General features: G+C 46.5%; 83 protein-coding genes (1 of these 83 cut by a window edge). 39 read left to right on the top strand and 44 right to left on the bottom strand.

Annotated features, from left to right (window positions below):
• Positions 1 to 152: 152 nt before the first annotated feature.
• Together ABDW33_RS19715 and ABDW33_RS19710 are read right to left on the bottom strand one after the other, a co-directional pair.
• Positions 153 to 1,058 carry a helix-turn-helix transcriptional regulator gene (locus ABDW33_RS19715; protein ID WP_343691810.1) on the bottom strand — a complete coding sequence of 302 codons (906 nt, stop codon included), beginning with the start codon at positions 1,056 to 1,058 and terminating at the stop codon, positions 153 to 155.
• An 8-nt stretch (positions 1,059 to 1,066) separates the two neighbouring features.
• The gene (locus tag ABDW33_RS19710; RefSeq protein ID WP_343691809.1) at positions 1,067 to 1,921 is read right to left on the bottom strand and encodes an NAD(P)H-binding protein; all 855 of its coding nucleotides are present in this window, start codon (positions 1,919 to 1,921) and stop codon (positions 1,067 to 1,069) included.
• A gap of 93 nt (positions 1,922 to 2,014) precedes the next feature.
• Between ABDW33_RS19710 and ABDW33_RS19705 the strand changes: the two genes are divergently transcribed.
• Positions 2,015 to 2,458: a YqgE/AlgH family protein gene (locus tag ABDW33_RS19705; RefSeq protein WP_343691808.1), complete on the top strand. Its 444-nt coding sequence runs from the start codon at positions 2,015 to 2,017 to the stop codon at positions 2,456 to 2,458.
• Between the two features lie 529 nt (positions 2,459 to 2,987).
• On the opposite strand, the gene ABDW33_RS19700 is transcribed toward ABDW33_RS19705, so the two are convergent.
• Positions 2,988 to 3,734, bottom strand: a complete 747-nt coding sequence (locus tag ABDW33_RS19700) for an SGNH/GDSL hydrolase family protein (protein ID WP_343691807.1) — start codon at positions 3,732 to 3,734, stop codon at positions 2,988 to 2,990.
• Positions 3,735 to 3,879: 145 nt separating this feature from the next.
• Positions 3,880 to 4,632, bottom strand: coding sequence for a hypothetical protein (locus tag ABDW33_RS19695; RefSeq protein ID WP_343691806.1), 753 nt, complete (start codon positions 4,630 to 4,632; stop codon positions 3,880 to 3,882).
• A gap of 150 nt (positions 4,633 to 4,782) precedes the next feature.
• Here ABDW33_RS19695 and ABDW33_RS19690 point away from each other — a divergent pair, with 150 nt between their 5' ends.
• The gene (locus tag ABDW33_RS19690) at positions 4,783 to 5,253 is read left to right on the top strand and encodes a hypothetical protein (protein ID WP_343691805.1); all 471 of its coding nucleotides are present in this window, start codon (positions 4,783 to 4,785) and stop codon (positions 5,251 to 5,253) included.
• Here the strand turns inward: ABDW33_RS19690 and ABDW33_RS19685 are convergent.
• Positions 5,242 to 5,691 carry a hypothetical protein gene (locus tag ABDW33_RS19685; RefSeq protein ID WP_343691804.1) on the bottom strand — a complete coding sequence of 150 codons (450 nt, stop codon included), beginning with the start codon at positions 5,689 to 5,691 and terminating at the stop codon, positions 5,242 to 5,244. The genes ABDW33_RS19690 and ABDW33_RS19685 overlap by 12 nt on opposite strands.
• Positions 5,692 to 5,912: 221 nt before the next feature.
• On the opposite strand from ABDW33_RS19685, the gene ABDW33_RS19680 reads away from it, so the two are divergent.
• From ABDW33_RS19680 to ABDW33_RS19670, 3 genes are all read left to right on the top strand, one after another.
• Positions 5,913 to 6,362, top strand: a complete 450-nt coding sequence (locus ABDW33_RS19680; RefSeq protein ID WP_343691803.1) for a hypothetical protein — start codon at positions 5,913 to 5,915, stop codon at positions 6,360 to 6,362.
• Between the two features lie 17 nt (positions 6,363 to 6,379).
• The gene (locus ABDW33_RS19675; protein ID WP_343691802.1) at positions 6,380 to 6,625 is read left to right on the top strand and encodes a hypothetical protein; all 246 of its coding nucleotides are present in this window, start codon (positions 6,380 to 6,382) and stop codon (positions 6,623 to 6,625) included.
• A gap of 176 nt (positions 6,626 to 6,801) precedes the next feature.
• Positions 6,802 to 8,019, top strand: coding sequence for an NAD(P)/FAD-dependent oxidoreductase (locus ABDW33_RS19670; RefSeq protein ID WP_343691801.1), 1,218 nt, complete (start codon positions 6,802 to 6,804; stop codon positions 8,017 to 8,019).
• A gap of 19 nt (positions 8,020 to 8,038) precedes the next feature.
• On the opposite strand, the gene ABDW33_RS19665 is transcribed toward ABDW33_RS19670, so the two are convergent.
• The gene (locus ABDW33_RS19665; RefSeq protein WP_343691800.1) at positions 8,039 to 8,596 is read right to left on the bottom strand and encodes a hypothetical protein; all 558 of its coding nucleotides are present in this window, start codon (positions 8,594 to 8,596) and stop codon (positions 8,039 to 8,041) included.
• Between the two features lie 80 nt (positions 8,597 to 8,676).
• Here ABDW33_RS19665 and ABDW33_RS19660 point away from each other — a divergent pair, with 80 nt between their 5' ends.
• Positions 8,677 to 9,633, top strand: a complete 957-nt coding sequence (locus ABDW33_RS19660) for a DUF4421 family protein (RefSeq protein ID WP_343691799.1) — start codon at positions 8,677 to 8,679, stop codon at positions 9,631 to 9,633.
• A gap of 34 nt (positions 9,634 to 9,667) precedes the next feature.
• Here ABDW33_RS19660 and ABDW33_RS19655 read toward each other — a convergent pair whose 3' ends face one another.
• The 7 genes from ABDW33_RS19655 to ABDW33_RS19625 all read right to left on the bottom strand — a co-directional run bounded on the left by ABDW33_RS19655 (position 9,668) and on the right by ABDW33_RS19625 (position 15,116).
• The gene (locus ABDW33_RS19655; RefSeq protein WP_343691798.1) at positions 9,668 to 10,147 is read right to left on the bottom strand and encodes a hypothetical protein; all 480 of its coding nucleotides are present in this window, start codon (positions 10,145 to 10,147) and stop codon (positions 9,668 to 9,670) included.
• A gap of 100 nt (positions 10,148 to 10,247) precedes the next feature.
• On the bottom strand, positions 10,248 to 10,613 hold the full coding sequence (locus tag ABDW33_RS19650; RefSeq protein WP_343691797.1) for a hypothetical protein: 366 nt from the start codon (positions 10,611 to 10,613) through the stop codon (positions 10,248 to 10,250).
• Position 10,614: 1 nt separating this feature from the next.
• Complete coding sequence (locus tag ABDW33_RS19645; RefSeq protein ID WP_343691796.1) at positions 10,615 to 10,962, bottom strand: hypothetical protein; 348 nt, start codon at positions 10,960 to 10,962, stop codon at positions 10,615 to 10,617.
• 100 nt (positions 10,963 to 11,062) lie between these two features.
• Entirely contained in the window at positions 11,063 to 11,533 is a 471-nt protein-coding gene (locus ABDW33_RS19640; RefSeq protein WP_343691795.1) for a hypothetical protein, read from the bottom strand.
• On the bottom strand, positions 11,530 to 11,907 hold the full coding sequence (locus tag ABDW33_RS19635; protein ID WP_343691794.1) for an SRPBCC domain-containing protein: 378 nt from the start codon (positions 11,905 to 11,907) through the stop codon (positions 11,530 to 11,532). The genes ABDW33_RS19640 and ABDW33_RS19635 overlap by 4 nt, the downstream gene beginning before the upstream one ends.
• 152 nt (positions 11,908 to 12,059) lie before the next feature.
• Positions 12,060 to 14,375, bottom strand: a complete 2,316-nt coding sequence (locus ABDW33_RS19630; protein ID WP_343691793.1) for a family 20 glycosylhydrolase — start codon at positions 14,373 to 14,375, stop codon at positions 12,060 to 12,062.
• Between the two features lie 141 nt (positions 14,376 to 14,516).
• A complete protein-coding gene (locus ABDW33_RS19625; protein WP_343691792.1) occupies positions 14,517 to 15,116 on the bottom strand; it encodes a pseudouridine synthase in 600 nt (199 codons plus the stop codon).
• A gap of 77 nt (positions 15,117 to 15,193) precedes the next feature.
• Between ABDW33_RS19625 and ABDW33_RS19620 the strand changes: the two genes are divergently transcribed.
• Positions 15,194 to 17,671 (top strand): beta-L-arabinofuranosidase domain-containing protein, encoded by a 2,478-nt coding sequence (locus ABDW33_RS19620; RefSeq protein ID WP_343691791.1) that lies wholly within the window; start codon positions 15,194 to 15,196, stop codon positions 17,669 to 17,671.
• 176 nt (positions 17,672 to 17,847) lie between these two features.
• Here ABDW33_RS19620 and ABDW33_RS19615 read toward each other — a convergent pair whose 3' ends face one another.
• A complete protein-coding gene (locus ABDW33_RS19615) occupies positions 17,848 to 18,246 on the bottom strand; it encodes a zinc ribbon domain-containing protein (protein ID WP_343691790.1) in 399 nt (132 codons plus the stop codon).
• A gap of 54 nt (positions 18,247 to 18,300) precedes the next feature.
• A complete protein-coding gene (locus ABDW33_RS19610) occupies positions 18,301 to 18,867 on the bottom strand; it encodes a sigma-70 family RNA polymerase sigma factor (RefSeq protein ID WP_343691789.1) in 567 nt (188 codons plus the stop codon).
• A 161-nt stretch (positions 18,868 to 19,028) separates the two neighbouring features.
• Here ABDW33_RS19610 and ABDW33_RS19605 point away from each other — a divergent pair, with 161 nt between their 5' ends.
• The 7 genes from ABDW33_RS19605 to ABDW33_RS19575 all read left to right on the top strand — a co-directional run bounded on the left by ABDW33_RS19605 (position 19,029) and on the right by ABDW33_RS19575 (position 31,213).
• Positions 19,029 to 20,165, top strand: a complete 1,137-nt coding sequence (locus tag ABDW33_RS19605; RefSeq protein ID WP_343691788.1) for a FecR domain-containing protein — start codon at positions 19,029 to 19,031, stop codon at positions 20,163 to 20,165.
• A 105-nt stretch (positions 20,166 to 20,270) separates the two neighbouring features.
• Positions 20,271 to 23,681 carry a TonB-dependent receptor gene (locus ABDW33_RS19600; RefSeq protein ID WP_343691787.1) on the top strand — a complete coding sequence of 1,137 codons (3,411 nt, stop codon included), beginning with the start codon at positions 20,271 to 20,273 and terminating at the stop codon, positions 23,679 to 23,681.
• Positions 23,682 to 23,692: 11 nt separating this feature from the next.
• A complete protein-coding gene (locus ABDW33_RS19595; RefSeq protein WP_343691786.1) occupies positions 23,693 to 25,633 on the top strand; it encodes a RagB/SusD family nutrient uptake outer membrane protein in 1,941 nt (646 codons plus the stop codon).
• A gap of 21 nt (positions 25,634 to 25,654) precedes the next feature.
• Positions 25,655 to 26,398: a DUF3823 domain-containing protein gene (locus ABDW33_RS19590; RefSeq protein ID WP_343691785.1), complete on the top strand. Its 744-nt coding sequence runs from the start codon at positions 25,655 to 25,657 to the stop codon at positions 26,396 to 26,398.
• Between the two features lie 184 nt (positions 26,399 to 26,582).
• A complete protein-coding gene (locus ABDW33_RS19585) occupies positions 26,583 to 28,706 on the top strand; it encodes a hypothetical protein (RefSeq protein WP_343691784.1) in 2,124 nt (707 codons plus the stop codon).
• 211 nt (positions 28,707 to 28,917) lie between these two features.
• Positions 28,918 to 29,730, top strand: coding sequence for an MBL fold metallo-hydrolase (locus ABDW33_RS19580; RefSeq protein WP_343691783.1), 813 nt, complete (start codon positions 28,918 to 28,920; stop codon positions 29,728 to 29,730).
• Positions 29,731 to 29,923: 193 nt separating this feature from the next.
• A complete protein-coding gene (locus tag ABDW33_RS19575; RefSeq protein ID WP_343691782.1) occupies positions 29,924 to 31,213 on the top strand; it encodes an acetyl-CoA hydrolase/transferase C-terminal domain-containing protein in 1,290 nt (429 codons plus the stop codon).
• A 268-nt stretch (positions 31,214 to 31,481) separates the two neighbouring features.
• Here ABDW33_RS19575 and ABDW33_RS19570 read toward each other — a convergent pair whose 3' ends face one another.
• The 3 genes from ABDW33_RS19570 to ABDW33_RS19560 all read right to left on the bottom strand — a co-directional run bounded on the left by ABDW33_RS19570 (position 31,482) and on the right by ABDW33_RS19560 (position 33,115).
• Positions 31,482 to 31,853 (bottom strand): helix-turn-helix domain-containing protein, encoded by a 372-nt coding sequence (locus ABDW33_RS19570; RefSeq protein ID WP_343691781.1) that lies wholly within the window; start codon positions 31,851 to 31,853, stop codon positions 31,482 to 31,484.
• A 126-nt stretch (positions 31,854 to 31,979) separates the two neighbouring features.
• Positions 31,980 to 32,756: a hypothetical protein gene (locus tag ABDW33_RS19565; RefSeq protein WP_343691780.1), complete on the bottom strand. Its 777-nt coding sequence runs from the start codon at positions 32,754 to 32,756 to the stop codon at positions 31,980 to 31,982.
• Positions 32,757 to 32,914: 158 nt separating this feature from the next.
• Entirely contained in the window at positions 32,915 to 33,115 is a 201-nt protein-coding gene (locus ABDW33_RS19560; RefSeq protein WP_343691779.1) for a hypothetical protein, read from the bottom strand.
• Positions 33,116 to 33,244: 129 nt separating this feature from the next.
• Between ABDW33_RS19560 and ABDW33_RS19555 the strand changes: the two genes are divergently transcribed.
• Positions 33,245 to 34,282: a winged helix DNA-binding domain-containing protein gene (locus ABDW33_RS19555; protein ID WP_343691778.1), complete on the top strand. Its 1,038-nt coding sequence runs from the start codon at positions 33,245 to 33,247 to the stop codon at positions 34,280 to 34,282.
• A gap of 180 nt (positions 34,283 to 34,462) precedes the next feature.
• On the opposite strand, the gene ABDW33_RS19550 is transcribed toward ABDW33_RS19555, so the two are convergent.
• The 8 genes from ABDW33_RS19550 to ABDW33_RS19515 form a co-directional block, all read right to left on the bottom strand.
• Entirely contained in the window at positions 34,463 to 35,491 is a 1,029-nt protein-coding gene (locus ABDW33_RS19550; RefSeq protein WP_343691777.1) for a DNA/RNA non-specific endonuclease, read from the bottom strand.
• A 295-nt stretch (positions 35,492 to 35,786) separates the two neighbouring features.
• Entirely contained in the window at positions 35,787 to 36,398 is a 612-nt protein-coding gene (locus ABDW33_RS19545; protein ID WP_343691776.1) for a hypothetical protein, read from the bottom strand.
• A gap of 202 nt (positions 36,399 to 36,600) precedes the next feature.
• Positions 36,601 to 37,206, bottom strand: a complete 606-nt coding sequence (locus ABDW33_RS19540) for a hypothetical protein (RefSeq protein WP_343691775.1) — start codon at positions 37,204 to 37,206, stop codon at positions 36,601 to 36,603.
• Positions 37,207 to 37,780: 574 nt separating this feature from the next.
• Positions 37,781 to 38,374, bottom strand: a complete 594-nt coding sequence (locus ABDW33_RS19535) for a hypothetical protein (RefSeq protein WP_343691774.1) — start codon at positions 38,372 to 38,374, stop codon at positions 37,781 to 37,783.
• A 68-nt stretch (positions 38,375 to 38,442) separates the two neighbouring features.
• On the bottom strand, positions 38,443 to 40,305 hold the full coding sequence (locus tag ABDW33_RS19530) for a hypothetical protein (protein WP_343691773.1): 1,863 nt from the start codon (positions 40,303 to 40,305) through the stop codon (positions 38,443 to 38,445).
• A 63-nt stretch (positions 40,306 to 40,368) separates the two neighbouring features.
• Positions 40,369 to 41,013, bottom strand: coding sequence for a hypothetical protein (locus ABDW33_RS19525; protein ID WP_343691772.1), 645 nt, complete (start codon positions 41,011 to 41,013; stop codon positions 40,369 to 40,371).
• 202 nt (positions 41,014 to 41,215) lie between these two features.
• Entirely contained in the window at positions 41,216 to 50,641 is a 9,426-nt protein-coding gene (locus ABDW33_RS19520; protein ID WP_343691771.1) for a neuraminidase-like domain-containing protein, read from the bottom strand.
• Between the two features lie 10 nt (positions 50,642 to 50,651).
• Entirely contained in the window at positions 50,652 to 58,103 is a 7,452-nt protein-coding gene (locus tag ABDW33_RS19515) for a SpvB/TcaC N-terminal domain-containing protein (protein ID WP_343691770.1), read from the bottom strand.
• Between the two features lie 1,235 nt (positions 58,104 to 59,338).
• Here ABDW33_RS19515 and ABDW33_RS19510 point away from each other — a divergent pair.
• Entirely contained in the window at positions 59,339 to 59,989 is a 651-nt protein-coding gene (locus tag ABDW33_RS19510; RefSeq protein WP_343691769.1) for a 4'-phosphopantetheinyl transferase superfamily protein, read from the top strand.
• Here the strand turns inward: ABDW33_RS19510 and ABDW33_RS19505 are convergent.
• Complete coding sequence (locus ABDW33_RS19505; protein ID WP_343691768.1) at positions 59,966 to 61,870, bottom strand: heavy metal translocating P-type ATPase; 1,905 nt, start codon at positions 61,868 to 61,870, stop codon at positions 59,966 to 59,968. The genes ABDW33_RS19510 and ABDW33_RS19505 overlap by 24 nt on opposite strands.
• 36 nt (positions 61,871 to 61,906) lie before the next feature.
• Positions 61,907 to 62,692 (bottom strand): hypothetical protein, encoded by a 786-nt coding sequence (locus tag ABDW33_RS19500; RefSeq protein ID WP_343691767.1) that lies wholly within the window; start codon positions 62,690 to 62,692, stop codon positions 61,907 to 61,909.
• A gap of 255 nt (positions 62,693 to 62,947) precedes the next feature.
• On the opposite strand from ABDW33_RS19500, the gene ABDW33_RS19495 reads away from it, so the two are divergent.
• From ABDW33_RS19495 to ABDW33_RS19480, 4 genes are all read left to right on the top strand, one after another.
• A complete protein-coding gene (locus ABDW33_RS19495; RefSeq protein ID WP_343691766.1) occupies positions 62,948 to 63,532 on the top strand; it encodes a TetR/AcrR family transcriptional regulator in 585 nt (194 codons plus the stop codon).
• Positions 63,533 to 63,583: 51 nt separating this feature from the next.
• The gene (locus ABDW33_RS19490; protein WP_343691765.1) at positions 63,584 to 64,327 is read left to right on the top strand and encodes an SDR family NAD(P)-dependent oxidoreductase; all 744 of its coding nucleotides are present in this window, start codon (positions 63,584 to 63,586) and stop codon (positions 64,325 to 64,327) included.
• Between the two features lie 28 nt (positions 64,328 to 64,355).
• Positions 64,356 to 65,900, top strand: coding sequence for a DHA2 family efflux MFS transporter permease subunit (locus tag ABDW33_RS19485; RefSeq protein WP_343691764.1), 1,545 nt, complete (start codon positions 64,356 to 64,358; stop codon positions 65,898 to 65,900).
• A 313-nt stretch (positions 65,901 to 66,213) separates the two neighbouring features.
• Positions 66,214 to 68,049, top strand: a complete 1,836-nt coding sequence (locus ABDW33_RS19480) for a tetratricopeptide repeat-containing sensor histidine kinase (protein WP_343691763.1) — start codon at positions 66,214 to 66,216, stop codon at positions 68,047 to 68,049.
• Positions 68,050 to 68,214: 165 nt separating this feature from the next.
• On the opposite strand, the gene ABDW33_RS19475 is transcribed toward ABDW33_RS19480, so the two are convergent.
• Together ABDW33_RS19475 and ABDW33_RS19470 are read right to left on the bottom strand one after the other, a co-directional pair.
• Entirely contained in the window at positions 68,215 to 69,138 is a 924-nt protein-coding gene (locus tag ABDW33_RS19475; protein WP_343691762.1) for a hypothetical protein, read from the bottom strand.
• A 2-nt stretch (positions 69,139 to 69,140) separates the two neighbouring features.
• Positions 69,141 to 70,205 (bottom strand): hypothetical protein, encoded by a 1,065-nt coding sequence (locus ABDW33_RS19470; protein WP_343691761.1) that lies wholly within the window; start codon positions 70,203 to 70,205, stop codon positions 69,141 to 69,143.
• 325 nt (positions 70,206 to 70,530) lie between these two features.
• On the opposite strand from ABDW33_RS19470, the gene ABDW33_RS19465 reads away from it, so the two are divergent.
• Positions 70,531 to 71,172, top strand: a complete 642-nt coding sequence (locus tag ABDW33_RS19465; protein WP_343691760.1) for a class I SAM-dependent methyltransferase — start codon at positions 70,531 to 70,533, stop codon at positions 71,170 to 71,172.
• A gap of 273 nt (positions 71,173 to 71,445) precedes the next feature.
• Positions 71,446 to 72,057, top strand: a complete 612-nt coding sequence (locus ABDW33_RS19460; RefSeq protein WP_343691759.1) for a hypothetical protein — start codon at positions 71,446 to 71,448, stop codon at positions 72,055 to 72,057.
• 480 nt (positions 72,058 to 72,537) lie between these two features.
• Here the strand turns inward: ABDW33_RS19460 and ABDW33_RS19455 are convergent, their stop codons facing one another.
• Positions 72,538 to 72,897, bottom strand: coding sequence for a hypothetical protein (locus ABDW33_RS19455; protein ID WP_343691758.1), 360 nt, complete (start codon positions 72,895 to 72,897; stop codon positions 72,538 to 72,540).
• Positions 72,898 to 73,119: 222 nt separating this feature from the next.
• Entirely contained in the window at positions 73,120 to 74,265 is a 1,146-nt protein-coding gene (locus tag ABDW33_RS19450) for a PAS domain-containing sensor histidine kinase (RefSeq protein ID WP_343691757.1), read from the bottom strand.
• A 477-nt stretch (positions 74,266 to 74,742) separates the two neighbouring features.
• Between ABDW33_RS19450 and ABDW33_RS19445 the strand changes: the two genes are divergently transcribed.
• On the top strand, positions 74,743 to 74,907 hold the full coding sequence (locus ABDW33_RS19445) for a DUF1328 family protein (RefSeq protein ID WP_116856480.1): 165 nt from the start codon (positions 74,743 to 74,745) through the stop codon (positions 74,905 to 74,907).
• 152 nt (positions 74,908 to 75,059) lie between these two features.
• Here ABDW33_RS19445 and ABDW33_RS19440 read toward each other — a convergent pair whose 3' ends face one another.
• Positions 75,060 to 75,662, bottom strand: coding sequence for a hypothetical protein (locus ABDW33_RS19440; protein ID WP_343691756.1), 603 nt, complete (start codon positions 75,660 to 75,662; stop codon positions 75,060 to 75,062).
• Between the two features lie 383 nt (positions 75,663 to 76,045).
• Here ABDW33_RS19440 and ABDW33_RS19435 point away from each other — a divergent pair, with 383 nt between their 5' ends.
• The 7 genes from ABDW33_RS19435 (at position 76,046) to ABDW33_RS19405 (ending at position 80,691) form a co-directional block, all read left to right on the top strand.
• Positions 76,046 to 76,762, top strand: coding sequence for a pirin family protein (locus ABDW33_RS19435; protein ID WP_343691755.1), 717 nt, complete (start codon positions 76,046 to 76,048; stop codon positions 76,760 to 76,762).
• Positions 76,763 to 76,824: 62 nt separating this feature from the next.
• The gene (locus ABDW33_RS19430; protein ID WP_343691754.1) at positions 76,825 to 77,400 is read left to right on the top strand and encodes a nitroreductase family protein; all 576 of its coding nucleotides are present in this window, start codon (positions 76,825 to 76,827) and stop codon (positions 77,398 to 77,400) included.
• An 11-nt stretch (positions 77,401 to 77,411) separates the two neighbouring features.
• Positions 77,412 to 77,723, top strand: coding sequence for a hypothetical protein (locus tag ABDW33_RS19425; RefSeq protein WP_343691753.1), 312 nt, complete (start codon positions 77,412 to 77,414; stop codon positions 77,721 to 77,723).
• 3 nt (positions 77,724 to 77,726) lie between these two features.
• On the top strand, positions 77,727 to 78,575 hold the full coding sequence (locus ABDW33_RS19420; protein ID WP_343691752.1) for a pirin family protein: 849 nt from the start codon (positions 77,727 to 77,729) through the stop codon (positions 78,573 to 78,575).
• Positions 78,576 to 78,714: 139 nt separating this feature from the next.
• Positions 78,715 to 79,650, top strand: a complete 936-nt coding sequence (locus ABDW33_RS19415; protein WP_343691751.1) for a ring-cleaving dioxygenase — start codon at positions 78,715 to 78,717, stop codon at positions 79,648 to 79,650.
• Positions 79,651 to 79,659: 9 nt separating this feature from the next.
• Positions 79,660 to 79,959, top strand: coding sequence for a GNAT family N-acetyltransferase (locus ABDW33_RS19410; protein WP_343691750.1), 300 nt, complete (start codon positions 79,660 to 79,662; stop codon positions 79,957 to 79,959).
• A 111-nt stretch (positions 79,960 to 80,070) separates the two neighbouring features.
• Complete coding sequence (locus ABDW33_RS19405; RefSeq protein WP_343691749.1) at positions 80,071 to 80,691, top strand: alpha/beta hydrolase; 621 nt, start codon at positions 80,071 to 80,073, stop codon at positions 80,689 to 80,691.
• A 14-nt stretch (positions 80,692 to 80,705) separates the two neighbouring features.
• On the opposite strand, the gene ABDW33_RS19400 is transcribed toward ABDW33_RS19405, so the two are convergent.
• Positions 80,706 to 81,287, bottom strand: a complete 582-nt coding sequence (locus tag ABDW33_RS19400) for a Crp/Fnr family transcriptional regulator (protein ID WP_343691748.1) — start codon at positions 81,285 to 81,287, stop codon at positions 80,706 to 80,708.
• 342 nt (positions 81,288 to 81,629) lie between these two features.
• On the opposite strand from ABDW33_RS19400, the gene ABDW33_RS19395 reads away from it, so the two are divergent.
• The 3 genes from ABDW33_RS19395 (at position 81,630) to ABDW33_RS19385 (ending at position 85,904) form a co-directional block, all read left to right on the top strand.
• Positions 81,630 to 84,092, top strand: coding sequence for a hypothetical protein (locus tag ABDW33_RS19395; protein ID WP_343691747.1), 2,463 nt, complete (start codon positions 81,630 to 81,632; stop codon positions 84,090 to 84,092).
• A gap of 88 nt (positions 84,093 to 84,180) precedes the next feature.
• A complete protein-coding gene (locus ABDW33_RS19390) occupies positions 84,181 to 85,200 on the top strand; it encodes an aldo/keto reductase (protein WP_343691746.1) in 1,020 nt (339 codons plus the stop codon).
• Positions 85,201 to 85,550: 350 nt separating this feature from the next.
• The gene (locus ABDW33_RS19385; protein ID WP_343691745.1) at positions 85,551 to 85,904 is read left to right on the top strand and encodes a four-helix bundle copper-binding protein; all 354 of its coding nucleotides are present in this window, start codon (positions 85,551 to 85,553) and stop codon (positions 85,902 to 85,904) included.
• Between the two features lie 598 nt (positions 85,905 to 86,502).
• Here the strand turns inward: ABDW33_RS19385 and ABDW33_RS19380 are convergent.
• The 8 genes from ABDW33_RS19380 to ABDW33_RS19345 form a co-directional block, all read right to left on the bottom strand.
• The gene (locus ABDW33_RS19380) at positions 86,503 to 86,979 is read right to left on the bottom strand and encodes a 4'-phosphopantetheinyl transferase superfamily protein (protein WP_343691744.1); all 477 of its coding nucleotides are present in this window, start codon (positions 86,977 to 86,979) and stop codon (positions 86,503 to 86,505) included.
• A 22-nt stretch (positions 86,980 to 87,001) separates the two neighbouring features.
• On the bottom strand, positions 87,002 to 87,250 hold the full coding sequence (locus tag ABDW33_RS19375; RefSeq protein ID WP_343691743.1) for an acyl carrier protein: 249 nt from the start codon (positions 87,248 to 87,250) through the stop codon (positions 87,002 to 87,004).
• Positions 87,243 to 88,520, bottom strand: a complete 1,278-nt coding sequence (locus tag ABDW33_RS19370; RefSeq protein WP_343691742.1) for a beta-ketoacyl-[acyl-carrier-protein] synthase family protein — start codon at positions 88,518 to 88,520, stop codon at positions 87,243 to 87,245. The genes ABDW33_RS19375 and ABDW33_RS19370 overlap by 8 nt, the downstream gene beginning before the upstream one ends.
• Positions 88,521 to 88,619: 99 nt before the next feature.
• Positions 88,620 to 89,078, bottom strand: coding sequence for a FabA/FabZ family ACP-dehydratase (locus ABDW33_RS19365; protein ID WP_343691741.1), 459 nt, complete (start codon positions 89,076 to 89,078; stop codon positions 88,620 to 88,622).
• A 3-nt stretch (positions 89,079 to 89,081) separates the two neighbouring features.
• A complete protein-coding gene (locus ABDW33_RS19360; RefSeq protein WP_343691740.1) occupies positions 89,082 to 90,404 on the bottom strand; it encodes an SDR family oxidoreductase in 1,323 nt (440 codons plus the stop codon).
• Positions 90,405 to 90,569: 165 nt separating this feature from the next.
• A complete protein-coding gene (locus tag ABDW33_RS19355) occupies positions 90,570 to 91,622 on the bottom strand; it encodes a type III polyketide synthase (protein WP_343691739.1) in 1,053 nt (350 codons plus the stop codon).
• The gene (locus tag ABDW33_RS19350) at positions 91,619 to 92,329 is read right to left on the bottom strand and encodes a methyltransferase domain-containing protein (RefSeq protein ID WP_343691738.1); all 711 of its coding nucleotides are present in this window, start codon (positions 92,327 to 92,329) and stop codon (positions 91,619 to 91,621) included. Before ABDW33_RS19350 ends, ABDW33_RS19355 begins: the two co-directional genes overlap by 4 nt.
• 237 nt (positions 92,330 to 92,566) lie before the next feature.
• Positions 92,567 to 93,679 (bottom strand): NAD(P)/FAD-dependent oxidoreductase, encoded by a 1,113-nt coding sequence (locus ABDW33_RS19345; protein ID WP_343691737.1) that lies wholly within the window; start codon positions 93,677 to 93,679, stop codon positions 92,567 to 92,569.
• A gap of 233 nt (positions 93,680 to 93,912) precedes the next feature.
• Between ABDW33_RS19345 and ABDW33_RS19340 the strand changes: the two genes are divergently transcribed.
• On the top strand, positions 93,913 to 94,773 hold the full coding sequence (locus ABDW33_RS19340; RefSeq protein ID WP_343691736.1) for a hypothetical protein: 861 nt from the start codon (positions 93,913 to 93,915) through the stop codon (positions 94,771 to 94,773).
• Between the two features lie 157 nt (positions 94,774 to 94,930).
• On the top strand, positions 94,931 to 95,188 hold the full coding sequence (locus ABDW33_RS19335; RefSeq protein ID WP_343691735.1) for a bestrophin family ion channel: 258 nt from the start codon (positions 94,931 to 94,933) through the stop codon (positions 95,186 to 95,188).
• Between the two features lie 24 nt (positions 95,189 to 95,212).
• On the opposite strand, the gene ABDW33_RS19330 is transcribed toward ABDW33_RS19335, so the two are convergent.
• Both ABDW33_RS19330 and ABDW33_RS19325 read right to left on the bottom strand, forming a co-directional pair.
• Positions 95,213 to 95,725, bottom strand: coding sequence for an alpha-ketoglutarate-dependent dioxygenase AlkB (locus ABDW33_RS19330; protein ID WP_343691734.1), 513 nt, complete (start codon positions 95,723 to 95,725; stop codon positions 95,213 to 95,215).
• Between the two features lie 3 nt (positions 95,726 to 95,728).
• The gene (locus ABDW33_RS19325) at positions 95,729 to 96,880 is read right to left on the bottom strand and encodes a putative sensor domain DACNV-containing protein (RefSeq protein WP_343691733.1); all 1,152 of its coding nucleotides are present in this window, start codon (positions 96,878 to 96,880) and stop codon (positions 95,729 to 95,731) included.
• A gap of 469 nt (positions 96,881 to 97,349) precedes the next feature.
• Between ABDW33_RS19325 and poxB the strand changes: the two genes are divergently transcribed.
• From poxB to urtB, 4 genes are all read left to right on the top strand, one after another.
• Positions 97,350 to 99,074 (top strand): ubiquinone-dependent pyruvate dehydrogenase, encoded by a 1,725-nt coding sequence (poxB, locus tag ABDW33_RS19320; RefSeq protein WP_343691732.1) that lies wholly within the window; start codon positions 97,350 to 97,352, stop codon positions 99,072 to 99,074.
• 227 nt (positions 99,075 to 99,301) lie between these two features.
• Positions 99,302 to 100,576 carry a hypothetical protein gene (locus ABDW33_RS19315; protein ID WP_343691731.1) on the top strand — a complete coding sequence of 425 codons (1,275 nt, stop codon included), beginning with the start codon at positions 99,302 to 99,304 and terminating at the stop codon, positions 100,574 to 100,576.
• Between the two features lie 33 nt (positions 100,577 to 100,609).
• A complete protein-coding gene (gene urtA / locus ABDW33_RS19310; RefSeq protein ID WP_343691730.1) occupies positions 100,610 to 101,899 on the top strand; it encodes an urea ABC transporter substrate-binding protein in 1,290 nt (429 codons plus the stop codon).
• 28 nt (positions 101,900 to 101,927) lie between these two features.
• Positions 101,928 to 102,636, top strand: partial view of an urea ABC transporter permease subunit UrtB gene (urtB, locus tag ABDW33_RS19305; protein WP_343691729.1) — the start only. The gene runs 920 nt beyond the window's last position; the window shows 709 of its 1,629 coding nt (coding positions 1-709); it begins with the start codon at positions 101,928 to 101,930; its stop codon lies beyond the right edge, outside the window.

The following is a 102,636-nucleotide window of genomic DNA, read 5'->3' as shown; positions in this document are numbered from 1 at the left end:
GTCTTAAACAATTTACTAGTTCACGAAAACGATTGCCTGAATTCAACCGAAGATAAACGTGTCTTTGTCTTAAACAATTTACTAGTTCACGAAAACGATTGCCTGAACTCCACCAAAGATAAACACGACTTTGTCTTAAACAATCTACTAATTCACGAAAACGATTGCCTGAATTCCAGCGGGGATAAACTCGTCTTTGTCTTAAACAATTTACTAAACGACTGCGGATGCCCAAAGCCCAGCTGGTAAGCAATCTCACTCACGGACAATGTTGTCGTAGACAACTGCACCTTCGCCCTCTCTATCAGCTTTTGATGTATATGCTGCTGCGTACTTAACCCTGTCAATGCCTTTAGCATCCCACTCAGGTAATCTGCGGAAACATGCAGCTGCGCGGCTAACTTATTGACCGTCGGTAATCGCTGTTGTGTGTTCAGATGTTCTTCTAATAACGTATCCAGTTGCTCAAGCAACTGATGACTACTCTTTCTCCTTGTCAAAAACTGCCGCTGGTAAAACCTTTCTGAATAATTTAATAATGATTCCAGCAGAGAGATAATAATATTATGGCTGAAGGCATCAATGTTTGCCACACTTTCCTGCTGAATACTATTCACCAGGTGAATCAACGTACTTTCTTCTTTGTCTGACAAAAACAACGCTTCATTGACTGCGTAATCAAAAAACCTATACTGCCGCATTTTCTTTGCCAACGGTGTATTCCAGAGCAGATCAGGATGTACCATCAGCATCCATCCTCTTGCTTCCAGCAGTAACTGTGCATCTATTTCCATTCCAAAGATCTGCCCCGGTGCCATAAAGGACAATACGCCCGCATCAAAATCATATTCCTGCTGCCCATATTTTACCTTCACCTTTTTTCCAAAGCCTTGTTTCAGTGCGATGAGATAAAAATCGACCATCAGCACCTTGGGTTCAAATACCGGCACTTCTTTGATCGTATCCAGGTGCACCACACTGATTAATGGATGGCCTGCCATAGGCAGGCCCCTTAACTGGTGTAATTCGCTGATGGATTTTACGTGGTATGGTTGCATATCCAAATTTAATACGCTGCCGCAAATAAAGGTGCGAAATCCTTCAGTTTTCTCTTGCCTAATACGGGTCGATGCGCAAAGTACCTTTCCTGAACTTCCCCGGTATGCTGCGCTGCCTGCATTGCTACCAGCATAGTGGCCAGGTCTTTCGGCATTCCCATGCTTTCCAGTCCCTGCTGTACCTGCGCTGAAGGCAATGCCGGCCATTGCAGGTCAGGTTTGCCAATGGCTGTGCCTAATATCCGGGCGGCGTCATTACAGGTAAGTTCATCACTGGCAACATAACGTATTTTTATCCCCTGTGCAGGCATTTCCAGTTCCTCCACCACTACATCTGCAATATCTTCAGGAGCAACAAAAGCAATGAGGTCGTCACCGCCATAGTTGGACACGATCATACCGTATGTCTTTATCATACCAGCGAACCCATAAAAATTAGAGTAGAAAGCACCCGGTCTTAAATGTGTCACATTCACATCGGAGAGGTTGTTGAAATATCTCTCCGCGTTATGTTCTTTCATTACCTCTGCTGCCCATCCGCTCAGGTTGATCACCCTTTTGATGCCATTGACTTTGATAGCCGCTACATAATTGGTAGCGATATTGGAAAAATAGGCGAATTGATCCGGCGCTGTCATATTGAATGGGATCATGCAGTACACTGCATCTGCGCCTTTGAATGTGGCTGAGAGAAAAGCGCCATCTTCCAGGCTGCCAATGGCAGGCTTAGCGCCCAGTGCAGCAATGGCTGCTGCTTTTCCCGCATCGCTGCTGATTACCGTGACATCATATCCTTTTTCGATTAACGAAATGGTGAGTGGTTTACTGATATTACCTAATGATCCTGTAACTACGACTTTCATACAATTGTGATTTTACACAAAGGTATCGGCCCCCCTAAAAGTGGACGTAGCCAGATACGGACTACTTGTAGCCAAATCCTGTAACTTTACGAAATGAAAGCAGGTCAGTTCATACACGCCAGTTCGCTATTGGATGATAGCATATTTGAAGACGCGGTTATCTTTCTCACGGAGCATAACGCCAAAGGAGCCATGGGGTTTATTATCAACCGTCCATTTCCCAGGGGACTGACAGAACTGGAAGAATTTAAACGGGGTATTCCCTTCCCTTTATATGAGGGAGGACCTGTGGACCAGGAACATCTTTTCTTTGTACATCAACGGCCGGATCTGATTCCCGGTGGTACGCCTGTTATAGAAAAAGTATACTATGGGGGAGATTTTAAATCTGCCGTTGCACATATCAATCAACGCAACCTGACCAGCCGGGATATCAAGATATTTATAGGCTATTGTGGCTGGGATCAGGGCGAACTGGAAGCAGAAGTTGCAGAAGGTAGCTGGACTGTTACTGATACTGGCGAAATCTTTAATTAATTACACCCTGCACGGATATTAAATACCTACCAGCTATCATGTCTGAGATCAGGGCAAATCAGAAGCAGCACACAGCCAGACTGTTACCAACAACTCCGAAATCTTTAATTAACTACCCGTGTATTATAATAACTAACATGCTATCATGTCCGAGATCAGGGCAAATCACAAGCAGCACACAGCCAGACTGTTACCAACAACTCCGAAATCTTTAATTAACTACTCGTGTATTATAATACCTACCAGCTTTCATTTCCGAGATCAGGGCAAATCGCAAGCAGCACACAGCCAGACTGTTACCAACAACTCCGAAATCTTTAATTAACTAATCGTGTATTATAATACCTACCAGCCATCATGTCCGAGATCAGGGCAAATCAGAAGCTGAACACAGCCAGACTGTTACCAACAACTCCGAAATCTTTAATTAACTAATCGTGTATTATAATACCTACCAGCTTTCATTTCCGAGATCAGGGCAAATCGCAAGTAGCACACAGCTAAACTATTACCAACACTACCGAAATCTCTACTTAATTACCCCCTGAAAATCCGCGTGCCCCGCTATCAACTGGTACAGGATATTATGCCCTGTATTATTCAGGTGAATACCGTCGCTATACGACACACTTGCTTTGATCGTTCCATCCGCCGCTGCCAGGGTATCATACACATTGGCCATGTGTGCACCATAAGCCAGCTTCATCTTTTCATTCAGGGTCTTTAACCTTGTTCTATGCGCCTCGTCCTTAAAGTTCCGCGGTTGAGTGCCAAAAATAATATACTTCACCTTTGCTGAATCCAGCAGGTGGGTGATCAATGCATAATTATCCATGATCTCATCGTCTGAATAATCATTGGCCACATCATTTGTAGGATAAGACATGATTACCAGCGAAGGCCGGAAAGACAATGCTGCTGTAACGTTATGATTGGTATCCGTGGCAGGACGGCCCTCTTTGGTATATCCTTTCGGAATACCCTGATAAGTAGTAAGTCCTACAATACCGAGGTTATAATAAGTCAATATCCGCTTATTCTCCTTTGTCGCCTGTTTCAACCTGTTTACCCACGAAGAATCAACAGGTGTTGCGCCCATACCGGCAGCAGTAGAAGATCCCATGATAACAATTCTGGCAGAATCTGGTTTCGTACCTACCGGGTTAGTAGGTGTAGGCGGGTTAGTCCCTGGGTTTTGGGGGTCAGCATTTTCAGTTTTGCTACATGCAATCAAAAAGGTCCCCAACACAATGATGGTGTATAGATAATGTTTCACAGCTGCAAAGTTATCGCAGCCCCTAAAATGCCCCATCACATGTTCATGTTACACCGCATACAGAATAAAATTAATTTATCCGGAAAAACTATGTATTAATAATTTTTATTCATGAGCTCTTCATCATGCGTCTCAAAACCGATCTCTACAACTCTTCTACCCTCCTCCTGTACCTTGTCAGTTTTACCAAAACTGGATCCAGCTCATTAAAGACAACACCGAAGAAGCGTTTTAACAGTTTTCCCGGTACGCGAACATCTCTTTCGAACCGCACGATTTCCCGGATTTCCCGTTCTGACAAACCGTCTTCCCGCATCTCCTCCAGTTCTTCCTCTTCAAATAAAGGATCATCTGGGGATTCCTGCTCTTCCGGCAGCGGGGAGCCGAGTTCAAAATAAACCGATTCCTCTGAGCCGTGTTTGGCGCGTATGCGTTTTCCCCCTTTGATCAGGGTATAGCCATATTCCCCTACGGTTGAGTGCTGCAGCAGGGCCCCTATCTCTGCCTCCGGGAATCTTTCTACCAATGCTTTTGCCCGGGGGTGTAGTACCACATCAAAAAACTCAAAAGGGAGTGCCTTTTCTACCAGGATCAGGCACCCGTTATATTCCCCTGCGAATAATGTTTGAGGCGTATTCGTATCAAACAAATTGACTTCCTTATCAGGTGCAAGTTCCTGCAATAAAAAGTCTTCCACATCCTTCACTCCTGCCCCCTTTATAAGAACGTAATACTTATTCCATGCCATTGGCGACTGCTTTTTAAAATTTATTTCCCTGATGTCATTCTTCATCTCTACAGGGAACTCCGTATTTATAAACCGGATGTAATGTACTTTCTTTATCAGATACATTCCCAATGCTTCCGGATAACAGCTATCCTTTTCACCACCTGACATAAAAGATCTGACAGCAGGATTATGACATTCCGGCCCCACAAATGATTACCGGCATTCACAAACCAGCAGCAGCCAGCTCACTGTATAAGCTCGTGGTATCTCTTGTCCTGATTTCCGGATTTTGTATCTTCGCGCCGCAAAATTTAACGAATGAATACCCCAATCACTTACATCGAAGGCGATTTGATCGTCGAGGCGAAAGCCGGAAAATTTGATGCCATTGTACACGGCTGTAACTGCTTTTGTACCCAGAAAAAAGGCATTGCCCCCCTGGTAGCCAAAGCTTTTGGCGCTGACAAATTTCCCCTTGAAGCAAAGCAATACAAGGGTGACCGGACAAAACTTGGTAAAATAGACTACCAGACAGTAACCCTGTCCAATCAACAACCGCTGACTATCATCAACGCCTATACACAATATGACTACAGGGGCGAAAAACCTTTCGACCCGGTAGCTTTCAGGCATTGCATGCAGGCAATCAATAGCCGGTTCAAAGGCGGACATATTGGTATGCCTTTGATCGGAGCCGGTCTTGCCGGGGGTAACTGGAATGAAATCAGTGAAATAATTACGGAAGAATTAACAAACTGTCAGGTCACAGTCGTCCGCTTAAAGCAGTGAGATCCGCTGCTCTAACAATTTAATTTTCCCCATCCAATAGCCTTTGGCTTCTTCTCTTTCTTTGTTGCTTTCCTGTCGCAACTGTTGCAACTCACCATTGTAAATGGTAATCAAGCCATTGAGATGCGAGATCATCCCTTCTTTGGTATTAGGAACATACCCTGGTCCCGAGCAGCCACACGAGTGATAGGCCATGCCCACTGAGTATAACAACCGTAAGTGTTCCCATGCTTTGATCTTGCCTTTTCCAGGCGCTTCGAAGTCCATGCCCATGTCTGCCATCAACTCCCCGCAATCCGGGCACCTGGCCAGTTTAGCATGTGCATGCCCCCCCGTTCCGGAGCAGGAACAGTCGTCAGAAATACGTCTTTTAAAAGTCTTCCGGCATTTAAAACAAGCATAGTGTGGCTTGTATACGGAATATCCATATCGACACATATATACAGTTAATTAGGGTAATGTGGTGTAAAGATAAAAAGCTCCCGGCAGAGCATTTCTTTATAAAATGTTATAATTTATGAATACTTACAACTACAGGTGCCTAGAATTGAAAATGTTACAGCTCATGGGTAGAATTGTTAAAATTTAACAAATTGATGTACGTTTAAAGTAGTATTTAACAAGGCCCGGTTATATTTGTGAAATAACTTAATTGAAAAATGACATCCAGAATTGTATCCCTGATCCTGTTTGTAACTGTCTGCTGTTCCTGCCATCGAATCAAACACAAATTATCCCAGGCAAAAAATGCTGCGATTGAAAAAGTGCTGCCCGTTGAAAATGATAAACAGGTTTTTGCAAGAAGATTTCAGCATGTGACCTATACAAACCTGAAAGTGTATACAGATTATTTAGGCGCTGATTACAAGGAGCTGCTCAGCTTCAACTGTAGTCCGGCCGACCTGCAAAAAATAGTGGCAGACAAGCATATGGTGCAGGCGCACGAACCAGAAGAAGGATTGGTATTCGCAGATAATATTAGCTGGTGGGATAGAGATAAAATGAGCAAAATCCGTCCGTATAAGTGCGGTAAAGACTTTGAAGACCAGGAGTACCTCTGGTATGATAATGCGACTATGCAGGCCTGGTACCTGGTTTATAGCCTGTAAATAATTATCTTTAATGCATGAATAATACCTACCAACCCATCAACTGCGATTATTATGACCGCCTTGAGGCCTGGGCGACAATGCGTACTATCTGTCTCATCCGTTTCAGATCAGAAGACGGGCAAACACAGGAAGTGTCGTCCCGCATAGCCGATCTGTTCGTGCTCGATAAAGTAGAATATATGCGCCTTGAAAATGGCCTGGTACTGAGGCTTGACTCTCTTGTTGATGTGAATAATATCCCACTGCCTACTCACTGCTGATCAATCAGCTGCAATACCTCCCGCCAGCCATAGGTATGCCAGGAAACGCTGTTATGCCAGGGATGTAATCAATGCAGTCGCCGCCGCCTGATACCCGGGAACAACCCAAACAGTCCTGTTCTAATTCCCTTTTAATCTCAGCATCGCTCCTGCTTCGAAAACCTTACATTTACATCATGTCAGCACAAACAACAATCATCATCATAGGTGCCGGTGCCGCCGGCCTTATTGCAGCCAAAGAACTCTCCGATCAATATAAAGTAACCGTTCTGGAAGCTCGTCCGCAAGCAGGTGGAAGAACAACCACCCACTACCCTGCTCCGGGTATTCACATTGAAACCGGCGCCGAATTCGTGCATGGCGAACTACCCATTACACTTTCTTTACTGAAAGAAGCGGGTATTCCTTACACGCCCATCAATGGTGATATGTACCTTGCCGAAAACGGTGAACTCAAACAGGAAGAAGCATGGATTGAAGACTGGGACCAACTGCTCGGTCACATGGGCAAGGCCCCGGCAGCTACAACTATGCAGCAGTTGCTGGATCAATACTATCCAGCCGCGCAATATGCCGCACTACGTGAACACGTCAGCGGCTACGTGGAAGGATATGACCTGGCAGACCTCGACAAGGTAAGCGTGAAATACCTCTATGATGAATGGACACTGGAACAGGGCACCAATTATAGAATAGACAACGGGTATACCACCCTCATTAATTACCTGCGAAAAGATATTGAACTGATCACCAATCAGACCGTACAACACATCTCCTGGGAACCGGGACACGTCACCATCAAAACCCAGGACAAAACCTATACAGCAAGCAAAGTACTCATCACAGTTCCTATCAATATGCTTCAAAATGAAAGCATACAATTCTCCCCGGCATTGCCTGCATATACAGCAGCAGCAAAGCAAATCGGGTGGGGAACCGTGATCAAATTTAACCTGCTCTTTAAACAGGCCTTCTGGAAGAGAGACATTGGCTTTGTACTGAGTGATGAAGAAGTGCCTGTGTGGTGGACACAATCTGAAAATAGTCTAGTCCTTACCGGGTGGATGGGAGGCCCCAGGGCAGCCGGCTCACAGACAGACTTACTGGAAAGAGCCCTGCATGCGCTTGCTAAAATTTTCAATGAACCCAACACAGCTGAACTGCTGGATCAGGGTTTTGTTCACAACTGGTCAACAGAGCAAGGCATACATGGTGGGTATTCATACGGGATGCCATCGTCAGAAAGTGCCAAAGCCGTACTGACAACACCTGTAGCCAATACCCTTTACTTTGCCGGGGAGGCACTGTACTCCGGGGATAGCCCGGGAACAGTAGAAGCCGCATTACACAGCGGAAGAGAAACTGCTCATAAAATAAAAAGCCCCCAGGTCTAAAGGGGGCTTTTTAATTTTATCAATGCTTTGGCTTTGGAATCACCTTGTACTGACCATCCACGATCAGGTCTTTCAACCACACCCCGTATTTCTTTTTATTCACCTTCTCATTGTATTCTTCATCCAGTATGACTCTACCTTTATTGATCTCATAGTAAATGTACGGCACATAATATACTGAATCAGGAGAGGGATAAGGAACTACATTGTACGCACCACCTACTTCCATCAACTGGTCGTGGTCGTAATCCCTGATATCAGAAGACACCACATTCGCAATAGAATCAACCTTTGAATTGTTCACGCTGAAAATTATCAGATCTTTAACGTCCGCCTTGCGATTTACTTCCAGAAATAAAAATACATTGCCTCCGTTTTCAATGAGCTTATTGCGCCTGCTATCTAAAAATTCTGCACCATTGCTGAGCAGAAAAGCACGGTTACCATTTACAAAAATGGTTCCCTTATTGATGTTGATCTGCTGCGCTTTTGAGCTCACGAAGTGAAAATTTGATTTTTGTCCGAAGGCTGGCAGGGCTATAAATGCCAGCAGACAATGTCTGAGTTTTAATTTCATAGTTTAGTTGTTAAAATCGGGTAGAAACTTAAACATTTTTCAGGAAAAAACCTTTTACTGATTACCATTGTTCTAAAATCATGTGGCGTTACCTTTTGCTGTTACTCTTTTTACCTGCAACACTGTGTGCTCAAAAAACAGATTCAGCTTACATCCAATCGTTCCCAAGGAAAAATACGGTTGAGCTGTATGGCGGTACCTACAGCACCACATTTAAATTCCGTACGCGCAGACACCGGCAAAGCAACTACAAACTGGCAGTGAACAGCAGTGGCTACATCGGCGGAGACATCAGCTACAAATGGCTTTACCTCCAATATTCTGTCAATATACCCGGTACAGAGCTGGACAATAAGGGCACATATCACTACCGCCTCATCAGGATGCAGTTTGGCAGCCATGCAGTAAGCATAGAACCGTTCTATAACGCCTATAACGGGCTATTGATCCCCGACCACGACCATAAGGGATACGAAGCCTTCCAGGGCATCGATTTTACGAATGCAGGGCTGGATATCTTCTATTATATCAATCACAAAAAATATTCTTATAAAGCAGCTTCTTCCTTTTCAGAACAACAGCTGCAATCCGCAGGCTCGGTGTTCCTGGTAGCTACCCCACTCTGGCACCAGATCAGGTGGAAAAAACCAACACCGCATCTGATTAAGGACTCGCTGACCTACAACCTGCTTTCTTCCAATCCCTCGTGGCTTTCGCTGGTTTTTAAGGGCGGTTACACCCACAATATCGTGCTGGGCAACCACAAGTGGATCATTGGCCCGGCTATTACCATGGGCGCCGGTGCCCTGCACGAAATAAACACCAAAAATACCCGCCTGCAGGCCGTCACTGATATCCAGGGTACCATCAATGCCGGGTATAACGGCGCCAAATACTACGCCTACCTCAACGCCTCCTGGGAAAATCTCAATACGAACCTGCTGGTAAAAGATATGCACCGGACAGACTGGAACCTGAGCCTGACAGTCGGTTACCGGTTTGCCCACCTGCCCAGGAAACTTCTCGGTATCTTATAAAAAAAGCCGCAATTGCTTGCGGCTTTTAAGACTTTTATTGCTGTTGCGTTTCAGGCTGAGTTTGTGGCTGTGATTGCGGCTGTTGCTGTGATTGCTGTTGCTGTTGCATCTGCTGCTGCCTGCGCTCCATACCCTGCTTGTAGTAATTCCGCTTGGCTTCATACACCGCCTGGTCACGCTCTCTCTTTAACTGCCTTACCTCCTGTCTCCTTTCCTTCCCACTCAGATCCCTGTCCATTTTCACAGAAGAAATCCTGTCTGCATAGTCATTTTTAATGTCCATCACCTGCATATCCAGTTTTGTAGGACGATAAGGAGCAGCGTAGTAAGGGTAAGGATATCCGTACCCAAAACCCCAGCCAAATGGTGAATAAAACGGGCTGTAGAAACCACCACCATAAATGATGGTCGTACGACCGCCACCATGGAAACCGCCATAACCATGTCCAGGACCCATTGCAAAGGCACCTGTGGTCATTACTGTCATCGTTAACGCAATTATTATCTTTTTCATGACTCCTCCTTTTCTTTTTTATAGTTATTAGACTACGGTTGAAAGGAAAAATTTAATGGTCAAAAGATTTTAGCAAAGCGTTAACAAACCGGCAGCCAGCTTATTTTATAACCAATGGCGGTGTGGTACGTTTCGCACTTTTCCTGCCCCTGAAAAATAAATACAAATTGAAGAACAACATCACACCCAAATAAATACAAAACCCGCCAATCTTCACGCTCAATACCTCCATCAGGCTCCTGTTTGTCGCCACCAGCTGCGTGATTTGCATAATGTAAAATGCAAAACCAAGATTCAACAAATAAAACCCCGTTTCAAAGAGTTTATTCGTCGCCACCGCAATGTCTTCCCTGCCATGAAAAATATCCAGCATAAACACCCGCCCATTTTTGAAAAGGGTACGCGCTACATACCATGTCACTAATATAACTGCAGGAAGGTAAATGAGATAAGCAATGAAGTTCATATTATAAGGTTTTAAAGTGATGATTTTTTATCAGTAAAATCAAAGCCATATTGATATAATGCATGACCGACAACGTGAGTAAGATCCTGCCCGTCATTGTCGTAATACTCGTCAGCATCTCCAGCCAGTTATGTACCTCGCTCCAGCAACTGATCATAACCGCCGCATACCCCAGGTTCACCAGGTAATAGCCCACCAATAAGATCTTATTGATGAAGTCCGTCAGAGAAACATCCCCCTTCAACAACCCCAATATGTACACCCGGCCATTCCGGAAAAAGAGAAATCCTACCCTGACAGTGACCAGGTAAGTAATGAACAGGTAAATGATATATGCAAGGATATTCATAACAGCACAAACCTACTAAACAATATCGTATTTTCAAAATATTCTGAAAGTTTAGTACGCACTAAAGAATAAAAAAGCAGGCAACTGCCTGCTAATCAATTTATAACCGCTCTAATTCTTTTGTATACTCATACTGCAGATCTTCATGCTGACTTTCAATGGCCTTTTTTATCTTCTTGATCTGGCCCAGGTAAATAGTAGTTAATGCCGGGCTCTCCCCCACTTTTATCCCCGCTTTTTTAATCTTCATTAAAAAATACAGTAGCAGTTCGATCTCAGCTACCTTCGACCCCGTGTATTTAATCTGCTTGCTCACCCCCCTAAGGATCTTCCTTAAATGCTTTTTTACATAGTAAAGATTCGTCCTGGGCTGTGCCGCAAAGGCTTCATCCATTTCCAGTTTCACTGCTGCTATGTACCCCTGTAAATCGCCTTCTTCAAATAGCAGGTAAGATAGCAACTCCTTATTATCATTCTTGAATTTCGCCAGGCGCAGGCACACTTCCATCAGTCTGGCCGGTGGCAACGCCTGCAATTCCTTTTTCAATTCGCTGATAGTGGCTGGCTTCATGAATAGAAATCAACCAGTGCACCAAAATAAGCTTCATTCCAGCCGTCCACGATGTCTTCGTAAGCCTCATCAGGAATATTAGTATGCTTCAGCTCCACATCCGTTCCTTTTTTGTTGGGATGAAGAATGATCGTCACTATTGAATCTTCCTCCTGGTCCCCGAAATACCATTCCTGCACAATCTTCCTGTCTTCCTCAAATTCCAGGTTCATGCCCACAATACTGTCTCCCCAGAGAGAAAACTCCGTGCCTGCCTCGGCAGACATCTCCGCTGGCTCACCCGACCATAACTGTATGGTATATTGGTTGGTCAATGCCTTGTACAACTCCTCGGGAGGTGCCGGTACGATAAAGTGCTTTTTGTAATCCTTCATAATCCTGCAAAACTACCTTTTCTGTGGCAATAACGATTCTTAGCACACAGGTTTTTGCAAACAAATACCACTTCCCTTCCTTTTCACCCCAGATGAATGGTACTAATACAAAAAAAACGGGTAACTGTAATGCTACCCGTTTTTCGAAAAACTTATTTTGCTACCTGCAACCATTCATCCGGTATTCGTCCGATCTTACCCCCATTCACCCGGTATTCCAGCTTCAATGTATAGCCGCCGCCTCCTTCTACAAACTTCACTTCTATAGGGTGCAACCCTTTCTGCAGCGCAATCTGCCCGCTCTTCTGCAAGGGTGCATGCCAGCCGTCATTGTCTACTACCTTCTCCCCGTCAATATACAGATTTGCCCCATCATCGGCGGTCAGGAAGAAACTATAGATCGCCGTCTCCGGTACATTGATAAAGCCCTTAAGCGTAGCCCCAAAGGCCCTGCCACCATGTCCCATACTATCAGGCATGATCACATTGTTGACAAAACCGGTACTATCAGGCGTATCTTTCAGGGTAGTCACACTTCTGGAACCCTCATTGAAATAGTTCAGCTTCAGGCCCTGTTGTAAACCACTCACTTCCGTCGGTTTGAAGAATGTCTGCGGTTTATAGTTCAGGGTATAGATCTCACCATGTACACCATTGGGTTTGAATGCCGCAATACGCAGGGAGATCTTGCCCGGAATAATATAATCAGCCGGCAATTCGGGCGACTTCACTGTAGGCGCCGTACCATCTGTAGTATAGCGGATCGTCATGTCAGGAGAAGGCTTCGCGATCTGCAGTTTGGTTTTACCTGCAAACACGTTTTCTTCTGTGAAGCCATCCAGGTCAGGCATCCGGTAATTTACTTTCAGCGCATCCAGGCGTTTGTACTGGGTCATCAGGCGCTGAGAGTAACCTTCAAAGTCAGGCCGATGTGTCCACAGCACTTCAGACAATGCCGTCATACGTGGCATGTACATGAAGTCCGCACGCTTTTCGGAAGGGATCATTTCTGTCCAGATATTCGCCTGCGCACCAATGATAAATTTACCTTCTTCGGCGGTCAGTCCTTTTGGAACCGGTTCAAAGTTGTATACATTAGCAATAGAGTTCCTGTCAGGAATACCATCGAAATATAACGGATTACCCGGCGTCATAATCACATAGTTACCATTCTTAGCCGCATGTATAGGCGCTGAAGGTACCCAGCTTCTCCAGTACATCACCATCGCGGTAGGACTCACACCACCTTCCAGGATCTCGTCCCAGCCGATCAGCTTCTTTCCTTTGGAATTGAAGAATTTCTCCATTCTCTTCACAAAGTAACTCTGCAACTCATCCACATCCCTGATATTGTGCTCCTTCATGAATTCCTGCACGCCGTCAAAGTGCTCCCAGGTAGATTTATCTACTTCATCAGCTCCCAGGTGGATGTATTGAGAAGGGAATAAAGCTGCAATCTCGGTAAATACATTCTCGGCAAATTCGAAAGTAGATTCCTTACAAGGGCAGATCGGTGTGGTGAATAATTTACCCCACTTTACACCACCCTGGCAGCTCAGGAAAGGATATTCCCTGATCGCTGCCATCATATGACCCGGCATATCGATCTCCGGGATGATCTCAATATGACGGGCTGCTGCATAGGCAATCAGGTCCTTCATCTGTGCCTGGGTATAGAAACCACCATAAAGGGTTTTGCCATTTTTATGAATGATGTGGGAAGCGTCGATCGCCATATCCGGATTGGTTTTGGCTTTCTCCATACAGGCAGAGTCCTGGTTGTTCCACTCGCGCCATGCTCCCTTTTCTGTCAGCAAAGGATATTTCTTAATTTCAATCCGCCACCCCTGGTCATCCGTCAGGTGGAGATGAAATTTATTCATCTTGTACAATGCCAGCACATTGATGAACTTTTTCAGGTAGTCGATAGAGAAAAAGTGACGGGATACATCGAGGTGCATACCTCGCCAGCCATAAGCCGGGTGGTCTGTAATATCCGCCGCAGGAATGGACAACCTGGTTAGTTTAGCCGCTGTACCTTCTACAGCTACGGGCATCAGCTGACGCAGGGTCTGGATAGCGCGAAACATACCGGTAGGCGTTTTAGCTCCGATCTGAATCTGCTGCGTACTGATCTGCAAAGTGTAATCTTCTTCACCCGCCAACTGGTCATTCAGGGTCAGCACAATCGTACCTGCACCTGCTGCGGTGCCTGCAGGTAATGCCTGTCCCAACCCCTGCCTGATGAGTGCCTGTAACTGTGCCGCCTCATTGCTGAACGTTTTTCCGGCCGTAACTACCAATTTCGTTTTGGTGGTAATGACAAATTCTCCTGCCTGTGGCACCAGCTGTTGCGGATAAGGAATAATTCCGTAACGGGAAGGTGCTGCATCCTGTGCACGTGCTACCTGAAAGAGTAACAAGGTACCCAGCACCCATGCATAGGTGAGCCTGCATTTTTTCAACATAATTTACTTTTAAAGCATGATAAGGAAGCCAGCAAAGTACCAAGAATATTCGCACCAAACTGATGCCATATTGCTAAATCATAGAGTAATATTAGCGGATTGCGCACCCCGTTCCCATACGTAAAGAACTGTTACTCGCTGTTATATGTCGTTGTCGCCGATCTTCAATAACCTGAATATTGTCGCCTCATCCATTTCCTTCACTTCTCCCGGCTGCAGATCGCCCAGGAGCAGATCTTCTATCGAAATCCGGATCAGTCGTTTGGTTTGATGGCCTACAGCTGCCGTCATTTTTCTTACCTGGTGGAATTTACCCTCCGTCAATGTAATGGTGATCCATGTCCTTGGCAGGTACTCCTTCAGGTCATGCGCACGCGGACCTACGTTTGCTGGCTTCTCTACTATCTGCACATCGCAGGGCGGCGTTACATAGTCCACCCCGCCTTTAATACGGATGGTGACACCGCTGCGCAGCTGTTCCAGCGCTTCCTGGCTCATGATCTTGCCGACCATTACCAGGTAAGTACGTTTGTGAGGCTGATCACTTTCGAATAATAAACGGGTGACTTTTTTATTGGTAGTAAGGATAAGTAAACCTTCAGAATGGTTGTCGAGTCTGCCTACAGCGTGCGTGCCTTCTGGAAAGTCGTAATCCAGTTCGCCTAAAAGATGTACTTTGTCAGGACTTATGAACTGCGACACCATGTCGTAAGGCTTATTGATAATGAAATACCGGTTCATAAATTCTGCTAATATACAGGCAAATCTGATTAATATCTATTTAACCCATTTTCTGGGGAATCAATAATTTCATCCCTATGAAGATTAAGACACTCATCATCGCAACGACTGGATTTTGTACAGCCCTCCAGGCACAGGTGAAAAAAGATTATCCCATACAACCTGTGGCCTTCACGCAGGTAAATGTCTCCGATAATTTCTGGGCCCCTAAGATCAGGGTAAATGCGGAAGTAACGATCCCCTATACACTGGAACAATGCAGGAAGACGGGCCGCATAGACAATTTCAGGCGTGCGGCGCATAGCATTCCGGGAGATTCTATGACGGAATATACCTTCGACGATACAGATCTGTACAAAGTGATTGAAGGCGCTTCATATGGTTTGCAGGTAAAAAAGAATCCTGCCCTGGAGCTGTACCTGGACTCACTGATTGCGATTATCGGCGCAGCTCAGGAAAAAGATGGTTACCTGTATACTTTCCGCACAGTGAATGCCACCCATCCCCATGCCTGGATAGGTACAAAGCGCTGGGAGATGGAAGAAGACCTGAGTCATGAGCTGTATAACTCCGGGCACCTGTATGAGGCTGCAGTCGCCCATTACCAGGCTACGGGTAAAAGAAACTTACTGGATATCGCTATCAAAAACGCCGACCTGCTGGTAAAAACCTTTGGTTACGGTAAAGAAGAAAAATGGCCGGGACACCAGATCGTAGAAACCGGGTTGACAAAATTATATCGTGTAACGGGCGATACTTCTTATCTGCACCTGGCGAAATTTTTCCTGGATGTACGCGGTCCGGGATCTCCCTATAGCGGGGAATACAACCAGTCATTTACAAAAGTAATCAACCAGCATGAGGCCAAAGGCCATGCGGTAAGAGCAACCTATATGTATACCGGTATGGCGGATGTAGCAGCATTGACGGGAGATCAGCAATACCTGCATGCGATCGATGATATCTGGAATGATGTTGTCGATAAGAAGCTATACATCACAGGAGGTATTGGTGCGACTGGTAACGGAGAAGCATTTGGAGCGGCGTATGAATTGCCGAATATGAGTGCTTATGCAGAAACCTGCGCGGCGATCGCTAATGTGTATTGGAACAGCAGGATGTTCCTGTTGCATGGCGATTCAAAATACATTGATATCCTCGAGCGTACTTTGTACAATGGTTTGCTGTCGGGTGTCTCCCTGTCAGGTGACCGTTTCTTCTATCCAAACCCATTGGCGTCTATGGGACAACACCAGCGAAGTGCGTGGTTTGGCTGTGCATGTTGTATTTCAAATATGACACGCTTCCTGCCTTCCATGCCGGGGTATATCTACGCACAGAACCAAAACAATCTCTATATAAATTTATTTGCGGGCAATACCGCCTCCATCAAATTGCCCGGAGGTCCTATCGTTATCCAGCAGATCACAAACTACCCCTGGGATGGAAAGGTAGACATCCTGGTAGCACCCGCTAAAGTGGAGACGACCACCACATCACAAACCAACACTGCGAATAAGGCGCAAACAGTGACCACTACCGCCACCAGTCAGGCCGTTCGTTTCGCCCTGCATATCCGCATTCCTGAATGGGCTAAAGGGGTACCGGTGCCCGGTGGTCTCTACCGGGATGCTGATAGCGCGCGTTTAGCTAAGTATACCGTTTTGCTGAATGGCAAACCAGCTTCTTACAAAATGGAGAAAGGGTATGCGGTGATTGATCGCACCTGGGTTTCCGGCGATAAAGTAAGCGTTAACTTCCCAATGAGTGTACAGAAAATCGTTGCCAACGATCAGGTAGCTGCCGACAAAAATCGCTTTGCCCTGGAACGCGGCCCCATCATGTATTGCCTGGAAGGTCCGGATAATAAAGATGCAACCGTACAAAATATCGTCGTGAATAAAAATGCGGCTGTTGCTGCTGTCTACAAACCAGATTTACTGAATGGTGTCACCGTGCTGCAAATGGAAGGCAGTTCATCCAGCCGGCAGCTGAACAGCGATGCGCTGATCACCTCCCAACAAAAAGTAACGGCTATTCCTTACTATGCATGGGCGAACCGTGGTCCCAGCGAAATGACTGTATGGATCCCTTACGAAGCTTCCGCTGCAAGACCCAAACCAGCCCCCACCATTGCCTCTAAAGCCACTGTGAGCGCCAGCATAAAAAATAAACGCATGTTCATGGCACTGAACGATCAGTACGATCCGGTAGATGCTCATGACAACAGCGCGCTGTACTTCCATTGGTGGCCCATGAAGGATACACTGGAATGGGTGCAATACGATTTCGACAAGGCATATACCATTTCAAGCTCCAAAGTATACTGGTATGATGACGGCCCGTTTGGAGGATGCCGCATTCCTGCATCATGGAAGCTATACTATAAGAAAGGAGATGAATGGTTACCGGTGGTCAACAAAACACCTTACGAAATTGCAAAAGACAAATACAACAGCGTCTCTTTTGAACCTGTCACCACCACTGCATTGAGATTAGAAGTGCAGTTACCAAAAGACAATTCATCAGGTATCCATGAATGGAGTGTGCAATGATAAAAATCCCTGGCGATACTAATTTATACCATTCCCCCTCTTACCGGAAGGGGAATGGTATTGACTACAATAAATACTTTTTCCATGCGGGCTTAAAACCCGCCCCTCAATCATATGCCTTTACCCGGCCGGCCAATCCAGCCACCCCGCAACAAAATATTTATAAAAGTATCTTTTTAACCAGCTTTCAGCAATTGATCATAGACGGTTATACCGAGTATAATAGCACCCACAACCAGTAAAATACGGCTCAATGCTTTATACCTGATAGAAAGGGCCAGTACCATGGGTACACTCCAAAAGATAACCAAAGTCGGTTTTGTAATTAACTTATTAAGAAGAATTGCGGTGTCCCGGGAGCTGTTTTCACCGATGATATTAATGACATACCAGCATATGCGAATACCAGCCATGATACAGAAAGCAATGATCAATCCAAGATCGCTCTGAACAGGATCATTATCTATCAGGTCTTTTTCATCAGGGAACTGGGAAATGGGTGATACCTGTTTACCACAATAAGCACAGTACTTACTGTCATTGTCAATGGGGTTGACACAATGTTTGCAATGCATAAGCATAAAATGTTATAGTGAGTAAGGATAATTACAAACACTCAATATAAAGAACTAAAACAAAAATAAAGATATCACTTTCAGCATAGTTCTTAGATGTTGCAATGCATAAGTAATCTGGTTCTCGACCGTCCGCTTCGAAATACCCAGTTTCCCCGCTATCTGGTCGTTTGACAAATGCTCCTGCCTGCTCAGGTTGAAAACCTCCCGGCATCGCTTCGGCAATGCACTCACAACCTCTTCTACATTGTTCTCCAGCTCCTGACAGGACAACTGCTGGTCCCCTTCATTCTGCACGGCATAATTATCTAATTCACCGATAGCTTCATTATAGAGAACCGGCTTTATCTTCTCTTTCTTTAAATGCCTGTATACATGATACCTGCCCGCCGCTTTCAGATAAGCCGGATATGACAATATTTCCAGATGTTCCCGTTTCAACCAGATGTTAAGGAAAATGTCGTGGGTGATTTCTTTACTGACTTCCCTGTCTTTTAGTTGGAAATATACAGTTGTATATACTGACTGCCAATGCTTCTTAAAGAAGAAAGAAAAGGCCGCCTGATCCCCCTTTAATATGGACTCCCAAAGTTCATGGTCAGATAAATGGCGTAAGGACATATTAAATGTACATAACGTAGTGTGCGATAAAGGTAGCAATTTGGCTGAGATTATTCTTCTTTTTTCAGATGCGCCTGCTCCCGAAAAAAAATTTCTCAGATTTATGTGTGTGCATGCAGAAAAAGGTCTCCTGTATAATAAGGTACCTATAAATGAAACAAATGCATCCACGGGAATTCTTTCTGCTATACGAAAAACTGATATCCGGCACCATTACAGCCGAAGAGAAAATCCGGTTGTTGGAGTATACTGACCAATCAGAAGTGGAAGACCACCCGTGGACACCTGAAATGGGTGACAAAGCCGCAATTGAAAACGAATTACATGCACTGCTCGAAAAAGAGATCAGTCCAAAAAAACGAACTAAAACAAGGACACTGATCACTATTCTCTCTGCAGCGGCAGCTTTTACCGGCCTCGTCATCGTCCTTTCATCCATCTACAAGCCCCACACACTGCAGCCACCCGCTGCGCTCAGAACCATGGCGGCCACCATGGTAACGCCCGGCAGTAACAAGGCTCTCCTGACGCTTGCAGACGGCTCCACTATCACACTGGATAGCGCACAGGCAGGCTCGCTGACCACAAAAAATGGTGTAACAATTAAACAGGTTCAGAATGGACTCATAGAATACAACGACAAAACGGGCAAGAATGTAACATCCTGGAGCACGATCTCTACCCCAACCGGCGGACAATACCAGATCGTACTTGAAGACGGCACCAAAGCATGGCTGAACGCCACTTCATCTCTCCGATTCCCAACCACCTTCAGGAACAATGACAGGACAGTGGAAATAAGCGGGGAAGTATATTTTGAAATTGCTAAAGACGAATCCAAACCATTTAAGGTAAGCTTCAATGGCAACACCATCACTGTACTGGGCACACACTTCAACGTCATGGCTTACAAAGACGAAACGACAAGTAAGGTGACCCTGCTGCAGGGTGCTGTCAAAGTGCACAACCACTCCGGCGAACAGTTACTCAAACCCGGTATGCAGGCACAGGTAAAAGATTCCGGCAGCCAGATCACCACCTGCAAGGCTAACCTGGAAGAAGTTATTGCCTGGAAGAACGGCTACTTTACTTTTGACCATGAAAACATACAAAGCATTATGCGAAAACTGGCACGCTGGTATGACGTAAAAGTAAACTACCAGGGCGACATGACCGGGAAGATCTTCTCCGGCACCGTTTCACGTTTTGATAATATTTCGGAAGTACTCAGCATGATCGAACTGACCGGCACCATCCACTTCAAACTAACTGGAAGAGAGCTGACGGTATTGCCCTGACATCATCTGTTAAAACCATTGCAACCGGCGCAAACACTGCACCGGAAAGGGGATCTTATTGCTTTAAAAACATACACACATTCATAAATTCCAAAACGTACATCTATGCGATGCTATCTACAATTTAAGCAACCATGGCAATTCCACGTGCCACTAAAACTGCTGCTCAAAACTTTTCTATTAGTACTTTTCACCGCTGTCCAGGTACACGGACGTGCACAGAATATAACTATATCGGAGCATAACGTGCCGCTGGAAAAACTCCTCATGGACCTGAAAGCACAAAGCGGTTATAACTTTCTCTATAACGCACCCATGCTTGCCGCTGCACGCCCGGTAAGCATTTCTGTGACGAACTCCCCTATCGATGAAGTGCTGCGGCTTTGCTTCAAAGACCAGCCACTTGATTATACCATCAGGCAGCGGACGATCATTATCAAACAGAAAGATAAACCCGCAACGCCTCCCACTCCCCCCGCCGACATTACCATCAGCGGCAGAGTGACCAACGATGCCAACGAAGCATTGCCTGGCGTAAGCATTAGTATCAAAGGCACTTCCAGGGGAACTACCTCCGATGCCAGCGGCAATTTTGTACTCCACGTACATAGTGAAAACGATACACTGCTCTTTACCTTTATTGGCTTTACACCAAGAGAAGTCGTGGTTGGCAACCGTACCCGTATTGACGTCAGACTGTCTGCTGAAAATAAGGCCCTGGGGGAAATAGTGGTGGTAGGTTACGGGCAGCAGACAAAAGCTACTGTAACCGGTGCTGTCGCCGCTATTAAAAGTGCAGACATCATCCGCACAAAAAACGAAAACGTAACCAATATGCTGACAGGTAAACTCGCCGGTGTACGTATCGTCCAGAAGTCGTCAGAACCCGGTACCTTCAACAATACCTTCGATATCCGCGGAATGGGCGATGCATTGATCATTATTGACGGGATCCCACGCGATAACATGGCGCGCCTGAACCCTGACGATATCGAAAGCATCTCTGTACTGAAAGACGCTTCCGCAGCCGTATATGGGGTACGCGCGGCCAACGGTGTGGTACTCATCACAACCAAGAAAGGTAAAGCAGGTACCAACGTTATCAACTACAGCGCTAACTTCGGTATTCAAAAACCCATCGGTTCTCCCAGGAGCACCAGTGCTGCTGACTGGATGACACTCGCCAACGAGAAATCCATGCATAACCAGAACGGCGGTACACTCCGCTACTCTCTTGATGAAGTAGAAGCCTACCGAAACGGTACCAAACAAGGTACTGACTGGTACACTGCCGTGATCAGACCCAGTGCCCCTATGTCTCAGCACAACCTTAGCACCAGCGGAGGTTCTGACAGGGTACAGTATTATGCATCGCTCGGTTATCTCTCCCAGGAGTCTTTCCTGCGCAGTAACAGCAACAGCTACAAACGTTACAACTTACGCTCAAACGTAACCGGCAGAATTACCGACCGGCTGAAAGCTGACTTCCAGTTGAACGGTGTATTCGATGAGTCTGACAAGAACTATGAACAAACCGACTGGATTATTCGCTCTATGGAAAGAGCCGCTGCTATTCAGCCCATCTATTCCAACAATAACCATGACTACCTGCAGGTAGGCGCCGTAGATGGTTCTAACCCCGTTGCAATGGCGGATGCCAACAAGTCTGGTTACAGGAAATATGGTAACAAATGGTTCCAGAGTAATGTAAGCCTGGAATACGATGTGCCAGGTATCACCGGTCTGCGCGCAAAAGGCATGTTCGGCTATGACTACCAGTTGCTCGACAACAAGATCTATAAAAAACAATACAACCTCTACAACTACGACGACGCTACCTCCGCTTATAATCCCACTACCAATCAAAGCCCCAGTAATATCCGCAGGGAATTCTATACAAAACAATCCATTCTCACACAGTTCTCGCTGAACTATCTCCGTACTTTCAATGAAGTGCACAACATCAACATCCTTGCACTCGTAGAGGGACAGCATCGGCAGGGCGATAACATCTTTGCTGCACGTGATCTCTCCCTGCTGCTGGATCAGTTGTCTGCCGGCAACAGTGATAACCAGCAAGGGAGTATGTCTACCGGGAGCGGTGACCTATACGACTACGCAAACATTGGTTACGTAGGTAAAGCCAACTATAACTACAAAGGCAAATACCTCGCTGAGTTCAATTTCCGTTATGATGGTTCTTCCCGTTTTGATGCATCCCACCGTTGGGGCTTCTTCCCTTCAGGTAGTGTGGGCTGGCGCTTTACGGATGAAAACTTCTGGAAAAACCTACACCTCACATTCATAGACAATGCGAAATTCCGCGCATCCTACGGCGTACTAGGCGATGACAATGCTTCTACCTACCAGTGGCTCAACGGGTACACCTATCCTGCGGGAGGTGATTATAATAATCTGCCCGGTGGCTCAGTGTTCGACGGCACCTATATGAACAGCGCTGTTAGTACCGGCATTGCAAATAAAAATATTACGTGGTATACCGCTAAAACGTTTGATGTAGGTATGGACCTCACCACTAAAAATGGTATGTTCGGCCTGATCGTTGACTACTTCCAGCGTAAACGCACTGGCTTATTGACTACCCGCAGCGTCAGCCTGCCATCAGTAGTAGGTGCTGCGCTGCCACAGGAAAACCTGAATGGTGATATGACCCGTGGCATCGATATTGAAATCAACCACCACTACAAAATAGGTGAAGTGAACTACAACGTAAGAGGAACATTCGGGTTCACCCGCACCCAGTTCACTTACCAGGAATCCGGTAAATACGGCAACAACTACAACGAATGGAGAAGCAATAACAACAACCGGTATTCAGATATGGTCTGGGGCTTCAAAGGCATTGGCCAGTTCCAGAGCTACGAAGAAATTGCGAACAGCAAAGTAAAATATGACCAGGGTACACTGCCCGGTGACTACAAATATGAAGACACCAACGGGGATGGTATCATCAATGATCTCGACTTACAGCCGATCAGCTATAGCGGCAGACCGATGTTCTCTTACGGCCTCACACTAGATGCGAACTGGAAGGGATTTGATATCGCCCTGTTATTCCAGGGAGCCGCTAAGGTGTATGTAAACTATGTAGAGATCTTAGCAGAACCCATCTGGGGATCTAATTACTCAAACGCACTGGAAATGTTTATGGACAGGTGGCATCCCGCAGATCCTACCGCAAACCCTTACGATCCTAATACGCAATGGGTAAAAGGGAAATATGCTTACACCGGCACTGTAGCCCGCGGTAACTCTACCTTCTCCTACTTCAACGCGAGCTACCTGCGCCTGAAAACAGTTGAACTGGGTTATACCCTACCGGTATCCCTGCTGAAACGTGCCGGCATCAAAGGCGCGCGGGTATACTGCAATGTCTACAATGCACACACCTGGTCAGGCATGAAATTCATTGATCCTGAACATCCCAGCGATAGCTACGGTAATGTGTATCCATTGAACCGTACTTACAATATGGGCTTCACCATCAATCTTTAATTCTGGTTATTATGAAAAAGCTTAAATATATACTACCCTTCATACTGAGTTTTTCGCTCTTTTCCTGTACAAAACTGGATATCTCCCCCACCAATATCATCCAGGACGGCGATATCTTTGGCTCAGAAGCGGGCATCAACTCCTACATGGCAAGGATCTACAGCGAAATGCCGATTGAAGATTTCCGCTATAGCCCGAACTATCTCTTCAACCACTTCTGGGTACTGCAGGTGCCTGCTACCATGTCTGGCGAAGTCCTGTGCCGCGAAGTAGGTGGCGCAAAGAACGAGTCTACCTCTACCGACTATGGCGATACCTGGAGTGATCTGTATACCGTGATCAGGGAATGCAACTACTTCCTTGAAAATATCAAAAACTATCAGAAGAACTATACCGAAGCAACCGTGAACAAATACAAAGGCGAAGCTTACTTTGTACGCGCATTCACGTATTATGCACTGGTAAAGCGGTACGGTGGTGTGCCGCTGGTAACACGTGTGCTGAACTATCCATCAGAGTCTATCGATGCGGTTGATATCGCGCGTTCTTCAGAAGAAGATACCTGGAAACTGGTAGCTGCCGATTATGACAGTGCAATTGCTTTGTTGCCTGCTACGAACCAGGTAGGCCGCGCCAATAAATATGCAGCGTATGCAATGAAAGCAAGAGCCATGGTACATGCCGGCGCGATTGCAAAATACAATACCAGTTCCTACATCGTAGGCGGTATCCGCCTGTGTGGCATGAGTGCTGACCTGGCAAAAGCGTTTTATACCCAGGCCTACAATGCTGCACTGGCGGTAGATGCAGGTGGCTACAGTTTGTATATGAACGAATGGGCAGCAGGTGATAAAACTGCGCAGTATATGAACTACAAGAACCTCTTTACGAAAGCCAGCAGTTCTGAAGCGATCTTTGTAAAGCAATACAGTTATCCTGAATCTGTGCATGGTTATGATGCCTACAATGTACCAGCTCAATATAAAGGAGCCAATGGTTATTCTGCTGAAACCAATCCTACCTTAAACTTCGTGGAAATGTTCGATGGCATTCCCAAAGATGCAAACGGACATGTGGATGTGTACAATGCAGACGGCACCTACAAACTTTATGATAGCACCATGCAGTTCTTTGCAGATGCAGAGCCTCGTCTGCGGGCAACGGTCATCCTGCCGAACGATCAGTTCAAAGGCACTGCCTGCCAGATCTGGAGAGGTATCTATACAGGTACAGCCACATCATCTATTGTCCGCCTGATCCCGGAAAACAGCACGGTGAAATATGAAAATTCATCCAGCGCCGGTATGTTAGTCACCTCTTCCAGCGGTTCCCAAACGGCTTATACACTGCATGACGGCACCAAAATGAATCCCGCCGGTGCAGCAGGTGTGTTCTACGGCGATAATACCTGCGCAATGTCAGGTTTCACTATCCGGAAATGGTTAAATGAATCTATGCCCCAGCAGGAAGTGCTGGAAAACAGGTCTGTACAACCCTGGCTCGAAATGCGCTATGCCGAGGTATTACTGATCCGTGCAGAAGCCGCTGCAGAACTGGCTACGCTGGGTGTGGCCGATTACCTGAATGATGGGTATACCTGCATAGACAAGATCAGAACCCGGGCAGGAGCCGATTTACTGACAGGTGCGGAAAAAGCTTCTGCCACTGCATTTATCAGCGCAGTCCGTAAAGAACGTCGTAAAGAACTGGCTTTTGAAAACAAAGTATGGTGGGATTTAAAACGTTGGAGGGTGATTGCCACCGAACAGTCCAATACCCGCTGGCGGACACTGATGCCCTTCTATGCAGACCGTGCCGGCAAATGGTTCTTTGACGCGCGCTTCGATGAAAGAGGCAACACCTTCACCTTCGATACCCGCTGGTATTACCAGGAACTGCCGGGAGCCGCGATCACAACGAGTACCAAAGTGGTGCAGAATGCAGGCTATTAATACACTTAAACTTTGAAGACGATGAAAATTCAATATATAATTTTAGCGCTGGGACTGTTCTGTTCCTGCACAAAATACGACAACAAAGAAAAGCCTTCCAGGGTATTGAAAGGTCTGATTACAGACTCGATCACAGGCAAGGGTCTGCAAACGCAGGTAGGCGACAATGGCGTACGATTCAGAATGCTGGATCTCGGGTACTCCGCAAGTCCGACGGCATGGTATTTTACAACACAGCAGGATGGTAATTTTGAATGTTCCATCATCCCTGCAGGCAAATATAATGTAACCCCACTCGGACCTTTCGTCCCGCTTGTACAAACCGACTCCAACGGGGATACCACGAAGAATGCCAGTGTGACCATCGATATCAATGGAACGGTGACACAAAATTTCACCGTGGTTCCTTTCCTTGAACTGGCATGGATAGGTAGTCCGGTCGTCAATGCGGACAATACCATTACTGTGCAGTTCAAGGTTTCCCGTGGTACTACCTTGCCGGCATACCAGCAGGACCTGACGAATATTTACCTGTTCGTGAATTCTTCCAGTTATAACGTAGGAGATAATAATTACGACTCCCGTTACACCGTGGCGGTCAACAACCCGACTTCACAGCTGGACCAGACCATTACCGTCACCACACCGGTATTACCTTTTAAGAATGCAACTTACTACCTGAGGGCAGCTGCGCGTATTGATTACAGTGTAGAAGGCGTAAACAGGTATAACTATAATGAACCTATCGCGGTAAAAGTGCCGTAAGGTTCCCTTTGTGCGAATTCCACTTTTAACGGCAACTATGTTTGCTGTCTGCAAAGGATAACCCGCTCCTGCATATGCGGGAGTGGGTTATTCCCTGAAAGAGCTGAACGGCGGATGTAGCTGACTACAATCAATCACGCCTGATTTATACAGAATTTTAACTTAGAGGTCTCAACTTTCCATTATGAAGAAATCATTGCTCCTGCTTTCCTGCCTTTGCATGTCAATTTTCGCAACTGCGCAGAAAGGGGAAAAAACAGCCTTTCAGACCAGTAGTCCGTGGCGGCCTGAAATAGATGTAAGATCGGACATTGCCATTGTGTATGGCGCAGTTGACAGGCATGATATGACCTTTGAACAAAGGGTACAATCATGGCGGAACCATGGATATACTGTTCAGTTCATGACGGGGATCGCATGGGGATCTTATGACGATTATTTCCTGGGGAAATGGGACGGGAAAAATCACCTTGGTATTGGTCAGGTTATGCAGAATGGAGATACCATCTGGCATGGGCATAACATTCCTTATGTAGTGCCCGAAAGTACATTTATCGATTACATGAAACGAGGGGTCGTGAAAAAAGTAATCGATGCAGGTATTACAGCCATTTACCTGGAAGAACCGGAGTTCTGGGCACGTGCGGGTTACAGCCAGGTATTCAAAGACGAATGGCAAAGCTATTACGGGTTTCCATGGCGACCGCAGCATACGTCGCCGGAAAATACTTACCTGTCAAGCAAACTGAAGTATCATCTGTATTATAATGCAATCAAAGAAGTATCTTCTTATGCCAAGGCTTATGGCAAAACCAAGGGCCTGGATGTGAAGGTATTTATCCCTACGCATTCCCTGGTAAACTATTCCTCCTGGCAGATTGTGAGTCCGGAAGCAAGCCTGGCGGCATTGCCAGGTATAGATGGTTACATTGCACAGGTATGGACCGGCACTTCCCGTGAACCCACCTACTTTAACGGGGTAGAAAAGGAACGCGTATTTGAAAACGCCTTCCTGGAATATGGTTCGGTGATCTCAATGACGGCACCTACCAATAGAAAAGTATTCTTACTGACAGACCCGATTGAAGACTGGCCACGTGACTGGAGTGATTATAAACGTAATTACCAGGCGACCTTCACGGCAAAGATCCTGTACCCAATGGTGGCTGATTATGAAGTGATGCCCTGGCCGGAACGGATCTACACAAGACCTTACAAAATAGCGAATAGTGATAGTATGGTGCTGATCCCCAAATATTATTCTACGCAGATGCAGGTGATGGTGAATGCGCTGAATGATATGCCGCGATCAGCCAACAAGGTAACAGGCGTGAATGGCATCGGCGTGTTGATGGGCAATTCACTCATGTTCCAGCGATTCCCCACACACAATGGATATGATGATCCGCAGTTTTCAAATTTCTACGGACAAACCCTGCCTTTGGTGAAGCTGGGGATTCCTGTACAGACAGTCCATATGGAGAACCTGTCTTTTGCAGCCTCACTGAAAGATATCAAAGTGCTGGTGATGAGTTATTCCAACATGAAACCGATGTCTGCAGACGTACATAAATACCTGGCCTCATGGGTGAAGAACGGTGGTACGCTCGTCTATTGTTCAAAAGACGATGATCCGTACCAGTCCGTGATGGAGTGGTGGAATACGAAGGGGAATCATTATAAAACACCATCTGCACATTTATTCGGATTGCTGGGCGTGCAGTCAGCCGCAGGAAAGTATAAAGTTGGCAAAGGACAGGTGTATATTATAAAGGATGATCCGAAGAATTTCGTTATGCAGGCAAACGGGGCGGACCAGTATGTGGCAACGGTGAAGGAGGCCTTTGGTGGCAACCTGCAGGTGAAGAATAACCTGTACCTGGAAAGAGGCCCCTATGATATTGTCGCGGTCATGGATGAAGTGCCCGATAAGACGCCTTACGTGATCAAAGGGCCGGTGATAGATCTCTTTGATCCTACGTTACCTGTGCTGTCAGAAAAGAAGGTGCTACCTGGAGAACAGGCATTTCTTTACAACATCAACAGGGTAGCCAGCAAAAGTACGCCCAGGGTTTTAGCCGCCGCCGCCAGGATCTACGATGAGCAGGTGGCAGCTGATAGTTACACGTTCACGGCCAAAAGTCCGGTCAATACGATCAATGCGATGCGGGTACTGCTGCCGGCAAAGCCAAAAGAAGTGATGACTGCCGACAAAAATTTCAGCCAGTCATGGGATGAGCCTTCCCATACCCTTTATCTCGGGTTTAATAATCAGCCGGATGGGGTGAAAGTGACTATTAAATGGTAGCCAGGCTTAGCTAAGCTGCCCACCCAATTACCCGCTCCATAAGGGTGCTTCTTCTGAAGCACCCTTATTCAAATATCCCACCTGCCATTTTAAAGATCCTGGTCTTTGCGTGATCCTGTCAGGCTGCATATCTTTTTCCCAAAGCGCGATAAACGCCCGGTTAAATAAAAAGCTAACTTTTTTAGCAATTTATTATTTACTTTGCAGCTGCATGTCACTTTACATCACATCACTTAATTCCGGTAGCAATGGCAATTGCTATTATGTAGGCAACGACCACGAAGCCGTTATGGTGGATGCCGGGCTCTCCTGCCGTGAGACAGAGCGGAGAATGCAGCGCCTGGGATTGAGTATGCAGAAGGTAAAGGCACTTTTTATCTCACACGAACATACGGATCATATAAAAGGCATTACGATCCTGTCAAAGAAGTATAACCTGCCTGTATATATTACCCCGGCCACCCAGCGGAGCGGTAATCTGCCGCTGGACCAACAGCAGGCCATTCCATTCCTTCCTTATACACCGGTTCAGATTGGCGGTCTCAGCGTCACCGCTTTCCCGAAGTTTCATGATGCAGTGGAGCCCCACTCATTCATGATATCCGGCAATGATATCAACGTTGGCGTGTTCACGGATATTGGCGCCCCCTGTGAGCACCTGATCCGGCATTTTGAGATCTGCCATGCTGCATTCCTGGAAGCGAACTACGATGAGGTCATGCTGGAGAATGGGCGGTATCCTTTTCATTTGAAGCGAAGGATCAGAGGAGGACATGGACATCTGTCCAATAAACAGGCTTTGGAGTTATTTAAAAAGCACCGGCCCCCTTTTATGACACATCTGTTCCTCTCCCATTTATCGAAGGATAATAACGATCCTGATGTGGTACTGGAATTATTCAGGCCCCATGCAGGGGATACGCATGTAGCGGTGGCTTCCAGGTACCAGGAAACGCCGGTATATAATATCAGCGACAATGGCAGGACGCTGCCACTGAAGTATACGCAGCTGAGCATGTTTTAGCCCACGTACCCTGTAATTGACTATAAAAAACATTTCCCGGTAACCCGCACAGCCCTGCTGGCTTCGCCACAGGCCCCCTATTCGCCTGTAATTCCCACATCCCCTGACAACAAATACTCCCCGTACTGACATTCATCAGCATTTAACAACCCATCTGCTGGTAATTTTGAGTCATCAAAGTCAATGAAACGATATGTTTAAGTATATCCCGGCATCAGAAGCTGTAAAGTGTGTGACTTCAGGTAACCGTGTTTTTATCCATGGATCCGCCGCAACGCCAATGCACCTTTTAAAGGCCCTACAAGACAGGCACGAAGAATTGAAGAATGTTGAATTAACCAGTATTACGACTTTAGGTAAAGTGGACTTCGACAATCCTTTATACAGAAAAAGCTTTTTCATCAATTGCCTTTTCACATCCGCTGCTAACCGGAAAGTCGTGAATAGCGAAGATGGTGACTACGTGCCCATTTTCCTGAGCCAGATTCCGCAGCTTTTTAAAAGGAACATCCTGCCTCCTGACGTTGCATTTATCTCAGTATCACCTCCGGATCAACACGGCTACTGCTCTATGGGTACTTCCGTAGACATTGCCCGCGCTGCAACCGAAGTAGCTAAATATATAGTGGCACAGGTCAATCCTAAAATGCCACGTACCCATGGTGAAGGTTTCATCCACGTATCACGCTTCCACGCTGCTGTATGGCACGAAGAAGACTTACCGGTACTGGACTACTCAGCAGACGCTACCGAAGTAACCGCTCAGATTGGCCGTAACATCGCTACCCTGGTAGAAGATGGCTCCACCCTGCAGTTAGGTATAGGTAGTATCCCTGATTATGTGTTAAAAAACCTGACTAACCACAAGAACCTGGGCTTGCATACAGAAATGATGTCAGACGGCGTCATTCCATTGATAGAAAGTGGCGTTATCAACAATAGCCTGAAGAAAGTAAATGTAGGCAGAAATGTCACCGCTTTCATGGCAGGGACCCGCAAACTGTATGACTTTGTAGACGATAACCCTACCGTAAGAGTACTGACTATCGACTATGTAAACGATACAGCCGTGATCCGTCAGAATCCAAAAGCCGTGGCTATCAACAGTGCCATCGAAGTTGACCTTACAGGCCAGGTGTGCGCAGATAGTATCGGTACTTACCAATACTCCGGTATCGGTGGCCAGATGGACTTCATGCGGGGCGCTTCTTTATCAGAAGGTGGTAAGCCAATTATTGCGCTGCCATCTGTGACCAACAAAGGTATCTCACGCATCACCCCCTTCCTGAAACAAGGTGCTGGTGTGGTGACAACCAGGGGCCACATTCACTGGGTAGTTACAGAATACGGTATTACGAACCTGTTCGGCAAGGGCTTGAAACAAAGAGGTAAAGCGTTGATTGAAATTGCCCACCCTGACCACAGGGAAGAACTGGAGAGAGCCTGGTTCGAAAGATTTGCGAAAAAATCAGCTGTAGTATAAGCTGTTAAAGATAACACTGGTTACAAGGAAGGTCCATTGTGCGCGATTTGCAACGGGCATTCTGACATCCCGGAATGCCCTTCTTCTGACCTTCCTTTCTTTTTTTGCTGGTAGTTTTTTTTGGTTGCTTTTATTAAAATAATGCAGAACCTGGCAGAGCAGCTGGGTTTTGCCTTTATTTTTTTATAGGAAACAGACTGGCAACAGGCATTGCCTGCATTGGTATAAAGCCACTCTCCTGCTGCCGCAGGTCAACTGCAAAACGGTCTTACTGTACCACTATCTGCTGCATGATTCTCCTTCGATGTTGCATCCCCCACTTCGCCATCTCCGAAATAATACTCTGCAACGTCGCTCCATAATCGGTCAACTCATACTCCACCGTCACCGGCTTCGTATCATGCACAGTCCGCTTCACCAGCTCATTCATCTCCAGTTCCCTCAACTCCTTTGACAGCATCTTTGATCCTATCCCTTCTACCTCTCTTTGTAACTCCATAAACCGTCGCTTACCAAAACTCAGCGACCCGATTATAGAGATCTTCCACTTCCCGTTCAATACATCCAGGGTATCGTGTATAGCCCTTAAATGTCCCTGACATTCTTCCGGCCTTTCCTGCGAATGAATTTTCTTACTCATAACAGCTTTCAGTACCGTCAAAAGTACAGGATGTAGGAATAATTTCAAAAAACCACTCTTAATGGTAGTGTATCATTCTGAATTTAATTCCCTAAAATCACCCGAATCCCCGCGCAGTGGTCATCCTCACCCCTCCAATTCTTCGATCATCTCATGATCTACCTCTAATTGCAAATAAGTAATATTAATATTCAGGATCTCTTTGGCAGGTATTACAATTACATCCCCGGGCAAACTAATCGCAATTCCCGGTTCATTAGAATAAAAACTCGTTCGCCCACTTTCTCCCAAAGGCTGCTCTGTCAGCGACTGCTTCCGCAAATCCCTCCTCGTTACCTGCGTCAATACAATATAATCAAGCTCCGTCGACTTCGTCTGAAAATAATAATTTTCCAGATACCCCGTATAGATCAAGGTAGACTCCTTCGAACCTGTTACCACATTCAACAGGATCATATCAAAATTCATGGATGCATACTTCCCGTCAAACAACTCATACCACTCATTCCCAGCCCCCAGCAACGCCACAATCTTCTCACTCAACCGCTTATTCTTCACGATCCAGGCGCTCACTACAAATGCCGCGGCAAATGCAAACAACACGTACCCCAGGAAGCTGATCACATCCCATCCCATGGTCCGGTTATTAATATGAAAATCCCTGTTAGAATAAATAATATTGAGCATCAGGTCAAACTTCACCGTTACACCCAACGAAAAGAGAATAGGCAATAACACGAGATGTGTACAGATCGGAACAAGAATAAACAGCCAGATAGTATCTGTAATAGACAATGCCCCGAGCAACTCCTTCAACTGACGGTGATTGTTGAGCGCTAAGCGAAATGAAATGGCTGGAATGAATAGTAAAGTAATGAGAAAAGCGCCTATAGCAATGTTCATGTATCAATAGAGGATTGAATCAGCTGCGCAGGATCGGGTTGACACTGTTAAAAATATGATGGACAGGTAGCTCCTTTACATAAAAGCTAAAATACAAAGAGAGAGAGGAAAACAACACGCAAAACCGGCACTTCAATGTTTGAAATGACCCATACCCATCACGGTTGTGAAATGCCCGCACTCCTCACCGCAGCGGTAAACTCCACCGGCTTATTACTCTTGCTCAGTACGACCTTGAACTGTACCTTTTCCCCATTGGAAATACGGTCACGGTTATTAAACACAGCCTCTGACAAAGCAGCTGCTGCCTTACTGTTCTTTAAGAACGCTTTACCCAGTTTACTGATCTTTGCACGCATACAAATTCGGATGGTTCTGTACAAATATAAGGAAAATTTACCACCAGCCACCCAAACCATCACAAACAACTGAATATCATATATTTACTACCGTAAAAAACATTCCAGAGAATAATATATCTTTATTCCATGACGACAAAAACCCTGCTGCAGCAAAGATTATTACACCAGCAACTGGCATCGCCGGCCTTTGATACCCCACAGGCAGTTGTTCAATATCTCGGTGCTGTACAGGCACAGGATTACGACATGTCGAAATGGGCCGTCGGCCAACGGGTACAAAACTGTCATGCTGCCATTGTCGAAGCAGCTATCAATGAAGGACACATTATCCGCACCCATGTACTTCGCCCTACCTGGCACCTGGTTAGTCCGGAAGACCTTCGCTGGATGCTGGCACTCACTGCTCCCTATATTAAAAAGAGGAATGTGCATTACGAAAAAAAACTGGAGCTGGACGATGCCTTTTTCAGGAAAAGCAATCAACTGATCTGCAAAGCACTGGCCGGAAAACACCTGGCCAGGAACGAGATAAAAGCCGTGCTGGACAAGGCTGGCATCAAAAGCGATCCGCTCCGTCTCGTTCATATCATGATCCGTCCGGAACTGGAGGGCCTCATTTGCAGTGGCGCCCGAAAAGGTAAACAAACTACCTATGCACTGGCAGATGAAAGACTGCCCCCGGTCAAAGCGATATCCAGAGAGGAAGCACTGGCCAACCTGGCACTACGCTACTTTACCAGTCATGGCCCGGCTACATTGAAAGACTTTGCCTGGTGGTCAGGATTACCCATCACCGTAGCGCGGGAAGGATTAGCTGCCGTTCAGCAGGAACTGGAGCAGGAGCAGGAATACTTCTTTAAAGCCCATAGTGGGAAAGCCACACCGAACATTTATCTCCTGCCCAATTACGATGAATACCTGGTAGCCTATGCAGACAGGGCTGCCTTACATCATGCCGGGAATGAGGACAAAATGCAGCGTTCAGCGCCATTCTTTGACAATACAATTATCATTGACGGACAGGTGGCAGGGACATGGAAACGGGAGGTCAAAAAAGATGAGATCAAAGTAAGCCTGCATCCTTTTGGAAAATTATCTGCAACGCAGGAAAACAAATTGAAAAAGGCAGAGAAAGCATATATCCGGTTCATGCATAGTGCATAAAATGCTAAAAGTTGGCCGGATCAAATGATCCGGCCAACTTTTAACAGTAACTGATATTGTCTTATACATTCACCGCACCTCGTGTTACCGGGATACATCCACGTGTATATTTTCTATAAAATTCCCCGCACCTGGAGCTATCAATGACGCAGCCATTTCCTGATAACGGATGTGTTGCTGCTACGGCACATATACCTTCGACTTCAATGCCTGCTGCACCTTCTTTGGCAGATTTGATAACAAATGATAACCCGTTGAATCTTCAATCGCTTTCACAGAAGTAATATACTTTCGCCAGCTGTTATCAATTGTATTATTGTTGTTAGGGGTATCAATCGCCACAACAGTAACATCACCGCTACTCAGCCGTTCCAGGTCATTATCGCCGGCAGGAATCACCACTACGACTTTCCAGATACGTGCCGGTACAGCCACCTTGCCCTGGTCGATTGTCTTCACCTTCCCTTTTGAGCCGGTTCCGCCCGTGCCATAGCTACCCATAATGATATAACACTCATTGCCCGGGCTCACGAGTGTATTCCTGGTGTATTCCTCAAAACCCGCCCAGGTACGCTTGTTGTTTTTGGGCGCCTGCGGAATCATATTACTCATCAGGAAGGTAGATTCGTTTGCGTCGGTATTATTGGTGCGGTCGCCGGAAGGACAATTATGCCCCCGGTCAAAACCTGAGCTTACATAGTCCGTGCCTTCTACATGATAAAAGCTGCCCGGCAGTTCCGGATCTGCCCTGAAATTGTCTGTCCTGTAGGTGTTACCAAGATCACTGGCATCGAGGTGCCAGCTCACCCAGTTAGGCGTACCACGCTGGCTGTTGTAGGATGCTACGTAGTAAGTTCTGTCTATCAGGTAATTGCTGACAAGCATCCTGCAGGGTTGTGCATCAGAAGGATTGCCCAATAACAGGTGATTGTTATCGCTGGTGTTCCTGATATGTGTATCACAATCATCAGACGAAGACGTTACAATAGTCCGGGAAGCGGTTGTACCCGCCGTTGAACTGGCCGTGTTGTGAGATGGCCTTGACCTACTGTGATTAGACTTTGTAGTACTATTGACAGGTTTTTCGGTCCTGCTTTTTTTAGATTTATCCGGTGTCTTATTGCCTGTTGTTTCCCGAAGTCTTACACAGGTTATAAATACTACCAACGCCACAGAAACGACGAGGGATAATAATTTTTTCTCTTTCATTAGTTGGCTTGTGATCGAAAATTAAGTGACGTATGCGGTGCGAAGTACCAGTGATAGTTCCTCTAAATGGAGTTGCTGACAGTTATCGCCGCGCTGAATGACAAGGAATGCCCTGATGGTCCCACTGAATGGCAGGTAATGCCATTTGCTGTTCCGGCAATAGGCAAGGATAGGGCGTCAATCTACTTTGATGTCAATTTTTTTTGCTGGCATATGCTCTGACATGGTCATACTTCTCTGGTACAAATAAAATATAATCGTTCAAGTTAATTTTTGGGGTGCAATATGCAACAATTCAGTGAATAAACCACTCTTCTCCCAGGTCCTCCATCAAACTCCACACCTGCTCATCCTTCTTATACAAAAATAAATAGTCCTTTAACGGTTTTTCAATCCCCATCCCCTGTATTTTATACAATTCTATCTTCAAATTCGTAATCCCTTCTTCATCATCTGCCGGTGTTAGGAACAACAGGTCATAACCTGGAAACGCCACTACCAGGTCCTTTCCAAAATGATCCACGACAGGTTTCCACGTAGCCCCGACAAATAGTGCAGTAGCGCAGTGATCAGCCGCTCCTGTCAATGCAAACCCGCCGAAAATCGTCTCTACCACTCTAAACTCAAAATCCCTGACAAAATTTGCCTGTGCAATTGCATCCATTTCTTCCACTGTCAGCTGTCCATCCAAATGACGTTTGCTAATGAAAGTAAATCGTTCTCCCCTGTCTATTACATATCCCAATGCCAGTCCGCCGAGCCATTCCTTCCTTACCGGGAAGTCCATTGCTATATCTGCATCTTCACCTAATGCCAGCCTTAATTCTTCGACCAGGAATACACGAGGATAGATTTTATCCCTGTATTCATTCAGGTCCAACATTCCACCTGCGGGTTCGCTTTCCATATTATTCTTTATGTGATTATCAAACAGGTAACAAGTTAAGCATTTAACCCACACTTACAATAAACATCATATGCCGGCATACAGCCTCCATTACTTTCAATGCAGCCATCGGCTCCGCCTGTTTTTAACAAAGCAAGGGATATCGCACTATATTCTCATTTTCACCTTCGCCTTCCCCGGATAGTTTCCAGCCAACGCTATATCATTCTGAAGATTTTCTCTTATTGACCGGATCAGGAATGGAAGGGATAGAAGTAATGTCAGGATTATAAATAAATACTTCCTTGGTTTTCAGCCGTTTTACTGTATTAGGGCGTTTATATCCCTTGACCTTGTAAAACGTCAACGTATCTCCGTTTTCACTGACTGTTCCATAAGAAAAAACATCAAAGATATCCAGGAAACCCGGTACTAATAATTCGTATACAAGCTCACCATTCTGCATTGAATACCTCATTTCTTCCCCCCATGCTCCGGTAAATGCACCTGGGGACAGATCAAAGATGTCTTCACCACGATAACCAACACGACCCGGCGTGAATTTCAGTACGTGATGATGCGGCTTTTTGTGCTGCCCATGGTCAACCTTGCTCACATACGCACCTGCATACTTAAGTTGTGGACAAGGACGAAAATTATGCTCATCAATTTTATAGATACGGGCAACTACAGAATCAACTTGTGCACGGGTATAAATGCCTTTATCATACCTGGCAACAGCTTTGGTCACTTTATTGTAACTTCGACTACAGGAAGCCGTTAACACCACAAATGCAAATAATAAAATAAAACGAAAACCTATTTTCATATCAATCCAAATATTAACTGGCCATAATAGCTCACCGTTGCTTTCTCTTCAGAAAAAGCGTAGCCGTAAAAAAAATAAAAAATCACTCTTGTCCCGGCAAAATAAAGGCTTAAAAATAAAAACTTGGCAATTAAGTCCAAAAAAACAACTACAATTAAACGGTCAAATAAAAGGCAATAAAAAAGTATTGGTCACTTCCGGTCCTTTCATTGTATTAGTGGGAATATAAGAATTCCAGCCAGGTATATAAAACCGCCTACGAATAAACCTATAAAACGATTTTAATCTCACAATAGTGATAATATAGTTATCATCGTATTCATCCTCATATAGGCAAATCCATGTTTCTGAAAGTACATAATGGTGTGACAATAGAATGGATAAGATGGTTGAGATTCCGGGGTTTAACATTCAATAAATGAAAAAAGGCCTGGTTTTCCTACCAGGCCAGATTTTAACAGCAGTATCGACAAGCGCTTTTATATCAGGTTTTACCGCCTCTGCCAGTGTTTCACTTCAGCTTTTATTTAAGACAATGTACTTCTTTAAAGAAGCCATTTATAATATTATTCCCTTATTCAGCCACAGCTGCTGACACCCGTTGCGGCTCGTTCCAGCGTGTCATGCCTTCAATCGCAGGGTGACTGTCAGGACATGATTCGCCCGGCAACTTTATTTTCCGTGAAACATTGCAACCGCATATTTTGCAGGTCTTATCGCCCGTTTTGCGTCCAACCCGCTCCTTGTCCAGCTTCACGGCCACCAGCTTTTGCAATTTGTTTTTCGGCTCCGAAAGATTGGGGCAGGCGAGACAGGCATTCTCCCTCCGCTCCAGCGTGGCCTCATCAACTGTTGAAAAACCTGCCTTACCCCATTTGAGAAATGCAGTGGCAGCCTTGGTAATCAACTCTGTATTGGATTTGCCGTTCTCCTGCTTTTTCCCTGCATCGCCGTCGTATTGCGCCGTTTTAGGATCATCGAACAAGGGCTGCAAAAACCCCGGCGTGTTCCTGCATACGATCAGGTTATCTGCGAACGGTGGATCATCAATGGCACGCAATAATACTTTTGGCGGCACGGCTTTGCCTATGCCCAGGAAATTTCCTAAACGAACACAAAGTTCATCGAAACTGTCCGTTTCTTTAGCTTCCAGCAATTCTTTGATCATAACTTATTCTTTTCCTTAAATGCAGCGTCGGCACAATTTCCCCGACGCTGCATAGTAAATAAATGGAACTATTTCTTTCCACCTTTTGAAGCACCGGCGAAGCTTTCTACGGGCTCGCCTCCCGTAAGTGTGAATTTTGCCTGGTTCTTACCTGGCACCAGCGGCTCATCGTTTGCCGAAAGCACGTTGTACACGGTTACGAGATATTCAGTATCTGAAATGATATCTGCAGTAACGATCACAGCTGCAGGATCGGTGGAAGACACCACAGCTTTGAATGCCGCTGCTTTGGGACGGAATACATAATTGCCCAATGCAGAAGCAGTGGCTACATCAACCGCCACATTGAATTTGATCGTGACATCGGCATATTGCCCGTTCTGCACGGCAGAGGCTTCGGTGACCTGCAGGTATGGGTCCGCATTCCCACCAGCGCAATATGGCAGGTCTTTGGTGCTCGAAGCTGCAGCCATGGCGCTGAGCCGGCAATCGATACTGATAAAATTACAGCGGTTGCCAGGCATACCGTTCCTGTTTTCAGGATTGATGAAATCAAAGAACACTTTCACCTGGTCTAAAGCTGCCACCCGGTAAGTGTAGGAATACATGCCAAACCAGATATAAGGGAATACCGCTGCGATGGCTGCATAATCGGCCATACCTTCACAGGTGTAGCCGTTCTCTCCTTTGGGATCCCCTCCGTACAGGTGCTCCAGCTCATGCGCTATCACCAGCGCCAGCAGCTCAAAGCCTACACACTTGGTGCGGATAAGACCGCCATTGACTACAATGAATGGTACATTATATTCTATAAAAGAATAAGCATTCGGCACTTCGTTCTCCAAATCAAGGTAGAAGTTTACACCCGGGAAGAATCCCTTAAACAGCTTCACGAGGTAATTATACATATCCACGCCTGCCCCTGAAGTGATGGGCCAGCGTGGTGCATTGACCTGTATGTCAATGGCCTGTTCCTTTCTCACAAAATAGTTCACGTCGTCAGGTATACGTGCATTACCTTTTTCGCCGAACGGTGTAAACACTTTTTCTCCTTCACGTTTTATGCCGTCGTTCCTGCCTTCTTTTAAGCTGCTGCCCAGTGCGGACGCTTTATATTGTGTGATGCCAGGAATGTTCTTGTACGCTTCCATGTATTCTTTTGTGCCAATCTCAGGAAGATCCCTGTGCCCTTCAACGAACAAATCGTCATTAACCAGCAGTTGGAGCGCAAAGTCACCGCAGACAATACCTTTGGCCAGCATCAGGTGACCGTCCATCGATGTAGCTACCGTCTGACTCGTGGCCACATGGTGAATGCCTTTTTCAAACTTACCGGTAGTAAGCTGTAATACAGGCACCGTGCTTCCGTCTGCACGTACCAGCTGGCTGACTCCAGGCTGCAAAGTGTTGGCCCGCTGTAATTTCCCACCGGGCATGTAAAATACCTGGTTCGGTGTCACATAAAGCGTTTCAAAGTTATTTTCGTCTGTTCCAAAATCAACCTGGATCATAATGGTGCCGCTGGCTTTATCGCCGGTGCCCGAGCTAAACTCTACGGTTTTGGTCGTCCAGTTTTTCAACGTCGAATCTTCGGCCACATAAATCATGTCACCAACCAGGATCTCATTAATCGGCTTGCTTTCGGTCGCGCTGATGGCCACCGGCGTATCGTGCGCAAAGCATCCGCAACAGCAGTAGCATCCACCGCCAGGCAATGCCACCCATACGGGGGATGTTGCCGTGTAGGAGCAACAGTTAGGCGAGCTGTTATTGAGGCATCCGTTTAAATAGGGGGCTACACAAGTACATATTTTGTGATTAGCGCTTTGGGCATCCACGCAATGCTGTTCATCGCAGAGAGTGCCTTGCAGTTGTTCGATGTTTGCTATGCAACCCGGTAGCCATGGGGGATCGGCTTGTAATTGTGCCATAACTTTTGTTTTTGTTTTTAAATAAATATTTAACCTTGATCACTAACAAAGGTGCAGGTAACATTACGACAGATGTGGGTACCGCTGCTTATATTCATTGGTGCCGATATTGGGCAATTGCTCGTGGTTATCGGCGAGGTTACCTGGCCCAATTCCCAACGACAAGGCATAATCCCCACAGATAATGCCATCCAGCGATAGCAGGTGCCCTTCTGGTTCACTTGCAGGCGCCGCGGATGAAGCGATATAGGAAATGAACTGCCCGAACACGCCCGTGATTATTTTGCTTACTTCCATAGGCTGTCCATCTTTGTTAACCAGTTGATCCAAACCAGGCACTATCTTGCGGGCTTCTTTAAATTTCTTGTCGGGCATCATCAGCAATTGCCGTTCTCCAACGATAAGTGTAGACTCTTTTCCTTTGCCATCACGCAGTTGAATGCTCACCTGCGGATTTTCAACGGAAGTCTTGCTCAGGGAAACGAATTCAAGGGGAACAGATGTCCATTGGCGTAATGAGGTGTCTTTTGGAACGTAGATCGTGTCGCCTTTTTTCAACTGGTCGGCAGCGATGCGCTGGCTTTTTTTAACAGCCACTGAAGCACCCGGTGCCATTCCGCAACAGCAATAGCAGCCACCGTTGGCGTTTAAAACATAAAGCGGCGATGAAGGCCCGTAGCTGCAGCAACCGGGAACAGGATTGTTCATACATCCGTTCAAGTAAGGGGGCAGGCAGTTGCAGACCCTGTGTAACAGGGAGGACATATTGTTGCAATCTTCCTGGGGGCATAATGTTCCACCCGGAATTTTTTTAATATTCTCGAGACATTGCTTGTACCACGAAGGGTCATCGCCCGCAGTTACAGTGGATTTTTTGGGGGCCATAGGCATTGTTTTAATTGATAAATAATCAGTTTTTTTGCTTTTGATTCTCGCCGCTCCAGAACAGGATCAGCACAGCATTCAATACAATAGCGGGGTCGAGCCATACCGGAGTGGTACTGGTCTTTAATGCGACCGGTGTATTGCTTAAATTGAAGCTGATGCTGGCGGAGCCCAGTACGTTTTCAATGGGCGGCGGGTTATTCATTACCGCAGTGCAGGCATTGTTCTTATCGAGGTTGAACGTAATATCAACACCCGTTCCCAGCAACAGCGTGATGTAGGGAACGGAGCCCTGCGTTGAAATACCCTCCGGTACTTCAAGCTGGAAGTAGAACCCGGCCAATACAGGATTTTCTATATGCGGTGGCTGCACACTGTCAACAGAGAACTGTAATGTTTGCGTTGCTGACGGCAATGGATGCACATTCATAAATGTGTACCACTGCTGTGAAAAATTCTGCGCCATATTGAAGAAGCGCGAACCGATACGTGTGCGCATGGGTTCAAGCTGCTGTACCTGCTGTTTGAACAGCGAGCCGCCGTTGATCGCCGTGTATTTTACCTGCACGATCACATCCGACACCGATGCAAAATTGAAAAGATTGCTGGATTCGGGCATGCTCAGTTTCCAGTTGGATACGGCGCCTGTTCCTTCGAACGGCAAATAACGCTGGTCATTAAAGCTCACTTCGAACATGCCGGAATCGTTCACGCCATTGGATACTGCGATCATCTGGCTGTTGTTCCAGTTAGTACGCAGTACATCAGCCGCAGGCGTTTCCGCATCGCTTCCACCCAGCAAAAAGTTCACAGCATTCACATCCGGCTTCAATATCACCTGGTTCGTCAGTTGCGTTAGTGTTACATGAAAATCCTGGTTTGGTCCAAGCACGGCGGGAATGCTGACGGATATGCTTTTGATCTTCCGGGCATAATGACCAGGATAATCATCATCGTACAATTTTTCACCAAGGCTGAAGAGGCATTCGCCAGTTTCTACCAGTGACAGAAACGCGTTGGGGTCAAGCTGCCGCAATGAAACGGTCTTTTCAATTTCCAGTGTACGTACGTTTTTATCGATCCACGATTTTTCCATCTGCATCAGTGACAGCATCAAACTGTCACCAGCCAGCAATCCTTTTTTCATATTGTCCCAGTAACCGAAGTTGATGAACGATTGGTTCGTATTCAGCTCGTACTGGTAAGAGCGTTGCGCTTCCCTGGCCAGCTCGTAAGCCAGCGAATAGGCCTGGAAGTACACGGTGGATAGACGTGTAACCATCCACTGGTACAGTTCTGCATTTGTGAATTTATCCTGCAGGTATTTGCCGGTTTCCTGGTTCTGCTTGATAGTGGTTTCCTGGATCTTCACTTCCTGCTCAGCGATCTTTTGCTGTATGCTGTTCGATTGTATCTGGTAAGTAAGGCCTGCGGATTCGAACTGTGCCTGCTTTGACTGGAACTGCCATTCTTCTGCGCGGCGCTGGTAATTGGCAATGGTGAGGCTCAGTTGCGCAACAAAATCTGAAATGATGGCTCCTGCCTGGAATACGCTGGCTGCCGCGGACAACGAAGATCCGATCTGTTCCCCGCCATATGTCATTGCGAACGGTGAGCCCACATTGGGAATAAGAAATGCAACAGCAGATGCGGCGGTCATTATACTGGATGCCACGTTCAGCGCCATAGCTGTAGTCATGCCCGCAATGTTCAGTATCTCGCCGGTGTTCAGTCCTTTCTGCACCAGCATATTGTAATACGTGTAACGCTCATTTGCTGCTTTCAGCGATTCATTCAGGGCGGCGCCATTAGCAATATACATGTTCACATTTTCCGTACGCACCAGCATGTTCATTTCAAGCAGCACACGTTCCTGCGCATTCTGCATTACAGATAAGACTTCCGCATCTTTTCTTTCAAGCGCAGCAAGCAGCGATGAACCAAAGCCCATCACGGTAGATGTAAAATTGCGTGCACGTTCCAGCATCATATCAAAACGGAATGCGGGAATGGGAAGGTCAAGTTGTGCCGAAGTAAGCATGCCTGCGTTGCCAGATGCTGCAGCAGCGATCACCAGCCTCGGATCGATGGGTGGTGCGAACAATGCCAGCGGTCTTTCCACCCCATCGATGTTCATGCAATGCCTGATCTTAAACAAACGGTCTTCGATCAGCCCCCAGTAAGCCACCAGCTCACTGTTCTCGGGCACACAGAAATAAGAAGGAATATCATTGTACACCAGTCCTTCGTAATTGGTGAGCTGTGCGGGATCATTGAACTGTGAGTTTTCAAGATGGATGTAGAACTGCGGGATGTTATCCAAATAAATACGGTAAACCGATGTGCTATCGGGCGTTGTTGTCCATGGCTCGGAAACGGTAGCCACGAATGTGCTGCCCGTATATGCCGTAATGAAATTGGTTTGGTTTACGCCGGTTCCCGCGGTCACCTGTATGTACATGCCGGTATAGGCATCTTTTTGTGTTGATGACGTGTTGGCCAATGTGATGGAGATCGCTGTTCCTGCCTGTGCCGTGCCTGTGGTAACGGTCTGGTTATTATACATGGCTTTGATCTCATTATAGCTCAGCGGCTTGGGTACAGGGCAGTTGCTGACGAGCTCCGGCTTTTCGCCCAGCAGGCTTTGCGCCAGTATGTACAGGTTAGTGGCCTGGTTGATGGATTCACGCGTATCCTGCGCAAACAGGTTGTCAGCCCATGCGATGATATTGCTGATGTATTTCATCACCACTGCTTTTGCATAAGCCGACGGCCGTAGCTTGGCAATGGCATCAGGATTGAACGGATCGTTATTGTATGCGTCTATCTGCGCCGGGTTGGTGAGCGTTTGTATCAGCGAAGGCATATTCATGTTCCTGAAAGGAAGGTATCTCCAGAAACGGTCTTCGGGATTCGTTACTGTTTCTCCGGGTTGCTGTGTTGGATTGAAAATATATTCATACCACTGTTTCGCATAATCGAACTGTTGGTGCGTTTGCAGCATGGAAGCCACCAGGAAAGGTGCATGGAAAAATATCTCCTGGAAGTACAACCCGTATGCGCCGTAGAAATCGAGCTTGTCCGTCAGGGGTGGTACGACCGCGGCTTGCGGTGATAGCCTGCTGAATGAGAACTCCGGCGTTTCCTGCGATTCAATGGTAAGCAACTGATCCACTCCACCCACCATCAGCTTGGCGGAAAATACATTGCCGGCTCGTGTGCTGAGGCGCAAAAAGTTGAACTTAAGTTTTGCCAGCTCGGTAGGCGTATCGGTGTAAGACGAAGTGTAAAAATAAAAGAAACCGGAAGGGAAAGGCGAATAGGAATAATCAGATGAGATCAGTGCGGTGATATCCTTTATGCCCTGCTCCTGTGTTACCACCAGGAAAGATTCGTCGCCGTTATCGAATATAAACCTGCCCACAGTGTTCTTTACAGTGGTGATGCTGGTGGTCTTTGGTGATACATTGTTCAGTAACTGTAACTGGGGCGTAGCCGTCTGGCCGGGCGTCGGAAAAGCGGCAGGATCGTCGCTCATATAATTATCGACGATGATGTTTTTGTAAAATGTTTCGTTAATGCCCAGCATGGATGCAGTTCGGTTCAGGTAGGGTATGTAAGGCGTAGGATTATAATCCGGCCTGTAGTTGATGAGCACCGGCGAAATGGTTTGCCGGCTCAGCGAGGCGTCGTACACCACCGATGACTGCTTGGCCACGTAGGTGGTCTGACCGGGAATGTTCACCTTACCCACTGATGAATAATTGCTCACCAGCTTCCATGAACTATATTCCAGTTCGTATTGGGCTGCGTTGATGTTTGTTGGTGGTGGATCTGGCACCGGTGGTGATTGCCCCGGCGCAGTGGTGAGGCCAAAACCATATAAGATAGCAATGCTTTCGTTATTGGGGTATTTATTGGGATAAAAGAATGATTCCTGGGGGAGGTATAAAGGGTAAACCTTGCGCCAGTACACGAGATCCGGGTTATATGACGGAACCATTAATGGCAGTATGCTGGACACATACTGGTCGAACTGGTAATTTGACTGGTAATCGATCACCACCCCTTCCTGCAGGGTTTGCGGTGAATACCAGCTTCCATCCAGGTTCAAAAAGCTAAACTTAATGGACCCCACAGAAGCACTGTTGGGAATGGAATTGTTCGATACGATGGTTGAACCGGACTGCTCGGATATTTCCACCCAGAAAATATACAAACGCTTGAAAGCATATACCGGGGAAACCAACGGTGAGGCGATGCTGATATCCATTTCCTGCCATGCCGACCAGGAATAGCTTTTATCGAAGGTGCGGTAATAATAGGTGTATGGCTGTTCTGCCGTATGACCGAAAATGTATAAACGTTCGATATCTTTTCCGGACTGGTCGTCATGTATCGTTGTTGTGTAAGATGCACATTGCACAAGACCGGCAACGATATTGAACTCGCCCATGTATTCGTTAAAGGCTTCGGTAACCGTCTGGTCGCTGATATTGGTTTGCTGCAATGCTTCTTCAAACTTTTTGAAGGCGGGTGAAGCGTAGGTATATAAAGTAGGATCGATATAATTTTCGGGGTAGAGAAATATTTTCCTGTTCACTTCCCATAAACGGTAGGACATCATCCATTCCCACCATGCCGTGCCTATATTGGACAGGTCTGTAACACCGGCTTCGAAGTTCATGCGGCAACGCTGCAAATAGACCTGTACCGATGCAATACCCTGCGCAATGTAGGAAGAGGTGTCGCATGCACTCATTTCCACATCCAGCAGCAGATACTGGTACACATCATTCGAATTACGGATGTATGTGAAATTGGGGTCGGAATGCAATTGCCAGATGAGGTAAGGTAACAGCGCATTGCGTTGCGATGTCATCAGTGTTTTCGAAATCACTTTGTCTGCTTCCGCAAAAGCCACGTCACCCAGCTTGCTGCTGGATGATGAAAGCAGCAGTTGCGCGGTTTGTTCATATGTTACCCAGTTGGCGGTGATGAGCTGCCAGGAACTATCTGCAAGCGGCAGGGTAACAATATTGTTGATATAAACCAGGCTGTAGATATCGATGCCGGTTTTTGCGCTCAGATCGAAGGCATTTTTCAGCCGCATTACACCGGGTACACCACCGTAGGTGGTATGTGTCTGGTTGATATTATCCAGCGGCCAGTAACGTTGTATCAGCGCGCAAAGCTGCTGCGAATCCCATCCCGTTATTTGCACCAGTGTATCGGTTTTGCTGTTGGGCAATACCGCCTGCTTGGGTATCCCGAAGAAAATGTTCAGCGCATCACTGTTGTTATTGAACGCAATCACCAACGATTTATAACCGGTAATGATAATAATGTCGTTGAGCGTTAGCTGGTCAACATTGCTGATGTCGCAGCAGCCCGGAACGGATAAAATGAATGCCACTTCGGTAGCGGTAAGATTGATGCGGTCTGCCAGCAATATGCTCCTTGACAATGACTGCACCAGCTGGTTCACCTGGTAAGCGCGCTGGCTCATCAGCAATACCGATTTAGTATAAGTGCGTTTCAGCCCGGCCTGGTCCTGCCCGGTATAGAGAAAGTCGAGCGGCGTGGATTTGGTGAACGTGCTGCTCACTTTACCATTGGCCTGCATATAGGATGGCGTATCATTCGGAATAATGATCTGCGGATTGGCGCTTACCAGTGCATTATATGCAGCGGTGGATTCATCGGCAGTGATCAGGTCGTTAACGAACGACTGCTGCGTTACAAAAGGCAGGAAGGATGATTCCAATGACGATGGCACGGGCACCAGCATTGCCTCGAGATAGCTACTGAGGTCGTTTACAGATGCAGCAAATGGCAGCAACACCGAGATCATAGTGGCAGAAGAATGCATAAAGCCGGCCAGGGCTTGCAAACAGTTCTCGTTTTGCAATGTTTCAAATTGTGGTACCTGCGCCGCTGTGTGCTCTATATCATTGCGGTAGGTGACGAGCTTTTTTCTTACCTCCCCGCGTTTCAATTCGGCTTTGGGATCGGTCGTAATGGATACAGCATCGTTGTTATATTCATTATTTACGGAGGAGGCATTTGCATCCAGCACAATAGTGTTTGTGGTTGCGCTTTGTGCAAACCCGCTGTTGAGTATATTGTTCAATGCATAAACGCTCGTGTTATCGGGTATTACGGTCCATGCTTTATCCACTACAGCTTCGCGTGTTTCACCTGTATAGGAGAGTATCTTGTTTTTCTGCCCGTTGCCTGTTCCGCCGGTGATGGAAATCTCCATGCCGTTGTAATAACCATCTTCGGCCATAGCTGTTTCGGCCAGCACAATACTGTAGATAGTTGCGCCCTGGGCTGTTCCATTGCCTTCATCCACTGAAATGGTATACCATGAAGTGGTATCGGGAACCGGCGTCCATTCCGTGTTCACGCTTACCGTATGCGTTGCACCATCATAAGATTTAACCTGGTTCTGTTGTCCTGCACCTTTCGATACAAATAGAAAATCCAGCGGCGAATAGGCATAATAATTTTCTGCCAGCTGCGCATAACGGATATTATTGACAGTGGTTACATTGACCAGGTATGGCGTACCTGCAGGGTTCCCGGTAAGCAACGTGAATACCTGCTTCGACATTTCAGCATCTATATTATCCGAAATAAAAGCCGTTTCGGGTATAGGCAATAATTCTGCAGCCTGCTGAAAGCTGATTGATTTTACCAGCATGATACCATATGCATCTATATACTCTTTCAGCACCATCTGGTCGAATATGCTGGCAGAAGCATCCGCATCGATATTGCCGTACATGAATGAATCGCTTTTCATGCGCGATGATTCTGATATGGCGGCCAGCGATTGCACGAACTTCTGCACCTCGACGGCATTGTAGGTAGGCCCGTTGTATTTTGCGGGAAAGATGCCGGTAAGAATATATTGCAACTGGTAAGGCGTAAAATTGCTTTTCTTCAGCCAGTCAGTACGCGCCAGCGTTGCAAATACCATATCGATGGAAGGCACATACGATCCGTATGGTGGCTGCGTATAACTGGTCACATCGGGGTAATAGCAAAGCGACAGGTAAAGCAGGAATGCATCAGTGGAGAGCTTCGACACCTTGGCCATTATTACAAGCCGGTACATCCATGAAAGATTTTCATAGCTTAATGCCAGCGCAGGTGTGCCGGAAGGGTGTTCCGTTACCTGCGAATAAACAAACATCGCTATTTCGGTAAGATCATTATCGTTCAGGCTCAAAGCTGCACCCAATCTGCCGCGTATGGTTGCGTTCAGACCAGTGTTATCTGAGATCACCCATTGCTGACCGGGGTGATTGTACGGGTCGAAAGGAATATAGAATGTAGAGGTGTATGGGTCTTTCCCTTTTAACACCAGCGGGTTGTTATAAACGGTATCGAACAGATCCATCCGGCGGGTGATGCTTACCCTGCCATAGTTCTTCATCAGGTACCAGAGACTGCAAACTATCTCGGGGGAAAGCGATGTTTGTGCGCACAGAATGCTTACCTGCGCCGCCTGTGCCAGGAAGAGCGGTGTTATTTCTGATGCCTGGCATGCCTTCATGACCCAGTCCGTCGTAGCATATGACCAGCCGGTTTCTGCGGCAAGACGGATAAAGCGGTTCAGCCTGTCGAGTCGTTTTACGGTTAGGTATTGTACAATCTCGATTGCATCGTCGCCGCTCACATCTTCACCAAGTTGCATATAATGCTGTTTTTCACCGGTGGCATTGATGTAGAAAGTATCTGCAATGCCCAGGCTCAATTCTTCTTCAGTAAGATCCTGTGTCAGCAATGAAACCACCTGTGTGCGGCTTAAACCTGTTCGCCACATGAATTCATCAAGCGGTGTAAGACTGGTAACAAGCTGTGTATCGGAAAGACCGGAGTAACCAAATTGCGGCGATAGTGTGGCACCGCTTACCAATGGTGTGGTTAGCTGGTTTCCCTGTTCAACCGTCAATCCTAGTGATTCCCGCAATGCAGGACCGGGATTGGAAATATAATATTGCGATGTGTTGTCAGGAATAGTGCCCCATGGGCTGTCAACAGTTGCGGTTTTTGTACCGGCATCATAAGCGGTAATGCGTCGCAATTCGCCCTGTGCTGTCCCGTTGGCGATCTCCACCGTCATGTTTACATAGCTGGCGGGCGCAGGTTGTGTGGTGGTGGCAAAAACGATGGTATTTGTAGTGGCGCTGCCAACATTCCCCCATTGTATGGGTGCCAGCAGCGCGGTATAAATATCAGTGAGCGATGTGCCCAGGCTGGCTGTATATAAACGTGATTGTTCCAGTGGCAGGTTCCATGGTAAATTAAATGGGTAGGGCGATACCGCCATGAGGCTGTAGATATCCCGCGTAATCACATATTGAGAAGTATTATCCGGCATCCTTTCCCATGCATTCATCACCGTGGCGATTTTGGATGACCCCGTATAGGCAGTGATGGTTTGCTGCTGCCCGCTTCCTGTGCCTGCGCTGATATACACGAGCATACCTGAATAGGCATTGTCAGTTCCCGATGCCGATGTGTCCAATGTAATGGATGTGGCATTTCCACTTTGCGCTGTACCTTTGACCACTATTTGTCCTGCTTCGAGATGATCTTCCATCACTTCATTAATGATGCGGATGGTGGGCACAGGATCGTTGGTGTTGGCGCACGTAAGCTTCATGTTGAAGAGATCGGGACGGCGTTCTTCCAACTTCAGTCCTTTGGGAATGGTAGCTGCATTCACTTCAGTAATGTAATCATCGGTGATGCGCATGATATCGAGAAAATAAGCGGCGGGGCTGAAGATGGAACGGCATTCATCGCATTTGCAAAAATCCAGGTCTCCAAACAATACCTGGTAGCTGGGAATACCCTGCACGTATTCCTCTACCTCTTCGGAAGTGTTGCTGAACATAGATGCACGGTAATGCGGCGATGCAACAGTACTGTGCACACTGGCATATACATGCTTCATCTTTTCGGTGATGGCCGATGCACTGGCATGTATCTGTTGGGCGAGTGCGGGCTCTTTTTTAGTATTCAGGGTTTTGCCGGCATCCCGTATGAAACGCCAGCGTGGCACATAGGCGATGCGTGCAGCGGAATCGTAACCCATCTTTTCCAGCTTCTCCGCAATGGCCACGTCGGGCCATACGCGCAACAAACGCTGCCGAAGCATTGCTTTCTCTTCCAGGCCCTGTTCTTTTAAACCGGCTGCCGAATCCTTTGCCACCTTTGATTTCTTATTTATATCGCCGTAAAAATCATAGGTGAGAAGGTTGAACTGCGGATGCGCATCGAGGTATTGCCGCAATGCTTCATTGGTGTCAGCAGCTGTTTTTGCACCTGGCGTTACCTTTTTCCCTGGTTTCGCTGTTTTTGCTGTTGCAGACTTCTTCCCGGCTGTTTTTTTAACAACTTCTTTTTTTTCAATTGCTTTTTTCTTTGCCATGTTTTCTTTTTTATTTCATGGAAAGGATGCTCATTACATCATCCAATTGTTTATTCAGGTCGCTGGTAAAGCCCCACCTGATAGCGCTCATTTTATATGAATAATCCAGGGCGAACTCATTCACCGATTTTGAATTTGTTGCACTGCTAAGATCGATGCCCGTTGAAGCAATAACACTGTGCAGCAGGTCATTCAGTTGCACCTCATTCTCTGCCTTGTCTATCCAGTCCCGTATCAGCTCGCGTTTCTCGTTGGCGAACACGGTGATGGCGGTATCTCCATCGCCGGCGGCAAAACCTTCTTTCATAATGGTCTTCAGCTGCGGCAACTTGATGCTGTCATCTTTCCTGTATTCCTCGTTAATAGTATCCTTCAGGCGCATGCCCTGCTGGCGTATATGCTCTATAGCCTGGTTCTGGCTGGCCAGTCCTGCAGGCAGGTTGGACACGACGGAATTGAGCTTTGTCAGGGCGAACAGCATGTGCTTATCGGGATCATTGTTCGAAGGGGCGCGTGCAACACCATGCTTCTGGTATTGCAGCTTCAATTGCTGTACAAATTCGGCCGACTTTCCTGCATTGGCGAAGTTTTGAGCAACCATCGTGAACATGGGGCGCAGGGTATCGTCATACCCGATAACGTGGCGTCGGTCTTCATTTAGCTCCCTGTTCTTCGTTGCATGGAAACGTACTTTTATTTTTTTTGCCTTTGAATCGAACGAGGGCCTGCCCACAAACCTGATCTCCCCGGTAACGGTGTCGCGCACTATGCCGAATTTCTTCTTCCTGATCTTCTTTTTAGTTCCGGATGAAGAAGGCGACTTATATGGTTTACCTTTGGTGGTGCCGGCAGGGTCGTTATTGATCAGCGGGTTGTTATTTACATATTCGTACAGGTTCAAGCCATCTGCGGGCCCTGCGGGGTCAGCGCTCATCCATCGTCCCAGCCATGATATGTAGTACCGGGCCCCGTAATAATACAATCCCGAAGAATCGTCGCATTCCTTCCCCGTAAACCGGTATTCTTTGGGTTCCACATCCACCTGGTTATTCCCCGCAATAATAGCCGTTCCCCCAAATGGATAAAATTCTTCATAGCTGATGATGTCTCCCGTTTCAGTCAGTTCGACAGAAACGGATTGGATCAATGTTTCAACCTGGTACCGCTGTTGCCGTTGCCTTTCTCTTTTCGAATCGATGGTCCAGTATAACACATTCACGATATGTTTCTTGTCATCGACAACGCGTTCTGTCTGGCATTCAGATACAATGTTAGCGGGATCGATGCTGTTGTTGTACGTGCGTTTCACTTCGTAATTGCCGATATATTTTTTTTCATAGATCAGCAGGAGCCCGTCATTTACTTTTTGCGTGGTTACCTTTCGCACCCGTTCCCCCGTATGATCGTATACATAGTAATCTGCATCATTTGCATCTTCGCGTTCTATAGTAGTGATGCCGGAGATATTGTTCCGGTAATTCCAGGTAATCCCGGAAAGATTATTTAGCTGCAGTAGGTTGCCGTCCGCATCGTAAGCATCCGTAGGCTCATCCTGGGGAATGGCCCTGTTGGAAGATGCCGGCACATTCATCACACGCGTCCATGATGCGGATTTTGCGATATGATTCAGCTCCACAAGATTACCGGAATCATCATAGGTATAATGTTCAGCATAATTTTCGAGCTGTTGCTGGTCGCTCAGGGGCGCGGTTGGACAAAGCTGCGCATAGATGCTTTGCTTGAAGCCGTTGGTGTGCGTGCTCTTTTGGATGCCTATGTGTTGCCGCCCGGAAGCGTTGATCAAACGATAGACGGCATCCAGTGTGTAATCCATCAATGGTTCCACCAGCTGATTATTACAGAACACCTCTTCTTCCGAATAATCGCGGCAACGGGTGAGGTTACCCACGGGATCATATGTATACCAGGTATCCTGCACGTTCGATCGGTTGTCTGAACGCGTAGTAAGCAGCCGCTGCAAGCGTTCTGTAGTGGGTTCGTAAGTATATGCGGTTTTTGTTCCACCTGCATAATGCACTGCCAGCCGGCTGCCGGATGCATTGTAGGTGATGGAGCTGATATAGGTTTGCGTGGTATTGTCCGGGAAGATACCGTTCACCGTGTTCAGCTGGTTCATTTCATTGTATGTCCACAGCACCTGTCCTTTATCCGGCATCTGCTCCTGTGTGGTCATTCCCGCAGCATTGTACCGGAAGGTGGTGACGAAGGCTTCTTTCTCAAGCGGAACTTTTTCCGGATCGTTCCAGTTGGGCTCCTGCGTGTATTGATCTAGAAAATATCTTGTTTGCTTTAATGCTTTCCCAGCGAACGAGTAGGAATCGATCAGCAACTTGCCGGCCTGGTCGTAATAGGCATAGATGTTACCAATAAGATTGTTTTTCGCAGCATCGGTCACCAGCTCGCCATACACGATCCTTTCGGTGTATTGGTTAAGGGTCAGCGAGCCCTCGCTACCGGTTACATATACGCCGGTGGGCCGTTGTAAATGATCATATTCCTGTCTTGTACAGAAACCGCGGGCATCCCATGATAGAACAGTATTACCATATATGTCCGCAAATACCTGCTTCAACCCGGCATCGCAACTTTGCGTACGTGCCGGCTGATCGACCATCATGGGAAAGAGGTTAATGAAGTTCTGGTAATCCGTTTCCGAATGACAGTTGGAATAATACAAGCGCGGATCAGCAATGGAAAGATGCCGGCCGTTGATATCGGGCAACGAGCTTGTGATGAGACCATTCTGCCGGAAAAAATCTGTCAGCTGCGGAATGAATTGCAGGAAAGGCTCGCTTAGTTCAAATGTAAAGTCAGGGGCATATACCTGGACAGCTGTAGACGTCCATGCACCATATTCAGGATATGGACCTATAACCAGGTATTTTTTCAATACCAGCTCATCCCATAATTGCTGCGATGTAACGCCGCTGCCATTCACCATCTCTTCAAATGCATTGGATGACACTTCGCCAAGATTGTTCTGGATGGAATAAAAAACATGGCCGGCGCTGTTCATTACTTCACGTGAAGGTGTGTTATAAAATGCGGCGGCTTTATCCAGCGCATCTTTTTCATCTTTCTGCTGGTCCGTAGGATTGGCCGGGTAATTCGCCATGAATGTCTGGTAAAACAGGGAATCGCGAACAGTGTCGTCCGTATCATAGCTGATGGTTTCCCATGGTGTGAACCCGGTATAGCTAAAGAAAAGCTTTGGAGTATCGATGCGTATCACACGCAGCAGCGGATCGTAATGTGTTACCGTTGGAGGAACGATATCGTCATCATCCAAAACGGTTTGCTGATCTTCAAAATCCGGGTTGTCTGAATAGAACGGCAGATATTCCTGCGCGGGCTTCTTCTTATTGTTGTACACGACCTTGCCGCTAACCACCCAGCTTTGCGCGCCGCTGGCGCCAGCATAGCTTTTATGCTGGGTTATTTCACCCATGCCATCGAAATAAGATATATCTTTCAGTATGATGCGGTCCTGCGGACTGATGCCATTGCCATATTGCTGCCCCTGCAACACCACACAACGTGCTGGCTGCGGTTCTTCTCCCGCGGAGCAGGGCTTGCGTATATCGCCTTCTTCATAATAATAGTAGCTGCCTGCGCCCTGCAGGTATTCGGAAGCGTTGTTCAACACATCGCAAAAACCTTTGTCGGGCATGCGGGTGTAATTGACAAGGTCCATATCACCGGCATATTGACCATTCTCGTAACCATGCGAAGCGCTTACATACACTTTGCCCAGCGGATCGAACAATACCTGTGATATATTATTGTTCGGACCAGTGAGCTGCCATGGCGACATGATATAATAATCGATCAGCGCAGTGGTGATATTATACACAGGATCTTCGCCCGGCGGAGTCGTTACATAAGCACTGGTGCTGGTTTCGCGCAGGTAATAGTTATCATAACCGGCAATCGCATTTGCATATAATGGAGATGTATTTGCCACAAAAGAATTCTCTGCTCTTTCGGGCATGTAAAATGCGTTGGCAGTGGTAAAATAGTTCTGTACCAGTCCACGGTTCCACCAATACCCATCGGATAAATAATAGCCACCGGCATTCTCAATAGTAGCAGTATCTATCTTATCACCATAAGCTTGTGTTATAAAACCGGGATCGAACACGGCCTCCTCCCTATGATGGATGAGCATGCGTTCCGGCAGGGGATCACATAAGTTCAGGGCGCTTGTTTGACCGGCATTCCAGTAATAAGTGCGTGAATTTCCAAAACATCTTGCCTCCACTTTTCCCTGTGTAAATGGCTGCGAATAAGAAATGATGTTGTTCATTGCATCGTTAACGATCACTTCCATCTGAGCAAAGCTGAAATACTGACCCGGTGTAATGCTAACACCGCCAGCCTCATATTGTGTTTGGCAGCAATCCACGCCGATCCACCGTGATGGTACTTCCTGGTTAATGAAGCTATTTTTGTTTATGGTGATATACAGTTGCTGCTGTTGCGGGTAAATAACCCGCACAGGATCGCCGCTGTTCCTTCTCGGGTAAAACACCGTAGCTGTTTTCAGTGCATTAGTATACTTGTCGGTTTCCAGTGTGAACTGGTGCTCTATACGCGGATCGTTTGGCTGGCGTTCATAATTATAAGTGATTGCTTCCGGCTCATAGCTGGAGAATACAGGTCCTGAAATGGAAGACGATTCCTGGAAAGAGCTGATATAGGTGCAATGCTGCTCAACAGTATATGGATTCTTTTCCAGGGCGCTGCCATCCAGTCCATACACTTCACGGCGCAGCAATTTTCCTTTCATCATCAGGCATGCTTTTGCAACGACTGATGATGACTGTTTTTTTATCGCATCATCAAGAACATACGCAGGAATCCTGCATTCATCGGGATCACCGTTAAAGTATTGCGACTGGTATTGCAGCAGCAGCGCATCACTTCCTTCCATAATGCCGGTGAGGTACCATTCGCGTGTATATACCGGTGCTACAAACAGCTCGCTGTTCACATCATTCACCGGGAAATCTGCCGGTGCACCTGTGTTATTGAAAGTTTCGTACTGTTCGGCATCCCAGCTTTCCACGTAACCGAAACCGAGAAACTCTTTTTGACTATTGTCATAGCAGCCTTCATGGTAAGCGAATCTCCTGGTAAGCGTATTCCCGTTCACGCTGTCCGATATGATCATTTTTTCCACCACCTGCACGGGAAAGGGCAGATGCGTGATCCATGGATTTCCCGCTTTTTTATCACGCAGATAAAATTCAACAGAACTGCTATATTTGAGCTTTGTGCTTAGTCCCAGGCCATTGTTCATGGCATATAAAAGGTAAGGCTTTACGCCGCTGGCAAACGGTTCTGCAATATCTTCTGCAAGAAAATCGTAGTAATAATGCGTTACTTCAGGCGATGTTTTGGTGAACACCAGGCAGGCGGTTCCATTTCCGTTAATATCTGCGAAGCTGACCTGGTCTCCCGGAGCATATACATCAGGCAATGTTATGGTGAATGCAGGCGCAAAGCCATTTCCGGACTGGTTGATGTATATCTCTGCCTGCGTAGAATATACTAAAACAACATCGGTAGTGCCTGAACCATTAATATCGGACAGCAATACGGTGGGCTGCTCATTTTGCCTGAAAGACGGTGCACCACCGAGACGAATGACCTTGCCGAAATTTCCATGCCCCAGCGAAGGCCATACATTCACAGCGCCATTGAGCACGCTGACGCGGTGCTGCCCACCATCGCCAAAAACATCGGCAAAACTGATATTTATATTGGGCGAATCGGGCTGGCATGGAAGACCTTTCACTTTTATACGCTCTTCCGGCGTGGCAAAACCTTCCGTACCGTTTGAACGGAAATAGGTAACATAATCGGAGCCTATAGAGATCATGTCTGTTTTGCCATCTCCGTTCAGGTCCGCCATTTCAAATTCAAGCGATGATGAGGATTGCGGCGGACGTTGCCGGAATTCAACAAAGTTATTCCAGCCTTCATCGCCATCCCTCTTTGTATAATAACCGGAACGCTCTTTTTCATTCACCACCAGTTCCAGCTGGCCATTGCCATCTATATCGGTGATCAGGTTTCCGGGCGTAGTGAGATCACGGTCTGAAGGAAATGTATCCGGCGCTTCGGGATAGTCGTATACACCGTTGCCCAGCGGCTGCCAGTATAAAGTGCCCGTGCTGTTGCTCATTAAAAACCCGGGAAGGCCTTCGCCATATAGGTCTACGGGCAAATAGTAATTTTGTCCGCCGGGAATTTTCCCATCTTCATGCACCTTCAGCGTCTTAAAATCCGGCGCCGGGGGTGGCGTAAAAGATGTATAGGAAAATGTTGCTGCGGCTGCGCCGGACACCCACCAGGTATTATCGCTGTTCAGCCGGTATCCAAATTGCTGTACGGATGTTACAAAAGAGAATATATCGGTTTCATCATGCGCCAATGTTAATGCACGCACCAGCATGGATGCTGTTCCCAGTTCTGTAAATGAATGGAAAAGCATGATGCTGCTGCATAACCGGCAGGTGCGCACTTCGAAACCGGCGCGGAAGGTTGAAAAGCAATCTTTTCTTGCTGGCCATGTGCGTACCGGTGTATAGGCCGGGAAATATGCCTGCCCGTTCTTCGGCAGATCGTATTCGCCATAGTTGAAAACAAGCTGGAATGCCCACTGTTCCTGCTGCTGCACATCGAAATAGTTGCCATATTGTACGATGTGCAGGTACAACTGTGTATCATAATTATGACCTGCCTTGTTGATGTCGTCAGGAATATTTTCTTCGTTCTCTCTTTTATAGCTGAACTTTATCTTATTGCCTTTGCTGTCCGTTACCGATTCGATCAGCCAGCGGCAAACCTGCGTGGGCTCGGCAGGATTGACGATAAAAGTATCGGCGCTTTTTCCGTATATGGTAACCTGGTTATCGCTGCTGATCGTTTTCCAGAATATATTTTTCGATGCATTGTCCTGCCATTGTTCTATCAGCATGAATGCTTCTTCTTCCTGCTGCAGGTAAGATGTTACGGAGTAGGTGATATTGTTGTCCGTATCCTGCCGGCGAACAATAATGGTTTCGCCGTGGATTGTTTCTGTAAGCGGTACAAATTCAACACCTTCATTAAAGGCATATTTTTCTTTGCCATTATACAATGGTATACCGTTGCGCATGATGATGCCGATATAAGGAATATCCACGTTAAAGCCCAGGCCGAAAGGGCTGTTCCCGCGCGAAGAATCATATACCAGTTGCAGTTGCGGCTCAAGACCGCGGGCAGTTGTTATGGGAAGCGGAATAGAATAACTGCCAGTGCCCGAGAACAGGTTGGTTTGAAATGAATCGCCAACGCTGGTAACAGCACCCCCGCCTTTGGGCAGCGAAATTTCCTGGATGGAAATTTTTGAGCCGGAGTCCGGACTCTCCGCTATTTTTTTTGTTTTGGTCATTGAGGTATGAATGTCTTTTAATTAGCTACATGGCTAGTAATTGATCGATTAGAGGTTACTTTAAGCGCTTTAACGGGAATTTTAATGTTGTTCCTTTATTAAATAAATGTGTGGTAAAATATGCTTCATCTTTAACGCTTTAATTTCGTTTACACGTCACCTTGCGCTGTATACTATAAACAATATGGCCATATGGTTCAAATTGTTTAATGCAATACATAACCTGGCAAGTGCATACTCGCCTGATAATTTGGGTAAGATCAGTTGTTGTTTGGGCCGAGGTATTTACCGGAAGAACTTTTCTCTTATTAAAACGCTTTCTTAATCGAACTTCACTTCGTTATACCGGCTATGCAAGGTATACTCTTTAAACCCGGATTATCTTAGCAATAAACCAGGCATCGCTTAAGCTTGACCGGCGCCAGCGCGCCAGCAGCCTTACATTTAATAATAGGTAATAATTACATTAGTTCATGACGAAAAGTTAGGGTTGCTGATTAGCTGTAAGCTTTCAGATTTAATACTTGATTTTAGGGAAATTCGTTAGGCCAGAAATTCATAATGTGGTATAATCATCTAATTAACATTGAATCTATTTGAGGGGAATTTCCAATCAGGGGTCAGGAAAAACAAGCTGTGAATTATAAAACTTTGGGATATTTCACTTGTCATCAAGTCACATGGCCATAAGAGACATCGTATCACAAGCGTTGATGTGGATCTGACATTTTAAAACTTCCTTAATACCTAATAAGTGACTAATATTCACAAATATAGTAAAAAGCATGTAATAAAAATGGCGCTGCTCTCTGAATTCTAAAAAAAAATTATCCAACTATTTCCATACTCTTTTTTGATCTATTTGCAATGCGTCTGTCAGCAATTCTATTGTTGGTTTCCTTTCCCAATATACCCCCTTGAATTAATGTACTCAGCTATGATAAACCAACAAAAGTACTTATCTGGGAAAGTCCGATATATGAAACCATACCCACACCGCCCTTTCAGTGCAATCTGCCTTCCCCGGGATAACAAGTATTATCCCTGTAAAACCGGGTCGCGAAAAAAGAAAATCTCACCTGTGATGCAAAATGAATCCAGACACATTAGATGAAAATAAAGTAATTTAATTTCAGCTAACCAGGCAGCCCGCACAACTGTCCATACAACCCATAAATTTTCGGAACGACAATAGTTGAAACAACCCGGTAATGCAAAGAATTTAATAGCAACCCATGGAAAAATATTGGTGTAAAATATACTATGCGCATTTTGTCACGCCGTTACCCCGTGACATTTTCTCGTCGCTGCTCGCACAGCTGCCTGCAGCCATGCAAAAAAAAGTGCTGGCATTTCGCAGATGGGAAGATGCACATGCCAGCTTGCTGGGTAAACATATCTTACAATATGCACTGCAAGAGAACGGGCAGTCACATACCCTGGCTACCATGCAGTATACGGCGGCTACCCGTCCGTATTTTCCCGATAGCAGGAACGATTTCAATATTTCACATACAGGCAACCTGGTGGTGTGTGCGATGGCGAATGACAATACGATCGGCATCGATGTAGAGCGCCCTGTTCCTATGGAAATAGAAGATTTCAACAGGCAGTTTTCAGCGGCGGAATGGGCGCATATACATCGCTCCCCTGATCCGCTGCGTACCTTTTTTGAATACTGGACGGCCAAGGAGGCTGTGCTTAAAGCCAGTGGCACCGGGTTAACCGACGAGTTGCACCTGCTCAATCCTTTTGAGAACAGCGAATGGCAGTTATATGCCATCCGGGATTTCTCACCGTATTTATGTCATGTGGCGAGCCGCTATCCGTTGGATAAGATCAACCTGATCAATGTGGGAGATTTATTTTTCTCTGACCACCAATAATCGCAAAGCATTCAATACGACTACCAGGGTAGAGCCTTCATGACCAATAACGGCAGGCCCCATACTGGCGATTCCCAGCAGGGTCAGGGGAATTAAGACACCCACCATTCCCAGGCTGATCACCAGGTTTTGTTTGATGATCTTATTAGCCTGCTGGCTGAGTGCGATCGCAAAGGGTAGTCGTGTCAGCTGGTCTCCCATCAATGCGATATCGGCGGTTTCCAGGGCTACGTCGGAACCGGCGGCACCCATGGCAATACCTACCGTACTATTGGCCATAGCAGGTGCATCGTTCACCCCATCACCGACCATCGCTACTTTACGTTCAGATGCTTTCAGTTTATTAATGGCTTCCACTTTTTGTTCTGGCAATAAATTTCCCCAGGCATCGGTGAGACCGGTTTCTTTGGCAATGGCGTCGGCTACGAGCTGATTGTCGCCAGAAAGCATGATCATTTTACTGATACCTGCAGCTTTGAGTGCATCGATGGCTGCCCGGGCTTCTGCGCGGGGCGTATCCATGACTGTGATCATACCTGCATACTGCCCATCCTTAAGCACGAGCATAGCGGTGTGCCCTGCTTTGGATTTTTCGTCGAGTAGCTGAAGAATGTCAGGTGCCGCGGAAACGAGGGCTTTGTTGCCAATGATGACGTTGTGACCCTGCCACTGCGCCTTGATCCCTTTACCTGTGATGGATTCGAGATTTTCCGCGGGAGTGACATCTTTGAGCTGTGCATCGGCTACAATCGCTTTGGCAAGTGGATGGTCGCTGAGCGATTCAACTGCTACCACCATTTTTAGCAACTCCTCTTTAGTGATGCCATTAGCCGGGATGATATCGGTGAGTTTCGGTTTACCTTCTGTGAGGGTACCGGTTTTGTCAAAGGCGATGGCTTTGAGTGTACCCAGGTCTTCCAGGGGACGGCCCCCTTTGATCAGGATACCTGCACGGGCGGCACGGGCTACCCCACTCAACACGGCACTTGGCGTAGCGATGGCCAATGCACAGGGACTGGCGGCTACCAATACCCCCATAGCACGATAGAAGCTGGCGCTGAAAGGTTCGTTGATCACGAGAAATGCGAAGCAAAGCAGGAAAACAAAGATAATGACAGCGGGCACGTAAAATTTCTGCAACTTGTCTGTGAACCGCTGTGTAGGTGACTGCTGTGATTGTGCTTCGTTCACCAGCTGTATGAGTTTAGACAGGGTGGAGTCTTTGGCGGGTTTTGTCACCTTCACTTCCAATGCCCCGCTCCCATTTAGCGTACCTGCATACACCATGCTGTCAACCCCTTTGTCTACCGGCATACTTTCGCCGGTAACGGCGGCCTGGTTAACAGCACTACCTCCTTTGATGATAATGCCATCTGCAGGGATGGTGTTGTCTGGTTTCACAACAACGATATCATTTACCTGCAGGGTTTCAATCTTTACCTCCGCCAGGTTATTGTCTTTTTTCAGCCAGGCGGTTTTAGGAGACAGCTTCGCCAATGCACTGATCGCGTTCTGCGCCTTGTTCATGGCATAGTGCTCCAGGGCATGACCGAGGCTGAACAGGAAGAGGAGTAAAGCCCCTTCGGCCCAGTCGCCCAGGACTGCGGCACCGGCAGCAGCCACGATCATGAGGGAATCGATATCGAAGGTGCCTTCCCTGATATTTTCAATAGCCTCTTTAACGGTAAAGAAACCACCGGCGATATAAGCGAGAATGTATAACGACAACGGGACTACGGCAGGGATGTCTTTCACAAAAGATAATCCAAAACCAATAGCCAGTGCAGCGCCACAGGTAAGGCTACAGATGAGTTCTATGTATTTCCTCCAGCCATGTCCGTGATCATGGGAATGATCATGGTGTTGATGTTGTTCGCTCATAGGTCTGAAGATACGAAAGAATACGAAATTTAACGATCACCCCACCAGCAGGATCTTCCCGCACCCTGTATGCTTCACCTTCGTTACGATGGCATCTGTCACGATCGTACCCATTTCCAGTCCTGCGGCGACGACCCAACATTCTTTTTCTCCTATCGGCCCGTGATCGGACTGTAAAGTGACCGTACTTTCTTCCACCTTTTGCTGTACCGGGTACCATGGGGAAACAAAGGAGACCGGTGGGCGCCAGTTGCCCGAAAAACCTTTTTCCGAAATATCCCCTACTTCCCCCAGGCTGAATATCAACCGGTATAAAGGTGGTTGCCAGGGCAACACGAGGTTTACCCCGGGTTGCAGTACAGGCACCGCGATCGTGGCACGGGCTGCATTACGATCCAATGTAACAGACAAGGGATGCCTCACGACACTGTCAAACAGGTATCGCCTGTTCAGGTTGCATCCACTCAGCTGGTGACCGAATGCAGCAAAAGAAACCGTTCTGCTGCCCGGTGTATGATCATGATCCTGCGATAACAGATGTCTGCACAGGGAAGTAAACTGTGCAGCAAGATTGACATCTGCCAGGTGCGTCACGGGGGAAATAGCCATCCGGAGGGCCTTGGCGGCGGAAGAGCAGGTACCGAAATCCTTGTTATTGCGCCGTACCCGCTCGCAGGAAGGGAGTTTTTCAATCTGTTTCCTGGATGGACCCCCGTTTTTTCTCACGATGTATCCATCTGCTTCATCCCGGCCTTTGGGCAGGAATGAATTGAAGCCTTCGAGTTTCCCTTCGAATTGAATAACCGATTTTCTAATGGCCATAAGATATGGTTTAAGTTAACAAATAACGCAAAGACGTTCCTGAGCCGTCCTTAACCCGGAGATAACCCGCAGATATCCCGCCTCTTTTAAGATGCGGGTTAAGGGCGGCTTATCAGCGGGTTATCTGCGGGTTATAGGCGGAATATCTATGCTTTTTGGAAGGTAAGAGGGCACAGTGCACATGAGGCCGCAGTAAAATTTATTTGGAGAATTATACCAATCGGTATATTTTTACATCGTCTTAAACGAACAGGTATGAGCAAAGCAGAAAAGACCAGGCAGTATATAGTGGAGAAAACCGCTCCTATCTTCAATACCAAGGGTTTTGCGGGCACATCTCTTACGGATATGACGGAGGCAACCGGCCTGACCAAAGGCTCCATTTATGGCAATTTTGCCAATAAAGATGAGGTAGCCCTTGCCTGCTTTGACTGGAACTTCAAAAAAGTGATCGGCATCATTGAAAGCGCCATGGCGAAAGAAGAGACGTACAGGGGTAAACTGCTGGTATACACTAAAATTTACGACAATTTCCTAAGCGCCCCTTTCCCTACAGGTGGCTGCCCGGTATTGAATACAGCCGTAGAATCGGATGATACACATCCCCAGCTGAAAGCGAAATCGGCAGAAGCCATTGCCGGCTGGAAAAACAGGATCTCAGATATACTGCATAAAGGCATTGAATCAGGTGAATTTAAACCCGGTCTGAATATAGAGCAAACTGCACTGACCCTGATTGCCACCATCGAAGGAGCGATCATGATCACGAAAGTCACCGGTAAACTGAACTATCGTACTGCCATCGTACAATCCATCGAAAACATGATCAACAAACTCTGACTATTTTTTTACATAAAAATATACCGATCGGTATATTATAAAACTACCAACATGAACATCAGTAACAACACTATACTTATCACCGGCGGCAGTGCCGGTATTGGTTTCGAGATCGCACAACAATTGAGTGCACAGGGCAACCAGGTGATCATCACCGGGCGCAATGCAGAAAGGCTGCAAACCGCTGTGGCAAAATTGAAAAATGCGACCGCGATCGTTTCAGATATCAGTAGCGCGGATGATGTGAGTAAGCTGGTAACCGAATTGAATGAAAAGTTTCCGCAGCTAAATATCGTGATCAATAACGCCGGTTATGCTGCTTCTCCCTACCAGTTACTTCCCGGCGTAGCTACTTTTGAACAGGCGGCTGCCGAAATACAGACAAACTATCTCGCGGTACTCCGGCTGAATGAATGGTTGCTGCCCCTGCTGAACAAACAGCCACAGGCCGCGATCGTGAACGTCTCCAGCATTGTCGCTTTCGCACCCAGCATCAATATTCCGGGTTATAGTATCAGCAAAGCTGCCTTACATGCTTATAGCAGGGTACTGCGGATCACATTGAAAAATACTCCTGTCCGTGTATTTGAATTAATGCCTCCATTGGTGAATACGGAGTTCTCTAAGGAGATAGGTGGTGAAAAAGGTATTCCGGCTTCACAGGTAGCTGCCGAGCTGCTGGAAGGGCTTAAAAATGACGTATACGAAATACATGTAGGTAATACCGCCGGTATGTACCAACTCTATCTTTCTTCTCCTGAAAACGCCCTGCAGGCACTCAATAGCAACGAATAATTTTTTGCACAAAAATATACCGATCGGTATGAAAAAAGAAACCATCCTGTTGGTGACTGTTATTGCTGCGGCAGTAATGGAACTGATCGACACTTCTATTGTCAATGTCGCCCTTTCGCACATGAGTGGGAACCTGGGGGCCACGCTGGAAGATACTTCGTGGGTGATCACAGCCTATGCGATTGCGAATGTGATCATTATTCCCATCACCAGTTTCTTAGTGTTGAAACTGGGCAGGCGGAATTACTATATCGGTTCTGTCATTGCCTTTACGTTTTTCTCTTTTATGTGTGGGCAGGCATCGAATATCTGGACGCTGGTGGCTTTCAGGTTCCTGCAGGGAATGGGTGGCGGCGCATTGCTGTCCGTATCGCAGGCGATTGTATTTGAATTGTTCCCGAAGGAGAAAAGGAATGTAGCCAGTGCGCTCTTTGGCATCGGGGTATTTGTAGGCCCTACTATCGGACCTACTTTGGGAGGATATATTACTGAGTTCTACGACTGGCCCTGGATCTTTTATATCAATGTGCCGATTGGCATAACGGTGGCTGTTATATGTTACCTTTTACTGCGGGAGCCGGACTTCAAACAGGAGGCGGGCAAGGTAGACTGGCTGGGGATCTTCCTCCTGGCAATCGGGGTGGGATCGTTACAAACGGTGCTGGAACGCGGGGAAACGGACGACTGGTTTGAGGCGAACTATATCATCCTGCTGAGTGTGACGGCTTTCTTCGGACTACTTTTATTCATCTGGTGGGAGCTACGTACCAGTAATCCCGTTGTGAACCTGCGGGTACTGCGGAGTAAGAACCTGAGCCTGGCAGCGATACTGACGTTTATCTCCGGGGTAGGATTATTCAGTTCTGTGTTTCTCACACCTGTATTTGCACAGCGGTTGCTGGGCTTTACGCCTACCCAAACGGGGCTGTTGCTTTTGCCGGGTGCACTATTGGCCATCGGCGGCCTGATGGTATCGGCAACGTTGTTGCAAAAGGGCGTCTCTCCTATTGTCATGATCACGATCGGGATGTTCCTGTTTGTACTCTTTAGCTGGCAGATGTCGCATCTGAGCCTGGATGCAAGTGCAGGCATGATTACGGGAAGCCTGGTATGGCGGGCAGTGGGCTTAGCAGTGGTCACGGTACCATTAACAACACTGGCAGTGTCGTCGCTGGAGCTAAAAGATATACCACAGGGGGCAGCATTGAATAATATGATGCGGCAATTGGGCGGGAGTTTTGGATTGGCGATGGTGAATACGTATCTCACCAACAGGAATGCGGTACATAGAACAGACCTGGTGAGTCATATCACACCGGATAATCCCGCAACGGCGAAACGGATCAGTGATTATACGGCCTATTTTATGCAACACGGGATCGGGATGATGGAGGCAAAGCAGAAGGCATTGAAGGCCGTAGATTTCGTGGTGAGCAAACAGTCTAACCTGTTGAGTTATAACGATGCCTACCTGATGGTAGGAATGGTATTTCTTTTTTCACTGCCATTGTTATTACTGGCGCGCAGAAAGAAGCCGGGCGTACAGATGAAAGTAGTGTTGTCAGATCATTGATGAATGTTCATTGGCACCTCCCTTTGCAGGAGCAAATTTTTTGGTCAGCATACCGGCCGGGGCCGTTACCTGTCGCATGTAAACGGTCCTGCCGGGAATGACCAGCGCCGCTGATGATGCAGAAAAGAAAATCAACCGGAGATGTAAACGACTTCCGGTAAAAGTTTCAGCTATAATATGTAAACAACTATAATTTGATTAAATTGAGATAATATTAGCGTTTAAAGAAATCTGTCATTTGATATTGAGATCCTGTATTATTTCACTTTTTCTAGTTTTTTTTAGTTGTCTTACCGTTTCCGCCCAACAACACATGCAGACTTTGGAACAAATCCTGAGAAAGTCTGATGCCGGTAGTATGGAAAAAGCTTTTAGCAGTATAAAAGCGATTATTAGCCCGCTTCCTTATGAAGAAGCTATTTACTACGAAGATTCCCTGCTTCACATATCGGCAGAACTGCCACATTATCCCCAGGCCTTTGGCTGGATGTATGAACTGACAGAAGACACCTATATTCACTTCGGGCACGAAGGCAACCTTTTTCTTTACCTGCTTTCTATAGCGCGCGATCCTATTTTTGATAAGCCGGAGATCCAGGAAAAGATGACGTATGAAATAGGTCATTCCTATTACGAGCTTGGAAATAATGAAAAGGCTCAGCTGACGCTCGAAAAGTACATTAGAGATTACAAAGGGCCTGTCACCAGGGATTTTATCAATAGCCTGACCATGTTAGGCCTCATTGCGCAGATGCATCAAAAATATGATGATGCCAATATCTTTTTCCACCGGGCATTGGATGCAGCCCGTCTTTCAAACGACTCTGCCTGGATCGGGTTGTCCAATGGCAATATTGGTTGCCTTTACCTGGAAATGGGAAAAATAGAAGAAGCCCTTCCCCTCATCTACACAGATATTCGTTTATGTCTGAAAGACTCCATGTATGAAGGTGCTGCTAATGATTATTTCGATCTCACTAAAGTGGTTCTGAAGCGCCATGACCTTACCCGCGCAAAATCACTGATTGATAGTAGCCTCTTAATGCTAAGATTAGATAAACGGCCTTATAGAAAATCCTGGGTCAGGGTTTACCGGAATTTATCCCGGTACTTCAGTGAAATTGGTAAAATGGATAGTGCCTACCATTACCTGGCCCTGGCCGAAGCGATCAATGACAGCCTGCAAAATAATAAAAGTGAAACTTTGCTGAAGATCAGGGTCAATGCATTTACCATGGAAAAGGAAAAGCAGGATGCGTTACTGATCAAAGCAAGTATTGCCAGAAGCCAGCAAAACTACCGGTTTGCTATCACCGCGATTGCAGGTATGATACTGGTTACCTTCTTTGCGTTTGTTTATACTACCCAGAAGAAACGTATTAACCGGATCCTGTCTGAAAAGGCGCGGCTGGTAGAGGCGGAGAAACTGGCAGAAGAGAAGTTGCGAAAAAAAGAAGAAGCTGCCAACAAAGCGAAAGACAAATTATTTTCACTGATTGCCCACGATCTCAGGGGGCCTATCAGTAGTCTGGGGATGCTCCTGGCCGTTCTGGAAGAAGGATATATGGACCTGAAAGACTTTGAAAAATTTATACCTAAACTAAAGGAACGGGTAGACAATCTTTACCAGGTAACTGATAACCTGCTGATGTGGGCATACTCCCAACTGGATGGCAACATTACAAAAAAAGAGGTGGTCAATGTAGGAAATATAGTTCATAATGTTTTCACCCTGCTGGCAGATGATGCATTTAAGAAGCAGATCTCACTTGAAATGGACGTGCAGAAAAATCTGAAAATAATTGCCGACAGGAATCAGTTAGAAATAGTGATCAGAAACCTGGTGGGGAATGCGATCAAATTCTGCCCTTCCGGTTCGACTGTGTTGATGAAGGGTTTTATACAGGAGGATGAAGTGTTCATCAATATATGTGATAATGGTCCGGGGGTTCCTGAGAAGGTGATTTTAAATATGCAGGAAGGTACTTTTTCGCAGCCATCCGTTGGTACAGGTGGAGAGAAAGGAACAGGGCTGGGACTGGTGATGTGCAAAGAGTTTATCGAAGCAAATGGGGGACGGCTAAGTATTTCCCCCAATCATCCGAATGGAACGGTGTTTTCTATTCGTTTTTTAATTGGTCAGAGTTAGAGCAGGGATGTTCCGTTGCTGCCTGGCCAGTTGAATCATGGTGCCCCAGGTTGTGGCAGGCAATCAGGTGGGCAGTGAGATGGCGGGGGTAAAAATATCGCAGGTGCCTGCCAGGAAGAAAAACGAAGGGCCAGACATTCATCCGGCCCTTCGTAAGTAATTATTTTAGAAATCGATATCATCTGTCCCGGCCCAGGGGCTGTTATCCAGGGTAAATAAGGGTGTTACCTGTCCCGGCACCACACTGAGGTAGACGGAAACTGACGTAACGGTATTCTTCTTCGTTGTCAGTGTTTTCGTACCCAGTACTTCTGTTGTTCCATTTCCTTTTACCCATGTCAGGGTGATCGGCACGCTCACTGTGGTTGTATTATCCCCGGTTGTGAATGCATTGGCTGTATAGATCCGGCTGGGCAGTGTGTCATTTGTTTTCAGTGTATCCGGTGCAATCAACCCGCCATATGTAGCCAGTACATACCCGCTGGTTAAATTGTGCAGGTCATACCTGATGGCGAACACCCTTCTTCCCAGTTCTAACGATACATTGGTATTGTTTGGATCACGGGCGGTATAGTTTGTCATACCGTAATATGTATCGACTTCAGGATACCGGTAAATGTCAGCAGCGCGTGATACGGTATCTTTTAATACTTTCATAAATGACAGCGAGTCGATAAATGTTGTCTGCAGTGAATCATACCGCATTTTATTCTGTAGTTTACCCTGCATGGGGGTGGCATATTTCCGGTAACCATCTGCAGCCGTTTCCCACCATAGTCCGAAACTACTTCCTTTCCTGATGGCGGCGACGTAGATGTTATAGGAGCTATCCTTCAATACTTCCAGTTTTATACTATCAGTATTGTCAAAGAGCCCTTGCGCAAAGGGAGCACCAGTATATGTCCGGATACTCACCGCATAGATGGTACTATCATATACTGTTTTCAGATTGCTCCAACTGGTGGTAATATCCCCGGTTAGTACCAGCCGAACGGCTACTTTTTCCGGTTGATGGGTGACAGGTGGGGTAGACTTTTCGTCCTTTTTACAGGAAAACAAGAGTATCGCAATGAGCAGGAATTTTTTCATGACTAGAATCTGATTGGCGTGTTTTCAGTGAATGGGGTTTCTGTGATCTTTAGTTTGAGCGAACTACTGTTTGCATTACTGCTGCTATCGATATCCGGCAGCGTGACATTTACATTTAGTAAGCGATTGCGGCGGGGAAGCGGCAGATTTGTGTAGAATCCGTTACTGCTATCCTTACCGAGATTAAACTTACGGCCATCCGGAAGTTCCCACACTATCTTGACCGCAAAAGCGCCAAATGCATCGGTATAGCCATGTGGAAGCGTATCTGCCAGCAGGAAATCGAGGCAGGAATAAATATGCGTGGTACTAATTGTATTTGGGTAGATCGGACCTGCAGGAAGATAGAGATGGGAGGTCGCGATCGTCAATTTGCCTTGTGTTAGTTGCGGACAGGTATATTTAATACCGAAAGTCAGTTTTTTTAAGAAAATAGGAATCGTTGGTGTGTCCGGATTAACGTTGTACACGGATGCGGTTCCACTATAAGTGGTGCATTCTCCGAAAGGCTGCGCCATATTGAATTCAGACTGAGCATTCGCAGGTGCCATTGTGAAACCTGATTTAAAAAGCGTGTAATTGAGCCCTATTCCTGCCCCCAGGTAAGGCGAATATTCCATACCATTTCGAAGGAATGAGCTGACAGGATACCAATAATAGTCAGCGTCTTCTCCCCTTTGGCTATAAGCTATACCTGGCCCCGTTCCCCGTTGGATAACCGTCAACCTGACGGTATAATGCGTAACCGGGTCTACGACAAAATGCACGGAATCCAATCTGTTGAAAGCACCGTAAGCATATATTTTACCAGTGGGATCGTATACTTCTACCATGTACAGGGTTGAATCAACCTGTTCTTTGGCATTTGCATTGCCAGTCGCTACTTTACCACTGGTAAGTGGTGTCTGGCTTAAAATGAATTCGCCTGCGGGTTGCAGGGAAACCATTACCTTTCTGGAGGAATCCTTTGGTGGAGTCGTAACGATGGAATCTGCGTTCTTTTTGCAGGACGTAAAACAAAGGGAAAACGCTACGCCAACGACAATCAGGAAAATGTTAATTTTCATTTTTAGGGGTTTGTAAAATTGTATTGTCAGAATATTACGATAAAACGAATGCTGATAAGGTTAGGATAAAACTACAATTTAAATCCTGATTACAGAAATAATCGTTTTGTAGTTAAGCAGATGTGCAGGACAGCCCCCGCTGCACGGGATGCAGAAAATTCGTTAATTTGAGTGTATCATTTCCTGACGAAGCCGGAGGGATACTGACAGCCGGACCTTTTCCCCGGCCGGGCGCCCCCGGATAAAGACCGCTTCCATGCAGTATTTCCGCGATCATTTACAGCATGACCGATTATTCAATAACCTGCAAATAAATACAAGCTATTTGACCAGACAAAAAAACAATTATGACAAAGTTGCCAGGCAATACGACTGGCTAAGCAAATTGGTATTTTACCGCTCACTGGAAAATGCACAGCTGAGTTTGTTAAAATTCATTCCTGCCGGCAGCAGGGTGCTTATTGCAGGCGGCGGCACCGGCTGGATACTGGAACGCATATCTCAATTACATCACAACGGTCTCTTCATCACCTATGTAGAGATTTCGGGTACCATGATCCTTCTCTCCCAAAAAAGGAACATCAAAGAGAACAGTGTTGAATTTGTACACCTGCCTATTGAGGACTTTACACCTGAACAGGATTACGATGTAATCATTACCCCCTTTTTATTTGACAACTTTATCCCCGAACGGGCACAACCCATCTTCTGGCAGCTGCATGATGCATTGAAAAAAGGAGGCCTGTGGCTGTTTGCCGACTTTTATTATGACAAGGAAAAAAGCCGTTGGTGGCAGCGCTTACTACTGAAAACCATGTACACTTTTTTCAGGTTATTCTGCAATATAGAAGCTGACTCGCTCTTCGATATGTCCAGCTGCTTTGAACAGGGCAAATACACGGTGATTCATAAACGTTTTTACTACTTTGGTTTCATCCAGTCAATTGCTTACAGCAAACCGGCATAATTTTATTTTATGCATCTTCTGAACAGATAGATGTAGCCAGAACAAGACTATCCCGGCTGATTACGTAAAACCTACAACTGTTATATACGCTTACTTTTTAACGTTCCCCATAAAGTTGCGCTATCCTGTTTGTACCTGCAACCACAACTTCCTGAAACAGGCAAATCAGCCCCTGAAATAGAAAAATCCCCTTACGAACATCACCGCTACGCTTGACGGCTATCATGTAAAAACGAACACTGCGGTAATACCTTTGTTAAAACCAGTAATACTATGGAAAAGATTCTCTTTGTAACGGACGCGCAGCAACTTAGCAACAAAGCAATGGATTTTGCAGGTTTTATCTGTCAGTTATCGCAATCAAAACTGACGGGTGTTTTTCTACAAAATAGTGCTGCCGGAAGTTTTAAAAAGGCGTGTGATGCGAGGAGTATAATAGGTGCTTTACATCCGGATACTGCTATAACGAGTGCGGGTATCCTGGCAGAAAGCAAATTTGCAGACCTGGTGCTGTTGCAACCAGACGGGTTGACACTACATGGTGCCGGGTGCCCGGTAGTGGTGATCCCCTCCCATTTCGAAGGATTAGACCAGCTTGTATTCATCTATGACGGTGAGGCAACAAGTATCAGGGCAATTAAGCAGTTTACTTATTTATTCCCGGACCTGAAGGACCTGCCGGTGAATGTAGTGTGCTTAACGGAGCGTGAAGAAGAGCTGGGTAGCTGGTTTACGAGTCATTACCGGGATGTGACGTTTACACATCATAATCTGCCTGAGCTGAGGGAATACCTGGGATGTAAGGAAAGGGCATTTATCGTGGTGAACAATGAATTGCCTTCACAAAGGATGGCGAGTCAGGCGTTATTTGTTTGCAATAACTAAGGTTATCAGCAGGTGATGTTACGCTTACCTTCAACGGCTAAGAATTTCGACACAATTAACACAACAATTAACAATCAATCATTACCTATTTATTACACTATACCTATGACTAAATTCTAACGACGACGACGAGCAATGTTAACCCAATATCCATCGTAAACAAGGTGCAATCCCGATGTAGGGCTGATCTGTAAAAAAGGTCAGCCCCCTTCGTTTTAAGGAAGGGGGCTGACTGCTGTACTTACTGTTCAGCCCTTACCATGGCTGCAGGGGGGCTGCCCATTCTCTTACAGTCTGTTAATTGCACCGTTCCTTTTCCGGTGAAACGGCATGCTTCGTCGTTTGCTAAAGGCTAGTCATAGGGGTATAATTAAAAAAATTTATTCCATATTTCCAGGCAGGTATTATCTCAGGAATGATGGTAACTATCGTTGTTACAATCGTATAAAAAGGAAACGCTCTTTTCAGGAGAGACGCCTTTTATAGCACTCCGGCCCCCATATATTCCTGCAACCGGAGGGTCAGGTGGTCGGTGCGGGTAGTGAGCAGCCAGTTAAGACCGCTCTTACGCAGCACCTGAACAGACAGGCCTATTTGTCTGTAAAAGTCTTTTTCCAGTTCAGCTACAGTACGATCACCGCTGATGTCGATCCAGCCGAAGCTATGGATCATACGAATGTCTTCGATGGGGGTATCCAATGGCCACTTCTCATTCCGGGGGCATCCTACACCTGCTTCATGTGGGTGCTTAAAGAATTCCAGACTGAGATGCGGGTATGCTTCCTGAAATTTGTCCTGGATATTTTGCAGCAGGTCTTCTTCGCTGATATAAATTTCCATGGTGCACGTGTTTAACTGTGATAAAAGCATAATGGTCGCTTTAATGAGTTGAAAATTGGCGTCGATCGTAAAGTGCTGGTTACATGATAAATGTAGGATGACTGACGATGGTCAGCAATGATTGTGGTCAGGAAAGGGACTGCTTATGGTCAGGAAGGGGTTAAAAAAAGGCCGTTTCCTTCCGGAGACGACCTGTCTAAATACATCGTATATAATATAATATTACTGCTGTGGTCTGAAGGTGATCTTAAACTCTGTTCCTTTTTCCAGCTCACTGATACACTCGATCTTCCCATTCATCAACTCAGTGTACTTCGCTACAATATGCAATCCCAACCCGGTTCCCTGTATATTGGACACATTTTCTCCCCTGAAGAACCTTTCAAACAAATGCTGCTGATCTTCGTAAGAAATTCCCAGGCCCTGGTCTTTTACGGACAGGACCAGCTCCCCTTCTACATAGTTTGTAGTCAGGAAGACAGTTTTCCCGGTGGGTGAGAACTTAATTGCGTTCGACACCAGGTTGATGGTAATGTGTTTGAGTAACACAGGATCCAGTGTCAGGATGGTATGGCCAGTATGCTTATATTCAATTTCCTGTCCGGGTTTGAGCAGGCCGGCGAGTTCGCTGAGGATATTTTCGATGTGGGCTTTGATATCAAATTCAGAAAGGCGTACCTGGATCGCTCCTTCTTCAATCTTACCTACAGAGAGGAAGTCATTCAAAATATCAGTCAGCATGTTTACGGCAGACTTGATCCTTTCAATGTGTTTATAGCGTTTGGGTTGCTCTTCGGTGGTCTCATATCTGGCAATCAGGAAGATAGACGAGAGGATGGTGCTCAGTGGGGTACGGAACTCGTGCGACGCCATCGTAACGAAGCGGGATTTCAGTTCGTTGAGGCCTTTTTCCTTTTCCAGCATTTCACTCAGCGCTTTTGTACGTTCATCTACCTTGGCTTCCAACTCTGCATTCAGGTTGATCAGCGCCTGTTCCGAGGCTTTACGGGCAGAAATATCACTTACAAAAGCAATGACGAAGTGTCCGCCGTCGGTGTTATAGTTACCAAGACTCACTTCCACTGCAAACTCAGTTCCATCCTTGCGCCGGCCAAAAAGTTCCAGGCCCGCGCCCATAGGGCGGTTCCGTGGATGCTTATTGAAGCCGTCCCTGTGATGAACGTGCTTATGCTGAAAACGGGTGGGTACAAGCAGCTCTATCAGCTGTCCCAGTACCTCCTCTTCCGTATAGCCAAATTGATTTAACAGGAAAGGATTTGCGAGTATAATCCTGCCCTTGTCATCTGTTACAATAATGCCGATGGTGGCATTATTAAATAATACTTCGAAGCCTATTTTCCTATTCATTGCTGGGGGTAAAATTAAAAAAATCGGGTTACTAAAAAAATGGGAAATTAGTTGCCAGTGTCAAACGTACCTTTTTCAGCCATTAAACGGGGGGAAGAATGCCGAATATAGCACCAATCAACTGCGGGGAGAAGCACACTATCATATAATTAGTGCTTGCCACGGGCGGGGATGCAGCTGTTACCGGGTTGATCCTGCGGTCGCATGCTGCTTTGTTTTCATCTCCGTGAAAGGCTGCGCCTGCTAAGGGACGGCGGTATTCGCCGCCAGGTACCCCGGGATGTTATTAATAAATGATGGAAATGCTGCAAAAATGTTGTGTTGACACCGTACTGATGGGGGTTCAGTACATACTTTGTGGAAGTTAGGTCACACATTTAAAACCAAATGGCTGTGTGGAACTGATTTTGGCACCCGGCATTATTTTAGATTTACAGTTAGTGACAATACATTTACTCACGATAAAATTTTCATCTTATGTTACGCTGGACAGTCACTTTCTTAATTATCGCATTAGTTGCTGCTTTGTTTGGTTTTGGTGGTATCGCAGCCAGTGCAGCAGGCATTGCAAAGATCATCTTCTTCATCTTCCTGATTCTGCTGGTAATTTCACTGGTGATGGGCAGAAGGAGCCGTATTTAATCTATGATCAGATATATAAAAAAAAACGCTTCTGCCCGGATAAAAGCAGAAGCGTTTTTTTTATGTTGATACAGTCAGTTTCTTTAGACGCAGATTCCTTTCTGCGCAGGAGATTGGGGTACCCTGTATCAATTAGCATCGGACAGAGACAATTAGAAATTGAAGATACAATTTACGCCATACACGTTTGGTTTGTAATCTGTCATTCCCTTCATATAGGAGAACTTAATCTCCAGGTTATGCCTGTGATGGCGGCCCATACCTATACGGAAACCTGCATTGCCGGTAATGCCCAATGTACTGTTGGACGTAGACGGATAATCTCCGTTATTATCATAGTAGAGATAATAATTCTCAGTAGACAGATGATATCCATACCCGCCGCCGACAAAGAATCCCCATCGCTGACTACCTCCTTTCCGGGCGCCTGCGCCATAGTTGAAATTGAAAATCACCGGTACATCTACCATCCATCCGATGCTGGTGCTGCTGTAGTAACCACCGATGTAATCATCATCTGTATCGTAGCCTTCACTGAAACCGACACTAACGGGAATACCGACAGAGAAAGAGGTATTGCCCTGTTCTGCAAAAAACAAAGCGGGAGAATAGGTAATACCAAAATTGGCCTTGCTGTCCATGTAATCGGCCGTTTCGACAGCAATAAGGGTACCTACCCCGTGTTTAAAACGCTGGGCCAGGGCCGGTTGAATGCAGGATAGGGCTATTACAGCCAGGAGTAGCAGTTTCTTCATATTTGGGTCTTAAATGTTGATTTACAATACATATAGGTTGTGATACGGGAAAAATTGCCCCCGGTTTTTGCTGATAAAAATGAGCGTCCCCCTCTTCCCTGTTGATAGCAGACCATCTTGTGGTGCATTCTTCCCGGTTACTGTGCCTGCATAAAGTTCCAACAGCGAAAAAGGTTCGTTTGTGATAAAACAGGGCAGCTCGGGGCTAATTTATTGTTTAACAGTGTTTTGCAGAACAAATATGCCTAAGGTAACCATTTATATTACTCTTTTCATGCATAGGTGTCGGGTAAAACGGGCTAAAGATACCCATTTTCTTAATCCAGATTAATGGATTACTCAAGTAAATAGTTCGATATTTGTTCCAACAAATGAAACAAACAATGGCAAAGACAATTCTTCATAAAGCAGCGACCCGGGGACATGCCGCACACGGCTGGCTCGATAGTCACCATACTTTCAGTTTTGCAGGTTATTATAACCCTGACCGGATGAACTTCGGTGTGCTCAGGGTACTTAACGACGACATCGTAGCTGGTGGTCGTGGATTTGACACCCACCCGCACGACAATATGGAAATTATCAGTATTCCGCTGGAAGGTGACCTGGAGCACCAGGACAACATGGGTAATAAGATCATTATCAAACAGGGAGATATACAGGTGATGAGTACGGGTACCGGGGTATTCCACAGTGAATACAATGCGAATAAGGATCGCCCGGCCAAGTTCCTGCAGATCTGGGTGTTCCCTAACCAGCTGAATGTGCAGCCAAGGTATGATCAGATCACACCGGATCTGGGTCAGAAGAACCAGCTTCACCAGATCCTGAGCCCTTATCCTGATGATGCGGGTACGTGGATCTACCAGGCGGCGTGGTTCAACTTAGGTCGCTTTGACAAAGATTTCACGACTACTTATCATATGCAGCGACCAGGTAATGGCGTATATGCATTTGTGATTAAAGGTAAATTCGCTATCAACGGGCAGGAGCTGGATGCAAGAGATGGATTGGGAATATGGGATACGGACAGTTTTTCGCTGACAGCATTGGAAAGCGATGCGGAAATATTGCTGATGGATGTACCTTTAAAACCGTAATTTATACAAATAGTAATCAGTCCCGCTAAAAATGAGGACTATAACTTTGTAAAACTTTTTTTATGTCATCAGTTAAGATCGCACAGACATCACACAAAGTATTGGATTTAATTAAGGAACGCTGGAGTCCACGTTCTTATTCCGCACAGCCAGTGACAGAAGAAGAAGTACTGACTATCCTGGAGGGTGCCAGCTGGGCACCGAGTGCCAACAATTCTCAGCCATGGCGTTATGAATACGCGTTAGCAGGTACTCCTGGTTTTGACAAGCTGTATGCTGCGCTGATGCCGGGCAACCAGCCATGGGCAAAGAATGCGGCGGCACTGGTACTGAGCATTGGTATCAAGGAACTGCCGGATCTGGAACAGAAAAATCATTATTACGCACACGACACGGGTATGAGCAATGCCTTCCTGTTGTTACAGGCAGACAGCATGGGGATCAATGGTCATGTGATGGCAGGCTTCCACAAGCAGCAGATTGCTGAATCACTGGGACTGCTGGGTACAGAAGAGCCACTGGTGATCATTGCACTGGGTCGCAGGGATGATGCTGAAAAGCTGGAGGAACCGTATAAGTCAAGAGAGCTGGCACCAAGAACACGTAAGCCACTGTCTGAATTTACCAAACAGGTTTAAAACATTGCACTATGACAACCGGGCATACTAACATACTCGCAATCGGGCGCAATGAGGAGATCATGACAGTGATGCAGCGATTGCTGAATGCTCCTGAAGACTGGTCCGGAAAGGCAGTGACAACAGACGAAGCAGCGTATGAGGCCTTGCAGGCCACGGCATATGATATCATTTTATTGTGTGCAGGCATTACTGCCGAAGAGGAGACAGCGCTGAGGGAACGGTTGTCAGCACTTGCACCTGCTGCCATCATCACCAGGCATTATGGCGGTGGCAGCGGGTTGCTGAGGAATGAAATTTTATATCTTTTAGATCAACGATAATTTATGAAAAAGGACATCACCCATATACTGGCTGGCAGGAGTAAAAACATCACCGCTACACAAACGGTGCTGCAACCTTTGCCACATGCAGACTTCCGGTTTGCAAGTCCCTTTATCGTACTCCATCATGGGGGGCCTGACATCATTGAAAAAGGATCTGACAGTCGTATTCATCCGCATCCTCACAGAGGTTTTGCACCTGTTACGTTTCAGCTCCAGGGCCAGGCACATCACAAAGACAACTTCGGCAATGACCAGTTGCTGAATGCAGGTGATGCCCAATGGATGTTTGCAGGCAAAGGTATCCTTCATAGTGAAGGACCTTCCGAACAGGAACACCGCGAGGGAGGCGTAGAGGAAATATTGCAATTATGGGTGAATGTACCTGCAGCGAACAAGTGGGATGATCCGAAATACCAGTTCGCACAAAAGGCAGAGATGCCTGTAGTACTGGATCATCTGAGACTGGTGAGTGGTAGTTTTGATGGGAAAACAGGTCCGATCAATATTTCATATACACCGGTAATTTCTGCCGTAGGCGAAGTGCCGGCAGGCAAGACTTTGAAATTTAACGTAGTGCCGGCATACTGGACGCTGGTATATATCGCGCATGGAAGTGTGCAGGTGAATGAGGAAAAAGAAGTAGCTGAACACAACCTGATCGTGTTCGATAAAACGGGTGATGAATTTACCATCACCACCCAGGAAGATACGCAACTACTCTTCCTTTCAGGCGAAGTGATTGATGAACCGGTTGCAGCGAAGGATAACTTCGTGATGACTACAATGGCTGAGGCAGACCAGGCTATTGAGGATTATAAGAATGGTCTGTTCGGCACTTTGAGTTATTAAGTGATTGTATATAGCCTGCAGAGAGACGGATCGTCCTGCAAGGCATTACTACGACGTTTCAGCGCACTGTTTATAGACGTCCTGCCTCCCCTGCCTGGCCGAAGGTTACAACATATTCAACTTTAAAAAATCGACATTTATGGAAGATAGAATCTTAGGATTGCACCACATTACTGCAATCGCGGACAATGCTAAACGGAACCTTGATTTTTATACCAATATATTGGGTGTACGGTTCGTAAAGAAGACCGTGAACTTCGATGACCCTGGTACTTACCACTTCTATTTTGGTAATGAAACCGGTACCCCGGGTACCATTCTCACCTTCTTCCCATGGGAAGGCATAGGCAAAGGATCTGCCGGTACAGGTATGGCCACTGAAATCGGGTACGCGGTACCAGCAGGTAGCCTTGAGTTCTGGGCCGCCCGTTTTAAAGAAAAAGGGGTGAAACATGGTGAGATCGCAGAGCGCTTTGGTGAATTGTACCTGCCACTGGAAGATCCGGATGGTCTGAAACTGAACCTGATCGTTCCTAAAAAAGCAGATGACCGCAAAGCGTGGGAAACAGCCGACGTAAAAGCAGCACAGGCAACGAAAGGTTTTCACAATGTAACCTTGAACCTGCGCAGCATTGGCCCCACAGCGACAGTGCTGACTGAAATATTAGGCTATCAGCCGCAGGGCGTGGAAGGCAACAGGCACCGTTTTGTAACAGATGCCATTGAGAACGCGAATATCGTAGACCTGATTGAATCTCCGAAAGAAGCAGCAGGTAGAAATGCAGCCGGTACCAACCACCACGTGGCATTCCGCGTAGCCAATGATGAAATCCTGATGAAGTTCCGTGAGAAAGTGATGAAGAAAGGATTGAACATTACGCCGAAAATTGACCGGGATTATTTCTTCTCTTTATACTTCAGAGAGCCAGGTGGTGTATTGTTTGAATTAGCGACAGACAATCCGGGTTTCACCGTGGATGAGCCACTGGAAGAATTAGGTAAAAACCTGAAACTCCCTGCACAGTATCGTGCCATGAAGAGCGAAATAGAAAAAGTATTACCTCCATTACAATAATTGGTATTTATGGAAGAAGTAGTAATCAGACTCAACCAGAAAAATCACGGTGCTTTTTACCTGATGCTGGACAATGAACAGGTAGGTGAGATGGTGATTGGTATTGAAGGCGGGGTGCTTACGGCGTATCATACAGAGATTCACTATACACAGGAAGGAAAAGGGCTGGCAAAGCACCTGCTGGATGGTATGGTGGCGTATGCGAGAGAGCATCAACTGAAGGTAAAGCCATTGTGTGCTTATGTGCATGCACAGTTTAAGCGGCATCCGGAGGAGTATGCGGATGTTTGGTTGCAGGAGGATAAATAATTAAGAGAGGGGTAGCTGCTGACGTGCAGACGGCTGCCCCGATCATACAACAGGAAAGAAGAAATTCATCGTCGGTGTTGAATTTCTTGTTTTCGAAAAAGGAGAAAGACAATGACGCATCAGAAAAATATAGTGACGGCAGGCGTGCCGCTCACACAGGCAAAGAAAGCCCTGATCATGATACATGGACGTGGGGCAAGTGCGCAGGATATTATATCGCTGGCCACCTACCTGAATGTAGGAGATTATGCGCTGATTGCCCCACAGGCGAGCGGGCATACCTGGTACCCGTATTCCTTTATGGCACCGGTTGCACAAAATGAACCGGGATTAAGTTCGGCTATAGCAGTGATCAATTCCATTGTAGATGATATCTTAAAAGCAGGGATACCCGCTTCCAATATCTACTTTATGGGCTTTTCGCAAGGTGCCTGTCTGACCCTGGAATACGTGACCCGTCATGCACAACCTTATGGTGGTGTGGTCGCTTTCACGGGTGGATTGATTGGCGCTGAACCCGATATTGCCAATTACAACGGAGACTTTAATGGCACGCCGGTATTTATAGGCAGCAGCGATCCTGATATGCATGTACCCGTGACACGTGTACGGGAGAGTGAAAAGATCATGAAAAATATGGGAGCGGATATTACGGTAAAAATATACCCGGGCATGGGGCATACCGTGAGCCAGGATGAAGTGGAAACAGCAAACAAGCTGGTGTTTAAATAAGGGCACCCGGGAGTTTACGGTTTTTTGTACATCGTACTCCGCACTTTACTTAAAAACTCCGGCGACACGCCAATATATCGCGCTATCTGGTGTTGTGGTACCCGCTGTACGATATGAGGGTACTTTTCAATGAAAGCCAGATAGCGCTCTTCTGCCGTCTGGGAAATACCTGCATAAAAGCGTTGTTGCAATACGCCGAGCGAACGCTGTACTAATATCCGAAATACTTTTTCAAAAGCGGGAATCACATCAAACAGGATTTTTTTATTCTCAAAATTGATCACCAGTAGCTCACAATCTTCCAGCGTTTCAATATTCTGCGTGGAAGGCTGTTGTTCAGAAAAAGAGCTGAGGTCACTCACCCACCACCCTTCTACCGCAAAGTTCAATATTGTTTCAGTACCACTTTTATCGACATAAAAGGTACGTATACATCCTTTCAGAATGAACGCTTCAAACTGGCAGATCTCCCCTTCCCTGAGCAGGAATTGTTTCTTCTTTACCTTTTTGTATTCCAAAAGGGAATGGAAGATTTCAGTTTCTTCTGAGGTAAGGCGAATGTATTTCGAGACAAATTGATCTAATGCTTCAAACATGGGGCAAATTTAAATGACCCCGGCCAGATTTCGTATATATCGGTGGAGTTTGTGTCTCGTCCTTTTACATTACACCGGTTTTTGCAGTACACCGGTTTTTAAGGTAACGCCGGGAACAGGGGAAATATTTGGAGAGATGAAAGGTTACTTTCGCCTTGCCGGTTGGCAGGGCGATTTTTTTTGACGGGGCTGCCGGTTTGTAATACATTCGTTCTATTAGAGAAATAGTTTATTTATTTTAATAATAAAAGCCAATCCTGTAATTATTCGCTCATTTAAAAACTTCATCTTAGTATATTTATCTCATATTATTGATATTGCAGTGTAATAAATAAGTTCCGCATGGCCTCTTCAACGAATAGAAAGTACACCCGGTTAAAATGGATTTTGCCAGCCTGTGTAATTGGAATTTGCTCAATTTTCGCCAGCCTCCCGATAGATGGGTTACCTGAGAAGGTGATGAAAGCGCTGGAAGAATTTGCCAAACGTAACCCGCAGGAGAAAGTTTATCTGCATGTAGACAGAGACTATTATGCAACCGGTGAAACAATCTGGTTCAAAGCATATGTGATGATGCAGAATCAGCCTTCCCTATCCGCTACTAACCTGTACGTAGAGTTACTGAACAAGAATGGAAGTATCGCGATGAAAAAACTGCTCCCTGTGGGGGGAGCTGGTGCCTCCGGCAATTTTGTGCTTCCTGATACCCTGCCGGCAGGTAATTATCAGCTGAGGGCATATACCGCCTGGATGCTGAACTATGATACAGATTACCTGTTTTATAAAAACATAGCCATTTACGACAGCCGCAAGAAAAATGCGTTGCAGGTATTGGATAGCAATGCGGTGGTGAGCAATGACTTTTCTGTACAGTTTTTCCCTGAGGGGGGGAACCTGTTGAACGGGGTTAGCAGCACCGTTGCTTTCAAGGCCCTGAAATCAGATGGTTACCCGGTAGAAGTAAATGGAAAAATCGTAGATAATAAAGGCAAAGTAGTGGCCCAGATCAAGTCAGAGCATGACGGGATGGGTAGTTTTGACCTGGAGCCGGCTAAGGGCGTGACCTACAAAGCACAGATGCAAAGCGCGGACGGTAGCAGCAAGGAATTTACCTTGCCGGCGGCATCCGGAAAAGGCGCGATGCTGAAGGTATTTAACAGGGGAACACGTATATTTTACCAAACGTCACTGGCTAACTCACTTGATACAACGTACGACGACCTGATGGTATTTGCACAGATGCAGCACCAGATGGTATACAGAGCGATGCTGAAGGTATCGGAGGGCAGGATCAGTGGTTTTATTCCCACTAACCAGTTGCCCAGTGGTATTCTGCAGATCACCCTTTTCAGCAGCCAGGGGTTGCCACTGTCTGAAAGACTGGTATTTATACGTCAGAATGATCAGCTGGACCTGACCTTACAGAATGCAAATATTGGTAAGGAAGAAAGAGAAAAAAGCACGATAGAACTGCTGGTGCCGGAAAAGATGGCCACGAGTCTCTCAGTATCCATTACAGATGCCGATAAGGTACACCCGGCGATCGATCAGAACAACATCGTGTCTAATTTGCTCCTGACATCTGACCTGAAGGGATATATTTACAATCCATCCTGGTATTTCAGGGACACTTCGGCTGCGACACTGCATGCACTCGACCTGGTGATGATGACGAATGGCTGGAGAAGGTTTGTATGGAATAAGATATTGAATGATACGCTCCCGAATATCCGTTATCCATATGAGCAGGGTATTCGTTTAAAAGGTAGTGCATATGCCAATAATGGTAGCATTGTGATGGCGAATGGTAAGGTAGATTTCATCATCAAAAACCCGCTGGATAGTACCACGTCCTTTGCGTCTGCCCCTACGGATAATAAAGGGGATTTTGTGCTGGACGGCCTGCAGTTTATGGATACAGTGAACATTTACTACCAGGGGAATGATAAGATGAAACGTTACAGCAATGTGATCGTGAAATTTAATAACCACTTTTTTGACAACAGTGTACCGGTAAAGACACCGTTTGTAGCGAAGAACCCGGTAGTGATGGATGCGAGCATGTTGAGTTCATACCTGAATACGGCGTATGAGAATGGTCGGATTGCCAAATCGATCGCAAGTCGTTCTATTTTGCTGAAGGAGTTCAATGTAACGGAACGTAAGCAGGCGGCAGAGAAAACAACGGAGAGCCGTTATGTAAGCGGGATGTTTACATCTGACAATGGATATACTTTCGACCTGACGAAGGAGACGCCTACCGCGCTGAATGTGTTCCAGTATTTGCAGTCCAGGGTAGCGGGTTTACAGATTACGGGTGACTATAACAATCCGAATATGACATGGAGAGGTGGTACCCCTACATTGTACCTGAATGAGATGCCGACGGATAAGAGTATGATTTCGACGATTAACATCAACGATATAGCGTTGGTGAAGGTATTCAGACCGCCGTTTATGGGAGGTGTAGGTGGAGGCTCTAACGGAGCGATTGCTATCTATACGAAGAAAGGTGGTGATAATAACGGGGCTGACGGGGTGAAAGGTTTTGAGTTGTATAAGAAAGCGGGGTATAGTATTGTGAAGGAGTTTTATGCGCCGGATTACAGTCAGCGGAAGGAGATTTATAGTTTGCCTGATAAGCGTTTGACATTGTATTGGAATCCGAATATACAGGTAGATTCAATCACGCATACGGCGACGTTAACGTTTTATAATAATGATATTCCTTCCACGCATTTCAGAGTGGTGGTAGAGGGAATTGGCGAAGATGGAAGAGTGGGACACGTAGAACAGACTTTTTAGGTTGCCCGAAAGCAAGTGATTTCAATATCTTTTTAAATAGTAAAAACCCTTCGCATGATGCGGAGGGTTTTTCTATTTAAATTTAGGTATGAAATACAATTTACTGGGCAATACCGGCCTTAAGGTATCAGAGCTATGTTTAGGTACGATGACCTTTGGAGGTAAAGACAAAGGCATCTGGACTAATATCGGGCAAGTGGAGCAGGATGGCGTAAATGAGTTGTTGAAGAGCGCGGTAGATGCGGGGATCAATTTTATTGATACCGCTAATGTTTATTCAGAGGGTGTATCAGAGGAGTTGACGGGCAGGGCGATCAGGCAGTTGGGGTTGGACAGGAATGAATTGGTGATAGCGACGAAAGTGAGGGGCAGGATTGGGCCGGGGGTGAACCAGGTGGGATTAAGCAGGAAGCATATTTTGCAGGAGGTGGAGAAGAGCCTGCAGCGATTGCAGATGGATTATATTGACCTGTATCAGATTCACGGGTTTGATCCGCTGACGCCGTTGGAGGAGACGTTGAGTGCGCTGGATACGTTGGTAAAGAGTGGAAAGGTGCGGTATATAGGGGCGAGTAACCTGGCGGCGTGGCAGTTGATGAAGGCGTTATCTTATTCTCAGTATAAGGAGGTGGCGAGGTTTGTATCATTGCAGGCGTATTATACGATTGCGGGGAGGGACCTGGAGCGGGAGGTCGTGCCATTGTTGCTGGATCAAAAGGTAGGATTGATGGTATGGAGTCCGCTGGCGGGAGGTTTGTTGAGTGGGAAGTATAAGCGGGATGGGCAGGGGCCGGAGGGAGCGAGAAGAGTAGCGTTTGATTTTCCGCCGGTGAATAAGGAGCGGGCATTTGATGTGGTGGATGTGATGCAGGAGATAGCGGATAGTAAGGGAATTTCGGTGGCGAGGCTGGCACTGGCGTGGTTGCTGCATCAGGCGGTGGTGACTTCGGTGATTATTGGGGCGAAGCGTCCGGATCAGTTAGCGGATAATGTGGCGGCGGTAGATGTGGTGTTGAGTGCGGAGGAGTTGAAGCGGCTGGATGAGGTGAGTCAGTTGCCGAAGGAGTATCCGGGTTGGATGTTGGAGTTTCAGGGGGCGAATAGGTAGGTTTGTGGTGGGGAGGATGAGGTGAGGTGGTGCGGAGAGTGTGTGGGGAGGATGGGGGAGTTTTAGGGGGTGTTTGTTGGGAAGTGGATGAGGTGAGGTGATTAGTGGAGGGGGTTTGGGTAGAACGCGGGAATTTTAGTGGTGGTAGTTTGTTGTGCAGAGAGGAATTGGATGAGGTGGAGCGAATTGGTTGGCGAAGGATATCGCATTATCTTGCAATCTGAGGAAGAATGATTGGGATTACCTTATAAATTTAATAACATTTAATGATGCCCCGGTTCATTGTTGGCTTTGCTGGCATTGAATCCGGGGCATTGTTATTGTGGTGATGAAAGAAAAAATCTACCACCATGATGAATGAACAACAATACCAGGAATGCATCAATGCATGTATGGAATGTGCCTACACATGTGATTATTGTGCTTCGTCTTGCTTGAGTGAAGCGAATGTAAAAGATCTGACAAAGTGTATCCGGCTGGATCTGGAATGTGCAGCGATCTGCCGTACGGCTGCTTCTGTGATGAGTCTGAACGGGCAGTTCAGTGAGCAGTTGTGTAGTCTATGCGCAGAAGTGTGCCATGCGTGTGCGGAAGAATGTCAAAGACACGCAGATATGGGCATGGAGCATTGTAAAGTGTGCGCAGAAATGTGCAGGAAGTGTGCGGCCGTTTGTGAGGAGATGGCGCATCACGCGGTAAAATAGCGTTGGCGTAAAAAGAATGAAGGTTGATAAAATGCGACTGATAGGATTGCGTTTTGATAAAACGTGACTTGTAGGATAACGTTTGTTAAGACGTGACTGGCAGGATAGCGTTTGATAAAACGTGACTGGCAGAATAGCGTTTGTTAAAACGTGACTGGCAGGATAGCGTTTGTTAAAACGTGGCTGGCAGGATAGTACTTGTTAAAACGTAACTGGCAGGATAGTATTTGTTAAAACGTAACTGGCAGGATAGTGTTTGATAAAACGTGACTGGCAGGATAGTGTTTGATAAAACGTAACTGGCAGGATAGTGTTTGATAAAACGTGACTGGCAGGATAGATAGCGTTTGTTAAAACGTGACTGGAAGGATAGCGTTTGTTAAAACGTGACTGGCAGGATAGCGTTTGATAAAACGTGACTGGCAGGATAGTGTTTGTTAAAACGTAACTGGCAGGATAGCGTTTGTTAAAACGTAACTGGCAGGATAGCGTTTGTTAAAACTTGACTGGGAGAATAGCGTTTGTTAAAACGTAACTGGCAGGATAGCGTTTGTTAAAACATGATGAAATCAAATCAGTCCATCAATCAGATTTGCAATTAAATCAACAAATTCTTTTGTTTTACCATCGCCCAATAACGCCCATGATGGCTGATTGACACAGGTTGACCGGCTATCATGGGCAATCCATTCTCATCTTTATCGTATGCAATCTCCGGATCAGTCAGCACCTCCAAATGGGGAAATAAATCAGGGTGTGTAACGGCTATTGTGTGGATGAATTCTCCTGTGATGTCACTTTCTATAAAATATTTTTCCCCTTCATGAGAAAAAGTATTTTCTCTTTCATAGGTAAACGACAGCGGTGCATATCTGCGTTGTAAAGTTTGCCTGTTAACGATTTTATAGACTGCTTCTTTTGCACTCCATAACCACCAGACAACCTTGTCAGGATCCACTGCGTTGTACACAAGTGCCTGTTCTGCCTGCGTAAAAATTTTGGAGAGATAATTGGGTCTTCGCCAATTACTCTCCACAGCGGCAGTTCGCAAATCTATGATATCATTTCCTATCATGCCAGATGCGATCTTCCTTTTGTTAAGCCAGCTTTGATTCAATGATTTCCATCGCGGCTTTTACATTGACCATCTTCTCCATTGATTCATTATCGATGATAATATTATACTTCTCCTCCACATCCAGGATCACATCTACCAGGTTAGCCGAATTGATCTTCAGGTCATTAATAAAATCAGTATTTTCATTGATGTTAGCCAGTGCGGCTTCGTCCTTTGCATAAGGTTTGACAATAGCTTTCAACTCGGCGATTAATGTTTCTTTATCCATTGATATATTTTTTCAAGATTACACAGGCGTTGACATCACCAAATCCAAAGCTGGCTTTGGCGATGATATTTAAATCCAGATTTATTAATGCTCTGGGTACACGGGTTTCATCAATTATCGCACTGATCTCAGGGTGTAGGTCTTCACAATTGATATTTGGGAAGAGAAAGCCTTCTTTCAGTTGCAACACGGAAGCGACCAATTCAATACTTCCGGAGCCACTGAGGCAATGTCCCACCATTCCTTTCAGGGCATTGATATAAGGGAAATCCAGGCCGGCACGCCCCAGGGCGATGCTCCAGTTTTCTATTTCCAGCGAATCTTTGCCGGTGGCGGTCAGGTGACCATTGATGGCATCTACCTCCTGTCCTGTTATGCCTGCCTGTGCCATGGCCTGGGTGATACATCGCTGTACGGCCACACTGTTGGGTGCCGTCATGGTACCGTCGCCTCTCTGGCCCCCGCTATTCACATGTCCACCGAGTACTTCGGCATAGATGGAAGCCCCCCGTTCCAATGCACTTTCCAAAGATTCCAGGAGCAAGGCCCCTGCCCCACTACCGGGGACAAAGCCACTGGCTGTGGCGCTCATAGGACGTGATCCCTGGGCGGGCGAGTCATTGTGCTTGTAAGTACATACTTTCAGTGCATCAAAGCCACCCCAGATGTAAGGTCCTGCGTCACTTGTGCTACCAGCGAGCATTCTTGTGGCATGGCCGTTTTTAATCCGCTCGTAAGCCATGAGTACGGATTCAGCACCCGTAGTACAGGCAGAGGAGTTGGTAGTGACCTGGTTACCGAGTCCCAATTTTCCCCCGAGCCAGGCACTGATGCCACTGGCCATGGTTTGCGGCACGACCGTACTACCCAGTCTTCTGACCTGCAGGTTATCTACTTTATAGATAGCTTCTCTTAGTTTATCTACGCCGGCAGAACCTGCTCCAAAGATAACGCCACTTTCCCAATCTGGGTCAGTGCCGTCGTTGGTAGGGAGGCCGGCATCTTTCCAGGCATCTATACCAGCGATGAGGCCGTACAGGATACCATTGCTATTGAAATTGCGAAGCTCCAGCGGGTCGAGGTACCGAAGTTGCAATTCTTCGGGGACTTCGGGCTTGCCAGCTATCTGGCAGGAGAACTGCAGTTCAGCCAGTTGGGCATCATGACGGATACCGGAGGTACCTGTTTTGATGGCCTGGGTAAAGGCGGGTATGCCGACTCCGTTTGGAGCAGCGACGCCTAGTCCTGTTATTACTACTCGATTGCCCATAAGATTGAATGAATACCTGAACGATTTATTTTATATCCTGATTGTTGACCAGGGAGCAAGAAACAATCAGGGTTGCAGGTCGTAAGGTTTATATAACATTTAATGTTGCTGTTCTGCCAGCGGCCTGGCTATCACCATCCCGGAAATCATGCCGGCACAAACTTCTCTGCCGGCAGTATTTCGCATACTGACTTTACATTTTAGTTTTCCGAACCGGAAATACTGCTTCTCGGATGTCACCGTCACCTTCTCCCCTGGAAATACCGGGTGCATAAATTCTATTTCTGTAGAGGTCAGTCCAAACCCCATGCCGGAGCCTTCGGGCACCCCACCTTTGAGATAGATTCCCAGGCAGACCAACCCGATCTGAGCCATAGTTTCTGTCAATACTACGCCAGGTGTGACAGGAAACCCTTTAAAGTGTCCTTTGTAAAAATCCATGTCTGCATGGTACGTAAAATGCCCTACCACCTTATCACAATCAATATAATCCAGGCCATCAACAAAGAGGAATGGTGGAGAATAAGGCAGGAAATTTAGTATGTCGTGTGTAGTCATGATCTAACAGATATGTGCGCCCCCATCCACGGGAATAATCGCTCCATTAATCCAGGCAGCTTCATCTTTGCATAAAAGATACACTACATTGGCCACATCTTCGGGAGTCGTAAGTCGCTGGAAAGGGCTACGGGCCTCGCTCCAGGCAATCAGCTGTTCGCTGCCGGGAATGAGTTGCAGTGAACGGGTATTGGTAGTACCTGCCTGGATACAATTGGCCCGGATACCGCGGGGGGCAAATTCAAGGGCAATGTTCCTGCTGATGGCTTCGAGGGCCGCTTTGGCGGCAGATACCGCACCATAATGCTTCCATGCACGGTGACTGCCTTCACTGGTAAAAGAAAGGACCCGGGCATCGGCGGCAAACAATTGCCTGTCTGACAAATCTTTTACCCACTCATAGAGGCTGTAGGCCATGCTATCGAGGGTGATACGATAATCATCTACACTGAGTGCGGTGCCGGTTTCCGGGAGCATGGCTTTGAGGGTACCGCGGGCAATGCTGTGAAGGAGGCAACGGACTTCCCCTTTCGGGTCGATTCCGACCTGGGAGGAGGCAGGCATTGGGTTAGTCTGGGTTGCTGCATTTGCTTGCAAAGCTTCGGTTATCGGAGTGGTACTTTCCGTACCATTGCTGGGCTGGAAAGTGCCTGTTATCGGGGTTGTACTTCCAGCACTATTGATGGTTTGGAAAGCGTCCGTTACAGGGGTGGTACTTCCAGTATCGTTGCTGGTCTGGAAAGTGCCTGTTATCGGGGTTGTAGTTTCAGCACTATTGCTGGGCTGCAAAGCGTTCATTACCGGAGTTGTAGTTCCAGTACCGTTGTTGGGCTGGAAAACGTCCGTTACTGGGGTTGTAGTTCCAGCACTATTGCTGGTTTGGAAAGCGTCCGTTACCGGGGTTGTACTTCCAACACCGTTGTTGGGCTGGAAAGCGTCCGTTACCGAGGTTGTACTTCCAACACCGTTGTTGGGCTGGAAAACGTCCGTTACCGGGGTTGTAGTTCCAGCACTATTGCTGGTCTGGAAAGTGCCCATTACCGGAGCCACATTTTCAGTTACCATGCTGTTCTGCAAAGTGTCCAAAATCTGCGCCCTTTTATCTGCTCTTGTCACATCTGCATTGAAAGTAAGTACCTGTACACCAGTTGCCCTTAACCCTTCAAACGCCGCATTCACTTTTTCCATTTCCACGCCGGGATCACGGTGCACTATACAAAGGTTCATCCCGTGTGCTGCGAGCTTGCGGGCAGCCGCAAGACCGAGGCCCGAGCTACCACCCAGGATGATGGCCCAATATTGATGATCGCCAAATTCATTTGCCATGATACTGCGTACGAAATGCTTCCTTTATTGCTTTATTACTAAAATAATGATTTTATCAGGTTATTTCGGTAGTCTTCCTGAAAATGCCATTTTGTCTACCACAGGAACGGCACGGTAACCTGACACAAGTCAACAATACCGCCCCCTCCCGTCCCTGCTACCCTTCTACCACTGCAACAAAATGCGCTGCGCGGAAAATCCAGGGCCAAAACTCAACATCAATCCCCGCTCTCCTGCCGGCATCTTCCTGTCCATAAACCGTTCTAATACATACAACACTGTCGCACTCGACATATTGCCATACAACCGCAGTACTTCTTTGGTATCATCGATGTTTTTCCCTAAATCCCTGAACAGGTCCTCTACTGTCTGAATGATCTTCTTCCCCCCGGGATGAAATATAAAATGCTGTACATCGGCGATCGTTAACCCATTCCTGGACAAAAACGGATGGATAATGTCAGGAAAATGCGCTGCTATCTGATCTGGCACCTCAACATCCAATACCATCTGCAATCCTGTATTCGTCAGTCTGAAACCCATCAGATGCTCTGCCTCATAAAAATGGTACATCTCCTCCCCTAAGATCTCGGGCCCCTCATCATCAGGATGTGACGACAGGATCACACAGGCCGCCCCATCTCCAAAGATGGCCGCACTTACTATATTGGGCATTGAATAATCATCGAGCTGGAATGTAGCCGTAGGCGATTCTACTGCAATCACCGCCGCCCGCTTACCCGGATTGGCCTGCAGGAACTTTTTGGCGTAGATCATCCCAGAGATTCCCGCGGCGCACCCCATTTCCGTTACCGGCAACCTTACGATATCCTGTTTCAGTTGCAATGCATTGATCAGGTAAGCATCCAGCGATGGAATCATGATACCCGTACAACTCACCGTAATGATATAATCCAGTGATTGCGGAGACAAACCGGCTTTCACGAGTGCACCTTCCAGACACTCCTTGCCCAGCTTGATCACCTCCCTCATATACAGGTCATTTTTCTCCTCGAAACTGGTCCTTGTGAACACATCTTCCGGTCCCATGATAGAATACCTCCTATCCACCGCTGCATTCTCAAAGATCTTTTTCACTTTCCTGGCAAAACGATCCTCCTGTCCGGACAACCACATATCCAGGAAAGGCATAATTTCCTCTGTAGTACGCGTAAATGGCGGCAACGCCTTTGCTACCGACTGAATTTTGACACTCATAAATTTGATATTATCCACTGGTAGCGGTAAGCCCATTTCCACCTGAGGGTATATTGAACGATATTTAAAGACTTAGCCAGCGCTGTTAGTTCTTTTCTTTTGAAACCACGAAGAATAGAAATACGACCATCTTCTTTAGCCATTGGGCCCAGGCCCCACATAAAACTAAATACACAAAATAAATAATAAGCCATTTTACTTCGATGCAGGTCGTTGATCACGATACCTATACTTGCATTGCGCTGTAACAGTTGCAGCAGGGATCTCATTTCTGCATCGCCAAAATGATGCAGGGTGAGTGTGCAAAGCACGATGTCATACTTGATTTCAGCAAATTCATCGGAAAATATGTCGGTGCAATGATACGTGATCTCCGGATAGTCTGCTGACAAGGTGATTGCATGTGCAATGGTAAAGCGGTTTGCATCTACACCCGTGAATTGTATGGTACGCCCTTCTTTGCGGGCATTCATGGCCAATGTACGCAACATATCTCCATTTCCACAACCCAAATCTACTATACTAACGGTTTTGTCTATAGGTACGGATTGCAGCAACTGACGTACACCATGAACAGTTATACGATTACCACCGAGTAACTGGTTGATACCGGCTATTTCATCGAGCGTTTGTCGCAGGGTCTCGCCTTCCATCTGGAAGTCGTCCATGATCTCGGGTGCGGATGTTCTTTGACTGGTATTGATCATTAATTTTTTTACTATACTTTTTAAAGCCTGCAAGCATGTGCCTGTTGATGAACAGTGAAAAGAAAAACCAGTACAACTGATTTCGCTCGTTACACCGTTTAGAATTGCCATGCATGTGCGTGATGATGAACAGCAGCTCAATTCCTGTAACAATCCATTTCCCACACTGCCAAAGGGCTTCCATGCACTCCGCCAATGACATACAGCAAACTACAATTCTTACAGCAACTGATTTCCCTATACTACCAATGGCTTCCCATGCGTTTGCCTGATGATGAAAGGCAATAGTGCAGGCACTGCCACAACCGTTCCCATTGTAACGCCGGACAACCATGGATGCCTGAAGACGGCCGAAAGTAAGCGGCCTGCCTTCATGCGCTTACCAAACTGTTTTTGCCAGCCCCGCAAATATGCATTCTCTAACCCGCTGCGAGAAGTCTGTTCCAGGATCTGCTGTGCTGCCAGTTGGGCACTGCTAATCGCCATCGCCATTCCATTGCCACAAAGCGGATGAATCAAACCGGCAGTATCCCCTGTCATCAATATGTGCTGATCTACTTTTTTCTTTTCAGAAAAAGAAACCTGACTAATCGTCAAAGGTCGATCGAACAGGCACTCACTATTTGAAAAGATCTCTTTCAGCCATTTATTTTCATACAGCACTTCCTCCCGATGCTCATCAATATTCTTATAATCTTTAAAGACTTCATAGCTGGCAAGGTAGCAGATATTAATCACGTCGTTTTCCACTTTCGACACCCCACAATATCCCCCCCTGAAATTATGCAATCCCACTAATCCATCCGGGAAATCACCTTTGTAATGTGCTTTCACTGCCAGCCAGGGTGACTTCTGTGAAAAGAAATCCCTGTTCAGCTGCTGGTCGAGTGCCGCCCTTTTACCATAAGCCCCGATGACATGTGTGGCAAACAATGTACCGTTTGCTATTGTATCGACTGTAAACTGTTCATTTGCAAAGGAAATATTTGTCACTGTATCCTGCAGCAGGTGCACCCCATTGCGCACTGCCTTTTCCATCAGAAAGGCATCTAATGCATAACGGCTGATACCGAAGCCTCCTAATGGCAGGCGGGTCTCTACTTTCCTCCCGGACACCGCAGAAATACATACCCTTTCAATAAGCGCCGGTGAAAGAACAGCAGGGTCGGCATCCAGCCATTGTAAATAGGGTACTACTTCGTTTGAGATGTACTCTCCACATACTTTATGTCTGGGGTAAGGATGCTTCTCGATCACAGTGACATGCAACCCTGCTTTTGACAGATGAATAGCTGCGGTTAGGCCTGCCAGTCCACCACCAACAATAATGACTTCGCGAACTGGTTGCATAGTTTTAATTTCTGAGGCAAGTGTACACATTTTTTTCATACATGCGAAAAAATTGCATTTATATACAATTCATGCAATTTTCCTTCGTGCCTTTGTAATGGCCTGCGGCACGCTAAAGAAACGATTTTTATTTTCTGCAGAATTTTTTTTGTCTACAGGCAACCTTTTCTATTTATCTCCCGTATTACATTCCGGAGTGCACATCCACATTTATTCATTTAACCGTAAAAAAGATGAAATCTAAGACATCTATCCTAATTGCCATATCAGCAGTATGGTGTGCATTCCTCACATCATGTAGCAAGGATGACAACAAAGACACCAACAATCCAGGAACACCTGTTGCCAAAGTACAAGTGTCTACTGATGCGACTTTAGGGAAAGTGCTGACAGACAGTGCAGGTAGAACACTGTATTTTTTCTCGAAAGATGCAGGCGATACTTCCACCTGCACGGGTGGCTGCCTGGCAGCATGGCCAATTTTCTACAGTGCAAACCTGGCGTTGACTGATACAAGTCTGCATGCGTCAGACTTCGGTACGATCACCCGAACCGATGGTACCAAACAAACGACCTACAAAGGATGGCCATTGTACTACTATGTAAAGGATACTTTGCCTAAGCTCACCCTGGGTGAGAAAGTGGGTAATGTATGGTATGTTGCAAAACCAGATTATAGTGTGATGCTGGTAAACGCGCAGCTGGTGGGCCTTGACGGCGTAAACTATACCAGCACATATGTACCTGGTAATGAAGTGACACAATATCTGACAGATGCATGGGGCCGAACTTTATATGCATTCTCTCCTGATAAATTTAACAAAAACAATTATACCAAGGCAGACTGGAGTAATAATGCAACCTGGCCTGTGTATGAGTCTGATGCATTTAAGTTCGCACCTTCCCTGTTGGCAAAAACTGATTTTGATACCATTCATGTATCAGGACATGTGCAGTTGACATACAAAGGATGGCCATTGTATTACTTTGGTGCGGATGCACAAACAAGGGGTAAAAACAAAGGTGTAAGTGTGCCAAGTCCGGGTGTGTGGCCTATCGTAAATAACAATAGTACAACAGCTCCGTTACCATAATTCCGGGCCCTCTGTCGTCTGAATCTATCATTCCCGGATTAAAAGAGGGATGACCAGGCTGGTCTTTCCAGGCCAGCTTTTTCTTTATACATCGACTGGTTGGCTATGCAGTATTTTTTCGGACAAGCTTCCCGGAGGTGTTTATACAATTTTTGCCTTGAATTGGAATAATAGTTTCCTGTTACCTTTTGGTTTTATTGATGGTTTAGGATGGGTGACGCCTGCGATTGTGACGTTTATTACTTATGCATTTACAGCACTGGAAACATTGGCCGATGGGCTGGAAGAGCCATTCGGAATGGCGCAGAATGATCTGGCACTGGATGCGATGAGTAAGACGATTGAAAATACCCTGCGGGAAATGAATGGGGAGGTGATTGTGCAGGAAACACCGGCTGGAGATTATCTTTCCTGATGCCATGTTTCCTGCTTTATAACTTTACCTGATTTGTCTAAACGTCAGGCTCATTCTACCATTGAGCGTATCCATGGCAGGAATCGCATGCTGCCATTCCTGCTGTAATTGCTGTGTCATATAGATCAATGACCCTGCTGACAAGTCATAATCTACTATTAAAGTCTTATCCTGAATATTCCTGAACCGCAATGTGCGCGTCTCTCCTACTGATAAAATAGCTATACCGGTGTCATTGCACAAAATCTCTGTCTGATCCGAATGATAGCCCATTTTTGATTTCCCGTCCAGGTAGTAGTTAATCAAACAATTATTCGGCGTGAAGCAGAGCGCCTGGGTAATACTTTCCAGCAGCCGTGCGATCTCGGGGATAAATTGCCTTTCGGGATAACTCATCTGCGAGTAATTATACGCTTTTCCATAACTCACAGTTTTGCGGGCGGCCATACTGGTTTCCCAATCTGCATGATCATGCAGGAACTGATATAGTTCTGCTGCATGATCAATAAAATCGGGTATAAACGTAACTCCGTTCATAAATTATAACAATAAAATATCGATACGATGTGCCTGCACGATCTGGTCAGTAGCTGACCAGGAGAATACAGTAAAGTAACCGTCCTGCGACGCTACCAGTGCCAGCGCATCCCGCTGATCATGAATAAACTGTGCGGCTGAGAAATGCCGGGTGCCTCCGATATTAGAAGGATGCACTAAACGGGGTGTACCGTCTATTACCGGCTCAATGTACAATACCTGTTCTACGGGTGTTCCGTCGCTGGCACGGGAGATCTTGGATCCAAAGGTGAGCAGTTCATGTTTATCATTGATCACCGTTGCACCATCTACAGCAGTGAGCCCGGAGATGTTTTCGACTTCTCTCCTGAGGGCGTTCTGCCAGTATAACTCCGTTACCTTGCCGCAATTCTGCCTCAGCAGATCAGCTACACCAGAGAAAGGTGGCGCAACCGGATATTGTAAAGGATGAACGATGGAGTTCTTCCAGTTGTCATGCGAGGAAGGTACCATGAGTAAGATGCCACCCCGCTGGTGTGCGCGCATCGAGACGGCTATCTGGATCAGCACATTGACAGGATCGTTCCATACGCCGGATGAATCCTGTCCCAGCAACGATGTGACGATGGCGGGCGTATCTATCCTACGGGAGCAGCTTTCATCTACAATTTTTACCTGGTCTCCTCTTAACATGGCCACATTGGCAAATTTTCCCATACCGATGATACGGCGGTGTTTCACCACCAGCAATCCGGGTTCCGAGACATCGAGCACGAAACAATAATTGGGTAGTTTCATGGTGGTTCCCCAGATGTAGAGTTCATCACCTTCGTACCATACGCCGATATGAATACCTGCCCTTTCTACACCAGGCCCTAGTTTTGTGAGGACCCGCGGATCCAATGGAATGGGTTGTTCAAACAGCAAGGGTCTGCCTGCCTGGGAAGGGGGTAAAAACGCCAGTGAGATCCGGATAGGTACACCTTCCTCCCTGCGCAGGCTGGCCCAGAATGCCACGTCGATAATTTTTTCGATCACGCTTGCTTCTGGTGCATGTGCGAGATCTTCTTCCCCGTTTTCACTGGCCAGATGTAAATGGTGTAAGAAATGGGTCGCTATATTATTGGCAACTTTGGAAGCTGCCTGATATGTAGATTCAAATGAAGTTACTTCCATCTTTCAAAGATAATAAATTGCATGGCTCGTATGATTTCCCGGTAATTGATGACAAATTTCACACACTTTTATGATATTCGGAAGCCTCATTAGTAGCGTTTCTGTTAAGTGATGTCAGATTATACATCCTGCAGGTATACGCTTCATGTATAGTTTTGCGGGCATTTTCAAATAGCCTTGGTATATAATTACCTATATGCTACGACGCCAGTTGATTGTTGCCAAATTCACACACTTCAGGATATACAATTGCCCGTCAATTAAAATCGCTGGTTATTGTTGCCAGATTTCACACCTGGCAGCAACTACGATTGCCTTTACTTTACTATTCCGTATTATTATTGCCCAACCTCAAAGCCTGAAGGACAGGCGTTCTCTTCCTCGTACAATTCCCGGTAATTATTGGCAAATTCCACACAAGCCTCCTTGCTGGCAGAAAATTTGCGACCCTTCTCAAAACTCAAAGTACATGGCAAAAACAATTGCAGCCCAACTCGTTGCACAGCTTGTAAAGGCCGGTGTAAAGCGTGTACATGGCGTAGTAGGCGATAGTCTGAATGGCATCGTCGATGAAATCAGGAAACAGGGAAATATCGAATGGATTCATTACAGGCACGAGGAAGCGGCGGCATTTGCTGCTGGTGCAGAGGCGCAGTTAACCGGCACACTGGCTGTTTGTGCGGGGAGTTGTGGGCCGGGTAACTTACATCTCATCAACGGGTTGTACGACTGTCACAGAAGTATGGCGCCTGTGCTGGCCATTGCGGCACACATTCCCAGTATGGAAATCGGTACCGGGTATTTTCAGGAGACTCACCCCGACCTGATCTTCCGGGAATGTAGTCATTATTGTGAAACCATTGCTTCTGCCCGCCAGATGCCAAGGGTATTACAGATAGCTATGCAAAATGCGATCGGGCAAAGAGGGGTGGCGGTCATCACCATTTCGGGAGATGTAGCGCTGGAGGAAATGGAGGACGACTCACTGGAGCACCCGGTGATGCAACGTTTACCAGCAGTAAGACCACAGGACAGCGACCTGGATCTGTTAGCCGGCATGATCAATTCTGTAAAAAAGGTCACTTTGCTCTGTGGAAGTGGTTGCGCCGGTGCACACGATGTACTCATGGACTTCGGGGCAAAAGTCTTGTCTCCTATGGTCCACGCCCTCAGGGGGAAGGAGCACGTAGCTTACGACAACCCGTATGATGTAGGCATGACTGGGTTGATAGGATTTGCTTCAGGGTATCATGCCATGGAAGATAGCGACCTGTTGCTGCTGTTGGGTACGGATTTCCCCTACTCCAACTGGTACCCTGCGAAATCTAAAATTGTACAGATCGACTTGCGCCCCGAGAAACTGGGGAAGCGTTGTAAACTTGACCTGGGCCTTGTAGGAACGGTGAAAGAAACGCTGGCAGCGCTACTGCCGTTGATCGAACAAAAGGACGATCGTAGTCACCTCGAGAAATCACTGAAGAACTATGTAAAGAGCAGGGAAGAGCTGGCAGCACACGCCAACAGTACCAATACTCCCATTCACCCGGAGTACCTGACGACGGTATTAAGTGCAGCAGCAGATCCTGACGCCATCTTTACCTGTGATGTGGGTGAGCCAACGGTGTGGGCAGCCAGGTATGTGGAGATGACAAAGGACCGTCGATTGCTCGGATCATTCAACCATGGCTCAATGGCGAGTGCAATGCCCCAGGCTATCGGCGCACAATTGGAATACCCGGGCAGACAGGTGATTTCTATGTCAGGCGACGGAGGGTTCTCCATGTTAATGGGTGATATCCTGACCATATTACAATATAATCTCCCGGTAAAGATCGTGATCTATAATAACAGTTCCCTGGGTTTTGTGGCTATGGAAATGAAGGTAGCTGGTATGGCTCCTTACGCCACAGACCTGAAGAACCCGAATTTTGCAAAGATGGCAGAAGCCATCGGCATGAAGGGTATCAGGGTGGAAGACCCGGCGGCACTGCCAGGAGCGATCGATGAGGCACTGATGCATGCAGGTCCCGTGCTGGTAGACGTGGTGGTAAATACTTCGGCGCTGGTCATGCCGCCCAGGATAGACATCAAGCAGGCGAAAGGGTTTAGTATTTATATGATGAAACAGGTGTGGAACGGCAAAGGCGGGGAAGTATGGGATACATTGAAAACTAACTTTTTAGATAAAGAATAATTGGTTATTGCACATGAGAGGAAAAGGGGACTACTTAAGTAGCCCCCTTTTTGCATTATAAATAATTATATACAACATATAAATCAGCAAAATATCTATTTTTTAGCCACATCAACCCAAAAAACACTTGCATAAACCAAACTAAACACTAATTTTATACTTAAGTACTACTAAAATTCAACCAAACATCTACTTAAGTGTAATATTAATTTTATAAAAATGTGTTTATGAAATTCTTCCCTACCACTTTGCTAATTATCTTCATTGTATGTGCTCAAGTTGCCCGGGCCGAAGAGAACCCACCGGGGAAGAAACGGAAGAGCCAACTGCTAAAGGAGCTACCAGCATCCATTAACAAGGACACAGCTAAAGAAGTAACCGGCAGCGAAGCTGCTCCTTTCAAGCCCAGTATCCAGGTGGGCGCCATCGTGCATATGTTTGCAGGCGCGGAGCAGGATGGATTTGGTAGTCCATCTGCCGCTACAGCCGCCAGGGACTGGAGTAAGAGTTTTACCCTGTATCGCGCGAGGGTGCTTGTAGGCGGACAACTCTCTAAAAAAGGGAGCTTTTTTATGGAAACAGACCTGCCTTCGGCTATTGGGGTACAGCTGACTACAGGCAACAAGAATGTAAAGGTATCCCCTATCCTGCTGGATTGTCAGTACGAGTATGATTTCTCTAATGCCTTTCAGCTGGTAGCCGGTATGCAACTGGTGTCGAACAACAGGAATGGTTTACAGGGTGCAGCCGGATTGATGGCGAATGATTTCACCTTCTTCCAGTATCCTTACAACCTGTTTGAGAACAGCGCATTGAACGGCAATTTTGGACGTGACCTGGGGGTGAATGCCCGTGGTTTTCTGGCCAAAGACAAACTGGAATACCGGTTGGGAGTCTTTACCGGCAGGAATACAGATGGCAAGGCGCCTTTACGCACCGTGGGTCGCTTAGCTTACAGTTTCCTGGACCCGGACAAGGACTACTACTATGCTGGTACTAAACTGGGGAATGGCAAAACATTCACCTGGGGAGCCGGGTTTGATACACAAGGGTCTTATTACAACCTGAGCTCGGACGTATTCCTAGACAAGCCATTGGGACAGGCGGGCTCCCTGACACTCAATGCAGCCTTTCAATACATGACCGGGGGAACAGATACGCTTTCGAAATACTCATTTGCCAGAAAGATTCCGAGACAAACAGTACAATTCCTGGAATTGGGGTATTATTTTAAGGAGCCGAAACTACAACCATGGGTAAGATTTGAAAATCAACACATCATTTCAGAGCAGGCGCAAACGAGCGGCCTACCTACATATGATTTCGACCAGAATAATTCCAGCTATGTAGTAGGCGGAGGATTGAATTACTTTTTTAATGGTACGGGCACTAACTTACGCTTATCGTATACGACCCGCTCCTACGATATAAAGGAATCCACCGGCTATGCTAATAAGACATTCGGACAGGTATGGCTGCAGGTGCAGTTCTTTATATTCTGATCCACATTATTTACCCTACATGTAATTACACATATGAAAACAACGCGCTTCTTATTCTTTTGTTTCTTATTGGCTGCATTTGCTTCCTGTCATAACAATGCGCCTAAAACCACTGAAAGTACAGGTACTGATGGTGAAACTGTAAAGATCGGGGTATTGCATTCTCTTAGCGGTACGATGGCTATTTCTGAGGTATCGCTGCGCGATGCTGTACAGATGGCTGTAGATGAGATCAATGCTGCCGGTGGTGTGCTGGGTAAAAAGATTGAACCGGTGATTGTAGATCCGGCTTCTGACTGGGATCTCTTTGCGGAAAAAGCGAAGGAGCTGCTGATCGATAAGAAGGTCTCCGCGGTATTTGGCTGCTGGACTTCGGTGTCACGTAAATCAGTACTGCCCGTATTTGAAGAAAATAACGGACTGCTCTTCTACCCTGTACAGTATGAAGGTGAAGAGTGTTCTAATAATGTGATCTATACAGGAGCGACACCCAATCAGCAATTGATACCTGCTGCAGAATACCTGATGAGTGAGAAAGGTGGCGGGTACAAGAAGTTTTATTTATTGGGAACAGATTATGTCTTTCCGCGTACTGCGAATAAAATCCTGAAAGCTTATTTATTGTCCAAGGGAGTGCCTAAGGAAAATATCATTGAAGAATATACCCCATTCCATCACCAGGACTACCAGACCATCGTATCCAAGATCAAACGTTTTGCAGCGGATGGAAAGGCCTGTGTACTCTCTACTATCAACGGGGATAGTAATGTACCATTCTATAAAGAGTTTGCCAACCAGGGATTATCTTCCGCTACCTGTCCGATTATGGCCTTTTCAGTAGCAGAAGATGAATTAAGATCTATGGATACTGAATTCCTCGTAGGGCACCTGGCAGCATGGAATTACTTCCAGTCCAATGACTCACCGGAGAATAAAAAATTCGTAGCAGCATTTAAAGCATTTTGTGAGAAGAAGGGACTACCGGGTGGTAGCAAGCGGGTTACTGATGATCCTATCTGCTGGGCGTATACAGGTGTATACCTTTGGGCAAGAGCAGCAACGAAAGCAGGTTCATTTGATGTAAACAAAGTAAGGGCTGCATTATCGGGATTAGAGTTTGATTCTCCGGATGGAAAGGTAAAAATGGATGTTGGCAATCACCACCTTGCAAAGCCGGTCATGATTGGAGAGATTAAACCGGATGGACAGTTTGACATCATTTCTAAAACGGACAACCTGGTGAGCCCACAACCATGGTCACCATTGACTTCACCTGATAAGGATTGTGACTGGGTGAACCATAAAGGTACATATACAAAATAAGGATCGCATTTATTTAACAACCGGAATCATGAAGACAATGCTCATAGCAGCCCTTGTGTTTTGGACGCAGTGGGCGATGGCTGCTGGCGATAGCACGACCATATTTGTATCACAAATTCTGCACGATACAGAAAAGACCTATGCCATTCAACAACTGATGGCAGCACAGGATCCGCAGGTGTTTCCGCTGTTGAATGCGATGAATGAAAAAAAACTTTATTTATTAAATAACCAGGCGGTGACCACCGGGGAAAAAACCGAATCTGCTGATGGCACCGCCAGTTACGAGATCTATGCTTTATATCCAAAGAACGAATTGTTGGTCAACAAGAATGGTCAACCGCTTCACACCTCCATTGATGCGTTAACGGTAGTAGAGATCAACCGCACTGACAGGCTGTTGCTCAACGGTATACTACCCATACTGCAACTATTTAGTCCTGAGCCGGCGAAAAGAATGCTCGCTTATGGCCAGCTGAAAGACAGTCATGCCCCTCACCGTATCGAAATGTTACAGCTGGCGCTTGCCCGGGAAACCAATCCTGATGCACTACGTGCAGGCAAAGACATGCTGTTTGCTATTCAATTGAATACTGCTACTGATGCACAGGCTGCCAAAATGTATATTGACAGTCTGGCCGAAAACTGGGGCGACAACGCCCCGGTTTTCCTTTCCGATTATGCAAAATCTAAAAAAGTAATGGCTGACTACGCGGGGCAGAAAGCTGTAGAGCTGG

The sequence above is a fragment of the Chitinophaga sp. genome, assembly GCF_039596155.1.
Lineage (GTDB): Bacteria > Bacteroidota > Bacteroidia > Chitinophagales > Chitinophagaceae > Chitinophaga.
This window is presented reverse-complemented; position numbering and strand designations above follow the sequence as displayed.

Excerpts from the sequence above, each read along its gene's own strand:
- ABDW33_RS19715 (WP_343691810.1), bottom strand. The coding sequence starts at position 1,058 with ATGCAACCATACCACGTAAAATCCATCAGCGAATTACACCAGTTAAGG.
- ABDW33_RS19710 (WP_343691809.1), bottom strand. The coding sequence starts at position 1,921 with ATGAAAGTCGTAGTTACAGGATCATTAGGTAATATCAGTAAACCACTC.
- ABDW33_RS19705 (WP_343691808.1), top strand. The coding sequence starts at position 2,015 with ATGAAAGCAGGTCAGTTCATACACGCCAGTTCGCTATTGGATGATAGC.
- ABDW33_RS19695 (WP_343691806.1), bottom strand. The coding sequence starts at position 4,632 with ATGTCAGGTGGTGAAAAGGATAGCTGTTATCCGGAAGCATTGGGAATG.
- ABDW33_RS19690 (WP_343691805.1), top strand. The coding sequence starts at position 4,783 with ATGAATACCCCAATCACTTACATCGAAGGCGATTTGATCGTCGAGGCG.
- ABDW33_RS19685 (WP_343691804.1), bottom strand. The coding sequence starts at position 5,691 with ATGTGTCGATATGGATATTCCGTATACAAGCCACACTATGCTTGTTTT.
- ABDW33_RS19680 (WP_343691803.1), top strand. The coding sequence starts at position 5,913 with ATGACATCCAGAATTGTATCCCTGATCCTGTTTGTAACTGTCTGCTGT.
- ABDW33_RS19675 (WP_343691802.1), top strand. The coding sequence starts at position 6,380 with ATGAATAATACCTACCAACCCATCAACTGCGATTATTATGACCGCCTT.
- ABDW33_RS19670 (WP_343691801.1), top strand. The coding sequence starts at position 6,802 with ATGTCAGCACAAACAACAATCATCATCATAGGTGCCGGTGCCGCCGGC.
- ABDW33_RS19665 (WP_343691800.1), bottom strand. The coding sequence starts at position 8,596 with ATGAAATTAAAACTCAGACATTGTCTGCTGGCATTTATAGCCCTGCCA.
- ABDW33_RS19660 (WP_343691799.1), top strand. The coding sequence starts at position 8,677 with ATGTGGCGTTACCTTTTGCTGTTACTCTTTTTACCTGCAACACTGTGT.
- ABDW33_RS19655 (WP_343691798.1), bottom strand. The coding sequence starts at position 10,147 with ATGAAAAAGATAATAATTGCGTTAACGATGACAGTAATGACCACAGGT.
- ABDW33_RS19650 (WP_343691797.1), bottom strand. The coding sequence starts at position 10,613 with ATGAACTTCATTGCTTATCTCATTTACCTTCCTGCAGTTATATTAGTG.
- ABDW33_RS19645 (WP_343691796.1), bottom strand. The coding sequence starts at position 10,962 with ATGAATATCCTTGCATATATCATTTACCTGTTCATTACTTACCTGGTC.
- ABDW33_RS19640 (WP_343691795.1), bottom strand. The coding sequence starts at position 11,533 with ATGAAGCCAGCCACTATCAGCGAATTGAAAAAGGAATTGCAGGCGTTG.
- ABDW33_RS19635 (WP_343691794.1), bottom strand. The coding sequence starts at position 11,907 with ATGAAGGATTACAAAAAGCACTTTATCGTACCGGCACCTCCCGAGGAG.
- ABDW33_RS19630 (WP_343691793.1), bottom strand. The coding sequence starts at position 14,375 with ATGTTGAAAAAATGCAGGCTCACCTATGCATGGGTGCTGGGTACCTTG.
- ABDW33_RS19625 (WP_343691792.1), bottom strand. The coding sequence starts at position 15,116 with ATGAACCGGTATTTCATTATCAATAAGCCTTACGACATGGTGTCGCAG.
- ABDW33_RS19620 (WP_343691791.1), top strand. The coding sequence starts at position 15,194 with ATGAAGATTAAGACACTCATCATCGCAACGACTGGATTTTGTACAGCC.
- ABDW33_RS19615 (WP_343691790.1), bottom strand. The coding sequence starts at position 18,246 with ATGCATTGCAAACATTGTGTCAACCCCATTGACAATGACAGTAAGTAC.
- ABDW33_RS19610 (WP_343691789.1), bottom strand. The coding sequence starts at position 18,867 with ATGTCCTTACGCCATTTATCTGACCATGAACTTTGGGAGTCCATATTA.
- ABDW33_RS19605 (WP_343691788.1), top strand. The coding sequence starts at position 19,029 with ATGCATCCACGGGAATTCTTTCTGCTATACGAAAAACTGATATCCGGC.
- ABDW33_RS19600 (WP_343691787.1), top strand. The coding sequence starts at position 20,271 with ATGCGATGCTATCTACAATTTAAGCAACCATGGCAATTCCACGTGCCA.
- ABDW33_RS19595 (WP_343691786.1), top strand. The coding sequence starts at position 23,693 with ATGAAAAAGCTTAAATATATACTACCCTTCATACTGAGTTTTTCGCTC.
- ABDW33_RS19590 (WP_343691785.1), top strand. The coding sequence starts at position 25,655 with ATGAAAATTCAATATATAATTTTAGCGCTGGGACTGTTCTGTTCCTGC.
- ABDW33_RS19585 (WP_343691784.1), top strand. The coding sequence starts at position 26,583 with ATGAAGAAATCATTGCTCCTGCTTTCCTGCCTTTGCATGTCAATTTTC.
- ABDW33_RS19580 (WP_343691783.1), top strand. The coding sequence starts at position 28,918 with ATGTCACTTTACATCACATCACTTAATTCCGGTAGCAATGGCAATTGC.
- ABDW33_RS19575 (WP_343691782.1), top strand. The coding sequence starts at position 29,924 with ATGTTTAAGTATATCCCGGCATCAGAAGCTGTAAAGTGTGTGACTTCA.
- ABDW33_RS19570 (WP_343691781.1), bottom strand. The coding sequence starts at position 31,853 with ATGAGTAAGAAAATTCATTCGCAGGAAAGGCCGGAAGAATGTCAGGGA.
- ABDW33_RS19565 (WP_343691780.1), bottom strand. The coding sequence starts at position 32,756 with ATGAACATTGCTATAGGCGCTTTTCTCATTACTTTACTATTCATTCCA.
- ABDW33_RS19560 (WP_343691779.1), bottom strand. The coding sequence starts at position 33,115 with ATGCGTGCAAAGATCAGTAAACTGGGTAAAGCGTTCTTAAAGAACAGT.
- ABDW33_RS19555 (WP_343691778.1), top strand. The coding sequence starts at position 33,245 with ATGACGACAAAAACCCTGCTGCAGCAAAGATTATTACACCAGCAACTG.
- ABDW33_RS19550 (WP_343691777.1), bottom strand. The coding sequence starts at position 35,491 with ATGAAAGAGAAAAAATTATTATCCCTCGTCGTTTCTGTGGCGTTGGTA.
- ABDW33_RS19545 (WP_343691776.1), bottom strand. The coding sequence starts at position 36,398 with ATGGAAAGCGAACCCGCAGGTGGAATGTTGGACCTGAATGAATACAGG.
- ABDW33_RS19540 (WP_343691775.1), bottom strand. The coding sequence starts at position 37,206 with ATGAAAATAGGTTTTCGTTTTATTTTATTATTTGCATTTGTGGTGTTA.
- ABDW33_RS19535 (WP_343691774.1), bottom strand. The coding sequence starts at position 38,374 with ATGATCAAAGAATTGCTGGAAGCTAAAGAAACGGACAGTTTCGATGAA.
- ABDW33_RS19530 (WP_343691773.1), bottom strand. The coding sequence starts at position 40,305 with ATGGCACAATTACAAGCCGATCCCCCATGGCTACCGGGTTGCATAGCA.
- ABDW33_RS19525 (WP_343691772.1), bottom strand. The coding sequence starts at position 41,013 with ATGAACAATCCTGTTCCCGGTTGCTGCAGCTACGGGCCTTCATCGCCG.
- ABDW33_RS19520 (WP_343691771.1), bottom strand. The coding sequence starts at position 50,641 with ATGGCAAAGAAAAAAGCAATTGAAAAAAAAGAAGTTGTTAAAAAAACA.
- ABDW33_RS19515 (WP_343691770.1), bottom strand. The coding sequence starts at position 58,103 with ATGACCAAAACAAAAAAAATAGCGGAGAGTCCGGACTCCGGCTCAAAA.
- ABDW33_RS19510 (WP_343691769.1), top strand. The coding sequence starts at position 59,339 with ATGGAAAAATATTGGTGTAAAATATACTATGCGCATTTTGTCACGCCG.
- ABDW33_RS19505 (WP_343691768.1), bottom strand. The coding sequence starts at position 61,870 with ATGAGCGAACAACATCAACACCATGATCATTCCCATGATCACGGACAT.
- ABDW33_RS19500 (WP_343691767.1), bottom strand. The coding sequence starts at position 62,692 with ATGGCCATTAGAAAATCGGTTATTCAATTCGAAGGGAAACTCGAAGGC.
- ABDW33_RS19495 (WP_343691766.1), top strand. The coding sequence starts at position 62,948 with ATGAGCAAAGCAGAAAAGACCAGGCAGTATATAGTGGAGAAAACCGCT.
- ABDW33_RS19490 (WP_343691765.1), top strand. The coding sequence starts at position 63,584 with ATGAACATCAGTAACAACACTATACTTATCACCGGCGGCAGTGCCGGT.
- ABDW33_RS19485 (WP_343691764.1), top strand. The coding sequence starts at position 64,356 with ATGAAAAAAGAAACCATCCTGTTGGTGACTGTTATTGCTGCGGCAGTA.
- ABDW33_RS19480 (WP_343691763.1), top strand. The coding sequence starts at position 66,214 with ATGCAGACTTTGGAACAAATCCTGAGAAAGTCTGATGCCGGTAGTATG.
- ABDW33_RS19475 (WP_343691762.1), bottom strand. The coding sequence starts at position 69,138 with ATGAAAAAATTCCTGCTCATTGCGATACTCTTGTTTTCCTGTAAAAAG.
- ABDW33_RS19470 (WP_343691761.1), bottom strand. The coding sequence starts at position 70,205 with ATGAAAATTAACATTTTCCTGATTGTCGTTGGCGTAGCGTTTTCCCTT.
- ABDW33_RS19460 (WP_343691759.1), top strand. The coding sequence starts at position 71,446 with ATGGAAAAGATTCTCTTTGTAACGGACGCGCAGCAACTTAGCAACAAA.
- ABDW33_RS19455 (WP_343691758.1), bottom strand. The coding sequence starts at position 72,897 with ATGGAAATTTATATCAGCGAAGAAGACCTGCTGCAAAATATCCAGGAC.
- ABDW33_RS19450 (WP_343691757.1), bottom strand. The coding sequence starts at position 74,265 with ATGAATAGGAAAATAGGCTTCGAAGTATTATTTAATAATGCCACCATC.
- ABDW33_RS19445 (WP_116856480.1), top strand. The coding sequence starts at position 74,743 with ATGTTACGCTGGACAGTCACTTTCTTAATTATCGCATTAGTTGCTGCT.
- ABDW33_RS19440 (WP_343691756.1), bottom strand. The coding sequence starts at position 75,662 with ATGAAGAAACTGCTACTCCTGGCTGTAATAGCCCTATCCTGCATTCAA.
- ABDW33_RS19435 (WP_343691755.1), top strand. The coding sequence starts at position 76,046 with ATGGCAAAGACAATTCTTCATAAAGCAGCGACCCGGGGACATGCCGCA.
- ABDW33_RS19430 (WP_343691754.1), top strand. The coding sequence starts at position 76,825 with ATGTCATCAGTTAAGATCGCACAGACATCACACAAAGTATTGGATTTA.
- ABDW33_RS19425 (WP_343691753.1), top strand. The coding sequence starts at position 77,412 with ATGACAACCGGGCATACTAACATACTCGCAATCGGGCGCAATGAGGAG.
- ABDW33_RS19420 (WP_343691752.1), top strand. The coding sequence starts at position 77,727 with ATGAAAAAGGACATCACCCATATACTGGCTGGCAGGAGTAAAAACATC.
- ABDW33_RS19415 (WP_343691751.1), top strand. The coding sequence starts at position 78,715 with ATGGAAGATAGAATCTTAGGATTGCACCACATTACTGCAATCGCGGAC.
- ABDW33_RS19410 (WP_343691750.1), top strand. The coding sequence starts at position 79,660 with ATGGAAGAAGTAGTAATCAGACTCAACCAGAAAAATCACGGTGCTTTT.
- ABDW33_RS19405 (WP_343691749.1), top strand. The coding sequence starts at position 80,071 with ATGACGCATCAGAAAAATATAGTGACGGCAGGCGTGCCGCTCACACAG.
- ABDW33_RS19400 (WP_343691748.1), bottom strand. The coding sequence starts at position 81,287 with ATGTTTGAAGCATTAGATCAATTTGTCTCGAAATACATTCGCCTTACC.
- ABDW33_RS19395 (WP_343691747.1), top strand. The coding sequence starts at position 81,630 with ATGGCCTCTTCAACGAATAGAAAGTACACCCGGTTAAAATGGATTTTG.
- ABDW33_RS19390 (WP_343691746.1), top strand. The coding sequence starts at position 84,181 with ATGAAATACAATTTACTGGGCAATACCGGCCTTAAGGTATCAGAGCTA.
- ABDW33_RS19385 (WP_343691745.1), top strand. The coding sequence starts at position 85,551 with ATGATGAATGAACAACAATACCAGGAATGCATCAATGCATGTATGGAA.
- ABDW33_RS19380 (WP_343691744.1), bottom strand. The coding sequence starts at position 86,979 with ATGATAGGAAATGATATCATAGATTTGCGAACTGCCGCTGTGGAGAGT.
- ABDW33_RS19375 (WP_343691743.1), bottom strand. The coding sequence starts at position 87,250 with ATGGATAAAGAAACATTAATCGCCGAGTTGAAAGCTATTGTCAAACCT.
- ABDW33_RS19370 (WP_343691742.1), bottom strand. The coding sequence starts at position 88,520 with ATGGGCAATCGAGTAGTAATAACAGGACTAGGCGTCGCTGCTCCAAAC.
- ABDW33_RS19365 (WP_343691741.1), bottom strand. The coding sequence starts at position 89,078 with ATGACTACACACGACATACTAAATTTCCTGCCTTATTCTCCACCATTC.
- ABDW33_RS19360 (WP_343691740.1), bottom strand. The coding sequence starts at position 90,404 with ATGGCAAATGAATTTGGCGATCATCAATATTGGGCCATCATCCTGGGT.
- ABDW33_RS19355 (WP_343691739.1), bottom strand. The coding sequence starts at position 91,622 with ATGAGTGTCAAAATTCAGTCGGTAGCAAAGGCGTTGCCGCCATTTACG.
- ABDW33_RS19350 (WP_343691738.1), bottom strand. The coding sequence starts at position 92,329 with ATGATCAATACCAGTCAAAGAACATCCGCACCCGAGATCATGGACGAC.
- ABDW33_RS19345 (WP_343691737.1), bottom strand. The coding sequence starts at position 93,679 with ATGCAACCAGTTCGCGAAGTCATTATTGTTGGTGGTGGACTGGCAGGC.
- ABDW33_RS19340 (WP_343691736.1), top strand. The coding sequence starts at position 93,913 with ATGAAATCTAAGACATCTATCCTAATTGCCATATCAGCAGTATGGTGT.
- ABDW33_RS19330 (WP_343691734.1), bottom strand. The coding sequence starts at position 95,725 with ATGAACGGAGTTACGTTTATACCCGATTTTATTGATCATGCAGCAGAA.
- ABDW33_RS19325 (WP_343691733.1), bottom strand. The coding sequence starts at position 96,880 with ATGGAAGTAACTTCATTTGAATCTACATATCAGGCAGCTTCCAAAGTT.
- poxB (WP_343691732.1), top strand. The coding sequence starts at position 97,350 with ATGGCAAAAACAATTGCAGCCCAACTCGTTGCACAGCTTGTAAAGGCC.
- ABDW33_RS19315 (WP_343691731.1), top strand. The coding sequence starts at position 99,302 with ATGAAATTCTTCCCTACCACTTTGCTAATTATCTTCATTGTATGTGCT.
- urtA (WP_343691730.1), top strand. The coding sequence starts at position 100,610 with ATGAAAACAACGCGCTTCTTATTCTTTTGTTTCTTATTGGCTGCATTT.